This window comes from Paenibacillus sp. FSL H7-689 (assembly GCF_000517905.1).
In the GTDB taxonomy this organism is placed as follows: domain Bacteria; phylum Bacillota; class Bacilli; order Paenibacillales; family Paenibacillaceae; genus Paenibacillus; species Paenibacillus amylolyticus.
This window is the reverse complement of the sequence record NZ_ASPU01000014.1, coordinates 172426-258922: the sequence shown is the minus strand read 5'-3', so window position 1 is coordinate 258922 and position 86497 is coordinate 172426. Positions and strand designations below refer to the sequence as shown.

Genomic DNA, 86497 nt, shown 5'->3' with positions numbered 1-86497 from the left:
CTGCTGGACGCCTTGCGCAGCGCGTCCACTGCAGCACAGGCCGCCCCTGCATCGCAGGGCGGCCAGGCGGCTGCGGCTGCCGGAGGCGTGCCGCAGCCGTTGCCAGCCGGCGCTGATGCGCCGCCGGCTGGCGGTAGTGCCGCAGCACCTGCGGGAGCTGCGGCAGTGCACGCGCCTGTCACCCACGAGAGGGACCCGTGGGTGGGGCGCGTGCTGAAGCTGCTCGGTGCGGAGCACGAGCAGCAGGCCGTTCACGGCGCGGCAGTGCAGCCGCGCGTGGGGGATGCGGCGAGTCCGGCAAATGCGGACACGCTGAAGGGCTTGCTGCTGCAACTTGCCAGCAGCGAAGGTGCACCGGCGGCGCTTAAGGATGCCGCCGGACAGGCCGTGCAATATCTGACAGGTCAGCAGTTATTGCTAACAACAGATCGCAGTGCTACATTTGCACAGATGCACTGGTTTATTCCGATCACTGGACCGGATGGGGAAGAAACGGCGTCTGTTCAGATTCAATCACGTCGTGGACCTCGTGGAGAGCTGGATGCGTCCAATTGCCGTCTATGGTTCGATCTGGACATGAAGAGTCTTGGGCCTACTCTGGTAGATGTCCATGTGGTTAATAACATTGTCAGTCTGCGTGTATTAAATGATCGCGAAGGCATGGGACCGCTCCTGGAGAGTGGACGAGAGGTAATCCATCAGGCATTGGACAAGCTGGGCTATCAACTGCTGACCTTCAAGGCGGAACCGTGGCCTGTGGGGCAGGAACCGGGCGCGGAACGAAAAACGCGGGCCTCGGACTATAGTCCTGAACGATACAAAGGGGTGGACTTGAAGGTATGAAAGACGAGTCGTCACAACCGGACCTGCTTTCCAAAAAGGCGGTTGCCCTAAAGTATGTCCCTGGAGAGAGTGAAGCACCTGTTGTTGTAGCGAAGGGCCGTGGCAAAGTAGCAGAAGCCATTCTGGATAAAGCCAGAGAAAACGGCGTGGCTGTTCAGGAGGATGCAGCACTTGTGGAGGTGCTCTCCAAGTTGGATCTGGATGAACAGATTCCGGCAGAGCTGTATCAACTGGTCGCAGAGGTGCTAACGTACGTCTACCGTGCAGATCGCATGGCCTCAGGACGTGAGGAAAATGAGTCATGGTAGAACGTAGATTGGGTCAGGAGCCAGGATTAAAGCTCACACGACAGCAGAAAGGCCGATTAGGTGAAGAGGCTGCCTGTCAATGGTTGCGAGAGAACGATTATCGGATCATTAGACAGAACTGGCGTTGCCGTAGCGGTGAGATTGACATCATTGCTTCCTGCGAGGGCCTGATTATCTTTGTGGAAGTAAGAAGCAGAAGTGGAGCCGCTCAGTACGGTACACCTCAGGAATCGGTTGATATGCGTAAAATGCAGCAGGTGCGTTCAACCGCATCCGTGTATTTGCAAATGACGGGAGAGACGGAACTTCAGATCCGTTTTGATGTAATTGCCGTAATGCTTGATCAAGCAGGAGAGATTGTCTCTGTGAATCATATTGTTAATGCTTTTTAAGAATTACATTCGAAGTTACTGCTGTATTAATTGATACGAATTGTATCTTTTTAATGTGAGTCGGTCAGTAATTTTGAAGTACAAGTTTAATTATGTCTTATCTTTGCATTCGTTTTAGTTTTAAAATTAGTTAATATTCTAAAGCCGTAGTTCCTCTACATACAGGAGCTGCGGCTTTTTTGATTTACCTATGAAATCACTAAACAGAGGATAGAGCATTGATAATAAAATCATTGTATTTCAGAAAATTATAGATACAAAATGTATCATTTTTAATAAAATAAGAAAGTTGAAATTTAAAGAGAGGTTGGTGGGATGTATGAAAGAGCTTCAGAATATTTCGAACAACACAGTAAAACAAGTATGGGAGTGCCCTCGGATGGAAGTGCTGGATATCAGCGAGACCATGAACGGTGGACAGGGGATTTGGCAATATGTTTGGGACGGAGAATTCTGGAAGCTTGAACTTATGGTCAGTTAATTTAAGAGGTTAAAGAGCAATGTTTGATCAATAAAATAAATGAGGTGTAGTGAGAAGATGCAGACAAGTATCAAATGGATCATTCGACTAAGTACACTATCTTTATGTTTCATTTTGTTTGGAATCATGTATTCCGGAGTTTCTTATGCTACTGAATCTGACAATGCGGTTAGTGTGTCAGGTAAAGTGATTGATCGTCAGGGATTGCCTGTCAAGTATTGGCTTGATTATGGGAATAAGGAACACAGCGTGGAGACAGATGAGAGTGGGAATTATCGTATTATTGAATCCGTTGAGAACTATACTGTATTTACCTTTTCAGTTGAAGCAGAGGGGTATGTGCCGTATCGACATTACACTTCCTATAGTTTAAGGGGTGGAGAGCAAATACAACTTGATTTTCGTATTTATGAGCCATCCACGATTGTAGGAACAGTCAAAGATCAGGCAGGCAGACCGGTTCCAGATGCTCGTATAAAAGTAACAAGTGTCTTTGATCGTATAGTGAAAACTGATCAGCAAGGTCGATATGCGGTTACAGGAATTGATTACGCCTATAATCCGAACATTGCAATATGGGTAGATGCCGATGATTATATGTTATATGAACAGGATCGCTTGGGTGTCCGGGAGGGAGGAACCTTGAGAATGGATGTTGTTTTGGCAGAGGCGGCACACGTGCGGGGAAAAGTTGTAGATGAGTCGGGCAATCCAGTAAGTGGGGCTAAAGTTAATGCTGGAGGTTCGGCAACAACAGATGCTCAAGGCAACTATTTAATAAAGCGCGTACCAACAGGGGCTAGAACGATAACGGGAGAAGCAGCAGGATATCTAAAAACGAGCCTGAGCGTTACTCTTGTAAAAGGAGATCATAATACGTTTAATATCGTACTTAAGAAGGATGCAGATTTTACACCTCCAGTAACCAAGTACAGATTAGTTCCTATTACAGATACTGTGAACGGGAAAATATACATCAAAGGATTTACATTCAGACTTCAGGCAACAGACGAAGTCAAAGGTTCGGGTGTAAAAACAACGCAATATCGAATCAACGGGGGAGAATGGAAAAACTATGAGGGACCCGTCAAGTTTTATGCCCCTGATGTCAAGGTGGTAGAGTACTATAGTACAGATGTTGCAGGTAACCAGGAGAAGTACAACAAAATGGATTTTATTAATGGCACATTTGAAGGGAATGGCACGTTTGAAGGGAATGGCACGTTTGAAGGGGAGAGTTACGACGATTGATTACTCGTTGATATGATATGTGAATAAATAACATGAGAATAAAAGACGGTTCTGACTTTATGATCCCTCGTGGTGAATCAAGATTCAGAGTCGTCTTTTCTGTTGGAATGACCCTAACGGTACTGACCTTGCCTCCCCTTTGAATCTCGTGATCAGATGGGTGTATAATCAAGAAGGTAAACTGGTATTTTATTATGTCATAAAGAAATTATATTGAATGTACAAGGCCGCGAATCACTATTGCGGTTGCAAATGATTTTATAAACAGGAGGTACGGCCGATGAGTAAAGCTACGAAAACAACAAATGAAGTCAGAAATGCGATTCAAAACCGTCGTACGGTGAAAAAATTCAAAAAAGAAGCTGTTCCTACACAGCAGATTATAGAATTGCTGGATACGGCAGTCTGGGCTCCTAATCATAAACTGCGTGAACCTTGGAGATTTTTGTTGTTTACCGGAAATGGACGGAAGAAACTGGCTGAGGCTATTGATGCAGAAATGGGAGAAGACAACAAATTCTCACCCAATATTATGCAAGTTCCATCCGTTATGCTTGTTGTGCTGGAAGAAGATCCAAGACAGAATATCTGGGACGAAGACTTCGCTGCGGTTAGTGCATTGGTTCAGAATTTTATGCTTGCAGCCTGGAGTGAAGACATTGGAACGTTCTGGGTGACCAAGCCATTCTTGTACGCTCCCAAATTCCGCAAACCGCTTGGAATAGAGGCGGGAGAGAAGATTGTAGGCATGATTTATATGGGATATCCTGATGTTATTCCTTCTGCCAAAGAACGCACACCAGCTAAGGACAAACTCACTCTTTTTGAATAATAGATTATTGTAGACCTTAGCTATATAAGATCCCCTTACGTTTACAGGGAAATCTACGTACAAGTACCTTTCTTCACAGAAGAGAAGGGCTTGTACGTTTTTTGTCATGTTGGCGTATCCGCATTGTAGAATCTGCATAAGGAATCCTTCTCGATCTTCCTCTGCTGTTTACAGTTTCATGCCCATTTCACTGCCTTTGGGTAAATCGGCCTGTTCTTCCCTCCATATGCTTCTAAAATAGCTTCAAAATAAATTAAGATCCAATTGACGATACTGGATGGCTTCAGCCACATGAGCTGTCACAATTTCACCTTCATGGTCCAGATCGGCAATTGTCTGTGCCATCTTGATAATCCGATCATGTGCACGCATGCTCAGGTTTAACGTTTGCAGCGTTTGCTCTAACAGTTGCTCTGCCTCTTGGGGGAGATGGATCGTTCGTCGCAAAAGCGTGCCCGAAAGCTGGCTATTCCAACGGACTGAACTTTTGGCATAACGTGTAGCCTGAATTTGATGAGCGTGGATCACTTTTGCCTGCATTTCTTCAGAGGAAGGAGAAGCAGCAGACTTGCGCCACTCGCCTGGTGGAGGAACCTCAACCTGAAGATCAATGCGGTCCAGCAGTGGTCCTGAAATTTTGGCTCGGTACGCGGCAACACGGGCTGGACTACATATGCAGCGTTGCTCCTCCGAATGAGCGGACAAATATCCGCAGGGACAGGGATTCATGGAACATGCAAGCATAAACTGGGCCGGAAAGGTGAAAGCAGCCCGTGCCCGACTAATTGTCACTGTGCGATCCTCTAACGGTTGCCTTAATACCTCCAGCACTTGGCGCTGGAATTCAGGTAATTCATCCAGAAACAATATGCCCCGGTGGGCAAGGCTCACTTCACCCGGTTTTGGGATACCACCGCCTCCAATCAGACCAGAGGTGGATATCGTGTGGTGAGGAGAGCGAAAAGGTCTGTCTGCAATCAGGCCTTGAGGCGCTTCTTTCAACTTGCCTGCGGCACTTAATACTTTGGTGACTTCCAACGCTTCATCTTCTGACAAAGGAGGAAGGATGGAGGGTAGACGTTTGATTAACATCGTTTTGCCCGTGCCTGGCGGTCCAACGAGCAGTATATTATGCATGCCGGCTGCAGCAATCATAAGCGCGCGTTTTACATGATGCTGCCCTAGAACATCACTATAGTCGTCTGCAAATAATGGTGTTTGTCTCGTCTTCCTATCCGCCATCTTATGAGTCTTATCAGTTATAGGAGCAGCGAGGTGTGCATAATTTTTCAACACGACTGGTCCTGCATTCGAATTATTTGGTATTCCCACTGAATTAGAGGGTTGATCTGGGTTTTCCGGAGCAATATCCTGTAAATGACGAATACCAAAAACCTGGATACCTCGAATCAGTGACGCTTCCTCCACGTTATCCAAAGGTAGGAGCACGGACGTAAAGCCTTGCCGTTTGGCCAGATCCACCATGGATAAAATGCCCGGCACGGACCTGATCGAACCGTCCAACGCCAGTTCGCCAACCACTAGTGTCCGTTCCTGGGGAGGAAGTACAAGCTGGCCGCTTGTCATAAGTAAACCAATAGCAATGGCTAGATCAAAGGAAGATCCTTCCTTGCGTAGATCAGCGGGGGCCAGATTGATTGTGATCCGCTGTAAAGGATACTGATATCCGCAGTTTTTAATCGCTGCACGGACACGTTCAACGGCCTCACGAATAGCTGAATCCGGTAAACCGATGATGGATGTCTGTGGCAGACCATTAGATAAATCGGTTTCCACCTCGATCAGAACACCATCGATTCCGTACAAACACGCACTGTGTAATTTTCCGTACATAACAAAGAAACACCTCACTCGATTCTTGACTCCGCATAATACGGGCCAGTCTACGAATTAAGGTGCTTCCTCAGCTTCTATTAAGCATTTTATATAAAAGGAATCATGGAGTCAACCTGTCATTATCATTGCTGTAGTCATCTTTCCTGATCCCTGAATTTTATTTCTGGAAGGAAATCATTAAATAGCTTTGGTGAAATGGTTACGTATAAACTTTCATTATGATTATTAAATTTGACCTGAGAAATCGTGAATCTGTTCGCTGGACTTATCTATTATTGTTGTTAAATCATGGGGATGAAATGATAATTATCTAATTATATTTATATTTTACGCAATCTAATTTATCATAATTAAATTGAATAGTAAAATCATTTGTGCTCAATTATTCTGTTTTTTTTCTATTTTGTGATAGTATAGATCTATAGTTCCCGTATTATTAGGAATAGATTGCACAATAGGCAGGTGAGAAAGACATATGCAGACTGACAGTTTGAAGCTGGATAACCAATTATGCTTTGCCATATATGCTTGTTCACGTGAGATTACGAAGATGTACCAGCCTTATCTGGAGGTACTTGGCGTAACGTATTCCCAGTATTTGGTGTTGATGGTTTTATGGGAACGTGAAGAATGTACGGTTAAGGAGATCGGGGAGGCTCTCTATCTCGATTCGGGAACGTTGACACCACTTCTCAAACGTTTGCAGTCAGCAGGACTTATTAATCGCGAACGCTCGGCTCAGGACGAACGAAAAGTATTAATTACACTAACCGACTCGGGTCGTGAGTTGCGGAACAAGGCATTATCCATACCTGAATCCATTCAGGGAGATGCGTGTTTGAACAGTACAGAGTTTGAAACATTGCTGGGTCAGTTCAAAGGATTGCTGGAGAAAGTTCACGAAACCAACACCAACGCAGCCAAAAAATAAAATGTAGTTTTACATCAAGGAAACCTCAGTTTTTAGCTGAGGTTTTTTCCATAAATACCCAAGCATTCACAATATGGGATCATACTCATATCAAAATACTGTCTATTAACCATTAGTTTTTTAAGGAAAGCGTTTTAAAAACGTGTTACAATGAATTGGGCTTGAGTGAAAATAGTCAACATTTGTCTTTTGTTAGTCTACCAACCCGCCTTGTTGCAGTCATGTTGATAGGAGGATTCGAGAATGAATATCCATGAATATCAAGGAAAAGAAGTACTGAAACAGTATGGAGTTACCGTTCCAAACGGAAAGGTTGCTTATACAGTCGATGAAGCGGTCGCGGCCGCTGAGGCATTGGGCAGTCCAGTGACTGTTGTCAAAGCACAGATTCACGCAGGTGGCCGGGGTAAAGCCGGCGGCGTAAAAGTGGCAAAGAGTACGGATGAAGTTCGTGCCTATGCTTCTGAAATTCTGGGCAAAGTATTGGTAACACACCAGACTGGACCAGAAGGTAAAGAAGTGAAACGTCTTCTGATTGAAGAAGGATGCGATATCCGCAAAGAGTATTATGTGGGTGTTGTTGTGGACCGTGCCACAGGCCGTGTAGTTATGATGGCTTCCGAAGAAGGCGGTACTGAGATTGAAGAAGTAGCTGAAGCTACACCTGAGAAAATTTTCAAAGAAATCATTGACCCTGCCATTGGATTGCAAGTGTTCCAGGCCCGTAAACTGGCCTACAGCATTAAGATTCCAAATGAACTGGTGAACAAAGCTGTTAAGTTCATGCTCGCGCTGTACACTGCATTTGTCGAAAAAGATTGCTCTATTGCAGAGATCAATCCTCTCGTTGTTACCGGAGATGGAAACGTTATCGCGCTAGATGCGAAATTAAACTTTGACTCCAACGCCCTGTTCCGTCACAAAGACATTTTGGAACTGCGTGACCTGGATGAAGAGGATGAAAAAGAAATCGAAGCTTCCAAATACGACCTCAGCTACATAGCACTTGATGGCAACATCGGCTGTATGGTCAATGGTGCGGGACTTGCGATGGCAACGATGGATATTATTAAATACTACGGTGGAGACCCGGCCAACTTCCTTGACGTTGGGGGCGGTGCAACAACAGAGAAGGTGACTGAAGCATTTAAGATCATCTTATCCGATGCCAAAGTAGCTGGGATCTTTGTTAACATCTTCGGTGGCATCATGCGCTGTGATGTTATCGCCAATGGTGTTGTTGAAGCCGCGAAGCAGCTTGGCCTGACCAAACCGCTGGTTGTTCGTCTTGAAGGAACTAACGTGGAGCTTGGCAAACGTATACTGGGTGAATCTGGCCTGAATATCGTTCCTGCTGATTCCATGGCCGATGGTGCACAGAAAATTGTTGCCCTCGTAAAATAAGTTCATTCCTTAGTACCGGAGCTGTCCGGGAATTGAAAAATAACCGTAAGGATGTGAAGCAACGTGAGTATTTTGATCGATAAAAATACAAAAGTCATTACGCAAGGCATTACGGGTTCAACGGGAATGTTCCACACGAAGGGCGCATTGGACTACGGAACCCAGATGGTAGGCGGAGTTACACCGGGTAAAGGCGGAACTAATGTGGATATCACGTTGGAAGACGGTACAGTAGCTAGTCTGCCGGTGTTCAACACTGTGCAGGAAGCGAAGGAAGCTACAGGCGCAACAGCGAGCGTCATTTACGTTCCTCCTGCATTTGCAGCAGATTCCATTATGGAAGCTGTTGATGCTGAGCTGGACCTCGTGATCTGTATTACAGAAGGTATTCCGGTTCTTGACATGATCAAGGTTGACCGCTTCATGGAAGGTAAAAATACCGTCCTGATCGGACCAAACTGTCCAGGTGTCATTACACCAGGCGAATGTAAAATCGGTATCATGCCTGGTTATATCCATATGGCAGGGCACGTAGGCGTTGTTTCCCGTAGTGGAACACTTACCTATGAAGCCGTTCATCAACTGACGACACGTGGCATTGGACAATCTTCTGCTGTAGGAATCGGGGGAGACCCTGTAAAAGGCTCCGAGTTCATTGATATCCTCAAACGGTTCAATGAAGATCCACAGACTCATGCGGTCATCATGATTGGTGAGATTGGTGGTACAGCTGAAGAGGATGCTGCAGATTGGGTACGTGAAAACATGACCAAACCGGTTGTTGGCTTTATCGGTGGCGTAACAGCGCCTCCAGGCAAACGGATGGGCCATGCTGGCGCTATTATCTCTGGCGGTAAAGGTACAGCCAAAGAGAAGATTGCGAAGCTGGAATCATGTGGAATCAAAGTAGCACCAACTCCTGCTGAGATGGGTTCGACTTTGGTGAGTGTACTTGAGGAACGCGGTATTTTGAATTTGTGCACGACACATTAATTCTTTTTCGTTATAATAGAAGAAACGGCTCGGAAATGATTTATTTCTGGTAGACCGACTATTATGGTTACGGAAAAGGTAAGCAACCTTTTGTCCTTGAACAGGGCGAAGGGTTGCTTTTTTGCGTTTTTTTTTACGGAAAAAGGGGGAGGAATTGTCTCTCATCTGCGTAAACGCTTGCATTCCGTGGTCACTTAACACACAATATGAGGGAAGATCTCTTCCCGCTTTGGGAGGTTTATGGTATGAAAGAAAGATGGATCTTGTTTGGGTTACATGAGATGGAGGGCATTGGCAAGAAAACAATCTCGAAACTGATTCTGGGACAACATGAATTACCCGAACTATTGAATTATGGGGAAAGCGACTGGGTCGCAGCAGGCTTGCGCAAAGATCAAGCTGCACGTTTGGCTAGCCAATTTACTATCGACTGGATCGAGAGTAAAAGAGAACACGTTTACAATCAGGGGATAGAGGTTATTACTTATCTGGATCAGAATTATCCCATATTAATGAAGGAAACCGTTCAGCCTCCCTGGGTAATGTATGCTCGAGGGGATGTTAGTTTGCTTCACAATTCGTCTATTGCCATGGTGGGAACTCGTATGCCAACCGTGTATGGGCGCAAAGTTGGAGAAAAGCTTGCAGAGCAATTATGCAATGCAGGACTGACGATTGTAAGCGGGCTTGCCCGCGGTATTGATAGCGTATGTCATGAGGCAGTACTACGTGCCAAAGGAAAAACGATTGCAGTATTTGGAACAGGGATTGATAATATATACCCACCCGAAAATACAAGCCTCGCTGAACGAATCGCGGAGACAGGGCTGCTTTTGTCGGAATATCCACCAGGTACGAGAGCGCGCCAGGGATTATTTCCGGAACGGAATCGAATCATTGCCGGTCTGACACTGGGAACATTGGTTGTTGAGGCTGACATTCGCAGTGGTTCACTCATTACAGCAGATGCTGCGCTTGAAGCAGGCAGGGATGTATTTGCAGTCCCTGGACCTATTACATCGCCGAAAAGTCGGGGAGCACACAATCTTATCCGTCAAGGGGCCAAATTGGTCACTTGTGCAGCAGATGTATTGGAAGAGTATCGATTGGGCTTGCCAAATGCAGAACAACTTCCTTACAATAGAGGACGTTCGACCGAAACAAGCGAGCCTTCCAGGCGTGGGATATTCGCTGAGGTTAAGCTCTCTCCAGATGAACAACGTGTGATTTATCTGTTGGAACAGGGAGAACAATCATTGGATCAACTGGTTGAGCTGCTTGGTTGGGATTTTGGACATTTGCATTCAGTTCTGTTATCTTTAATCATAAAAAAGCAGATTAGCCAATTACCAGGCACTAAATACGCGAGGGTATGACGAAGCTACAACTTACGTAGTGCGTGGAAATATATAATTAGCAGAAGTTATTAACTATGCATAAGCTTACAGAAACAGTTTCATGACAGTTTCATGACTGAGAGGAGGATGAACCTATGGCGGATGCACTCGTAATCGTGGAGTCGCCCTCAAAGGCGAAGACGATAGGCAAATATTTAGGCAGCAAGTTCATCGTAAAAGCTTCGATGGGGCATATTCGCGATTTGCCAAAGAGTCAGATCGGCGTTGAGGTAGAGAATGATTTTAATCCGAAATATATTACGATCCGCGGCAAAGGTTCAATTTTGAAAGAACTGAAGGATGCACGGAAGAAAGTGAAAAAAGTGTATCTCGCAGCTGACCCGGATCGCGAAGGTGAGGCTATCGCATGGCATTTGGCCCATGCCCTTGAACTGGACGATACGGCAGATTGCCGGGTAGTATTTAATGAAATTACAAAACAGGCGGTCAAAGATGCGTTCAAAACGCCGCGGAAAATCAATATGGATTTGGTTAACGCGCAGCAGGCAAGACGTATTCTGGATCGGCTCGTTGGATATAAAATTAGTCCGTTATTATGGAAGAAAGTGAAAAAAGGTTTGTCTGCAGGCCGGGTTCAGTCCGTGGCTGTTAAAATCATTTTAGATCGTGAAAATGAAATTGATGATTTTGAGCCGGAAGAATACTGGAGCATTACCGCCAAGCTGACAGCAGACGGCAATCCGTTTGAAGCCAAGTTTCATAAACTGAACGGGGCCAAAACAGAGCTGGGCAGTGAAGAGGAAGTGCAAGCGATCCTGAAACAGATCGAAGGTGCAGACTTTACGATCAAGGAAGTTAAAGAGAAAGAACGGAGCCGTAATCCCTCCGCCCCGTTTACGACAAGTTCTCTGCAACAGGAAGCGGCGCGTAAATTGAATTTCAGAGCTTCCAAGACGATGTCGGTCGCCCAACAACTATATGAAGGTGTAGACCTTGGAAAAGAAGGCACAGTAGGTCTCATCACGTATATGCGTACGGACTCCACACGAATTGCGGCATCTGCACAAGAAGAAGCCAAAGAATATATCGTTGGTAAGTATGGTGAGCCATTTGCACCTGAGACTCCACGAAACTATTCCAAAAAAGCAGCTAATGCTCAGGATGCGCATGAAGCGATTCGTCCAACTTCAATTCTGCGTGACCCTGACTCAATCAAGTCATTCATGAGTCGCGATCAGTTCCGGTTGTACAAACTGGTATGGGAACGTTTTGTTGCGAGCCAGATGTCTTCGGCTATCCTGGATACACTCTCTGTAGATATTGCTGCGGGGGACACCATTTTCCGTGCAGCAGGTTCGAAGGTACGATTCCAAGGTTTCATGAAGGTATATGTTGAAGGAAACGACGATGGTACAACCGATGAAGATCGTCTGTTGCCCCCGTTGAAAAGTGGAGATGTGCTTGAGAAGCAGGAGATTGAGCCAAAACAGCATTTTACACAACCGCCACCCCGATATACGGAGGCAAGGTTGGTTAAGACGCTTGAGGAATTGGGTATAGGGCGTCCGAGTACATATGCGCCAACACTGGAGACCATTCAGAAGCGCGGATATGTTGCAATTGAGGAAAAGAAATTCATGCCGACCGAGCTGGGTGAACTGGTCATCGAACAGATGGAAGAGTTTTTCCCGGAAATCCTGAATGTAGAGTTCACCGCAAACATGGAAGGTGATCTTGACCATGTGGAGGAAGGTTCGGAGGATTGGGTCAAGGTACTCGCAGAATTCTATGAATCTTTTGAGAAACGCCTTGAGTTTGCGGAAGAAGAAATGAAAGAAATCGAGATTGAAGACGAAGTATCCGATGAGATCTGTGAGAAGTGCGGCAAACCGCTGGTTTATAAACTCGGACGTTTTGGCAAGTTTCTTGCGTGCTCGGGCTTCCCTGATTGCCGGAATACCAAACCGATTATCAAGGATATCGGCGTGACTTGTCCGAAGTGTAAGGAAGGTCATGTTGTTGAGCGTCGTAGCAAAAAAGGACGTATTTTCTACGGTTGTGACAAATATCCTGAATGTGATTTTGTCTCATGGGACAGACCTTCAGCCAAACCATGTCCAAGTTGCGGATCGCTAATGATTGAAAAGCGGAACAAAAAGGGAGCACGATTGCAGTGTACTTCATGTGATCATCAGGAGCCGGTGGATGAACCGGATGACGAATCAGCAGATTAGTATATATGTGAATCAATACAATTATAGTGAAATATGAAATTGCTTTATGGGGGTAAATGATTTTGACGAATGAACAACAAGTAACCGTTATTGGTGCCGGGCTGGCAGGAACAGAAGCGGCCTGGCAGATTGCAAGTCGCGGCGTACGCGTGAAATTATACGAGATGAGACCTGTTGTGAAAACGCCAGCCCATCATACGGATAAATTTGCAGAACTGGTATGTAGCAACTCGCTTCGTGCGAATGGATTGACCAATGCAGTGGGTGTGTTAAAAGAAGAAATGAGAATGCTCAATTCTCTCGTATTGTCAGCAGCAGACAAACATGCAGTTCCCGCAGGTGGGGCACTTGCTGTGGACCGGGATGGATTTTCAGGTGAGATTACATCCACGTTGCACCAGCATCCGCTCATCGAAGTGGTGAATGAGGAATTAACTTCTCTGCCGGAAGATGGCATCGTTGTTGTTGCAACGGGGCCGCTGACCTCACCTGCCTTGTCTGAGCAAATCAAGGCACTAATGGGGGAAGAGTATTTCTACTTCTATGATGCAGCTGCACCGATCATCGAAAAAGATTCAATTGATATGAATAAAGTGTATCTGGCTTCCCGTTATGATAAGGGTGAAGCGGCATATCTGAACTGTCCGATGACAGAAGAAGAGTTTGATGTCTTCTATGAAGCTCTCATTACTGCTGAAGTCGCTCAATTGAAAGAGTTCGAGAAAGAAATCTACTTTGAAGGCTGTATGCCAATCGAAGTGATGATGAAACGCGGAAAACAGACGGCTCTGTTTGGTCCGATGAAACCGGTAGGTCTGGTTAACCCTCATACAGGAGAGTTGCCACATGCGGTTGTTCAGCTTAGACAGGACAATGCAGCTGGAACCCTGTATAACTTGGTGGGCTTCCAGACGCATCTGAAATGGGGAGAACAGAAACGTGTCTTTTCCCTTATTCCTGGACTTGAAAATGCAGAGTTCGTTCGTTATGGCGTAATGCACCGTAATACATTTATTAACTCTCCTAAACTGCTTCTTCCGACGTATCAGTTTAAAGAGCGTCCAAACCTGTTCTTTGCAGGTCAGATGACGGGTGTAGAAGGATATGTGGAATCTGCTGCATCAGGGCTGATTGCCGGCATGAACGCAGCCAAAGCAGCACTTGGGCAGGAACTGGTGGTATTGCCCGTAGAAACAACACTTGGCAGTATGGCTCAGTATATTACAACTGCTGACTTCAAGCACTTCCAACCAATGAACGCAAACTTTGGTTTGCTGCCGAAGCTTGAAACGAAGATTCGTAACAAAAAGGAAAAAAATGAAGCTCTTGCACAGCGTGCCCTGGATGGCATCACCAGTTTTGCTGCGGCAGAAGGTCTAACTGTTCCGGAACGCGTATAAATTATTCGTGGGAGGATGCTGATATCATGGATATGTCATTTCATGCTACAACGATCTGTGCTGTTCGTCATAATGGTAAGGCTGCAATCGCAGGAGATGGTCAGGTGACCATGGGCCAAAGTGTTGTGATGAAGAATACAGCCAAGAAGGTAAGACGTTTGTACCGCGGACAGGTTGTTGCTGGCTTTGCTGGTTCTGTGGCGGATGCGATCACCCTGTTTGAGAAATTCGAAGGTAAGCTCGAGGAGCACCATGGTAACTTGCAACGTGCTGCTGTAGAGCTTGCCAAGGATTGGCGTCAGGATCGGATCTTGCGTAAGCTTGAGGCACTCTTGATTGTGATGGACAAATCAGGTATGCTGCTCATTTCAGGCGGCGGGGAGATAATTGAACCGGATGATGACGTTATTGCTATCGGATCAGGTGGAAACTTTGCCTTATCTGCTGCGCGTGCGTTGAAACGTCATGCAGTAAACCTGGAAGCGAAAGATATTGCGCGTGAATCACTTCAGATTGCCTCGGAGCTATGTGTATATACCAATAATAATATTATTGTAGAAGAGTTATAAGCCAAAGAAATCTCCCGTAGTGGAGCATGATTCTGTAATCTGCTCCAGGACGTCTAGGGGATTCTTTGTCCTTGTTAGGAAAAATAAATTCAACATACTGGTAGGAGGGAAGCAATATGAATACTCAAGCGTTAACACCGAGACAGATTGTTGCAGAGCTTGACAAGTATATTGTAGGTCAAAAGAAAGCTAAAAAATCGGTAGCTGTAGCCCTTCGTAATCGATATCGGCGTAGCCTTTTGCCTGAGCACACTCAGGACGACATTGTGCCTAAAAATATCTTGATGATTGGACCTACCGGTGTGGGTAAAACGGAAATCGCCCGTCGCCTTGCTAAACTGGTAGGTGCGCCATTTGTGAAAGTGGAAGCTACCAAGTTCACTGAAGTAGGTTACGTTGGCCGTGACGTTGAATCGATGGTGCGTGATCTGATTGAGACATCACTGCGGATGGTGAAGTTGGAGCGGACTGAAAAAGTGAAGGACAAAGCTGAAGAAGCTGCCAATGAGCGAATTGTACATATTTTGGCTCCTTCACAGTCTAAGTCCAAGAGTCAGCGTAATCCCTTTGAGATGATCTTTGGTAATAATGGCAACAACGTTCAGGAACAGGATGAGCCAGAACCGGATACTGGGGTTGCCGAACGCCGCCGTAAGATCAAGTTTGATCTGTTGTCCGGCAAGCTGGAGGATGACATCATTGAGATTGATGTCGAAGACACTGCGCCTAACATGATGGACATGTTTGCTGGACAAGGTAATGATCAGATGGGCATGAATATGCAGGAGATGTTTGGTAGCCTCTTACCTCGTCGTACGAAAAAGCGCAAGCTCGCCATCAAAGAAGCGCGCAAAGTGTTGACCCAGGAAGAAGCAGGCAAATTGATCGATATGGATGATGTTACCCAAGAGTCCATTCGTCGAGCAGAGCAGACAGGTATCATTTTCATAGATGAAATTGACAAGGTCGCCAGTCAAGGGCGCGGTAGTGGTCCTGATGTATCCCGTGAGGGTGTGCAACGTGACATACTGCCTATCGTAGAGGGCTCTACAGTAATGACGAAATATGGTCCTGTCAAAACGGATTATATTCTGTTTATGGCAGCTGGCGCATTCCATGTCGCCAAACCCTCTGATTTGATTCCTGAGCTTCAGGGACGCTTCCCAATTCGTGTGGAACTAAGCAGTCTAACACTGGAGGAGTTTGTATCCATTCTGACTGAACCCCAAAATGCACTGACCAAGCAGTATGTTGATCTGTTGCGCACAGAGAATATTGAGATTGAGTTCTCGGATGAGGCTATTCGCGAGATTGCCAAATTGGCTGAATCCGTCAATCAAAATACAGAAAATATAGGTGCACGTCGATTGCATACGATTCTTGAGAAGCTTTTGGAGGATTTATCCTTTGAGGCACCTGAGCTTACACTGGAACGTATGGTGATTACTCCGGAGTATGTCCGGGAGAAATTAAATGATATTGCGCTTGATCGTGATTTGAGTCAGTATATTCTGTAACATAGGGCTAGCCTTGTAGTTGTTAAAATGATGTTATAAATGAACGGTATGCAAGAGAGTAGAGAACATTTGTGTGATCGACAAAGGGAAGCGATCCTTTAACGAATCACAAAGGCCCTCTTACTTAACGCATATCGTTTATTTTTGTTTCTACCTAAAGGATTTTGATGTTACAACCGATAAAAGATGTGTGGTTGTTATACGGATCGACAAAACCTAGGACTTGTGCCGCATGTATCCGGAGTTAAAACCTATCGGAGTGGTAGTTATTCTTCCATTCCATACCCAATGATTCCCATTAAAAGAATTTTCCTTATTCCAAGTCTGGTCATCGGTTTAGTCGACAGATTGGTAAATGTTGCGTAAATGCGCAAAATGATGAATTGTTGAAAAGTTTGAAGCCACTAATTGTTTTCTTAAAATTAAAATATATAGACCCCACTGAATTGTTAAGAAAGTGTTGTGTGGGCAAGACGAGTTTTCTATATTCTTGAAAGATAATTTGTCAATTGATTAATATACAGCTTTGTATGTATACCTATCATATTGTCCTTAAACCCTTAGTATGACGGCAAAAAATTCTAACATTATCAACTATGAAATATTCGGAAATATACATAATTACGGGCGATATAAGCTCATGCTGAGACTCGAAATTTTTTTTTAATTTTAAGAATGTTAAAGAACAATAAGGGAGAGTATTAACATACTTTTGTTTTGGGCCCGAACATTTACGAAAAAATTCATAATTTGCAGAAAATACACAAAAAGCCCCGTCTTTCAGAAAAGATAGGGCTTTTTTCTTATTGTAATAAATCCCAAACTCGAAGAAACTTATGTTATACGACAACATCAGAGTTAATTCTACTTAAGTCCTAGAAAACCGTGTAAAGACGAATGTTTTTGTCGAAAAAAACATAAGAATTTTCAAGGGAAAAGATACAATCTTTTTCCATAACTTCTAAAGAGAGGAGGGAGATTGTGAATCTTTTAAACGATATCAGCTTTAAAAGATTGCAAGGTGCACTCGATGCGTCCAATATCAGACAACGAACAATTGCTGACAACATCGCGAACGCCGATACTCCGTATTTCAAGCGCTCGGACGTTTCTTTTGAAGAAATGTTGCAAGGGCAAATGAATGGAGATATGCCTGTTCTTAAGGGTAAATTAACTGATGCAAGGCATTTTGTCATAGGTCCTTCCTCTTCCGTACCCACGCCAGTAGTTAATATGGACCAGTCAACCTCCATGAATAACAACGAAAACAATGTCGATATAGACAGAGAAATGAGTCTTCTGGCGGAGAATCAGTTACGTTATAACGCTTATATTCAGCAAGTGAACGAACAAATTAAAATCATGCGTGTTGGCGTGGAAGGGAGATAACCTAAATTGAACATTAGTAATAGTTTTAGTATCAGTAGCTCAGCTCTGACAGCCCAACGGTTGCGGATGGACGTAATATCTTCCAACATTGCCAACGCAGAGACTACGCGCGCGAGCGTATCCAATGGTGAAGCGGTCCCTTACAAACGTAAAATGGTTGTGCTTGAGCCGAATAAAACGTCATTTGGTACGATGCTGCAAAATCAGATGAGAGGTAGCGGTTCAGGAGATGGCGTAAGAGTAACGGAGATTCGCGAGGATCAGTCACCTCTCAAGCCTGTGTATGACCCTTCTCATCCGGATGCAAACGCAGAAGGATATGTATTTATGCCTAATGTGGATATTGCGAAAGAAATGGTCGACATGATCTCTGCTTCGCGTTCATATGAAGCAAACGTAACAGCACTGAATTCAACCAAAGCGATGATCTCCAAAGCTTTGGAGATTGGAAGATAATCTGCTTAAAAATGAAAATAAGAAAAATACAAACCAGGGATGAAGGGGAGGGACATTAATGATTCAGAACAACATGTTTAGCACACAGGGGATACAACCGCTACAGATGAAGAGTGCAACCGAAAGTAAGCCTTCTACACCAGCCGAAACCATTCAGAGCTTCGGTACATACTTACAGAATGCATTAGGGTCCGTTGCAGCACAGGAGGCTCAATCGCATGAAATGTCGAATCAATTCTTGGTCGGCAAAGCGAATGTGGATCAGGTGATGATTGCTTCCGAACAGGCCTTGTTAAGCCTACAACTCACAACTCAAGTCCGAAACAAAGTGGTCGAAGCATACCAAGAAGTTATGCGAACGCAGTTATAAAATAACCTACTTGCGCTTCGATAATAGCGCTGATCATTACAACAAAGCAGCTGCGATGCTGCTCCTGATCGTCAACCTATGAAACGGCTAGGGTTGAGTAAGGACAGACTAAGCAAAGTTTCGGATGGGGTGACAGAGTGAATGAGAGAATCGCCCAGTACAGGGATAAGGCATCCCAGTATTGGAATAGTTTTAGCAAAAAGCAAAAAGTATTATTTATATCTACCTTCCTGTTTCTGATTTTGGCTGCAGTTGTACTCACGATGCAATTGTCCAAAACGGAATATGAAGTTGCTTTTACAGATTTGAATGCAAGTGATTCAGCGGGCGTGATCAGTTATCTCGATTCATCTAGCATTCCATACAAATTAAGTTCAGATGGCAAGACCATATCCGTACCGAGTACTAGTGTTGCAATTGCAAAGGTGAATGTTGGATCTCAAGGGATTATTCAGAATGGTTCATTAGGGTATAAGTCATTCGAGGAGTCATCATCCCCCATCGGGATGACGGATAAAGAGTTTGATGTAAAGTACAACAACGCTATAAACGGAGAAGTTGAACAGTTACTTCAGCGGATGCAAGGGATACAGGATGCTAAAGTACTGGTTAATATGCCGAAAGATAACATCTTTGCTGGTTTGGAAGAACAAGACAAAGCATCAGCATCGGTAGCTCTCCAATTCAAACCGGGTTATCACCCAAATCAGGCAGCGGTAGATGGCTACTTTAACTTGGTTAAGACTGCAATTCCTAATCTGCCTGTTGAGAACATCACAATTACAAACACAGATGAAGCAGAATTGATTCCAACTGCCCGAGGTGGCAGTGGCGGGTTGTCTTCCGAAGTTCAAGAGAACATGGCACTACAGAAAAAGTTTGAAAACGATGTCCGTAATAACGTAAAACAGTTCCTTTCCCAGATTGTAGGCGAAGACAAAGTTAATGTTTTGGTAGCCTCCAAACTTAATTTTGACAAAGAAACACGTAAGGAAAATCTGGTTACACCTGTTGATGTAGATAATATGAAAGGCATCGAGATCAGTGTGCAGGAGATTCAAAAGAGCTACACTGGCGCAAGCAATCCAACAGGTGGTGTTGCTGGCACAGGGCAAGAGGAAGTTCCGGGTTACCCATCATCTGATGCAACCGGTAACTCTACCTCCGAAGAATCATCAAGCACTATAAACTACGATGTTAATCGAATCGCCAAGGATATTATTTCCAGTCCGTATACTGTAAAAGACTTAACCATTAACGTTGCAGTTGAACCACCGAATGGAGAAACAGAATTACAGGGACCGGTTCAGGACGCAATTGAGAATATTTTGGTTAACATTGTTCGTGCTTCACTGGCAGACTCAGGCACTGTAATAAGTGACGCCGATCTGACAAAGAAAGTTTCAGTCATGTCACAAGGCTTCCAGACTGCCTCTGCAGACAATACAGGTTTCCAACTTTCCTCAACGATGATGTGGGGTGGAGGCGCACTCATAGCGGCATTGATCGCAGCGGTAGTTATTTTGTTAGTACGCCGTCGCCGCAAACAAAACGAAGTCGAAGAAGAAGAGATTCCTCTTCCAATAGCAACAGAGTTCCCGTCCATTACGCTGGACAGTGTAACGAACGAAAGTCAGGTGCGCAAACAATTGGAGAGTTTGGCCAAGAAAAAGCCAGACGAATTCGTCAATCTGCTGCGTACATGGCTGGCTGACGAATAGAGGTGAGCGCATTGGCAAAGGCAAGCAGTCAAGGTTTGACTGGCAAACAAAAAGCAGCAATATTGTTGATTACATTAGGTCCGGAAGTATCGGCTCAGATATTCAAACATCTGCGTGATGAGGAGATTGAGCAACTTACGTTGGAGATTGCCAACGTTCGCAAAGTTGATTCTTCTGAAAAGGATATGATCATGGCCGAGTTTCACCAGATCTGTCTGGCGCAGGAATATATCTCTCAGGGCGGTATCAATTACGCCAGAGAAATCCTGGAAAAAGCTCTGGGTTCATCAAAAGCACTTGAAGTCATTAATCGTTTGACAGCTACGCTGCAAGTCAGACCATTTGACTTTGCGCGCAAAGCAGATCCGAATCAAATTTTGAACTTTATTCAGAATGAAAGCCCGCAAACGATTGCCCTGGTTCTGTCTTACCTGCAATTCGAACAGGCAGCAGCGATTCTATCATCCTTGCCACAAGAGAAACAGGCAGATGTCGCTCGCCGGGTGGCTGTTATGGATAGTACTTCGCCAGAAGTTATCTCTCAAGTGGAGCGGGTTCTAGAACAGAAGTTATCCTCTACCGTAACGCAGGATTACACCAATGCAGGTGGTATCGAATCGATCGTTCAGATTCTGAACGGAGTCGATCGGGGTACAGAACGTACCATTTTGGACTCGCTTGAAATCCAGGATCCAGAGCTTGCAGAGGAAATCAAAAAACGCATGTTTGTATTCGAAGATATCGTCAATGTGGATGATCGATCGATTCAGCGCATTATTCGGGATATCGACAACGCAGATTTGCAGCTGGCACTCAAAGTGGCAAGCGAAGAAGTTCGGGATGCCGTGTTCCGGAATATGTCGAAACGGATGTCCGAGACATTCAAAGAAGAGATGGAATTCATGGGACCTGTGCGATTGCGTGATGTTGAGGAAGCTCAGACTCGTATCGTAGGAACGATACGCAGATTGGAAGAAGCTGGTGAGATCATTATCGCACGCGGTGGAGGAGATGATATCATTGTCTAATTTGATTAAATCTTTCCAGTATGTACCCGTTGATGACCGTAAAAAACTTGAAAATCATCATCATTATGGTGGTGCTGAGGAGTCTGAAACGGAATTATACGGTGATAGTGCTGAAGGTTCTGAGGCAGAAACGCTTCAAGCACGCGTGGACGAAGAAACACAACGTCTCACCGCAGAAATGCTGGAAGATGCCAAGGAGTTTGCAGAAAAGCAAGTACGTGAAGCTTCAGAAGAGGCAGAGCGCATGCTTCAAGAGGCCCGTGAACAGATCGACAGCTGGTGGCAGGAACAACGACAACAGGATGAACATCTGACTGAAGCGCTTCGTTCACAAGGTTTCCAACAGGGTTTTGAGGAAGGCAAAGTACAAGCTGAACTGGATCTCCAGGTGCAGATCGAAAAGATGATGATTGAAGCCCAGGAAGTGCTCAAGGAAGCTTATGTAGCTAAAGATCAGATCATTCAGGAAGCCGAACCGTTCCTCGTGGAGCTCGCTTGCGGGATCGCTGAGAAAGTCATTGATAAGCAACTTACCATTGAACCCGATCATACATTGGAACTGATTCGTCAGAGTTTGTCACGTAAACGGGAGCAGGGTTTGATCACACTCTGTGTGGCACCTGATCAGTTTACTTTTGTACAGGCAGCTCGTGAAGAATTGTCTCTATCTATTGACTCTCAGGCAGAATTGCAGATTTTGCCTGATTCAACGGTCAAAGATAAGGGATGTGTCATTCGTTCTTCGTTCGGAAGTGTAGATGCGAGAATTGATACACAGCTTGCTGAGATTAAAAAAGAACTGGTCCGCATAGCACTTGAGGATGAGGAGCGAAAAAATCAACATGAAGGTTCTTAGTTCACAGCGATATATGGAACATTTGCGCCAATTCGATCCTGTTCGTATTAACGGCAAAGTTACTCAGGTCATTGGTCTTATGGTGGAGTCAGAAGGGCCAGATGCAAGTATCGGTGACGTATGTTATATCTATCCTGGTAAATCGGCTAAGCCTCTTCAGGCCGAAGTTGTTGGGTTTCGAGATAACAAAGTGCTGCTTATGCCACTGGGTGAACTTCAATCCATCGGTCCTGGTTGCGATGTAGTAGGTACGGGTAAACCACTCGGCGTTCAGGTAGGCTCCGAATTGCTCGGTAAAGTATTGGACGGACTTGGACAACCGCTGGACGGTTCCCTCCTTCCATCCAGAATGCCGATGTACTCTACCTCCAATACACCGGTTAATCCAATGGATCGTCCGCGTGTACTTGAAACGATGGGTGTTGGTGTAAGAGCTATCGACGGATTGTTGACCGTAGGTAAGGGACAGCGTGTAGGTATTTTTGCCGGTTCTGGTGTTGGTAAGAGTACATTGATGGGCATGATTGCTCGTAATACAGCAGCAGATGTAAATGTCATCGCGCTTGTGGGTGAGCGTGGACGTGAGGTGCGCGACTTTATTGAACGGGATCTGGGTCCGGAAGGACTGGAACGCTCCGTAGTCATTGTTGCAACTTCAGATCAGCCTGCCCTGATTCGGATTAAGGGAGCAGTTATTGCGACCACTATTGCAGAGTATTTCCGAGATCGTGGAATGAACGTGATGCTCATGATGGATTCGGTAACTCGATATGCGATGGCACAAAGGGAAGTTGGTCTGGCCGTAGGTGAACCTCCGGCAATGAGAGGATATACGCCATCGGTTTTTGCAAGTTTGCCCAAACTGCTTGAACGGGCAGGCACAGGGCCTACGGGTTCGATTACAGCCTTTTACACCGTTCTGGTTGATGGAGATGACATGAACGAACCAATCGCGGATGCGGTAAGGGGTATTCTGGATGGACACATTGTGTTAAATCGATCCATTGCAAATAAAGGTCATTTTCCAGCGATTGATGTGTTAGCCAGCATAAGCCGTGTTATGAAGGATATTGCTCCAGAAGAGCAGTTGGAAGCCGTTAATAATATGAAACGTTTGATGGCTGTGTACAAAGAATCGGAAGATTTGATCAATATTGGAGCTTACCAGCGGGGATCAAATGCAGCCATAGATGAATCGATAGACCAGATTGATAGTATATGGAACTTTACCAAGCAGAAAGTCGACGAGAAAGTCACTTTAAGTGAAGTACAGGAACGTTTGATTCTTGAATTTGCAAGGAGATGAATGGGTAAACGATGAAATTTCGATATCATTTCCAGAAAGTTGTTGACCTGAAGAGTAATGAAAAAACACAGGCAGAGTGGATGTTATCCACAGCGATCGGTAAACTTCAGACGGAGGAAGATCATCTGATACAACTTCTTAATGATAGAAGTAATCTGATCGGCATTATCCAATCTGCTACGGAAAATACAGCGTCTGTAAACAGTCTGCAGGAGATGCAGCGTTATGTACATCACCTTGACGAGTGCATTTCACGCAAAAACAGTGATGTTAAACATGCTCAGGTCAACGTGCAACGGAATCAGACGTTTCTGAACGGTAAGATGGTTGATGAAAAAGTATGGCTTGGAGCGAGAGACAAGGCAAAAATCAAATTTCAGCAGGAGATGCTCCTCCGGGAACAGAACGATCTGGACGAGATGGCTACTGTACGCTTCGCTGCCAAAGCCGGACGCGCGAATTGATGTGAGCCGGACGCGAAGTTGTCTCGTGAAGGAGGAATGAACGATGGCTGTTAAAGATGATAGCGACATGGAAAAAGAGTCGGGAGGCGGTTGGGAAAAATTTCTCATGATTTCAATCCCGATTGTATTCACCGTAGTATTGCTAGGTGTACTACTTACGCTATTTAATGTAGATATTCGTAATAATTTGTTTGAATTCGCCAACAAGATACCAGTAGTCAAGGAATGGGTACCTGATCCTGTACTGGATCCGGAGAAGGAGAAGCTGGAGAAGAGTGAGCAGCAGGTTGAAAGTGCTGAAGCCACAATCGAAAAGCTGAAATCCCAAGTAACTGCCAAAGAAACAGAGCTCAAGGCAGCACAGGAAGCGACAACAACTGAAGCAAAGAAGGCCACGGACCTTCAGAAGAAGTTGGATGATGCGGAAAAAGCGGCTGAAACGGCTACAGCAGCAACGCCGGAAACGGAATCTGATTATCAGAAACAAATCAAAGATTTGGCTAAAATGTATGCTGACATGAGCCCAAGCAAAGCTGCACCGATTTTGCAAAATATGACGAATGAGGAAATGGTATTGTTGTTGAATGCCATGCAGTCATCTGCTCGGACCAAGGTGCTTGAAAAGATGGACCCGAAAACGGCAGCCGATGTCACCATGATGATGAAGGATGCTAAACCGTCCGGGGATCTGGCACTGGATGCGCTGCAATCCAGATTGAAGAAAGAAACCACAGCAACTTCAACTGCATCCACAACCACAAGCAAAAACCTGGATAAAAACCAGCTTAGTCAAACATTTGCTTCGATGTCTGCTTCAAGTGGTGCCAAGTTATTATTGGAAACATACAAGTTGAGTCCTGACAAAACATTGACCATCCTGAATTCAGTAGATGATGCAACACGCTCTCAATTGCTTGAGAACATGTCTTCAGAGGATTCGGTTGAAACTGCAAAAATTTTGAACAGATTAATGGGTAACAAGTAGACCTGATTGCACTGTTTAACCGAGAGGAGGTGAAAATAAATGTCGATTGTATATCAAATGGCATCCACAGCAACTGCAAAAGCAACAGGAGCAGGTCAGACAACCGGAGCACAATCTAAAAGTTCAGTTGCAGGTGCTAGCGGTGAATTTCTCCAAACTCTTGCACAATCGCTATCTGGAGGGAATACAGAAGGTGATAGTTCAAGCGCTACGGGAAGCTTAACTGCCAATCCGTTGGTGTTTTCCTTTGCTACAAGTGAAGAAGGAGAAACGGCATCAACAATCACGGATATACTGAATTCGTTGTTCACGGACTTGGATTCACTTGACGAAGCTTTGGAAAATGACCCAGCTCTACTAGCAGGTTTGCAATCTCTGATTCAACAGATGTATACACAATTAACTAATCCTTCAGGTACTAATGCAGAAGGTTCCGACGAGTCTTCGAACGGAGCGGAAAGCGTAAAAACAGTACCCGCAATTGAACTATCGCAGCATCCGGCAGCAGTACGTTTTGTTCTGCAAGATATGCTTACACAATTAGTAGCTGGAATGAATGATCCTGAGAGTAACGTTGCGAAGAACGCTCCTGAATTCAAACATTTGTTACAATCTCTGCAGAGTCAGCTTCAAGAGGCTGGAGTGGATACCACTAGTAACAAAGGATGGACTGAACTGAAATCCCTCCTGGATACATTGACTGCAGTTAAGGATCAGACTGCAAAAGTCGCTCCAAGTGCTTCGCTTCAAACATCCAAACAGGATTCGGTCGTACCACAAGTTCTTGTTGCGGCAGTGGCGAATTCTGGAACCCAGGTGAAAGCTGAGGCTGAGACAACATCTGCTTCAAATGCAGGTGGAGAAGTGGAACACTCAACCATCATTACTGCAGGAGAGCTGTCCTTGCGTTCATCAGGTACTACAGCAGGAAAACCGGCTGAACCTGTAATGCAAACATCACAGTTTGCCAAGGAAATGACACAGTTTGTTGTTAATAAGCTGGATATTGTCCAGCAAAAAGGATTTTCCGAGGCGACCATCTCACTTCGGCCTGAGCATCTAGGTAAATTGGATGTTCAAATTACCTTGCAGAACGGGCAGTTGGTTGCACGGTTTATGACTGAACATACGATGGCTAAAGACATGCTTGAACAACAAATGACGCAGCTACGTTCTTCACTTCAAGCCCAGGGAATTCAAGTGGAACGACTTGAGGTTACCCAGAACAGTTCAATCGGATCACAGATGTATCAGGACGGAGGCCGTCAGCCGGGAAGTAACTCTCAGCAACAACGCCGTTCGCGTGAGCGTGAGGAACAATCGGATGATGCTATAGCTACAGCAGGGATTCAAGAAGAATTGCGTAACTGGCGTAGCGAGCAAGTCGAAGGAAACGAATTACAGAGAGATACGTTTAGTGCTGAGGCTTAAATAGAAATGAGGTGAGTAAATGGCTAATGAAAATGTTTCAATGAATAATACCTGGCCGAACTATTCGGCAGCCAATAAAGCAACCACAAGTGCTGCAACAAAAGAATTGGGTAAAGATCAGTTTCTAAAAATCCTGATTACCCAGCTGCAAAATCAAGACCCGATGCAGCCAATGGAGGATAAGGAATTTATCGCTCAAATGGCACAGTTCAGCTCAGTGGAACAACTGGTCAATATTTCTACGCAGCTTAAAACATTGAACCAGTCCCTTGGTGCTGTATCCGGTATGATTGGCATGGAGGTAAGTTGGCTTTCTTCTAATAAAGATGATAACGGAACTCTTCGTCAGGGTATTGTAGATTCCATCATTGTAAGAGATAGCGTTCAATACGCAAAAGTGGGCAACGACGAGATTAAGCTGGATGAGATCATTCAGGTGAATTATCCAAAACAGGCAGAAGAGAGTCAAACTCCGGTACAGAACGTTCAGGATGTAACTCCTGAAACGAACGAGAGCCAGGAAGTTGAATCATCCGCTGAAACGGGTGATACAGAAGATAGCGGGAAAACGATATGAGTGATCGCATAACGGTTGGACAATTATACGCAGGCCCGATTACACCGAATATGCTTCAAAGACCCAAAACGGGAGAAGCTTCGGCTATACCCGAAAAACCTTTTGCAAAGGTGCTGGAAGATAATCTTCTGAAATTGAGCAATCATGCTGCCAAACGATTGGAACAGCGTGGTATTGAACTCAAGACCGAGCAAATGGAACAGATTGGTTCTGCTTTGGACAAAGCTGCTGCCAAAGGAGCCAAAGAGTCATTGATTTTAATGCAGGATATGGCTTTTATCGTCAATGTCAAAAATCGTACTGTGGTTACAGCTATGGATAGTGAGAGCATGAAGAATAATGTGTTCACTCAGATTGATAGTGCCGTAATCATTTCTTGACCGGCTGGCCCTTCTCGGGAGCCGGAATGCCGCTGACCGACTGATGCGGTAACCAAATGAAGACTGGGAGGATTTTTAAAAATGTTGAAATCAATGTACTCAGGCGTTTCCGGGATGCGGGGTTTCCAAACAAAACTCGACGTAATTGGTAACAATATTGCGAACGTAAACACGGTTGGCTTCAAAGGCAGTCGGGTTATGTTCAAAGATATTATGAGCCAAACAACGGCAGGGGTAACTGCCCCAACTGATGCTCCATCTGGTGGTGTGAATGCAAAGCAAATCGGTTTGGGTGTATCTGTGGGATCTATAGATACACTGCATCTCGCAGGAAGCCCAATGACTACAAACAATCCGACAGACTTACGTATTAACGGAGATGGCTTTTTTCTTGTCTCCCTGGGTGGAGATCAGGAAATTCCTTACTTGACACGTGCAGGGGATTTCCATGTTGATGCTGCTCGAAATCTTGTAACTTCAGATGGTTTGTTCGTCTTAAGTAGTGAGGGAGAGCCCATTACAATTGGGGATGATGTTGTTTCATTCACAATCGGACAGAACGGTATGATTAATCAGACAATGGCTGACGGAACAATCGAAGGCGATACTCAAATTGGAATAGGGAAGGTAGTTAACCCTGAAGGATTGGAAAAAATAGGGGGTAACCTATACCGGATGACAGCTAACGCAAATCCTGACGGTACTCTTGATCCTTTAACAGCGAACAGTGCTGAGGACGGAACAGGAGCAATCATTGCTGGACAGCTCGAGATGTCTAACGTGGATCTGACTGGAGAGTTTACTGAGATGATTGTAGCTCAACGTGGATTCCAGGCAAACTCCCGAATCATTACAACGTCGGATGAAATACTTCAGGAAGTTGTTAACCTGAAACGTTAATAACTGATTAATGAATTTTTAAAACGTGGGGGAGCTTGCTCCTCCCACTCTGATTAAGGGGGCTTAGCATGATTTCGGTTACGCGGTTAAATGGTTCTCCCATGTGGTTAAATGCGCTGATGGTTGAAATTGTGGAAGAGACGCCGGATACGTATATTACTCTGGTAACTGGAAAGAGACTGATTGTGCTTGAAAAAGCCGCTGACGTTATTTCCAAGATTAAAGATTACAACCGTGAAATCGGGGTTCAGGCAGCCACTATTAAAGTGCAGCAAACGGAGGAATCCTGATGAAAAAAATGATGCCCTGGCTTGCAACAATGTTGCTGGCGATAACACTCATTGTGGTGGTTGTGTTTGTATTTATGCAAGGACAGAACGGGAATAAGGACGACACACATACGGCGGCAGCCTCAGAAGCTAAGAAGATGACTGCGGATGAGATTGTAGAGGTTTCCTCTGAGCTTGGAGAAATTAAAACCAATTTGGCTGATACGGATCATGTTGTAGTTGTCAGCTTCTCATTCAAGTTGTCAGACAAAACAGCCAAAGAAGATTTCGAGAAAATCAAAGAAATTACAGTGAAGCCTATTATCATTCAGACGTTTGCGGATACAAAGTCTGAGGAGCTGGCTACAGCGAAGGGCCGCGTACAATTTAATGAGAGATTGACGGGACTAATTAATGAAGCTTTACCTGAAGGTAAGTTGAGCAGCACCAGTTTTTCAGCTTTTGTAATGGCGCCAATGTAAATGAACAGAACACGCTGTAGACCTGTAAGGGGGTGAGAACATGGTGGATGTATTATCACAAAATGAGATTGACGCCCTATTAGCAGCCCTTTCTTCTGGTGAAATGGACGCAGAAGAATTGAAGAAGGAAGAAACTCAGAAGAAAATCAGATCGTACGATTTTAAGCGGGCAGTGCGTTTTTCCAAAGACCATATCAGAAGCTTGACTCGTATTCACGAAAACTTTGCACGCTTTCTCACCACTTATTTTTCAGCCCAACTGCGGACGTTCGTTCAAATCAATGTCGTTCAGGTCGAACAGTTGCCTTATGATGAGTTTATCCGTTCTATTCCTAAGATGACGATATTGAACATTTTTGAAGCGGAGCCACTACAGGGACGAATGGTGATGGAAGTCCATCCAAACGTGGGATATGCGATGTTGGATCGCCTACTTGGTGGAACCGGAATTGCTCCAACCAAGATCGCATCCATGACGGAGATTGAGACGACCATCATGGAGCGGATATTCAGCCGAGCATTTGAAAGTTTGCAGGAAGCATGGAAGACTGTGTTGGATATTTCCCCAAGGATGGAAGCGCTCGAGACCAATCCGCAATTTATGCAGATTGTATCTCCCAATGAGACCATTGCTCTGATCTCGCTCAGTACCAAAATTGGTGACACGACAGGCATGATCAATCTATGTATACCGCATGTCGTTCTTGAACCTATTATGTCACGGTTGTCAACTCATCAGTGGTTTGTTTCGGAGAAGAAAACGAGAGCTCCGGAGGAGTATGATGCTCTAAAAGAGCGTGTAAACAAAGCCAAGTTACCAATCGTTGCGGAATTGGGAGAATCGAGAATTTCAATTGCAGAATTTCTGGGTCTGTCCGTTGGCGATGTCATTACGTTGAACAAACCAGTTGATGAGGGACTTTCCATTAAAGTGGGTGACAAACTGAAATACATGGGCAGTCCGGGGACAATCAAAGACCGTGTGGCTGTGCAAATAGACAAGATTGTCACCGAAGGAGTTGAAGAATTTGACGAGTAAGGATTATTTATCCCAAGAAGAAATCGATGCTTTGCTCAGGCAATCGGAATCGATAAACAGCTCGGAACCCGCTGAAAAGACGGTTGATGATTTTTTGACCGAGCTGGAGCAGGATGCCTTGGGGGAGATTGGTAACATTACATTTGGTAGCGCGGCAACAGCCTTATCCACGCTATTAGGCCTCAAAGTAGATATTACAACACCTAAAGTTTCTATCATTAGTCGAACGCAGTTTGAAGAAGCTTTTCCTAAGCCACATGTTGCCGTTCATGTGAATTACGTGGATGGATTCGAAGGTATTAACTCACTTGTTATCAAGAAGAGAGATGCCCAAGTCATCGCTGATTTGATGTTGGGTGGAGAAGGAAATCCGGTCGATGAAGAACTGAATGAAATCCATATTAGTGCAGTACAGGAAGCGATGAACCAGATGATGGGTTCCTCTGCAACCTCAATGTCCACGATTTTTAATCGTTTTGTGAATATTTCCCCTCCGGGAATCGATATTCTCAATCTGGAGAGTGGAGAGGGTGTAAGTAATCTTCCAGCAGATGAGACACTTATCCAAGTTTCATTTCGTTTGTTAATCGGGGATCTGATCGATTCCAATCTGATGCAGTTGCTTCCAGTACATTTTGCCAAAAGCATGGTAGATATGCTGATTGGAGGCGCTCAGGAGTCAACTGCCAGCGCACCAGTGGCATCAACACCTGAACCTGCGCCAGCAGCTGTACCAGCAACGCCACCACCGGTTGCGGAGCAGCCGCCCGTTCAGCACCAACAGGCTCCACAGGCTCCACAACAGCCTGCTCAGGACTATAACGGATATGGACAGGCCCCGATGGGTATGCCTCAAGGAATGCCGCCACAGCAGCCGTATGGCATGCCACCGCAGCAACCTTATGGTGCACCTCAACATTACGGTGGAATGCCAAATAGGAATGTTAACGTACAACCAGTTCAATTCGCCAATTTGCAAAATGGGGCGTATGGTCAGGTAGACGAAAACAATTTGAATTTATTGATGGACATTCCCCTTAAGGTCACCGTAGAATTAGGAAGGACCCAGAAGCAAATTAAAGATATTTTGGAACTGTCACAGGGTTCGATTGTCGAACTGGATAAGTTAGCCGGGGAACCTGTCGATATTTTGGTGAATAACAAACTGATCGCCAAGGGAGAAGTTGTCGTTATTGACGAAAACTTTGGTGTTCGTGTTATAGATATCGTTAGCCAATGGGACCGAATTCAGAAATTACAATAAGCACAATTTAGGGAGGACTTGAATCAAGATGGCAAACCGAATTTTAGTCGTAGACGACGCTGCATTTATGAGAATGATGATCCGGGACATTTTGTCCAAAAATGGATATGAGGTTGTTGGTGAGGCACAGGATGGCTCACAAGCAATTGAGAAATTTAAAGAGCTTCGTCCGGATCTAATCACAATGGATATTACGATGCCTGAGATGGACGGCATTGCAGCTTTGAAAGAAATCAAGAAGATTGATGCTAACGCTAAAGTAATTATGTGCTCCGCGATGGGTCAACAAGCGATGGTAATCGACGCTATTCAAGCAGGTGCTAAAGACTTTATCGTTAAACCGTTCCAATCTGACCGGGTTATCGAAGCGATCAGCAAGACACTGGGCGTTTAAGAGACATGATGATGGCTCAGGGTGATATTCCAGGAGGAGCTGGCGTGGGAAGTAATTATTATTTACAGCTTGTATGGGTGATTGTTGTCCTGGCCGTCATCCTGGCCCTTATTGTTTATCTGATCCGTTTTCTAAACAGAAGGAATCAGCAAATGTTCCGGCACGGCACAATTCGTACCCTGGGCGGAGTTGGACTGGGGCAAAACAAGTCGTTGCAAATTATGGAAATTGGTGGGTGTGTATATCTGCTTGGTGTAGGTGAAGACATCCAGTTGATAGATAAGGTTTCGGATTTGGAAGAGGCCCAAAGAATCATTGATTCCTTCGAACGAGATGCTGCTGCACAACAAGGAAATCTCTCACCTCTCATTGCCAAGCTCACAAAACGTTTCCGTAAAGAAGAACCGCCGCGGGAAATGGAACTAGAGGACACAACTTCTTTTCACGAAATGTTTGAATCCAAACTTCGGCAGATGCCTAACCGTAAAGAGAAGATGGAAAAGCTCCTGGATAAAGACAATACTACAGATCGGTCGAGGGATTCATGAAGAAAAAGATTTGGTTAGCGTGTTGTTTATTAGGACTTATCAGTCTGGCATCTGTAACGGTTGCCTTTGCCGAACCCATTCCGAATATTGATATTCAGATTGGAAACGGTGATGGAGGGACACCAAGCACGAGTTCACTGTCCATCATTCTGTTAATTACAGTGCTTAGTATTGCTCCAGCAATGCTTGTACTGATGACCAGTTTTACCCGGATTGTAATTGTGCTCGGTTTTATACGTACATCTTTGGGTACACAACAAATGCCACCCAATCAGGTGCTGGTCGGTTTGGCGCTATTTCTGACACTTTTCATTATGTCGCCGACGTTGTCTTCCATAAATCAGGTAGCGCTTCAGCCCTATCTCCAGGGAGAGCTTACGCAAACCGAGGCACTTGAAAAAGCAGCGGATCCCATGAAGAAATTTATGTTTAGTCACACCAGAGAAAAAGATCTTCTGCTGTTTATGAAGTACAATCAGACTGAACAACCAAAGACCTATCAGGATATCCCAATTACTGTTATGGTGCCGGCATATGTAATCAGTGAGTTGAAGACAGCATTCCAGATGGGGTTTATGATTTTTATTCCGTTTCTGGTTATAGACATTGTTGTCGCGAGTACACTCATGGCAATGGGGATGATGATGCTTCCGCCGGTCATGATCTCATTACCTTTCAAAATACTGCTCTTTGTCCTTGTGGACGGGTGGTATCTGGTTGTCAAGTCACTGTTACTGAGTTTTAACACTTGATCCGGAAAGTTAAAGGAGGACGGTCATGACTTCGGAATTTATTATCGGTCTGGCCGGGAAAGCGGTATACACGTCATTGCTGGCCAGCGCACCTATGCTTATACTAGCTCTGGTTGTAGGACTTGCAATCAGTATTTTTCAAGCGACAACTCAAATTCAGGAACAAACATTAGCTTTTGTGCCCAAGATTGTTGCCGTACTTCTGTCAGTACTTTTGTTTGGACCTTGGATCTTAAATATCCTGGTCGATTTCACGTTTAACATTCTCGATAATCTATACAGATACATAGGGTAGGCTTTAGCAGATGGAGACATTGTTGCAAAGTTTCCCTGTCGCTCTGCTTATGTTTTGTCGAATCACATCATTTTTTGTAACTGCGCCAGTTTTTTCGGCTCGAAATGTGCCGGCTTCAGTTAAAATAGGTATCTCTGCATTTGTCACATTATCTGTCTATCTGATTTACGGAATAGACCAGACCGTACCCACAGACCTGAGTTATGTCTTATTGATCATCAGAGAGATTCTAATTGGCCTGCTTTTAGGTTTTGTGGCTTATCTGTTGATGACGGCTGTTCAGACTGCGGGGACCTTTATCGATCTACAGATCGGTTTTGGTATGGCCAATGTATACGATCCAATGACAGGTGCTTCAGCTCCACTTACGGGTAACTTGAAGTATGCATTTGCTATGCTTCTGTTTCTAACGATGAATGGTCACCATTATTTGCTGGATGCGATAGTTTACAGTTACCGGTGGGTACCATTATCTAATGTGTTTTTCCTACGGTTGGCAGATGGAAGTATTGCTGAATTTTTGATTCAGACCTTAGGTCAATCATTTATGCTGGCTTTTCAGATGTCGGCTCCGATTGTAGTTGCGTTGTTTTTGACGGATGTTGGATTGGGTTTTTTGGCCAAAACTGCTCCTCAATTTAATGTATTTGCAGTTGGGTTGCCGCTTAAGTTACTCGTTGGTCTTGCTATTTTGCTTTTGCTGGTTCCCAGTTTCTCCTTTGTATTTAGTCAATTGTTCGAAGCGATATTCAGATCGATGGAAAAATTGCTTGGAACCATTGGACAAAGGCCCGGCTGAGTGAAACGGAGGAAAAGACACGGATGAAACTTCAACTCGACCTCCAGTTGTTTTCAGGGGAGAAGACGGAGAAAGCTACCCCGAAAAAGAGACAGGATACACGAAAAAAAGGACAGGTTGTAAAAAGCGCTGAACTATCTGGCGCATCCATTCTCCTAATCGTGTTTTTGATCATGATGGTATTCAGCAATTTCTATAAAGAACGTATAGTTCGTCTGTTTACAGATATCTTCATCAATCGATTGAGTATGGATATCACCGGAGAGAATGTGATGGCGCTTATGATGCGCTATGGCATTGAAGTTTTGTTATTGATCGCTCCCGTTTTGCTGGGTGCGTTCCTGGTTGCTTTGATCGTTAACTACATGCAAGTTGGTTTTCTTCTTGTAGGGGAAGGTTTGAAGCCAAAACTTGAGAAACTGGACCCGATTAAAGGTTTCAAAAATATATTCTCTCTCCGCTCATTAGTGGAATTTGCTAAATCCATTTTGAAAATGTCGCTTATCGGTTATCTCGTTTACAGTACAATTAAAGGCTACCAGTCAGATATTGCTTCACTTTCTCATTTTTCATTGGATGCTATTTTACATTTCGCTGCGTCGATTACTTTAAGTCTTGGTATCAAGATTGCAGTGGCATTAATGATACTTGCGATATTTGATTACATGTATCAAAAGTATGACCATGAGAAGAAGATTCGTATGTCCAAGCAAGACATCAAAGACGAGTACAAGAAAATGGAAGGTGATCCGCTGATCAAAGGTAAAATCCGGGAACGCCAGCGTCGTATGGCTATGCAGCGCATGATGCAGGAAGTGCCAAATGCGGATGTGATCATCACGAACCCGACCCACTTTGCGGTTGCGCTAAAGTATGAAGGTTCCGAGATGGAGGCACCACAGATTATTGCCAAAGGTCAGGATTATGTCGCCTTGCGTATTAAGGAAATAGCCAAAGAAAACGGTGTTATTACGATGGAAAACAAGCCGCTGGCACGGGCATTGTTCCAGAGAGCCGAGATTGGTGACGCTATACCGGCCGATTTGTTTCAAGCGGTAGCTGAAGTGCTGGCTTATGTATATAAACTAAAGGGCAGAACGAAATAAAAGGGGATCGGAGGCCGTACATTCATTGAAGATTAAAGATATAGCTGTCCTTGCGGGTATCATTGGCATTGTGTTGATGATGATTCTTCCGATCCCAACCTGGCTGTTGGACTTGTTGCTGGTCGTCAATATTTCAATTGCACTGATGATACTCCTTGTTGCAATGAACAGCAAAGAAGCGTTACAGTTTTCTATTTTTCCAGCTTTGCTGTTGATCACTACACTATTCCGACTGGCTCTGAACATTTCGACTACCAAGCTAATTCTTGGTGAAGGGGATGCTGGAGCTGTAGTTGCTACCTTTGGTAGCTGGATTGCTGGAGGGCAAATTGCAATTGGATTTATCGTGTTTTTGATCCTCGTTGTCGTTCAGTTTATCGTTATTACAAAGGGGTCTGAGCGCGTAGCTGAAGTTGCTGCCCGATTCACCCTTGATGCGATGCCTGGTAAACAAATGAGTATTGATGCGGATCTGAATGCGGGTCTGATCAACGAGCAACAAGCTCGTGAGCGTCGTTCCAAAATTGAACGTGAAGCCGATTTCTATGGAGCGATGGATGGAGCAAGTAAATTCGTAAAAGGTGACGCAATTGCAAGTATTATCATCCTCCTGATCAATCTCATTGGTGGATTTATTATCGGTATGACTGTGCATGGGATGGCTTTCGCAGATGCGATGGCAACGTACTCTGTACTGACTATCGGAGATGGATTGGTAAGCCAAATCCCGGCTCTGCTTATTTCCACAGCAGCAGGACTTATCGTCACCAGAGCGTCATCAGAAGGAAACCTGGCAGATGATATTACGGGGCAACTGTTTACATATCCAATACTAATTTATATCGTAGCTTTCGTTATTGCCATGCTCGGTTTCTTCACACCAATTCATGTTATTACTACGCTTCCGTTGGCAGGTGTGTTGGCATATGCCGCGTGGCGTATGCAGAATAATCTGAATTTGAAACAAGTAGCGGAAGAACAGTTGGAAGAAGAACAGCAGATTGAAGAGGTTAGAAGTCCTGAAAGTGTAATTAACCTGCTTCAGGTGGACCCTATTGAGTTTGAATTTGGTTATGGTTTAATCCCGCTTGCTGATAATCAGCAGGGTGGGGACTTATTGGATCGGATCATTATGATTCGGAGGCAGTGTGCTCTTGAACTGGGGTTGGTCGTTCCGGTTATACGGATTCGAGATAATATCCAGCTCAGACCCAATGAGTATGTTATCAAAATCAAGGGTAATGTGGTAGGTGGCGGAGAACTGTTGTTGAATCATTACCTTGCCATGAGTCCTGGCTATGATGAGGAGTCTGTGACAGGTATTGAAACGACGGAACCTGCTTTTGGACTTCCGGCACTATGGATTGATGAAGTAACCAAAGACAGAGCCGAACTTGCAGGATATACGGTCGTTGATCCGCCTTCCGTTGTGGCTACACATCTGACGGAACTGATTAAGAAACATGCGCATGAGTTACTTGGAAGACAAGAAACAAAAGCACTTGTGGATAATCTCAGAGAGAACTATTCTGCCCTTGTGGATGAACTGATCCCTTCTCTACTTTCCATTGGTGATGTACAGAAAGTGCTTGCTAAGTTATTGCGTGAGAAAATATCTATTCGAGATATGGTTACCATCTTCGAGACACTGGCTGACTATGGTACGTATACGAAAGATCCTGATGTGCTGACTGAATACGTCAGACAATCCCTCTCACGTCAGATTACTCAGCAGTTCTCACAGAAAGGTGAGACACTTCGAGTGATCACGGTTGGACCTGGTCTTGAGAAGAAAATTGCTGAAAGTGTGCAACAATCGGATCAAGGCAGTTATCTTGCGCTAGACCCTGTATCTACACAAAGTGTATATCAGAAGCTCAGTGAACAAGTGAACCGTTTGATTCAATCAGGTCAACAACCTGTTGTATTAACTTCTCCAACCATTCGGATGTATCTGCGTCAGGTTATTGAACGTACTATGCAGGACATTCCTGTGCTTTCCTACAGCGAGTTGGAGCCGAATGTTGAAATTCAAAGTATCGGGGTGGTGAACTTATGAGAGTAAAACAATACGTTGTTGAGACCATGCCCGAAGCTATGCTTCAAATTCGCAAAGACCTGGGAAGTGATGCCGTTATTCTGTCCACCAAAGAGATTAAGGTGGGCGGTGTGATGGGAATGTTTCGCAAAAAACGGATCGAAGTTGTAGCTGCAGTGGATAAGGAAGAAAACAAGCAAACAACAAAGCCAGTACAAAATCAATTCACACCTGTACCTCGTGCATTTGTACCTGAGGCTTATCGGCAAACAGCTCGTTCGTTTGTTGCGGCTTCTGATGAGTCGGTGGCAACGAATACAGCTGATCAAAGTGTACAGGACCAATCTGCGGCTGCACCGTCTGTGTTTGAATCGCGTAATATCGGTTCAAACATAGACAGCGGCTCAGGTTCTTCGAGCACGGATCATAAACCGCGACCGCAAGGGGCGGATTTTTCGGGTTCAACAACTGGTCCGAAGCCAACAGGTTCTGACCTGCAGCAGGATAAGTTGATGACTGAATTGCAGGATCTTAAACAGATGGTGACCAGGCTTTCAAAGCAAGGTACTTCTGCAGACCCTGTGCCAGAGGAACTGCATACGATCCGAGAACGTTTGACAGAACAAGATGTTTGGCCTGAAGTGTGGGAATCCTGGTTTGATTCAATTCAAGCAAAATGGTCTGAGGATGGATTAAAAGAACAGGGTGTAGAGCAAATAGTGAAGCTTGAGGTTATGCACTTTTTGGAGCAACGTATTGAAGAAGGCATTCTTCCTACCACGCGAATCGTCTATGTAGCTGGACCAACCGGTGTAGGGAAAACTACGACAATTGCAAAATTGGCTGCTGAACAAATGTTCAAAAAACAGCGTAAAGTGGGATTCATTACATCAGATACGTATCGAATCTCGGCGGTAGAACAGCTTAGAACGTATGCATCTATACTGAATGTTCCACTTGAGGTGGTGCAATCGCCTGGTGATACACAACGTGCCATTTCTCGATTAGAGAATTGTGATTTGATCTTTATGGATACAGCGGGTAGAAACTACAGAAATGAATTACTTGTTTCGGAACTGCAAAGTTTGCTTGCTCCTGTAGAGAATAGCGAAACCTTTCTGGTCATGAGTATGACTTCCAAAAGTGCTGATATGGTGCAGATCACGGAACATTTCAGTAAATATGGACTGGATAAGGTGATTTTCACCAAAATGGATGAGACTGGGAGCTGCGGTCCGCTATTTAACTTGTTACACCGTTTTCCACTCAAGCTCGCATATGTGGCAAATGGACAAAATGTTCCGGACGATTTGTTGAAACCAGATGCAGATTCGTTGTCCAAACAGTTGCTGGGAGAATGGTCACAATGAAGGATCAGGCAGCTGCACTTCGAAGTATGGTCTCCGCGCCATTGGAATTGGAAGGCATTGAACGAGATATTCGATCCTCGAAAATCATTACTGTGGCCAGTGGTAAGGGAGGTGTTGGCAAATCCAATTTCACACTGAACTTTGCCTTGGCATTGCAGGCTTTGGGGCAAAAGGTACTTGTATTTGATGCCGATATTGGAATGGCTAATATTGATGTTCTTATGGGTACGTCTTCTTCCTATAATCTTTACCACCTGTTGTACCGACAAAAATCCATAAGGGAAATCATACAACTGGGTGCCAGTGGCTTGCCTTACATTGCTGGAGGATCGGGCATGAAAGAGTTGTTCTCATTGTCTGATCGTGATCTGGAGTTTTTCGCCAGTCAAGTCGAGGATATTGCCCAGGAAATGGATTATGTCATCTTTGACACTGGGGCAGGACTCTCCAGAGAGAATATGAAGTTCATCGGTGCTGCTGATGAATGCCTGATTATAACTACACCTGAACCGACTTCAATAACCGATGCTTATGCTTTAGTCAAAGTTATGCACGGCCAGGAAAATGCTACGCCCTTTCGGATGATCGTTAACCGGGTGGAAGACGAACGAGAAGCGGAACGGGTGGCAGAAAAAATAGCTGGAGTGGCGAGGCGGTTTTTGCAGACGGATATTCCGCTTCTTGGGTATATTTCAGAAGACGCCCAGGTAGTCAAGGCGGTTAAAAGGCAAATGCCCTATAGTCTGGCTTATCCGAATGCCAAAGCCTCTAAAGATATAGAGAAACTTGCTCTTCGTTATCTGGCTGTACCTGCAACTCCGGGATCCGGAACCTTGACAGGAATCAGGGGATTTATGAATAAGTGGCTTAAACGGACAACATGATTTCTGAATAAAGGAAACAGGGGTGACACAACATGGCGGCGTATCAAGTATTGGTTGTCGATGATTCCGCTTTTATGCGTAAGATTGTTACGGATTTGATCCAAGCGGATCCGGAATTCAAGGTTACGGCAACGGCATCAAACGGTAGAGAAGCGATTCAAAAATCACTAGAATTGAAACCCGATATTATTACAATGGACGTTGAGATGCCCGAAATGAATGGGTTGGATGCATTAAAATCAATTATGAAGGAATCTTTCGTTCCTGTGATTATGCTCTCTGGTATCAATGAACAAGGCATGAAAGAAACCATTATGGCGCTTGAAGCTGGGGCATTTGACTTCATTCGCAAACCATCTATTTCACATGACCAGGATATTGCTCAAGTTGGTAAAGCCTTGGTTGAGCGCATGCGAGCTGCGATGAATGAGATCAAAAGAAAAGCTGATCGTGAGTTATCCATGAAAAATAGAGACATGTTGCGAGGAGCAGTTGTTCCCCCAACTCAGCCAGTGCAGAAAGAACTGCCGGCTAGGGATCGAGCGGAGCCTGTGAAAAAAACGATCGAACCTGTTGAGACGATTCAACGCTCTCTTCGAGAGCGGACTGAAGCCTTTCAGGCCAAAGCAAAGAAACCAATTGAACCATTGTCACCTTCAAAACCAGGTCGCGTAGAGAATAAACCGGAGCCTTTGCCAAAGGCTGAGCGTAATTTGGGGACGAAGGCAGAAAAAGCAGTGAGGTCAGCTAATCCAGTACAGACTCCAAAGGAAGTTCGACTACCTAATGCAGCTAGAGTGGCAGCTGATCAAATAGCGGCAACTTCTGCCTCTGCAAAAGCCAAGGATGTAATCAAGCCTAATCCTGTTCCCAAAGGTGGAGGGGGGCTGGAAGGACCATTCAACAAACTTGTGGCAATAGGTTGTTCTACGGGTGGACCGAGGGCTCTCAAGACATTGCTCGAGCAGTTGCCTGCTGATTTGCCTGCACCGGTCATTATTGTGCAGCATATGCCGCCCAATTTCACACGTTCTCTGGCTCAACGATTGAATACATTCAGTCCACTGCATGTGGTTGAAGCTGAAGAGGGCATGGTTCTGAAAAAAGGAACCGCCTATATAGCACCTGGCGGATTCCATGTGAAAGTTAACAAAACAGCAGACGGGAAGTTTATCGTGAAGCTGACTGAAGATCAACCAGTGAATGGACATAGACCTTCAGTGGATACGATGTTTGAGTCACTTCTGCCGTTTACATCTTTACAAAGGCATCTTGTTTTGCTAACGGGAATGGGAAGTGATGGAGCACGTATGATGAAGAGATTATACGAAGCCGGAGTTACATCAACCTTTGCCGAGAATGAAGAAACATGTGTTGTATATGGTATGCCGCGTTCTGCTGTAGAGCTGCAATGCGTTCGTCATCTTCTGCCATTGCAGGAGATTGCTTCTAAACTTGTTCAAGCAGTGAAATAACGGAGTGTAACTCACGGAGGAGGTGCCTCACAATGGACATGAACCAATATTTATCCATGTTTATTGATGAGTCTAATGATCATCTGCAATCGCTTAACGAAAACATGCTTCAACTTGAAGGCAATCCGGAAGACCTGGGCATAGTTCAGGTTATATTCCGCTCTGCTCATACCTTGAAGGGTATGGCAGCAACTATGGGCTTTGAAGATTTGGCATCACTGACACATAAAATGGAAAATGTGTTGGATCTGGTTCGTAATGAGAAGTTGAAAATGCAGGATTACATTTTTGATACCATGTTCAAGAGTCTGGACGCTTTGGAAACTATGGTTCAAGATATTACCGAAGGTGGACAAGGTAAAGCAGATGTGTCGTCGATCGTAGCTTCACTTCAAGCCATTGAAAATGGTGAAATGACAAACGGAAATGGACCTGCTACAGAAACAAACAAGCCGGCTAACGCTTCAATCTCTTCGGCCGTGGAGCTGGATGAATTCCAATATTCAGTGCTGGATCAGTCGATCGCCGAAGGTCATCGTGTGTTCTACGTGGATGTGCTTGTTAGCGAGCATAGCCAGTTAAAAGGTGTACGGGCTTATATGGTCTTTGATATGCTGGAACGTTCAGGTGAAGTCGTTAAGGCTTACCCATCCGTTCAGGATATTGAGCAGGAGAAGTTTGAGCGCAGTTTCTCGTTGTATTACATAACAACTAAAGAAGCGCACGAACTGGAAGAAGGCATCATGAGTATCTCTGAAATTGAAAGTGCAAAGCTCATTCAACTGGATCAGGAGACTCTTCAGCAGATGGCCAATCAGGTAGCAGCTACAGTTGAAGCGCCACCCGCACCAACAGCTGTAGCTGAGGTTGCTTCGCCGGATAAGAATTCTGTACCCAAAGAAGAAACCACAACGGCACCAGCTAAAACAGCTGCACCGAAGCAAGCTGCTGCACCTTCACGTACCATTCGTGTAGATATTGAACGTCTCGACGTATTGATGAACCTGTTCAGTGAATTGTTGATTGACCGTTCACGTCTGGAGCAACTGGCCAGTGAAACAGGCAACAATGATTTATCCGATACAGTAGCTCATTTAAGTCGAGTTAGCACAGATTTGCAAAATATTGTACTGAAATTGCGGATGGTTCCGGTAGATACCGTATTTAATCGATTCCCGCGCATGATCCGTGATCTGGCTAAGACACTTGATAAAAAAATCGATCTGGTGATTACAGGTGCTGAGACGGAATTGGATCGTACGGTAATTGATGAGATTGGTGATCCGCTTGTGCATTTACTGCGTAACGCGGTTGACCATGGTGTGGAATCCATTGCAGAGCGTGTAGCTGCAGGTAAACCAGAGATGGGTACAGTAAACCTGCGTGCCTTCCACAGTGGAAATCACGTATTTATCGAGATTGAAGATGATGGTAAAGGGATCTATCGCGACAAGCTTTTGAAAACTGCGATCAAACGTGGTGTTGTAACCGAAGAACAAGGTGCCAAGATGAGTGACGATGAAGTGAATCAACTGTTGTTCGCACCTGGTTTTAGTACTGCTGATATTATCTCGGATATCTCTGGCCGGGGCGTTGGCTTGGATGTAGTAAAATCGAAGATCACTTCGCTTGGTGGTAATGTAACGATTCATTCAACTCCAGGCAAAGGCACGAACTTCTCTGTTCAGCTTCCGTTGACACTATCCATTATTGCTGCAATGCTTGTACGACTTGGTTCTGAGAAATATGCTGTTCCGTTGTCCTCCATTGTAGAGACGGCCATTGTACAACGTGAGCAAGTTCGTAATATTCACGGCAATAAAATGATCACATTCCGTGAGTCACTGATTCCGTACTTGTCTTTGAGCGAAGTATTCTCTGTACCGGATTTCAATGATGCTGATGAGCAAGAAACAGAAATTGTCGTGATTCGCAAAGGCGACCGTCTTGCAGCCGTAGCTGTTGAAGAATTTATTGGACAAAGTGAGATTGTTCTCAAATCAATGGGAACCTATCTTCCTGCTATTGAAGGAATCTCTGGAGCAACCATTCTCGGAGATGGACAAGTAGCCCTGATTCTTGATCCTAATGCATTTATTAAATAAGCATAGAGCTAAGTCTTACATTTAATAGGGAGGTTTTTTACATGGAAGAAGAGTTGAAAGTCATCGTCTTTAAATTGGGTTCCGAAGAGTATGGTATTGAGGTAGACAAGGTTCAGACGATTGAGCGCATGATGCCAATTACCCGTGTTCCCAAGACACTTTCCTTTGTAAAAGGAGTTATTAATCTACGCGGTGTTGTAATTCCAGTCATTGATCTACGCGGTCGTTTCTCCCTTCCGGAAACGGAATACACGGATCAGACTCGTATTGTTATCGTAGGTGTAGACGACATGCAAGTTGGCTTTATCGTAGATTCTGCCAATGATGTTATTGATATCAAGAGCAGTGCGATCGATAGCCCACCAGAAGTGGTTGGCGGCGTCAAAGCGAGATACCTGCGAGGTGTTGCTAAATTGGAAGATTCACGCTTGTTGATTATGCTCAACCTAAACGAAGTATTAAATAAAAGCGAGATTGTACAGCTGGAAAGTGTTGAGGGCTAGTACCGTGGAGATGTTCAACCGATTTGAGGTATTCCAGATGGATGTGCTCAAAGAGGTCGGTAACATTGGAGCAGGCAACGCCGCAACGGCGTTGTCTCAACTCCTCAACAGACCGATTGACATGGGTGTACCTACAGTACAAATGCTCCCTTTTGAAGAAGTTGCCGAAAAAGTGGGCGGAGATGAACGCATCGTGGTTACCGTGTTTCTTCGTGTAGAAGGCGAAGCACCGGGAAATCTTTTCTTTATGATGACACCAGAGGCTGCTAAAATGTTGTTGAATAGACTTGCCGGATTTGATCTGAAAGAAGGACTCGATTTTACAGATATGGAACAATCAGCGCTTTCCGAGATTGGAAATATTTTGGCTGGATCCTATCTTTCTTCTCTGGCAGATTTCACGAAGTTGTCTATGTATCCAACTGTTCCTGGACTTGCCATCGACATGGCAGGTGCCATTCTAAGTTATGGCTTGCTGCAATTTGGCGAGATGGGTGACGCTGCATTGTTGATTGACACATCTTTCTTTGAAGGTGAAGATCAAGTTGAGGGTCAGTTTTTCCTCATTCCGGATCCACCATCCTTTGCAAAGATATTTGAATCGCTAGGGGTGCCACTGAGCTATGATTGAGGACAAAAGCGTCGTTAAAGTCGGTATGGCGGATTTAAACATCGCTCATCTTCCTGGTGTAATCCGTACGACTGGCTTGGGTTCGTGTGTGGGATTAACAATGTATGACCCACATTTGAAGCTGGCTGGAATGGCGCATGTCATGCTTCCTACTTCAGAGATCGCCCGTGAAGGGAAACTGAACACTGCGAAATATGCGGATACGGCGTTGCCTGAGCTTTTGGAAAAGATGATTAAACTAGGCGCTTCTCACTCACGTATTGTGTCTAAAATGGCCGGAGGCTCTCAGATGTTTGCCTTTGCTGGCGCTGGAGATACAATGCGTATTGGACCAAGGAATGCAGATTCTTGTCGAGAGTGGCTTCAAAAACTCAATATCCCTCTTCTAGCAGAAGATACGGGTGGGAATTATGGACGAACGATTGAGATGGATTGTGAAACTGGACTTTTGACTATTCGAAGCGTACAAATGGGTGTAAAGGAACTATAAGACTATGATAGGAAACTACCGCATTAATCTTGGAGCAGGCATCGTTGGGTTTATTCTTACTTTTTTTGTAGCATACAGCAGCAATGTGCTGATGACCAGTTTAATTCGCGGATTGATCGGATTCGTAGCCTGGTTTGTCCTTGCATATGGTTTACGCTGGGGATTGGGATTGCTGCTGAACCCTCAGATTGAGGGAAATGGGTATGGTTATGATTCACCAAGTGCTCAAGATCAAAGAGGTTCACAGGTGGACATTAAAATCGAAGACGATGGACAAGAGCTGAATGATTTGCTCAAGAGTGGACAGAACGCTTCATCTGGGGACGATCTTCCGCCATCTGAGACGAAAGCTCCAACGGGATTCGCCCCTTTGGATCCGCCTAAACTTGTCCGGACCAAGGATCCGGAGGAATTGGCGCAGGCCGTTCGTCACCTGACAGACAAATAAGGAGGGTGAAAGTAATTGAACGAGCGTAAAGCTTCACATTTGAACCATTCTGATCTGTGGGAAAAGTGGAAAGAACATGGAGATCTTGAAGCCAAGAAAACGTTGATTGAAAAGTATCTTCATATTGTAAATTATGTATCCGGTCGACTGGCTGTTGGTTTACCCAAAAATGTTCCCAAGGATGACTTGGAGAGCAATGGCGTTATGGGGTTAATTGATGCATTGGAGAAGTTCGACTATGAACGTGGTCTGCAATTTGAAACTTATGCATCATGGAGGGTCCGCGGAGCCATTCTTGACGGTCTGCGTCAAGGTGATTGGGTTCCGCGTTCTGTGCGTGAGAAGGCCAAGCGAATTGAAGACGCCTACCAACAGCTGGAACAAAGTTATCTCAGGTCTGTTAGTGATGAGGAAATGAGCGAGTACTTGGACGTATCCACTAAAGATTTTCAACATATGCTTCAGGAAGTGGCAGTCATGTCACTTTGCTCGCTGGAGGACCCAATTCGTGAGGAAGAGTCTGAGACTCGTCTGTCTTTGATGGTGGATGAGAAAGCCAAAAATCCGGATTATAAAGTGAATGAGTTTTATTTGAAGGAAACTTTGGTGCAAGGGCTTGACAAGTTGACGGTAAAAGAGAGAACGGTTGTTTCACTCTTGTATTACGAAGATCTTTCTCTTAGTGAAATTGCTGAGGTTATGTCTCTTTCTCCGTCTCGTATATCCCAGTTACATTCCAAGGCAATATTACGATTACGCGGCACGTTGGACAAACAGAAAGATTTGTTGATGCGTAAAGATTAATAGAGAGAAGTAATATCATTGGAGTTTGGGGAGTGGAAAGTCTAAAAGGGGGAAGAATTGCGGTGATACAGCGGACTGCTTTGGAACAATGTTTAAACATTGTTTTATCGGACGACAAATGCACAGCCTACCTTGAATTTTCCAAAGAGGAAGAAGGCTTTGCCTGCACGATCGATGAACTTGAACAATTTGTGGCAAACAAGGGCATCAAACAAGGTGTATCGCGAGAGGCATTATTACTTTTTGTGAACAACCCTGAAACCTATTTGAAAGATAAATACAAGATCGCAGAAGGTGTCGCTCCCATTCAAGGAACAGATGGCTTCATTAAGGTTCTGGTTGGAATGGACGATTCGAATGAACGACGACCACTGGAATCGGAAGATGGAACTGTCGATTACAAAGAAGTGACCCGGTTAAACAATGTCCGTAGTGGTCAGATCATTGCAGAGCGGATCGCTCCTAGCGATGGCATACCAGGCAGGGCAGTAACGGGTGAGGAAATTCCTTATCGTCCGGGAAAAGAAGCTCGGTTTAAAGTTGGGAAAAACGTTGTGATTAACCCGGATGGTTCTGCGATGTATGCTGCACTAGATGGGCTGGTTACCAAAACGGACGGTAACAAACTGAATGTGTTTCCGGTTTATGAAGTCAATGGTGACGTTGACTACAATAACGGTAATATCGACTTTGTAGGCACAGTTGTCATACGAGGCAATGTACTTACCGGATTTAAAGTAAAAGCAGCAGGTGACATTCGTGTCGTCGGAGGTGTCGAAGGAGCTGAACTGGAAGCAGGCGGCTCAATCGAAATTACCGGTGGTATTATTGGTTATAACAAAGGACTGGTACAAGCAGGCCATAATGTTAAATGTACTTTCATTCAAGAAGGCAACGTAGATGCCGGTGAAGATGTTCTGGTTTCCCAAAGTATTATGCATTCTAATATTCGTGCTGGCCACGGTGTCATCTGTGCGGGAACCAAGGGTCTTATTGTTGGTGGCTCGATCCAGGCTGGCCAGAACGTCTCAGCGCGTGTTGTGGGCAACAGCATGTCCACGGTCACTTCCATTGAAGTTGGTGTGCTACCAAAGCTGCGTAACGAACTCAATGATTTGCGCAAGGAAGTCAGAGAGCAGATGGATTCCTTGGACAAAACGAAGAAAGCTTTGACATTGCTGGATCAATTAGCTGCCGCTGGACAACTAACTCCAGATAAGATGTCGATGCGAATCAAGCTGAATGCTACGCAGAAATCTGCTCTTCGTATAAGTGAAGAAACGAAAATGCGTATCTTTGAAATTGAAAAGGCACTTGAAGATACAAGTAATGCTCGTGTTGATATTCTGAAGATGATTTATGGAGGCTCTAAAATAGTTATCGGCAGATACACGAAATTTATTAAAGATCCAGTGAGTCGAATTTCATTTTATTATCACGATGGTGATATTACGATGGTTCCATACGTTTAAGTACAGCATTCAGGCACAGGAAGAAATCCATTCGAAACCGTGAGGTGAGCGTATGAGTTTCAAAGCAGTGGAGTTGCAGATTGCGGTACCACGAACAAGTGAAGCGGGACGTTATCAAAGTGAAGCCCAGCAGCGACCGATTACGGATCAGAATCTTTTGGCAGAGCAAACGTCGAAAGAAGCAAATGAAGCAAGGCAACGAAGTGAAGCAATGGACGAAACTTCACAGACTTCGGTGCGTGATGGTCATAACCATGATGGGGATCAGCAGAGTGGTTCCGATGGACAGGAGACTGCTCAGGCTCAAGAAACTGTCAAACCTGCAGAGCACCCGTACAAGGGAAAACACATAGATCTGTCTTTATAATAAATGGTTGTTATGGACATGCAGTCTTGCGCACCGATGGTTGAATCAGAAGGAGAGAACCCAATTTGTCACCATGGATCATTATTGTCATATTAGGGGCCTGCGCCATCGCCTACGCTTGTATTATGCCTCGGAAAAACAAGGCGCAAGAGCCTGGGCATCAACTGGTGCAGGAGATGGAATCTACGCTTGAGCACTACATGACCGAGATCGAAAATGATAATGATGCTCTTATTCAACGTGTGGCTGAAATGAAGGGAGAAGCGACAGCAGCCGATCAACGTATGCAATTGCAACTTCAGGAATTACAGCAGCGGTTGGATCAGCTGGAACAGAGCAAAAAGAACGAAGCTGTCGCATCACCTGTTCCACACTCCGGTAATGTATCTGTACAATCTTCCGAAGGTTTGCAAGCACAAGCGCTCGTGAAAAGTGTACAAGCAGAGGCGGCCCAGCAGGCGTTAGAAGCAGACCAACAGACCAGTGAAGTCGAATCTTTGCCTGGGCGTGAATCGATTAAAGATCGATATGCAGAACTCTTTAATCTACATGCTGAAGGTAAGTCGATGGATGCCATATCCAAGCAGACAGGCATTCAGCGAGGTGAGGTACAGTTAATACTACAACTGGCAGAACGGGAGGAAAGCTAAGTCATGGACAAGCGATCCTTATGGATTGGTCTGGGGAGCGGCATGATTATTGGTGCGGTTTTGCTTCAACTGGCCACAGTTGGACAAAATGCATTGTCGGATAGTAATCTGGACCCCGAGCAGACTGCCAATATGACCAAAGAACAGCTTGAAACGGCCGCGAAAACCTTGGATATGAAGTTGGTCGGTTCTGAAGAGGAACTATACACAGAAGCAGAGTGGGTGGCAAAGAAAAAGCAGGAGAGCAGTGAGTTGCAGGGGAGTACAGCAACACCGCCAGAGACAGCAACCTCTACGGAAACACCTACCGAGCCTGAGAAGCCACAAGAGCCTGCTACAAGTGAAGTTGAAGGGCAGAAAGAGATAACTGAGCCGAAAACAACAGAACCTGTAACGCCGAGCAATCCGAAAGGCGCAACAGTATCATTCAAAGTACGTTCAGGCAATAGTCTGGCGATCGTTGCAGCAAACCTAAAAACCGCGGGAATCGTAGATGATGCTCAAGCATTCATAAAGGCTGGCAAGGCTGAGCGAATCAATACCAAAATCCAAGTGGGTACCTATGCGCTTGAAAAAGGCGAAAGTTTCAAATCCATTATCGCAAAAATTACGAAAGAACCGTCAAACTGAGCATGCTCGGACTGGACGGTTTTTGCGTATTAAACGGTACATTTTCAAAGCTTGATAATAATTAGCGCCTGAGTTACATATCAAGTTTAAAATGATTCGATACTAGCAAAAAACGAAAAGTAGATTTTAGCTTCAAAGACTGTTGCATCGGACAGTCAGTTATGCTATATTAGATAACGGTGTTAAAACACACGCATGTGCTAATTTTGTTGAGGGTGCTTTCCTTATGGAGAGTCTTGGCGAAAAATGATGCCGGCGGAGGACACAATAAAAACCATATTAGGAGGTGTGTGAAGATGGCAGTAATCTCCATGAAGCAGCTTCTCGAAGCTGGGGTACACTTCGGTCACCAAACTCGTCGTTGGAACCCAAAAATGGATCGTTATATCTTCACTGAAAGAAACGGAATTTACATCATCGATTTGCAAAAAACGGTGAAAAAAGTCGAAGAGGCTTACAATTTCGTTAAAGGAATCGCAGGAGAGAATGGCAAAATTCTTTTCGTGGGTACTAAGAAACAAGCTCAAGATTCTGTTAAAGAAGAAGCTGAACGTGCTGGTCAATTCTACATTAACCAACGCTGGCTCGGCGGTACCCTGACTAACTTCCAAACTATTCAAAAACGTATTGATCGTTTGAAACAGTTGGAAGCTTGGGAAGAAGACGGTACATTCGCTGTATTGCCTAAAAAAGAAGTTATCTTGCTTCGCAAAGAAAAAGATCGTCTGGAGAAATTCTTGGGCGGTATTAAAAATATGAAAGGCCTGCCAAGCGCCCTGTTCATCATCGATCCACGCAAAGAGCGTATCGCTGTTGCGGAAGCTCGCAAATTGGGTATCCCAATTGTTGGTATCGTTGATACTAACTGCGATCCGGATGAGATCGATTATGTTATCCCAGGTAATGACGACGCGATCCGCGCTGTTAAATTGCTGACAGGTAAAATGGCTGATGCTGTAATCGAAGCTAACCAAGGCGAAGAAACTTCCGCTTAATAGATTCGAACATATGTTATAAACTAAATGAAAAGGGTGGTTGGCAGGTGGATAACCTCTCACTGCCCTTTTTTTAGAGTGTACGTACAATACTTAATGTTGGAGGGAATTTATAATGGCAGTTAATGCGAGTGCAGTAAAAGAACTTCGCGAAAGAACGGGCGCTGGTATGCTCGATTGCAAAAAAGCACTGGAAGAAGCAAACGGTGATGTAACAAAAGCAGCTGAATTGTTGCGTGAGAAAGGTCTTTCTGCAGCAGCAAGCAAAGCAGGCCGTGCAGCAACTGAAGGCGTTGTTGAATCTTACATCCACGCTGGTGGACGTATTGGTGTCTTGGTTGAAGTTAACTGTGAAACAGACTTCGTTGGTAAAACGGATCAATTTAAGGATTTCGTTAAAGATGTAGCTATGCAAATCGCTGCAGCTAATCCTAAATTCGTTACACGTGAAGAAGTTCCTGCAGATGAGCTGGAAAAAGAAAAAGAAATCCTGAAAGCTCAAGCTCTTAACGAAGGCAAACCAGAAAAAATCATTGAAAAAATGGTTGAAGGCCGTATCGGTAAATACTACGAAGAGTACTGCCTGCTGGAACAAACTTTCGTTAAAGATCCAGACAAAACGATCTCTCAATTGCTGAACGAAAAAATCAGCCAAATTGGTGAAAACATCTCCATCCGTCGTTTCGTTCGTTACGAACTGGGTGAAGGTCTTGAGAAAAAAGTAGACAACTTCGTAGAAGAAGTTATGTCCCAAGTAAACAAATAAGACGGTTTCTATAAACCGGCGAGCAGAATTGATTTTCGAAGATATAAGAATGATGAAACTTCGAAGCGTAAACTCCCTTATATCTCAGGAAAACAGTGCCTTACGGGTTAAACGTTTTTCCTAAAAGAGCGGAACACAACTGTGTTCCTTTCTTTTTAAGCAGGAGGCCATGCGCGAGAAGTTTTGTTGGTTGAACACCAAGCGTGTTCGATTCAAAGTGGAGGGTGAATAATTGGAACAGCCAGTATTTAAACGTGTTGTCTTGAAGGTCAGCGGAGAGTCTCTTTCCGGTCAAAACGGCTACGGTATTGATGCAGATACGATCTCGTCGATTGCCCAACAGGTAAAAGAGGTTGTTGCACTTGGTGTACAGGTTGCTATTGTATGTGGCGGCGGAAACATCTGGCGTGGAATTGCCGGTAGTGAAAACGGCATCGATCGTGCAACTGCCGATTATATGGGTATGCTGGCGACAGTAATGAACTCGCTGGCACTGCAGGATGCTTTGGAACAGATTGAAGTGCCTACGCGTGTACAGACATCTATTGCAATGCAACAGATTGCAGAGCCTTATATTCGTCGTAGAGCTATTCGCCATCTGGAGAAAGGCCGGGTCGTTATTTTTGCAGCAGGTACAGGTAACCCGTTCTTTTCCACGGATACAACAGCAGCACTGCGCGCAGCGGAGATTGAAGCAGAAGTTATCTTGATGGCCAAAAATAAAGTTGATGGTGTATACTCAGCAGATCCGTTTAAGGACAGTACAGCTGTGAAATTTGATCAGTTGACTTACATGGATATTCTTAACAAAGACCTTGGTGTAATGGATTCAACGGCATCCTCGCTTTGTAAGGACAACAACATCCCGTTGATCGTATTTGCCATTACGGAACAAGGTAACATCAAACGTGTTGTTCTGGGCGAACGTATCGGAACAATCGTTAAAGGGAGTGTAGATTAATGCCACAAGCGGTTAAACAACATGCCGAAGAGCGTATGGAAAAAGCAATTCAAGCATTGCGTCGTGACCTGGCTAGTTTGCGTGCAGGCCGCGCAACTCCAGCTCTTCTGGACCGAATTCAGGTAGAGTATTATGGAGCAATGACGCCATTGAATCAACTCGCTAATATCAGTACTCCGGATTCTCGTACCCTGATGATTCAGCCTTGGGACAAATCCTCTATGGGTGACATCGAGCGTGCCATCATGAAATCGGATCTGGGTCTTACTCCAGCCAATGATGGTAGCATGATTCGTTTGTCTATTCCGGCATTGACGGAAGAACGTAGAGCGGAACTTGTTAAGCTGACGAAGAAGTTCGGTGAAGAAGGTAAAGTAGCGATTCGTAACATTCGCCGTGATGCGAATGATGACATCAAGAAACTGGAAAAGTCAGATATTTCTGAGGATGAATCCCGGAGACATCAAGATGATATCCAAAAATCGACCGACAAGTTTATTGCTGAAGTCGATAAGGTACTCGCTGCCAAAGAAAAAGAAATCATGGAAGTGTAAGACAAGCGCAGCCCCTCCAATACGGTGGGGTTTTGTCTCTTTTTCCAAGCTTCAGATAAAGAAACTTCAGGGATTTTGGAGGAACAGGAATGATCAAACGGGTTCGGTCGTGGTGGAATGGGGCTGACAAGCAGGAAACGCTGACTATATCCGAGGACAATATCCCGCAGCACGTCGCCATCATCATGGACGGCAATGGACGATGGGCCAAACGTTTGGGGCTGCCGCGTATAGCCGGGCACCAAAATGGCATGAAGGCGGTCAAACGTGCGACCATCGCGGCGGATGAACTGGGCATCAAATATCTGACGATGTACGCTTTTTCGACAGAAAACTGGACGCGTCCAAAAGAAGAAGTGGATTTTCTGATGCGACTTCCGCAAGAATTTCTAGCTATAGAGCTGGATGAACTTATAGAAAAAAATGTGCGCATTCGCATGATGGGTCAAGAGGAACATTTACCTTCTCATACCATTAATGCCTTGCGGGAAGCCATTCGTCTTACGGAACATAATACAGGTCTCGTTTTGAATTTTGCAATGAACTATGGAAGTCGTCGTGAAATGACGGACTGTGTTAAACAGATCGCTCTGCAGGTGAAATCGGGGGAACTATCGGCAGAGGATATAACACCCGAACTCATTGATAGACATATGCTGACGGTTGACATGCCTGATCCGGATCTGCTGATCCGGACGAGCGGAGAGTTGAGATTAAGCAACTTTATGCTTTGGCAGCTTGCATATAGTGAATTATGGTTTACGGATATATACTGGCCCGAATTTGGCAAAAAGCATTTGCTTGAAGCAGTAGCCGAATATCAGCGCAGAACAAGGCGTTACGGCGGTTTGAAATAGATGGAGGATGAAGCCGTTGAAACAGCGACTAACGACAGGAATCATAGCAGGTGTGTTGTTTTTAGGTTTTTGCATGCTGGGCGGACCCTGGTACCATGGTTTGGTATTGCTTATGGCTCTCATCGGTTATTATGAATTTGTTAAAATGACCGGGGTGATGCCTTTTTCAGGTGTGGCCCTGATTGGATATGCTGGTGTGTTTGCCATTGTGTTTCCTTGGGAAATGTTTTGGGAGGCAAGACCGCTATCCTTATTTCAGGTCATCTGGATAGTAATGCTTGTACTGATGACAGCTTCGGTTGTCACCAAAAATAAAGTTCCCGTGAATACAGTGGCCATGCTTTTCCTCGGCGTGTTGTATATAGGGATCGGTTTCTATTACATTGCAGAATCCAGACATCTGTATCATGGGTTGTTCTGGACGTTCCTGTTGCTGGGCTCCATATGGGCCAGTGATGCAGGAGCTTATTTTGTAGGGAAACTCATTGGTAAAAACAAACTGTGGCCTTCTATCAGTCCAAACAAAACTATAGAGGGTGCACTGGGTGGCATCGTAATTGCAATTGTTACTTCTGTTATTTTTGCATTAGTATCAGATGGTTTGCTTTCCTGGCAGAGAGCGATTGTGATCGGAATTGCCTGTGCAGTTGTAGGTCAGATGGGTGACTTGATCCAGTCTGCATACAAACGTGTATATAATATCAAGGATTCAGGCAGTCTTCTCCCAGGGCATGGAGGCATTCTTGATCGGTGCGACAGCTGGATTGTTGTTTTTCCATTCGTACATATACTAATGCTACTGCCCTACTAAAGAAGAACATGAGTCTGAGATAACAGCATTGTTCGCCGTAGGCATTGGATAATTAAAGATGAGGTGCAGCATGAAAAAAATTGCGATTCTTGGGTCAACCGGTTCCATTGGAACCCAGACACTGGATGTAGTTGACATGCATCCAGAACTCTTTCAAGTGGAAGGACTGGCTGCCGGAGGCAATACAGACCTGCTGATCGAACAAACCAAACGTTACCGGCCGAAGAAGGTATCAGTGGGGTCCAAAGAACTGGCGGAGAAGATAGCTCCACATTTGCCAGCAGGAACGCAACTATTTTATGGCAACGAAGGACTCGTAGAAGTTGCGGCAGGAACCGATGCGCATACGGTTGTTACAGCGGTGGTGGGCAGTGTTGGATTGGAGTCAACGCTTGCTGCCATAGATGCAGGCAAACAGATCGGACTGGCCAATAAGGAGACATTGGTTACAGCGGGGCATATCGTTACGACAAGAGCGGCTGCCAAAGGAGTCTCTTTACTGCCCGTTGATAGTGAGCACTCTGCTATATTCCAATGTTTAAATGGTGAAAACAGAGAACGCCTGACAGGCATCACGCTCACCGCTTCAGGTGGATCATTCCGTGATCTTACCCGTGAACAGTTGAAGAACGTGACTATAGAGGATGCGCTTAAACATCCAAATTGGTCAATGGGCTCCAAAATCACGATAGACTCGGCAACGATGGTAAACAAGGGTCTCGAGGTCATTGAAGCACATTGGTTATTTGGTCTTCGATATGATCAGATTAATGTATTGCTTCACCCAGAGAGTGTTATTCATTCCTATGTGGAATTTGATGACACAAGCATCATCGCACAACTGGGGAATCCAGATATGCGTGTGCCCATTCAATATGCACTGACTTACCCTGACCGCTTGCCATCACCGGCACAGCGTCTGTCTCTTGCTCAAGCTGGGAAATTACATTTCCGTGATATGGATATGGAACGGTTCCCGTGTTTAAGAATGGCGTATGAGTGTGGTAAAATGGGAGGAACCGCAACAACGGCGTTTAATGCAGCCAACGAGGTTGCTGTAGCCCGTTTCTTGCGTAAAGAGATTTCATTCCTTAAAATAGAAGATATTATTGCTTCTGTGCTGGAAGCACACCACAATGTGGACGAGCCTGATCTGCAGGAGATCGCACGTTGTGATCAGGAGAGCCGTAAGCTTGCGGCGAGTCTGTAATCTCTTTTTTCATTACAAATTGGAAGAAGTGATTCTCTTGTGCGGCATCAGAGAATAATGATAATCTAGAGGGACAGACTGCGGTATGTGCCGTGAAGGAGGATGGATAGGGATTGGAAACCATACAAGTGGTATTTCTAACGGTGCTCATGTTCTTTGTCATCGTGACGGTTCATGAATGGGGGCATTATTATTTTGCCAAACGCGCCGGTATTCTTGTACGGGAGTTTGCGATCGGTTTTGGTCCCAAATTGTTCTCATATAAAAGAAACGAGACCCAGTTTACATTGCGTTTGTTGCCTTTTGGTGGATATGCACGGATGGCAGGGGAAGATCCGGAACTGGTAGAGATCCAGGAAGGACAGACCATTGCGGTAAGATCAGCGGATGACCAAGTGAAGATGATCTATCTGGATCAGCTGGATAACCGTAAAAATGTAATACGTGGTGAAGTCATCTCCATTGATATGGAGAGAGCGCTGAAGCTTCAACTCGATGTAGATGGAGAGATTCAGGAGTATCGTATTCATCCTCAAGCAATGTTGGTAAGTCGTGGTAAACAAACGCAGATTGCACCGAAAGATCGTCAATTCGGCAGCAAAACTGTTGGACAGCGTGCATTGGCTATTTTTGCGGGCCCACTCATGAACTTTATCTTGGCCTTTGTGCTGTTTGCTGTATATGCCCAGATGGCAGGAGTTCCAGTGGAAAATCCAAAAAATCTTGTAATTGGTGAAGTGCTTGAAGGTGGGGCAGCCGATGAGGCGAACCTGCAAAAGGGCGATATTATCGAAACCATCAATGGTACTGCAATTGGTACGGATTCACAAAAAATGGTGTCGATGATTGCCGATTCCAAAGACAAGCCGATGGAATGGACGCTGCGCCGGGGTTCGGATACGTTTAATATAACGATTACTCCACGTGCTGTAGAAGGACAAGAGGGCGGTAAAGTGGGAATTGTACCTACGTTACCAACCCGATCTGTTGGATTTGTAGAGACATTTAAAGTCTCAGGCGTGGCCATGGTTGATACAACCAAAATAATATTTGAAGGTTTTAAACATCTGATCAATCAGTTCAACATGGATGATATCGGTGGTCCAGTTCGCACATTTGAAGTGACAGGACAAATTGCTAAACAAGGGATTGAGCAGTTAACGAGATGGGCAGCAATTTTGAGTCTATACCTTGGGATTTTCAACTTGCTACCAATACCTGCATTGGACGGCAGCCGTCTGGTATTTTTGGGAATTGAAGCGCTGCGCGGCAGACCTGTTGATCCCAATCGCGAAGGCATGGTGCATTTCGTCGGATTTGCGATGTTGTTTGTGTTGATGCTGGCAGTAACTTACAATGATATATTACGTTTAATTAACGGATAATTACGGTTGGACTACGCTCTGTACATTCAGAGATAGTCGTTATGGGAGGACGCTGGAGTCTTATGTCAAAGGAAAATGATAAACAGTTCGTGACTGAAATCACACCACAGGGTGAGGATTTCTCACGCTGGTACATTGATGTTATCAAAAAAGCTGATCTCATGGACTATGCACCCGTACGCGGTTGTATTGTGTTCAAACCAGACGGATTTGAAATCTGGGAACATATTAAGGATGAGTTGGATCGTCGTTTCCGGGAAACGGGTCATCGCAACGCATACTTCCCGATGTTCATTCCTGAGAGCTTCTTTCAAAAGGAAAAAGAGCACGTGGAAGGTTTTAACCCTGAATTACCATGGGTTACGGAAGCTGGCGGAGAGAAGCTGGAAGAACGTCTGGCAATTCGTCCTACATCCGAAACGATTATTGGTCACATGTATTCCAAGTGGATTCAGTCTTATCGTGATCTTCCGGTACTGATCAACCAGTGGGCTAACGTAGTTCGTTGGGAAAAAAGAACGTTGCCTTTCCTTCGCACAAGTGAGTTCCTGTGGCAGGAAGGTCATACAGCGCATGAGACGGAAGAAGAAGCACGTGAAGAAACGATGAAAATGCTGGAGGTTTATCGTGAAGTGGTTGAGGAATACTTGGCTATTCCTGTAATTGTGGGTCAGAAAACCAAGTCCGAGAAGTTTGCGGGTGCGGTGGATACGTACTCGATTGAAGCCATGATGAAGGATGGACGTGCTGTACAAGCAGGTACATCTCACTATATGGGGACGAACTTTGCAAAAGCATTTGAAATCCAGTATCTTAGCCGGAATAATGTGCTCGAGCTGGCTTACACCACTTCATGGGGAGTAAGCACACGTTTGATCGGTGCATTAATTATGGTTCACGGAGATGACCGTGGTCTCGTACTTCCTCCTAAAGTCGCACCAACGCAAGTGGTCATGATTCCAATTGGACCTCCGAAAACACGTGATGCTGTTGTTGGGCGTGCAGATGAGTTGTTCACTGAGTTGAAAAAAGCTGGAGTCCGTGTGAAAATGGATGATCGCAGCGATGTTCGCCCGGGTTGGAAATTCAATGAATACGAGATGCGCGGTGTTCCGATTCGTCTGGAGATTGGTCCACGTGATATGGAAAATGGCGTTTGTGTACTCGTATCACGGATCACAGGTGAGAAGAAAGTGGTAGAACAAGCAAACCTGGTAGAAGAGATCCAGGCTATGCTGACACAGATCCAGGTAGATATGTTAGAGCGTGCTCGCACATTTATGTCGGATAACTTCTACTCCGTGGATACACTCGATGAGATGAAAGAACTGATGGAAAATAAACGCGGGTTTACACTGGCCGGATGGTGCGGTTCGGAAACTTGCGAAGATAAAGTAAGAGAAGTCACAGGTGCAACAAGCCGGAACATTCCGTTCCAGCCTGCGGAAGAAAAGCATACGTGCTTGGCTTGTGGTGAACAGGCAGAACACACGGTTGTGTTTGCAAGAGCATACTAAGTCAGGATCACTTGACGAAAAGCACTTATTCACCGTTTAAGTAATGAATGGAGAGCTTCTGTCGGATAAAATGAGTCGGTGCGAGTTCGGATCGGTGACATTTTTGAATGCAGGGGCTTTTCATGCTTTAAGGGGGTACAAGGAGGAACACGATGAGCGGATTCGAGGAGAAAAGAAAACGGTTTGAGTTGTTGATGAAACAGGCAGAGCTTCCGGCTGGTCTGTTAGAGCCCTATTTTTTGGATGGATGGATTGAACAAGTAGAGACCAATCGAAGTAATCGGGATTGGAATATTCTGATTGCAAAGGATACGTTGGTACCCGCTCCAATCTATCGCACATTTTGCCTGCATATCCAAGAGAAAATGAATCATATCGCCAAAATTTCATTTGGCTTCAAATACACGGACCAAGTACAAAATGGTGATATCGTCAGTGAATATTGGAATCTCTTTCTGGAGTGGGTTACCCGTGAGATTCCATCTGTAAATGGTTGGATGAACCGGACAACCTTTGAATGTGAAGAGGATCTCCTACAACTGACAATGAGTGATGCAACGTCGATGGAATTGGCTCGTAAGAAACAGATTGATCAGGCTATTACGAAATTCTATGAAAAATACTTTCATCTACCTCTTCGCATCAAGATGCAAGTGGGTGAAGTGGGAAGTAATAAAGAGGCCATGGAACAGTTCCAGGCCCAAAAACGTGTAGAAGAACTTGAGGTCATCGAGAAGATGATGAGTGAAGTGGACACAGAAATCCCGGTGGATGAGGAGCAGGGTGATCTGCGTTTGCAAATGGGTTATGACATCAAGGAACCTGCAGTACCTATGCAGGAAATCCAGGATGAAGAGAAAAAGGTCACGCTTCAAGGTTCGGTGTTTGGACTGGATCGTAAAGAACTGCGAAACGGAAATACGTTGTTTACCTTCTACCTGACCGACTTCACGGACTCCATGCAAATGAAGATGTTTGCCAAAACAAAAGAGGATGTTAAAATTCTCAGTTTGTTGGCTAACGGTAAATGGGTAAAAGTGCGTGGTCGTGTAGAATATGACCGGTTTATGCAAATTCCTGAACTGGCCATGATTCCATCGGACCTGATTGAAGTTAAAGCACCGCCGTCTCGCAAAGATAATGCACCAGAGAAACGGGTGGAGTTCCATTTGCACTCTACGATGAGTACGATGGATGCTGTAACTTCAATCGACAAATACGTGAAAATGGCAGCAGAGTGGGGACATAAGGCGATTGCAGTCACTGATCATGGTGGGGTGCAGGTATATCCCGAGGCTTCCAAGGCTGCTAAGAAAAACGGGATTAAAATGATCTACGGCCTCGAGGCCAATGTCGTGAATGACTCTGTTGCCGTTGTAATGGCTCCTCAGCCATTGGATCTCCAAACAGCAACATACATCGTATTTGATATCGAGACCACAGGTTTGTCGGTAACACAGAACAAAATCATTGAGATTGCAGCCGTGAAGATGCAAGATGGTAAAGAAATCGACCGGTTTGCAACGTTTGTGAATCCGCATGAACGCATTCCCTACAACATTCAGCAGTTGACCAATATTAATGATGACATGGTAAAAGACGCACCTGAGCTGGAGCCTGTCATTCGTGAGTTTGTGCAGTTTGCTGGTGATGGTGTGCTTGTTGCGCATAATGCACGTTTTGATATGGGCTTTATCCAGGCTTCGCTGAAGCAAATTGGAATGCCAGAGCTTCCTAACCCTGTCCTTGACACGTTGGAACTGGCGCGATTGTTATTTCCAAAAAATAAGAACCACCGTCTGAATACGATGGCAGATAAATATAAGGTTGGACTTGAAAGTCATCACCGTGCCATTGATGATACGATTGCACTCGCGGGTATACTGATCGGATTATTAAATGATGCTGCTCAGATGAAAGGGTTAACGAGGCTTGATCGCTTGAACGATTATGTAGGTGTCGACTTGTCGAATACAAGACCTTTCCATTGTGGAATCTATGCATTGAATGATGTCGGTAAGAAAAATCTATACAAGCTGGTATCTCTCTCTCATACGGAACATTTCAAGCGGGTACCGTGCATTCCCAAATCAAAACTGATTAATTTGCGTGAAGGCCTTGTTATTATATCGGGCTGTGAAAAAGGGGAGTTTTTCGAAGCGGTGCTTAACAAATCGCTCGAAGAAGCGGAAGAGATCGCTGAGTTCTATGACATACTGGAGATCCAACCACTTACCATGTATATGCATTTGGTGGATAAAGGGTTGGTGGCTACACCCGAAGAAATCAAAACAGCGATCCGTAAAGTCATCGATATAGGTGCAAAATTTAATAAACCAGTCATAGCCACAGGTAACGTGCACTATTTGGAACCGCGTGACAAGTTATATCGGGATATTACCATTCACGGAATTACAGGTTTTAGTCCACTCAAAGATCAACGTAAACCGGATGCACATTTCAGAACGACAGAGGAAATGCTGGAAGAGTTCCAGTTCCTGGGCCAAGATAAAGCTTACGAAGTCGTTGTTACAAATACGGTAGAGTTATCTGACCGCTTTGAGGAAATTAAGTTATTCCCGGACAAACTGTTTACTCCAATTCTGGAAGGTGCGGACGAAGAAATCCGTAACACCTGCTATGACACTGCCAAGTCTATCTATGGCGAGGAATTACCAGAAGTAATCGTTGCACGACTAGAGAAAGAGCTCATTCCAATTATTAAATACGGTTTTTCTGCCAACTATCTGATCTCGGAACGCTTGGTTAAAAAATCGAATCAGGATGGTTACCTCGTAGGTTCGCGGGGATCGGTTGGCTCCTCTGTTGTTGCTACATTCCTGGGTATATCCGAGGTTAATCCACTACCTGCTCATTATATTTGTGTGAATTCAGAATGCAAACACAGCGAGTGGTTCCTGGACGGCAGTGTTCGGAGTGGATTTGACCTTCCAGAGAAAGAGTGTCCGGATTGTGGTGGCACACTTAAAGGAGAAGGCCAGGATATTCCGTTTGAGACCTTCCTTGGATTTAAAGGAGATAAAGTTCCCGATATTGACTTGAACTTCTCTGGTGATTATCAGCCTCATGCTCATAACTATACGAAAGTACTATTTAGTGAGAAGAGTGTTTTCCGTGCGGGGACCATCGGTACGGTGGCTGAGAAAACAGCATTTGGTTTTGCCAAGAAGTACGAGGAACATCATCAGAAGAAATGGCGTGGAGCTGAATTGAATCGTTTGGCCTCTGGCTGTACTGGGGTGAAACGGAGTACTGGCCAGCATCCCGGTGGTATTGTTGTAGTACCTGATTATATCGAGGTCGAAGATGTTACACCTGTTCAGTTTCCGGCTGACGACGTTAATGCGGAGTGGAAAACGACACACTTTGATTATCATGCTTTTGAAGAAAACTTGCTGAAACTTGATATTCTGGGGCACGATGATCCAACTATGATGCGGATGTTGCAGGATTTGACAGGGGTCGATCCAACGACCATTCCGATGAATGATCCGAAAGTTATGAGCATGTTTAACTCAACCGAAGCTTTGGGTGTTACACCGGAACAGATTAGGTCGCCAGTCGCAACGTTTGGCGTGCCGGAGATGGGAACGAAGTTTGTACGTCAGATGCTTGTTGAATCCCAGCCGACGTCTTTTGCCGATTTGCTGCAGATTTCCGGATTGTCCCATGGTACAGGGGTATGGCTTGGAAACGCTCAGGATCTGATTAAGAACGGAACGTGTAACATTAAGACGGTGATTGGTTGTCGGGATGATATCATGTTATTTCTGATCTATAAAACGGGAATGGACGCAAGTCTGGCATTTAAGATTACCGAGAGTGTTCGTAAAGGACGGGGTCTGCCACAGGAATGGATTGACGAGATGAAGAATTGTAAAGTGCCTCAATGGTACATTGATTCGTGTCTCAAAATCCAGTACATGTTCCCGAAGGCTCACGCGGCCGCTTATGTTATTTCGGCAGTACGTACGGCGTTTTTCAAGCTGTATCATCCGATTGAATATTACGCAACTTACTTTACTGTTCGAGCTGATGAGATTGATATCGAACTGATGTGTCAGGGATATGACGCGATCTATCGCAAAATTACGGAAATTGAGCAATTAGGTTTCCAGGCACCTCCAAAAGAGAAAAACATGTTACCTGTCCTGGAAATGGGTCTGGAAATGGCAGCACGCGGATTCTCGCTGAAATCCATTGACTTATACCGTTCAGAAGCGACAAAGTTCATCGTTGACGGAAAAACACTAATCCCTCCATTTTCAGCTTTGGCAGGAATCGGGGATAATGCAGCTCGCAATATTGCTGCGGCAAGAGATCATGGTGAATTCCTGTCAGTGGAAGACTTCCAGCAGAAGTCGAAAGCAAGTAAGACCATTGTTGAACTCCTGTCGAATATGGGATGTTTCCGTGGCTTGCCAGAGAGCAATCAGCTTTCCCTTTTCTAGGATTGAATTTGGATCTAACCATAGCGATTGTTGGGGGAACGTAATTTTTCCTTCATTAGTAAGTAAACTGCCTGAAGCATCGCTTACTTGTCACTATTACCAGACTATGTTATAATTTTTGAAGTGAACGAGATAGTACGAATTTCTAAAGAGTGGGGAAACCCACTCTTTAGTCTTTGGTATACAAGAATCTTGGGTATTGAATAATCTGCCAGTGCTTTTTTGCTGGTGTAACCTAAGTTGGAGGTTATTGGTTTTGAGCACAACGAACATTAAATCTACCGTGGAAGAAATGATCCAACCCTACTTGAACGAACAAGGCTTCGAGCTGGTTGACATCGAATACGTCAAAGAAGGCAGCAACTGGTTTTTACGGGTGTATGTCGACAAAGAGGGTGGCATCGACATCGACGATTGTGTCTTGATCAGCGAAAAGCTGAGCGCCAAGCTGGATGAGAACGATCCGATTCCAACCATCTATTTCCTTGAAGTGTCTTCTCCCGGTGCGGAGCGTCCACTGAAAAAACCTGAGGACGTTACCAAAGCTGTAGGCAAAAATGTTTTTGTTACAACCTACGAGCCGGTGAACGGATTGAAGGAATTTGAAGGCAAGCTGCTTTCCTTTGATGACGATGAACTCGTGATCGAAGCAGGCAAAAAACAGCATGCCATTTCTTATGATAAGGTTGCCAGTGCGCGCCTAGCTATTTTGTTTTAAGTGCCTTGTTCACTTTATTAATGAAAAAGACACATCTCACGATAACGGCAAGGTGCTCATGAGTTCAGAGCCTTTCGCCGTTTTACGTATGAGATGCCATGTTTGAAAGGGGGATCAACATTCATGAGTACGGATTTTATTGAAGCAATGAATGAATTGGAACGGGAAAAAGGGATCAGCAAGGATGTGCTGTTTGAAGCGATCGAAGCTGCACTAATTTCCAGCTACAAGCGGAATTTCAACACGGCCCAGAATGTGCGTGTTGACATGAACCGTAATACGGGAGTTATTCGGGTGTATGCCCGTAAATTGATCGTGGAAGAAGTCCTGGATTCACGTACCGAAATTTCATTGCCTGCTGCACGAGAAATCAACCCACACTTCCAGTTGGAAGATATTGCGGAGATTGAAGTTACGCCGCGTGATTTCGGACGTATCGCGGCACAAACTGCCAAACAGGTAGTGACCCAGCGGATTCGTGAAGCCGAACGCGGCCTGATCTACAACGCTTTCGTAGATAAGGAAGAAGATATCGTTACGGGAGTGGTGCAGCGTCAGGATTTGCGCAATATCTACATCGATCTGGGCAAAATCGAAGCGGCTTTACCGCTGACCGAATTGATGCCGAACGAGAAGTTTGTTCATGGTGACCGTATTAAGGCGTATATCACCAAGGTCGAGAATACGACAAAAGGGCCGCAAATCATTTTGTCCCGTACCCATCCGGGCCTCTTGAAACGTCTCTTTGAACTGGAAGTGCCTGAGATCTTTGACGGTGTAGTTGAAATTCGCTCCGTCGCTCGCGAAGCAGGGTTCCGCTCCAAGATTGCCGTTCATTCCCGCAACGAGGAAGTTGATCCAGTTGGATCTTGTGTAGGTCCTAGGGGAATGCGCGTGCAGACCATTGTGGGTGAGCTGCGCGGTGAAAAAATCGACATCGTTCGTTTCTCCGATCAGGTAGACGAATATGTTGCTAATGCACTGAGTCCTTCCAAAGTATTGGAAGTTCATGTATTTGAGGAAGAAAAGATGGCTCGGGTTATCGTTCCGGACTATCAACTGTCCCTCGCAATTGGTATCAAAGGCCAAAATGCCAGATTGGCAGCCAAATTAACCGGCTGGAAAATCGACATTAAGAGCGAGAGCCAGGCGGAACAGGAATTCGGCAGAGAAAAAGATTCTTCTTCTGAAATGCATCAGGATTCCGTCTCCGTCGACTAAAGTAAAGTACGGGGGGCGCTGACGTATGAAACCAAAAAAAGTGCCGCTGCGCAAATGTGTGGCATGCCAAGAAATGATGCCCAAAAAGCAGCTGATTCGCATTGTTAAAACGCCAGAGGATGAAGTGCTGATCGATTTGACTGGCAAAAAATCCGGACGTGGTGCCTATTTATGCGGCAAAGAGTCCTGTTTTAAGCTCGCACTCAAAAACCGGGCTTTGGATCGGGCGTTAAAAGGCAAAGTCTCACCTGAAATTTACGAGCAATTAGCAGCTGACTTCATCGCGGTTGAGGATGAATTCATAGCAGCACAGGAGCGTGAACATGACTAATATTAAAACGCTGTCTTATTTGGGACTCTCTATGCGTGCAGGTAAACTTGTAACAGGTGAAGAAATTGTACTTAAAGCGATCCGTTCTTCCGAAGCTAAAATGGTTATTGTTGCGGGTGACGCCTCAGCCAATACACAAAAGAAATTTCGCGATAAATGCGGAACTTATAAGGTTCCTCTGTTGATCGGATTTGACCGGGATAGTCTGGGTTCAAGTATCGGTAAAGACACGCGTGTTGTTCTTGCAGTAACGGATCGAGGGTTTGCAAAAATGATCTCCAAGCAAGTCGGTATAATGTCGGAGGTGGAGTATATTGAGTAAACAGGAAAACAAGGATAAATTGCGGGTTTATGAATATGCGAAGTCCCTTAATATGAGTAGTAAAGAAATTATAACCATTCTTAAAAAGCTGGAAATTCCCGTAAACAATCATATGAGTGTCATGGAGAATGGTTCAGTCGGTAAGGTGGAACAATTTTTTAAAGATATAAAATCCACTGCTGCTTCGAAACAAGGCAACGATGCAAAACCAGTTGCAACTTCGGCAGTACGTAGTGACAAACCAGTGGACAGCAACAAGCCGGCCGGCGGAGTGAACACGCCGATTAGCAGCAACCCATCCGGTAGTCCCGTACAAACAAAAATACAACAGGAAAAGCAGGTAGGTATGAACAATAGACCAAATTCCAACAATAACAATGGCACTCAAAGACCCAGCGGCCAAGACAGTCGCAACAGAACGAACTCTTCCCAAGGCTCAAGCCAAGGAGGACAATCAACTAACCGTCCAAGACCAGCTCAAGGTGGACAAAGCAGTACTGCATCCCGTCCGCAAGGAACGGGTGGTCAACGTCCGAATAACAGCGGTGGCGGTCAAGTAAGAACTTCAGGCCCTAACAGCGGTGGTAATACAGGTACTGCTGGCAACCGTAGCGGTGGCCAAGGTCAGAGCCAAGGACAAGGCCAACGTAGAAGCGGCCCAGGTGGTACTACTGGCAGCAACAACAATAGTGGTAACCGTTCGAACAGCGGTGGCGGTGGACGTCGTTATGATGACAACCGTGGCGGTAACTTCCGTGGTAACCGTGGTGGCAAGAACAACCGCAACAGAAATCAACAACAGTACCAACAACGTGAGAAAATTGATAACACACCTAAGAAAATCATCGTTCGTGGTGATATGACCGTTGGTGAAACAGCGAAGTTGCTCCATAAGGATGCTTCCGAAGTTATCAAAAAGCTCATCGCTATGGGCGTTATGGCAACAATCAACCAAGAGCTTGATATCGAAACGATCCTTCTGCTTTCAGGTGAATTCGGTGTTGAGGTTGAAGTGAAGATTGTGCTTGAAGATGACCGTTTCGAAACACTGGAAGAGAATGATGATGCTGCTGACTTGCAGGCTCGTCCACCAGTAGTTACGATCATGGGTCACGTTGACCATGGTAAAACTACTTTGCTGGATGCGATTCGTTCCACGAATGTATCCGATGGCGAAGCAGGCGGAATCACGCAACATATCGGTGCTTATCAAGTTGAAATTAACAACAAAAAAATCACGTTCCTGGATACTCCGGGTCACGAAGCGTTTACAGCGATGCGTGCACGTGGCGCACAAGTTACGGATATGACGATTATTGTCGTAGCTGCGGATGACGGTGTTATGCCACAGACCATTGAGGCGATTAACCATGCCAAAGCTGCTGGGCTACCAATCATCGTTGCTGTCAACAAAATTGACAAGCCGGGCGCTGATCCAGATAAAGTGAAACAAGAATTAACCAGCTATGAACTCGTTCCGGAAGAGTGGGGCGGAGATACCATCTTTGTTAACGTGTCAGCGAAACAAAGAATGGGTCTGGAAGGTCTGCTTGAAATGATTCTGCTCGTTGCAGAAGTGAACGAATACAAAGCGAACCCGGACAAACGTGCCCGTGGTACAGTGATTGAAGCCGAGCTGGATAAAGGACGTGGCCCAGTTGCACGTATCCTCGTACAGCACGGTACTTTGAAAGTCGGCGATGCTTTCGTTGCAGGTAACTGCTTCGGTCGTGTTCGTGCGATGGTCAATGACAAAGGTCGCAAATTGAAAGAAGCTGGACCTTCAACACCTGTAGAAATCACAGGTCTGACTGAAGTTCCAGGTGCGGGAGATCCATTCATGGTGTTTGAAGATGAGCGCAAAGCGCGTTCCATCGCTGACAAACGTTCGATCACGCAACGTGAATCCGATCTGGGTACGCATACTCGTGTGACGTTGGATGATCTGTTCCAGCACATCAAAGATGGCGAGATCAAAGATCTGAACGTAATCATCAAAGGTGATGTACAAGGTTCGGTTGAAGCATTGAAAGGTTCCCTTGCGAAGATCGAAGTTGAAGGTGTACGCGTGAAAATTATTCATAGCGGCGCTGGTGCAATCACAGAATCCGACATCATTTTAGCTGCAGCATCCAATGCTATCGTGATCGGTTTCAACGTTCGTCCTGATAACCAGGCGAAATCAACTGCAGATCAAGAGCAAGTAGACATTCGTCTGCATCGCGTGATCTACAGTGTTATCGAAGAAATTGAACAAGCGATGAAAGGTATGCTCGATCCGATCTACAAAGAGAAAGTTATCGGTCATGCTGAAGTTCGGAGCACGTTCTCCATCAGTAAAGTGGGTACCATCGCTGGTTGTATGGTTACCTCGGGTAAAATTACGCGTTCTGCGGAAGCACGCCTGATTCGTGATGGCATTGTCCTTTACGAAGGTAAGCTGGATTCCCTGAAACGTTATAAAGATGATGCCAAAGAAGTAGCACAAGGTTACGAGTGCGGTATCACACTTGATAAATATAATGATCTCAAAGAAGGCGACGTTATCGAAGCTTTCATTATGGAGACCGTACAACGATAAGCAAGGAAGCATGAGGTGAACAACAATGGCTAAGATTCGTACAGGTAGAGTGGGCGAGCAGATCAAGAAAGAAATAAGTCTGCTCATCCAGTCTGAACTGAAAGATCCACGTATCGGCTTTATTACGGTAACGGGAGTCGAAGTGACAGGAGACTTGTCGCAAGCCAAAGTTTATCTGAGTGTCTTCGGTGAACAGGAACAAAAAGATAACACGCTGAAAGCTCTGGCAAAAGCAAATGGATTTTTGCGTTCGGAGCTGGGCAAACGTATCCGGTTCCGGCATGTTCCCGAGTTGATATTTAAGATTGACGAATCCATCGCTTATGGCAGCCGAATTGAGAAGCTGCTTGGCGATATTGGTTCCGACAAGAACGAATCCCAGTAACAGAATAGAGGAGACGGCAATGCACACTTATGAACAGGCGCTCCAGGCCGGAAAGCAATTTCTGCTGGAGCATGATGATTACCTGGTCGTGTCGCATGTACAGCCGGACGGTGACGCAGTCAGCTCGACGGTAACGGTGGGCTGGCTGCTGTCATGTCTGGGTAAGACATTCACGATGATTAATGAAGGTGAAATCCCCGGGCGCATGCAATTTTTGTGGGAAGCAGGCAACATTGTGAACATGACCGAACAACCACCGCAGCGAAAATATAAAGCTGTTATCTGTGTGGATTGTGCAGACTTTGCCAGAGTAGGTTTGACACGTCATTATTTCGAAGATGATGCTGTTATCTTGAATATTGATCATCACCCTACAAATGACGGTTATGGTACAGTCAACATCATTAAGTCAGATGCTGCTGCTACGGCTGAAATCTTGTTCGATTTTCTTAACCTGTTCCAAGTAACATGGGATCAAGATGTTGCGACGGCAGTTTATACAGGATTGCTTACCGATACAGGTGGATTCCGCTATGCCAACACCAGCCCAAATGTAATGAAAACGGCCTCCAGACTGCTTGAACATGGCGTGAATGGACCCTATCTCGCCCAGACCTTGTTGGAGCAGGTGACTCTTCCGCAAGTTCGGATTTTGAATCAGGCACTATCAAGCCTGCAGATGACAGATGATGGAAAGATAGCCTGGGTTGTTATTACACCAGATGATATGGTGGCTTGTGGAGCAGCTAATGAAGATCTTGAAGGGGTAGTGAACTATCCGCGCAACATTCAGGGCGTGGAAGTTGGTATCTTTTTCAAAGTCATCAACGAGAATGCAGTCAAGGTTTCTTTGCGTTCAGCTGGTAAAATTGATGTTGCTGCACTAGCACAGACCTTTGGCGGAGGCGGGCATGTGCTCGCAGCCGGATGTCGTCTGGAAGGCAGACTTGATGATATTATCGCAAAAGTACTGAAGCAGGTGAATTCACAATGGTAAAGCCATTTGAAGGTGTACTTCCGGTATATAAACCGGCGGGATTTACTTCTCATGATGTTGTAGCCAAAATGCGTCGCATTCTCAAAATGAAGCGCATTGGGCATACGGGCACACTTGACCCACAAGTTACAGGCGTTCTGCCGCTCTGTCTTGGACGGGCGACACGTGTGGTGGAGTACATGCAGGAGCTTCCGAAGGAATATCTGGCTACGCTCAGATTGGGACTGTCTACTGACACAGAGGATATGACAGGGGAAGTCATCGAGCGGGCTGAAACGATTGTGGAAGTAACACAGGAACAGGTTCAACAGGTGCTTGAGCAGTTTCTGGGCACGATCTCACAGGTACCACCCATGTATTCTGCGGTAAAGGTAGACGGCAAACGTCTTTATGAGCTTGCTCGTGAAGGTAAGACGGTAGAGCGTAAGAGCCGTGAGGTCACAATCTATGAGCTCGAACTTACTGGGATTGAGACTCAGGGTGAGACCACCGATATATCCTTCCGGGCCTTATGTTCAAAAGGTACTTATATTCGGACATTGTGTGTAGACATTGGCCGGCAACTCGGATATCCATCGACCATGGTTCAACTGGAACGTACGATATCGGCAGGTATCTCTGCAGATCGTTGTCTTCGTATTGAAGAAGTGGAACAACTTATGGCTGACGGGACTTTGGCGGAGGCGCTGATTCCTGTTGACGAGGCTATTGCTTCAATTCCGGCCCACAAGGTTGGAGAAGAACTGACCAAAGGAGCACTGCAAGGTCAGAAACTGTCTGCGCGTCTTCTGGAACCGCCTGTGGAGCAACCTGGTTTGCTGCGGTTGTATGCTCAGGATGGTACGTTTCTGGGGATATTTGAGCGGGATGAACTAAAACCAACGGTGAGGGCAGTTAAAGTCTTTTTGCCGGAATAAAGAGGTTTCGGGCTTGGAGTTGTGGTGATGCTCTAGCTTGGCCTATCTAGTGAAATGCAGGTGAATGATTGTGAAAACCGTAATGCTAACCTATCCGCAGACGTTACATTCGACTGAGCTGAGCACACTGCCCCAAGTGCTTGCGATTGGTCAATTCGACGGACTGCATCTCGGACATGCAAGTGTCATTTTATCAGCTGTCCGCATTGCGCGGGAAACGGGCATGCAGGCAGCGGTCATGACCTTTCATCCACATCCGAAGGAAGTTATGCGCAAAGGGGATTACGAGGGTTATTTAACTCCCTTGAGAGATAAAGAAGAGATCTTGGCAGGAATGGGCGTTGATGTACTCTATGTGGTGGAGTTCAATGAGGATTTCTCACGGTTGACGCCGCAACAATTCGTACACGACTTGTTGATTCCTCTTCAGACACGAACAGCGGTGGTGGGTTTTGACTTCCGTTTTGGTCACAAGGGTGCAGGGGATGAACAACTTCTTCGTACTTTGGGAGAAGGAGAGATGATGGTGGAAACCGTTCCTCCTTTCTTGTTAAATGGTGAAAAAGTGAGCAGTTCTCTCATTCGTGGCCTGTTGAAGCGTGGGGAGATGGATGAGGCCAGTCAGTGGCTTGGCCGACCTTACAGCATCAGAGGAACTGTCATTCACGGGGAGAAGCGTGGACGAACGATTGGATTTCCTACAGCCAACCTTGAACTCACAGATCATTACGTTACCCCGTCGAAGGGTGTTTACGCTGTTCGTGTGCAGTATGGCGGACAGGAACTGCCTGGCGTAATGAATCTCGGTGTGAAACCTACGTTTCACGAAAGCGGGATGAAACCTACGTTTGAAGTGCACCTGCTTGATTTTGATGGACACTTATATGACCAGGAACTAAAGGTTGAGCTCGTTCACTATATTCGTGCAGAACGAAAGTTTGACTCCATTGAGGCATTAATTAGCCAGATTCGTGAAGATGCATTAACTGCCGGCCGCCTGTTATCTTAAAGGTTCAGTATTAAATGCATGTTTACATTTACTTTAACTAGGCAATTATGATATACTGTACTACGTTGTCGATTGAGGCAACATTAACCTTGGCTTGGTTGCTTGCTCTCACCGGCGGTGACGAGGCTAATGGCGATTATATTGAAGGAGGTGAACAGGATGGCATTGACTCAAGAACGTAAACAACAACTGATCGACGAGCACAAAACTCACGAGTCCGATACAGGATCTCCAGAGGTGCAAGTTGCTATCCTTACGGAAAACATCACAAGTTTGACAAACCACTTGCGTACGCATAAGAAAGACCACCACTCACGTCGTGGACTTTTGAAAATGGTAGGTCAACGTCGTAAGCTTTTGGCTTATGTGAAAAACAAAGATGTTAAACGTTACAGCGCACTGATCGAAAAACTCGGATTGCGTCGTTAATTATCGTACATGTTTTCAAAATCAACCTGGCTGTTATCCGTCATTCTTTTGTCTAAAAGGACAAGCGGAACTTACAGCCGGGTTGTTTTGTAGATGAACATGTTGCCATATATTTGTAGATGGGGCTCCGTGAGGAGCTTTTGTTGTGCAGGTTAGCATGTTGAAAGATCCATACATAGCTAATGAATGCAGGACAAGCAGGAAATACTGTGAATATGCAGAATCCATTGAATTAGGAACGAATAAAAGGAGGGGTTTCATGGAACAGCGTGTTGAAATGCAGCTTGGTGGAAGAAAACTTACGCTTGAGACCGGGCGTTTGGCCAAGCAGGCTAATGCTGCCGTTAAGGTAACATACGGGGATACCGTGGTATTGTGTACCGTGACAGCATCAAGTGAGCCGAAAGATCTGGACTTTTTCCCATTAACGGTGAACTATGAAGAAAGATTGTACGCCGTAGGTAAAATCCCGGGAGGATTTATTAAACGTGAAGGCAGACCGAGTGAGAAAGCGATTCTTTCAAGCCGTCTGACAGACCGTCCAATTCGTCCTTTGTTCCCGGAAGGCTTCCGGAATGATGTACAAGTTCTGAATATCGTTATGAGTGTGGATCAGGACTGCGAACCGCAAATCGCTGCAATGATTGGTACATCAGCAGCATTGAGCATTTCGGATGTTCCATTCAGCGGACCGATTGGTGGCGTGAAAGTTGGACGTATTGATGGCGAGTTCATCATTAACCCAACGATTGCACAGCTTGAAGTTAGTGATATTGAACTGGTTGTTGCAGGAACCAAGGATGCCATCATGATGGTTGAGGCCGAAGCAAACGAAGTGGCGGAAGAAGTGATGCTCGAAGCAATCATGTTTGGACATGATGAGATCCAAAACATTATTGCTGTAATCGAACAACTTGTGCAAGTTGCTGGAAAAGAAAAAATGGCTGTTAAGTTGCGTACAGTTAATGCTGAAGTTAACAACAGTGTGCGTGAATTCGCCAGCGCTCGTCTGGTCGAAGCGGTTAAAATCGCCGAGAAGCATGCTCGTCAAGATGCAATCGATGTAGTGAACGACGAAACCGTTGCTCACTTTGAAGAGAAATATATTGAAAGTCCGGAATTGTTCAAAGACGTGAAGGAAGTTCTGCACGATATCGTCAAAGAAGAAGTGCGTCGTCTGATCACGCATGATAAAGTTCGTCCAGATGGACGTGGACTTGCTGAAATTCGCCCAATTGAATGTGATACATCTCTGCTGCCACGTGCACATGGTACAGGACTGTTTACGCGTGGGCAAACGCAAGCACTTAGCGTTTGTACACTTGGTGCACTGGGTGATGTTCAGATTTTGGACGGAATCAGTCTTGAAGAAACGAAACGATTCATGCATCACTATAACTTCCCACCATTCAGCGTAGGCGAAGCGCGTCCATTGCGTGCTCCAGGCCGTCGCGAAATCGGACATGGTGCTCTGGGTGAGCGCGCGCTTTCCAAAGTGATTCCTTCCGAAACGGATTTCCCATACACGATTCGTTTGGTATCTGAAGTTCTTGAATCCAACGGCTCATCATCTCAGGCAAGTATCTGTGCCAGCACTTTAGCTATGATGGATGCAGGTGTACCAATCAAAGCTCCAGTTGCGGGTGTAGCTATGGGTCTGATCAAAGATGGAGATCATGTATCCATTCTGAGTGATATTCAAGGTATGGAAGATCACCTCGGTGACATGGACTTTAAAGTAGCTGGAACACCTGAAGGTGTAACTGCAATCCAAATGGACATCAAAATTGCTGGTATTAATCGTCAAATTTTGTCTGATGCATTGGCGCAAGCCAAAGAAGGCCGTATGCACATTTTGGGCAAAATGAACGAAATTTTGAAAACTCCACGTGAGCAGTTATCACAATATGCGCCAAAAATTACAACGATGCATATCAATCCGGACAAAATCCGTGATGTGATCGGTGCAGGTGGTAAAATTATCAATAAAATCATCGAAGAAACCGGTGTTAAAATTGATATTGAACAGGATGGACGTGTCTTTATCGCTTCTTCCAACCAGGAGATGAATGATAAAGCCAAAGCGATCATCGAAGGTATTGTGCGCGAAGTATTGGTCGGCGAGATTTATGTCGGTAAAGTAAAACGCGTAGAAAAATTCGGTGCATTTGTTGAAGTACTTCCGAACAAAGAAGGTCTGGTACACATCTCGCAACTGTCAACTGAACGTGTTGCCAAAGTGGAAGATGTTGTAGCTATCGGTGATTCCATTACGGTAAAAGTAACGGAAATTGACCCACAAGGTCGAATCAACTTGTCCCGTAAAGCAGTTTTGACTGCTGAAGCTCCGGCTCAATCCTAGGATACCGAAGCGACAGGTTATAAATGGATAGATTGAATGAAGAGACAGAATGTGAATTTCTGGCTCTTTTTTTAACGTTTAAATACGTAAAGCAAGGATGAAACCATGGCTTAGCATTCATATTTTTGCCCTTGTCCTCATATGATGGGGACAAAGACGGCGGGAGGATGGAGCTGTGGGAAACCAATCCAAAAAGCTGGCGGCTGTTCTGGCGGGTGTGACTGCGGTCATATTGATCGGACAAGTTGGCAGTGTACGTACATACATTACGGAGATCCGTGATGGGCCAGGTACGCAAAATGCTTTTGACATGTTTAAGGAGGCAACTGGAGAAGATGCGCTGTTGTCTGCGATTCGGGATAAAGCGGCTGAAACGAAAATTGCTCCGGTAAATGCCAGAGTGGATCGGGTATGGAAAGCGATTCCTGGTTATAATGGCATGGAGATTGATGTGGAAGCGACATACCGTAAGGCGCTGAGTGGAACGTTGAATACCAAAATAGCGTATGTCTACCGTCAGATTGAACCGGAGATCCAGCTTAAGGATTTGGGTGCACATCCGATCTATCGGGGGAATGCAAACAAACCGATGGTTTCTTTTATGATTAATGTGGCCTGGGGGAACGAATACATTAAACCGATGCTGGATACGCTCGATGCCGAGAAAGTGAAGGCTACTTTTTTTCTGGATGGAAGTTGGTTAAGCAAAAATGTTGAACTGGCCAAAGAAATTCAGAAACGTGGGCATGAGATGTCCAACCATGCATATTCTCACCCTAATATGAGTCGATTGAGCGCAGAACGGGCCAAGCTGGAAATTAGCAAAACCCAGGATCTGCTCCATAAAACACTGGGCGTAGAGAATCGTTGGTTTGCTCCGCCATCCGGTGACTTTAATCAGAAGACCGTTGACATTGCTTCATCCATGGGACTGAAAACCGTGTTATGGACAGTAGATACTGTGGATTGGCGTAAGCCAAGCCCGGATGCCGTTGTTGCCAAAATTGCTAAAAATACTGAGGCTGGAACGTTAATTCTAATGCACCCTACAGCTGCTTCTTCGGGAGCTTTAAAGGGCATGATTCAATCCATACGGGCCAAAGGTCTGGTGCTCGGAACAGTAAGTGAGACGCTGTCTTCGGAACGTGTAAATACCTCTAAGGTTGAGTGAACGTTGTTTTTTTGTTAATATCAAACAGTTGGAACCAAATGTCGATTTCAATTTCAAGGTTGAGATCAAGGCAATTATAGAGATGTAGGAGGGCCAACCATGAAAAAAATTCAGCTGGGCAATGGCCTCAGAGTTGTCATGGAACAGATACCGACCTGCCGTTCTGTGTCTTTCGGAATATGGGTCAAGACAGGTTCGCGTAATGAGCAACCTGCAAGTAACGGAGTATCACATTTTATTGAACACATGTTATTCAAGGGAACAGATCGTTATGATGCCAAGGCGATTGCGGAGCAGTTCGATGCGATTGGCGGTAACGTGAATGCATTCACTTCCAAAGAATATACGTGTTATTATGCTAAAGTATTGGATGAGCATTTGCCGATTGCGGTTGATGTATTGTCTGATATGTTTTTCCGCTCCAAAATGGATGATGGTGAATTGATCAAGGAGAAAAACGTCATTCTGGAAGAAATCTCGATGTATGAAGATACGCCTGATGATATGGTTCATGATCTGATGGCCTTGGCCGCCTATGGTGAGCATCCACTCGCATACCCAATCCTGGGTACGGAAGAACGTCTCAAAGCGATGGATTCCAGCCATCTGCGTGCATATATGAAGGAGCACTACACGATTGAGAACACGGTCATTAGTGTCGCGGGTAACATTGATGACAGTGTAATCGATCTGATGGAGAAGCATTTTGGTGCTTTTGATGTAAATGGAGTATCGGAAGCAGTCACGATGCCAGCCTTCCAAAGCGGACAGCTCTTTCACAAAAAGAAAACGGAACAGAATCATATCTGTATTTCGTTCCCGGGCTGTAAAATCGGAGATCCGCTGCAATTCGCTATGGTTGTTCTGAATAACGCCATTGGTGGAGGCATGAGCTCCAGGCTGTTCCAGGAAATTCGTGAGAAACGGGGTCTTGCGTACTCCGTGTATTCCTATCATAGCTCTCATGCGGACAGCGGACTTTTCACGATATACGCGGGTACAGCACCGAAACAGACCAAAGAAGTGCTCGATCTGACCAAAGAGGTTCTGCGAGACCTGGCTGTTAACGGCTTGTCCGAAGATGAACTTCGTAAAGGAAAAGAACAGCTGAAAGGCAGCTTGATTCTAAGCTTGGAAAGCACAGGCAGTCGCATGAATCGTCTGGGTAAGAACGAGCTCATGCTGGGTAGACACCATACGTTGGATGAGATGATCACCAAAATTGAGCAAGTTACCATGGACGATATTAACGCGGTACTTGATCTGATGTTTGCTGAACCTTTTGCACTTGCTATGGTTGGCGCTTCAGATAAGACGATCGCTGGATTGAGAAGGGATGATTTTGTTGCATTACGTTCAAATACAGAAACTGCCGGGCAATGAAGATATTAAACTGCCTCAAAAAATGTCGGAGCTGGCATCCGGCTTTGATGTAGTAGCTGCACTTCAGGAAGATGTTGTATTGCAGCCGGGTCAGCGTACGCTGATTCCTACCGGACTTGCGATGGCAATGCCAGCTGGATTGGAAGCACAGATCCGTCCTCGGAGCGGACTGGCTTTCAAACATGGTATTACTTGCCTCAACACACCGGGGACCATTGATGCGGATTATCGCGGAGAAGTTAAAGTTCTGTTGATTAATTTGGGTCAGGAACCGTTCACATTTGTACGGGGAGAGCGCATCGCACAGATCGTCTTCCAGACCGTGCCTGCGGTTGAATTGACGGAAGTGAATGAACTTTCGGAAACGGTACGTGGCGAAGGTGGATTCGGTCATACCGGGAAATAAGCAGCGTAAATATACCTATTCTTTAGAGTCGTCCCTGACAGGGGCGGCTCTTTTTTACATTTGAGAAACGGACGGTGGAATGCAATTATTGTTTTCACCCCCCTGTGGGCCCCTGCATACGATAAGGCATACATGTGGTGAAAGGAGTGACGTCCCGATGCTGACCGGAGTCCGGATTGTAGTCCTGGGCGGAGATGCGCGGCAGCTTGAAGTCATTCAAAAGTGCGCTGAGCTGGATGCAACGGTAAGTGTGGTGGGTTTCGATAAAATAGAGCGTTCCATTCCAGGGATCGAGCACCAGGAACTGGAGGATGAAGTGTTTGCTTCCGCAGATGTACTCGTACTGCCTGTTGTCGGTTGCGATGAGCAGGGAAAAGTAAGTACTTCATTCAGTGACACACCGATCTATTTGAAAAAGGAACATATTGCAGCATTACCAGAGCATTGTATTGTGTTCACAGGTATGGCAAAGCCGTTCTTGCGCGAACTTAGTCTTGAAAATGGGCTGCGACTTGTTGAAGTACTTGATCGTGATGATATTGCACTTTATAACTCTATTCCAACAGCTGAGGGAGCCATCGCCATAGCAATTCGGGAGACGGACTTCACAATCCATGGTTCGGAATGCATTGTGCTTGGCATTGGTCGAACAGGATTCACAATGGCTAAAACACTGCAGGGACTTGGAGCAAATGTACGGGTGGGAATCAGGCGGGAAGAGGATGCTGCCCGCGCTACAATAATGGGCTGGAAGCCTTTCATGACAACGGATTTGGCCGCTCAGACCGGGGAAGTTGACTTGCTTTTTAATACGATACCGACTATGATAATCACAGCACAAATCCTGTCCAGAATGCCGCAAAAGGCTGTCATTATCGACCTCGCATCCGCTCCTGGCGGCTGTGATTTCAGGTATGCCGAGAAACGCGGTATCAAAGCGCTACTTGCGCCAGGCCTCCCCGGCATTGTTGCTCCCAAAACGGCTGGCGGCATTATTGCCGACGCGTTGATCCGTTTGCTTTTGGAAGAACAGAACGCACGGGAGGTTAAATCATGAACTGGCAGGGAAAAACGGTAGGTTATGCAATTACGGGTTCTCATTGTACGTTTGAAGAGGTTATGCCGGTAATTAGCCGCTTCGTAGCTGAAGGTGCCAACGTCGTTCCGATTATTTCGAATTCGGTTCTGACGACGGATACACGCTTTGGTACGGCGCAAAATTGGCAAAAACAGTTGAAAGATATAACAGGTAATGATATCATTTCTACAATTGTTGAAGCGGAGCCATTAGGGCCTTCCAAGCTGCTTGATGTGCTGGTTATTGCTCCATGCACAGGGAATACAACAAGCAAGCTGGCTAATGCGATGACCGACAGTCCAGTGCTAATGGCAGCCAAAGCGCAGATGCGCAATCAGCGTCCACTTGTGCTCGCGATTTCCACGAATGACGGTCTGGGCTTGAATGCTGCGAATATCGCCAAATTGCTTGTGGCTAAATACTTGTATTTTGTGCCATTTGGGCAAGACGATCCAGTGAAAAAACCAAACTCGTTAGTCGCCAAAATGGAATTGATTCCAGAGGCTTGCTGGAGTGCTCTTGAGGGCAAACAGTTGCAGCCGATGATTGTGGAGCGTTCTTCACAGGCTTGATGGAACAATGATTTAGTGACAACGTTTATGCGCTTGGAGAAATGAAGAAGGGTTCGAGAGACAAAGAAAATCATGGGGGACAATATGCTGGATTGAACAGCTACTATGTCCACGTTCCTGTCTATAAGGCATTCCTGCTTGCGGGCAGTACAGGTTAAGCAAGCGGGAGAGGTCTATTGTGAATGTATGCATCATGACCTCGATAACAACCGCGACCTTTGATTTGCGATTGTCCCAGACAATTACAGAAAATAAGGAGCGGCATGGAATGCCGTATAAAATGCTGAAATTATCGCATCAGAACGCTCCCTAGAGTGATCCATTTGTTGATTTGACCCGTGTCCAGTCTTCTTGCGTACACAAATGGAGGAATAAAGATGCGTATCATGGTACAGAAATTCGGAGGCACGTCTCTCTCCACTGTTCAGGCGAGAGAGCATGTGCTCCGTCATGTTAAACGTGAACTTGAAGCAGGATTGAGTCTGGTCATCGTTGTGTCTGCGATGGGGCGCCGCGGCGAGCCATATGCGACCGATACGTTGCTGGACTGGGCTGCACAGAACGGAAACGCACTATCCGCACGCGAAAAGGATTTACTGCTGTGCTGTGGTGAAATCATATCGGCGACAACGTTGAGCAGTTTACTCGAACATGAAGGCATTCCAACTACAGTGCTGACCGGTGCACAAGCAGGTTTTGTGACGGACGACAATTTCGGGAATGCCCGGATATTGGATGTCCGTCCTGTTCGTGTGTTGGAGCAGCTTCAGCTTGGCCGTGTCGTTGTTGTAACCGGATTCCAGGGGCAGACAGAGAACGGAGACTTCACGACATTGGGTCGTGGGGGAAGCGATACGTCTGCTACAGCTCTCGGTGCAGCATTACGTGCTGAAATGGTGGATATCTACACAGATGTGAACGGGATACTCACCGCTGATCCGCGAATTGTTGAGGATGCACGTCCACTGACTGTTGTGAGTTATGCAGAGATCTGTAACATGGCCCACCACGGGGCCAAAGTAATCCATCCACGTGCGGTTGAGATTGCGATGCAATCCCAGATTCCAGTGCGGGTAAGATCTACTTTTGCAGACACGGAAGGAACGCTGGTTACGCATCCGGAAGGATTCCAGGATGTGCAGACAGGCATTGTTGACCGTTATGTAACAGGCATCGCCTACGTGAGCAATGTAACGCAAATTACGGTGGATGTGCCTGGTGGTGCAGATCGATTGCAACTAAAAGTGTTCAAAACCATGGCTGAGAATTCAATCAGTGTTGATTTTATTAATGTTACCCCCTCGGGAGTTGTCTATACGGTATTTGACAGTGATTCCGAGAAAGCCATACAGGTATTGCAGGAGATAGGTCTCAAGCCACAAAGCCTGTCCGGTTGTGCCAAAGTGTCCGTCATTGGCGGAGGCATTAATGGTGTACCTGGAATCATGGCTCGCATCGTGGAGTCCTTGACACTGGCAGACATTCAGATCCTGCAATCGGCAGATTCGAATACAACGATCTGGGTACTCGTAAAAAAAGAAGATATGGTTCAGGCCCTGAGGGCACTTCACGCCTCATTCGAACTTCATTTGTAAATAACTGAAGTCAGAGGAGCCAAACCTGTTTTGAAGGAGGAATCGAATTGGACTTTGGAAGATTGATTACAGCAATGGTCACTCCGTTCAATGAACAAGGAGAGATTCATTGGGAGGAAACGGCACGTCTAATCGACTATCTAATTGTAGATCAAAAGTCGGAGACGCTTGTGGTTTCTGGAACAACAGGGGAGTCTCCAACACTTAGTGATACTGAGAAAGTTCAATTATTCGAATTTGCAGTGAAACATGCGGCCGGTCGGTGCAAAATTATAGCCGGAACGGGAAGCAATAACACGGCACATTCCATCCATTTGACACAGGAAGCTGAACGTGCCGGAGTGGATGGCATTTTGTTGGTTGTTCCGTATTACAACAAACCTAGCCAAGAAGGTTTGTTTAAACATTTTGAAGCGATTGCAGGCTCCACCAAGCTGCCAATTATGCTCTACAACGTGCCTGGACGTACAGTAACCAGCCTGTCAGCAGAGACAACGCTTCGTCTTGCACAGATTCCTAACATCGTCGCTACGAAGGAATGTGCGTCTATGGAGCAGGTTACGCTGATTGCAGCAAGTGCTCCAGAAAATTTTAGAGTTTATTCCGGTGATGATGCTTCAGGCTTACCAGCGATTGCGGTTGGAGCACATGGAATTGTCAGCGTGGCCAGTCATGTCGTAGGGGCAGAAATGAAGAAAATGATTGACGCCTTCTATGGCGGAGCACCTCTTCAGGCTGCTCAGATTCATCAGCAGTTGTTCCCGGTATTCAAAGGCCTGTTTGAGTGTCCACAGCCTCTACCAAACCCCGTAGCGGTGAAATATGCGCTGACATTGCGTGGTCTAGACGTTGGTTCCGTACGGTTGCCCCTTATTCCGCCAACGGAAGAGGAGCAGGCTTATATCAAAGGTTTGCTTAATTTGTAATCATTTTGGTTGTATATGGACTATTTTATTAATCATGGAATATCCTTCAGATCAGCAAAAGAACCGCTCCTCTTCGTAGAGGCTGCGGTTCTTTTTTTTACGAGTAATGTGAGGTTTCTTTTCCACTGCTAAGGGGAAACCTACAGGTTAACGAGAGAGTGACTTGTTTTTTTTGTTTTTAATCATGTATAATGATGTCAAGTGACTGGGTGCGGTATTTTTTTGAAATTGAAAGCGACATCGTTTGGTGGTGTAGCTTTGCGGTGAAAAAGGAAGGAACGGCTAAGAGGGAATTTCAACTCCAACTTGTTGGTCAAAGGGAATAACTTCGAAGAACTTCTTCCAAATATCGTGAATAAAGGTGTTCTTTTGCATTCATCCCGATAGGTGGGTATGTGATGTATGGACTACTTTTCTTAACTTACAATAAATAATAAGGTACGACGTCCAACTACCATAGGAGGTTTAGATTCATTTGTCTAAGAAAAATAATAACGATAAACTGATGATTTTTGCTTTGGGCGGCGTAGGCGAGATTGGTAAAAATATGTACGTCATCCAATACGCCAACGACATTGTAGTCGTAGATGCTGGTCTTAAATTCCCGGAAGAAGATATGCTTGGTATTGATATTGTCATCCCTGACATTTCTTACCTGACTGAGAACCGTGACAAAGTAAGAGGAATCATCCTTACTCACGGACATGAGGATCACATTGGTGGTCTGCCATATGTTCTCAAACATCTGAATGTTCCTGTATACGGAACAAGACTTACGCTTGGACTTGTAGAAAACAAGTTGAAAGAAGCGAATTTGCTGGGTGATACAAAACGTATTCTGATTGATGCTGATTCCGAGATCCAACTTGGATCTGTTCTGAAAGCATCGTTCTTCGCTACTAACCATAGTATTCCGGATTCTGTTGGTGTATGTGTCGAAACACCGGAAGGTGCAGTTGTTCACACAGGTGACTTCAAATTCGACCATACTCCAGTCAATGGTCAATATGCAGATCTTCAGCGTATGGCACAGATCGGAACAAATGGCGTGTTAGCGCTGTTGTCCGACAGTACGAACGCTGAGAAACCTGGATTCACACCATCGGAGAAAAATGTGGGTATCGTGCTGGAAGATATCTTCCGTAAAGCAAGTCAACGTGTTGTTGTAGCGACATTTGCTTCCAACGTACACCGTATCCAACAGGTGATCAATGCAGCAGAAGTGACTGGACGTAAAGTTGCAGTTATCGGACGCAGCATGGTGAACGTGGTTGGTATTGCTTCAGAACTGGGTTATCTTGAGATTCCGGATGGCATGATCATTGAACCTGAAGAAGTAGGCAAGATGGCAGCTGATCGTGTCGTGATTCTCTGCACAGGAAGTCAAGGAGAGCCAATGTCAGCACTGACACGTATGGCTCGTTCCACACACCGTAAAGTGGACATCCTGCCAGGTGACACCGTCATTATCGCAGCAACTCCGGTTCCAGGTAATGAGAAATATGTAGGCCGTACGATTGATGAACTGTTCCGTCTGGGTGCTAACGTGCATTACAGCGGTGCTAACAGTGGCGTCCACGTATCTGGTCACGGTAGCCAGGAAGAGCTGAAACTGATGCTCAACCTGATGAAACCGAAATTCTTCTTGCCAATTCACGGTGAATTCCGTATGCAGCGTCGCCACGCGGTTCTTGCTGAATCTGTAGGGGTAGAACCTGAGAACATTTTCATCACGGATATCGGTGAAGTGATTGAAATTCAAGGTGGAGCAGCACGTAGAGCAGGTAAAGTTACTGCAGGTAATGTGTTGATCGACGGCTTGGGTGTAGGCGATGTGGGTAACATTGTACTTCGTGACCGCAAATTGTTGTCACAAGATGGTATCCTTGTTGTTGTGGTAACACTGAGCAAACAGGATGGAAAAATTGTTTCCGGTCCTGACATCATCTCTCGCGGATTTGTGTATGTACGTGAATCGGAAGGACTACTGGATGAGGCCAACCGGATCGTTAGCAGCACATTGCAGAAGTTGATGAGTGAGAACGTTAACGAGTGGGCTTCACTCAAAACAAATGTTAAAGATGCACTGGGACGCTTCCTGTATGAGCAAACTCGTCGTAGACCGATGATTTTGCCAATCATTATGGAAGTTTAAAATAGGCTAAACAAAAACATATATTCAGGCACACAGTCGCCCCTTCTCTACGAGTAATATTGGACGGTTCCTCGTAGAGAAGGGGCTTTTTTTGCGTTTTCAGGAAGATCTGCGATAGCGTCAATATGTGAAGCAATTTGATGCAGCGGGTATAAGGCGGTTGGAAAAATCCCCATACTAAGGAAATACATTAAATGTTTCTGGAGAAGGGGATTATTGAAATGAATGAACGTATGAATGACAAGCAGGCGTCAAGATCCAATCAACCGGAAGTTGAAGCGCCGGAAATTCCGATTCAGGAGGAAAAGGCCATCTCTCCCGTGACAGAGACTATTCAGCAATTTGGGCAGACACAGTCGCCTGCAGGTGAGTCGAATATTTTCTGTATGACCATTATTGGACAGGTCGAAGGGCATTTGATTTTGCCGCCACAAAATAAAACAACAAAGTATGAGCATATTATTCCACAGCTGGTGGCCGCAGAACAAAATCAGCGTATTGAAGGTATTCTGATCATTTTGAACACGGTAGGTGGAGATGTAGAGGCGGGTCTAGCCATTGCAGAGATGATTGCTTCTCTAAGCAAACCTACGGTTACTGTGGTCATTGGAGGCGGGCATAGCATTGGAGTACCGATTGCTGTAGCTTCAACATATTCCCTGATTGCCGGAAGTGCAACGATGACGATCCATCCGATTCGGATGAACGGCCTTGTCATTGGTGTACCTCAAACGTTTGAGTATATGGAGAAAATGCAGGAACGAGTTGTTCGGTTCGTGACTTCTCATTCGAATATCTCTGAAGAGATGTTCAAAGAACTGATGTTTAAGACTGGTGAGTTGAATCGGGATATTGGTACAGCTGTAGGAAGCGCAGATGCAGTGAAACATGGATTAATGGATGCAGTGGGCGGGATTGGACAGGCTATTGCTCAGTTAAATCAGCTCATAGGAGACAAGAGACAGACCCTGCAGGCGGGAGGTTATACCCAATGACACTATATACCGTGATGCCTCCTGAACAACTCTGGTCGGGAATGTGGAAAGAGGGCGAAGATACGAGGGAGATCAAAATGAATGGTTTGTTAATGCAGGTGAGACCTGTTAATGACAATGAAGCCGTTATTGTTCGTTTGCTGGATTGTCCACTTGAAGCCTATCTCAATCCTGCCAATATGCCCGGTTCGACCATTCCGCTTTCGGGTAACTTGGGATCAGCATAACGCGACGAATTCAGACAAATTGAGCAGAAAAAGAACATATGTACGGAATATATTTGTATGGTATAATATTCTTCTGGGGGTGACCTGATTTTGGCCAGAAGAAAAAAGAGGAAAAAAAAGGGCGCTGGTTTTAGCGGCGTTTTAAAATATGAAATTTACGGGATTGTGCTTATTACCCTTGCTGTCATAGCATTATCGGGTGAAGCCACCGTTGGACGTTCGCTTTCCAAGATGTTCGGACTGATGCTTGGTAAGTTTTATTTTGCGATTCCACTTGTTGGTATTTATTATGGTCTCATGGTGATGATTCACCGGAAATGGCCGAGTGGCTGGACTACACGCAAAACAGGACTGGTATTGCTGGTATTTGCTTTAACCCTGATGAGCACCGTCTCTGCAATGCACCAGAAGCTCATTCCGGTAGGTGCGCTTGAGCCTGGAGCTGTGATTACACAGGTACATAATGATATGCAAACTGAGTTGCTAACCCCTGCTACGCCAGGCGAGAGGGACTCCATGCTTAACAAGGACATCAGCGGTGGTTATCTCGGAGCTGGGCAATTTGCTCTTTTCCTGTGGCTGTTCGGCAGTCTTGGGGCGAGACTCATCATGATTGTCATGTTTATCATCAGTTTTATGCTGATTACGAGTCTATCTTATGTGGATTTGATACGAATATTCCGAACAAAGATCTGGGATGCCGGGAGTTCGATGTACAAAAAGCTGGAGTCGAGACCGTCTGCACGTTCTGCTTCAACTTCTGATGCCAGGAAGAAAGGTAACGCCCGTAAAGTGGTACCTGTTCCTGTTGAAGATGACGAAGACGAGTATGAGGATGAATTAGAGGAACAGCATCTGCCAAAACGAAACTCGCCCATATTCTTCCAACTTTTTGGAAAATGGGGAGCTAAACGGGAACAGGCGACATCAGGACGTGAAATGGATGAGGTCGATTCGGCAGAAACAGAACAGATTGTGTACCGCGCCGAACAAGATCACAATCTAGAGGCGTGGCAGGATGCAACCGAAGACGTAACTAACAAATCAGCTTCAGCACGTGTTCCTGTTCAGGCTAAACCTAATTCAGCGCCGATCATTCGAGACTTTTTCGAGCACGTCAGAACAGAAGAGGCAAGCATTGAAGATGATCTGGACGATGCTTATCCTTTCCCGGATAATCTGGCCGATCCAAACGTAGTACAACAGGGCGAGCATACCATTAAAATAACGGATGAACTGGTAGAGACAGAGTGGTCTGCATCCGATGCGGGTACAAACGGGATGAATGCTGTGGATGAGATTCAGAGTGGAGAAGAAGTACCTAATGATGCAATGCAGGGAACAGATACTCCAACTCCTGAAGGGCAGGACACACAACCGGTGAAACCACCACCGCCACCTCCTAAGCCGTACAAGCTGCCATCATTCCGTCTACTTGCCAAGCCAAACAATGGGGGTAAGGCGGGTGACCAGAAGGATTATATGCAAACAGCACGTAAGCTGGAAGCCACACTGGAAAGCTTCGGTGTTCGTGCCAAAGTACTTGAAGTGGTTCGGGGTCCTGCCGTTACAAGATATGAAATTCAACCTGACATTGGTGTCAAGGTCAGCAGAATTGTCAGCCTAACTGATGATATCGCGTTGGCTCTGGCGGCAAAAGATATTCGGATGGAAGCACCGATTCCAGGAAAGTCTGCTATTGGTATCGAAGTACCTAATGGTGAAGTATCGGTTGTAACGATGCGTGAAGTAATGGAGACAGCAACGTTCCAGGAGGCAGAATCCAAAGTGACCATTGCATTTGGCCGAGATATCTCGGGACAGACAATTATTGGTAACTTGGCTCGTATGCCCCATTTGCTGGTTGCGGGTGCTACAGGTTCCGGTAAGTCGGTGTGTATTAACGGAATTATTACCAGCATATTGTACAAAGCCAAGCCAGATGAAGTGAAGTTCCTGATGGTCGATCCCAAGATGGTTGAGTTGAACGTATATAACGGGATTCCCCATTTGCTGGCACCGGTAGTAACTGATCCTAAGAGAGCGTCACTTGCTCTCAAAAAGATTGTGGTTGAGATGGAGAAACGATATGAACTGTTCTCCAAATCAGGCACTCGTAACGTTGAAGGTTACAATAATCT

General features: G+C 45.3%; 84 protein-coding genes (1 of these 84 cut by a window edge). 83 read left to right on the top strand and 1 reads right to left on the bottom strand.

From position 1 onward, the window contains the following. Nucleotides 1-12: 12 nt before the first annotated feature. From C170_RS11005 to C170_RS10985, 6 genes are all read left to right on the top strand, one after another. Nucleotides 13-843: a hypothetical protein gene (locus C170_RS11005; protein ID WP_200868497.1), complete on the top strand. Its 831-nt coding sequence runs from the start codon at nucleotides 13-15 to the stop codon at nucleotides 841-843. Continuing rightward, on the top strand, nucleotides 840-1151 hold the full coding sequence (locus C170_RS11000) for an EscU/YscU/HrcU family type III secretion system export apparatus switch protein (protein ID WP_036609395.1): 312 nt from the start codon (nucleotides 840-842) through the stop codon (nucleotides 1149-1151). The genes C170_RS11005 and C170_RS11000 overlap by 4 nt, the downstream gene beginning before the upstream one ends. Next, on the top strand, nucleotides 1145-1543 hold the full coding sequence (locus C170_RS10995; RefSeq protein ID WP_051447123.1) for a YraN family protein: 399 nt from the start codon (nucleotides 1145-1147) through the stop codon (nucleotides 1541-1543). The genes C170_RS11000 and C170_RS10995 overlap by 7 nt, the downstream gene beginning before the upstream one ends. A 319-nt stretch (nucleotides 1544-1862) precedes the next feature. After that, complete coding sequence (locus C170_RS31485; RefSeq protein WP_143781352.1) at nucleotides 1863-2024, top strand: paeninodin family lasso peptide; 162 nt, start codon at nucleotides 1863-1865, stop codon at nucleotides 2022-2024. A 57-nt stretch (nucleotides 2025-2081) separates the two neighbouring features. Next, nucleotides 2082-3275 carry a carboxypeptidase-like regulatory domain-containing protein gene (locus tag C170_RS10990; RefSeq protein ID WP_036609393.1) on the top strand — a complete coding sequence of 398 codons (1194 nt, stop codon included), beginning with the start codon at nucleotides 2082-2084 and terminating at the stop codon, nucleotides 3273-3275. A 280-nt stretch (nucleotides 3276-3555) separates the two neighbouring features. Further along, entirely contained in the window at nucleotides 3556-4107 is a 552-nt protein-coding gene (locus tag C170_RS10985) for a nitroreductase family protein (RefSeq protein ID WP_036609391.1), read from the top strand. Nucleotides 4108-4350: 243 nt separating this feature from the next. Here C170_RS10985 and C170_RS10980 read toward each other — a convergent pair whose 3' ends face one another. Beyond that, a complete protein-coding gene (locus C170_RS10980) occupies nucleotides 4351-5961 on the bottom strand; it encodes a YifB family Mg chelatase-like AAA ATPase (RefSeq protein ID WP_036609389.1) in 1611 nt (536 codons plus the stop codon). A 478-nt stretch (nucleotides 5962-6439) separates the two neighbouring features. Here C170_RS10980 and C170_RS10975 point away from each other — a divergent pair, with 478 nt between their 5' ends. From C170_RS10975 to C170_RS10595, 77 genes are all read left to right on the top strand, one after another. Then, nucleotides 6440-6895, top strand: coding sequence for a MarR family winged helix-turn-helix transcriptional regulator (locus tag C170_RS10975; RefSeq protein ID WP_036609387.1), 456 nt, complete (start codon nucleotides 6440-6442; stop codon nucleotides 6893-6895). A 243-nt stretch (nucleotides 6896-7138) separates the two neighbouring features. Then, nucleotides 7139-8299: an ADP-forming succinate--CoA ligase subunit beta gene (sucC, locus tag C170_RS10970; RefSeq protein ID WP_036609384.1), complete on the top strand. Its 1161-nt coding sequence runs from the start codon at nucleotides 7139-7141 to the stop codon at nucleotides 8297-8299. 63 nt (nucleotides 8300-8362) lie between these two features. Beyond that, nucleotides 8363-9292, top strand: a complete 930-nt coding sequence (gene sucD / locus C170_RS10965) for a succinate--CoA ligase subunit alpha (protein WP_036609382.1) — start codon at nucleotides 8363-8365, stop codon at nucleotides 9290-9292. A gap of 245 nt (nucleotides 9293-9537) precedes the next feature. After that, on the top strand, nucleotides 9538-10668 hold the full coding sequence (gene dprA / locus C170_RS10960) for a DNA-processing protein DprA (RefSeq protein ID WP_036609380.1): 1131 nt from the start codon (nucleotides 9538-9540) through the stop codon (nucleotides 10666-10668). A 116-nt stretch (nucleotides 10669-10784) separates the two neighbouring features. Beyond that, entirely contained in the window at nucleotides 10785-12884 is a 2100-nt protein-coding gene (gene topA / locus C170_RS10955) for a type I DNA topoisomerase (RefSeq protein WP_036609379.1), read from the top strand. Nucleotides 12885-12940: 56 nt separating this feature from the next. Next, nucleotides 12941-14284 carry an FADH(2)-oxidizing methylenetetrahydrofolate--tRNA-(uracil(54)-C(5))-methyltransferase TrmFO gene (gene trmFO / locus C170_RS10950; RefSeq protein ID WP_370511405.1) on the top strand — a complete coding sequence of 448 codons (1344 nt, stop codon included), beginning with the start codon at nucleotides 12941-12943 and terminating at the stop codon, nucleotides 14282-14284. A 26-nt stretch (nucleotides 14285-14310) separates the two neighbouring features. Further along, nucleotides 14311-14853 carry an ATP-dependent protease subunit HslV gene (gene hslV, locus C170_RS10945; RefSeq protein WP_017689194.1) on the top strand — a complete coding sequence of 181 codons (543 nt, stop codon included), beginning with the start codon at nucleotides 14311-14313 and terminating at the stop codon, nucleotides 14851-14853. A 116-nt stretch (nucleotides 14854-14969) separates the two neighbouring features. Continuing rightward, the gene (gene hslU / locus C170_RS10940; RefSeq protein ID WP_036609375.1) at nucleotides 14970-16370 is read left to right on the top strand and encodes an ATP-dependent protease ATPase subunit HslU; all 1401 of its coding nucleotides are present in this window, start codon (nucleotides 14970-14972) and stop codon (nucleotides 16368-16370) included. A 981-nt stretch (nucleotides 16371-17351) separates the two neighbouring features. Then, nucleotides 17352-17759 (top strand): flagellar basal body rod protein FlgB, encoded by a 408-nt coding sequence (gene flgB, locus C170_RS10935; protein WP_036609373.1) that lies wholly within the window; start codon nucleotides 17352-17354, stop codon nucleotides 17757-17759. 6 nt (nucleotides 17760-17765) lie between these two features. Then, entirely contained in the window at nucleotides 17766-18215 is a 450-nt protein-coding gene (gene flgC / locus C170_RS10930; RefSeq protein ID WP_017689191.1) for a flagellar basal body rod protein FlgC, read from the top strand. Nucleotides 18216-18273: 58 nt separating this feature from the next. Beyond that, nucleotides 18274-18585 carry a flagellar hook-basal body complex protein FliE gene (fliE, locus tag C170_RS10925; RefSeq protein WP_017689190.1) on the top strand — a complete coding sequence of 104 codons (312 nt, stop codon included), beginning with the start codon at nucleotides 18274-18276 and terminating at the stop codon, nucleotides 18583-18585. A 137-nt stretch (nucleotides 18586-18722) separates the two neighbouring features. Then, entirely contained in the window at nucleotides 18723-20306 is a 1584-nt protein-coding gene (fliF, locus tag C170_RS10920) for a flagellar basal-body MS-ring/collar protein FliF (RefSeq protein WP_036609370.1), read from the top strand. Nucleotides 20307-20317: 11 nt separating this feature from the next. Continuing rightward, nucleotides 20318-21334, top strand: coding sequence for a flagellar motor switch protein FliG (fliG, locus tag C170_RS10915; RefSeq protein ID WP_036609368.1), 1017 nt, complete (start codon nucleotides 20318-20320; stop codon nucleotides 21332-21334). Continuing rightward, nucleotides 21327-22190 carry a FliH/SctL family protein gene (locus C170_RS10910; RefSeq protein ID WP_036609366.1) on the top strand — a complete coding sequence of 288 codons (864 nt, stop codon included), beginning with the start codon at nucleotides 21327-21329 and terminating at the stop codon, nucleotides 22188-22190. Before fliG ends, C170_RS10910 begins: the two co-directional genes overlap by 8 nt. Beyond that, on the top strand, nucleotides 22177-23496 hold the full coding sequence (gene fliI, locus C170_RS10905) for a flagellar protein export ATPase FliI (protein ID WP_036609365.1): 1320 nt from the start codon (nucleotides 22177-22179) through the stop codon (nucleotides 23494-23496). Before C170_RS10910 ends, fliI begins: the two co-directional genes overlap by 14 nt. Before the next feature lie 11 nt (nucleotides 23497-23507). After that, nucleotides 23508-23960 carry a flagellar export protein FliJ gene (gene fliJ, locus C170_RS10900; protein WP_036609364.1) on the top strand — a complete coding sequence of 151 codons (453 nt, stop codon included), beginning with the start codon at nucleotides 23508-23510 and terminating at the stop codon, nucleotides 23958-23960. A 43-nt stretch (nucleotides 23961-24003) separates the two neighbouring features. Beyond that, nucleotides 24004-24945 (top strand): MotE family protein, encoded by a 942-nt coding sequence (locus C170_RS10895; protein ID WP_036609363.1) that lies wholly within the window; start codon nucleotides 24004-24006, stop codon nucleotides 24943-24945. A gap of 39 nt (nucleotides 24946-24984) precedes the next feature. Then, the gene (locus tag C170_RS10890; protein WP_051447122.1) at nucleotides 24985-26376 is read left to right on the top strand and encodes a flagellar hook-length control protein FliK; all 1392 of its coding nucleotides are present in this window, start codon (nucleotides 24985-24987) and stop codon (nucleotides 26374-26376) included. A gap of 19 nt (nucleotides 26377-26395) precedes the next feature. Further along, complete coding sequence (locus C170_RS10885) at nucleotides 26396-26953, top strand: flagellar hook capping FlgD N-terminal domain-containing protein (RefSeq protein WP_017689182.1); 558 nt, start codon at nucleotides 26396-26398, stop codon at nucleotides 26951-26953. After that, a complete protein-coding gene (locus C170_RS10880; protein WP_036609362.1) occupies nucleotides 26950-27333 on the top strand; it encodes a TIGR02530 family flagellar biosynthesis protein in 384 nt (127 codons plus the stop codon). The genes C170_RS10885 and C170_RS10880 overlap by 4 nt, the downstream gene beginning before the upstream one ends. Nucleotides 27334-27414: 81 nt before the next feature. After that, nucleotides 27415-28233 carry a flagellar basal body rod protein FlgG gene (flgG, locus tag C170_RS10875; RefSeq protein WP_036609361.1) on the top strand — a complete coding sequence of 273 codons (819 nt, stop codon included), beginning with the start codon at nucleotides 27415-27417 and terminating at the stop codon, nucleotides 28231-28233. A 68-nt stretch (nucleotides 28234-28301) separates the two neighbouring features. Beyond that, nucleotides 28302-28523 carry a flagellar FlbD family protein gene (locus C170_RS10870; protein WP_017689179.1) on the top strand — a complete coding sequence of 74 codons (222 nt, stop codon included), beginning with the start codon at nucleotides 28302-28304 and terminating at the stop codon, nucleotides 28521-28523. Next, complete coding sequence (locus C170_RS10865; RefSeq protein WP_036609360.1) at nucleotides 28523-28984, top strand: flagellar basal body-associated FliL family protein; 462 nt, start codon at nucleotides 28523-28525, stop codon at nucleotides 28982-28984. Before C170_RS10870 ends, C170_RS10865 begins: the two co-directional genes overlap by 1 nt. A gap of 40 nt (nucleotides 28985-29024) precedes the next feature. Continuing rightward, a complete protein-coding gene (gene fliM / locus C170_RS10860) occupies nucleotides 29025-30023 on the top strand; it encodes a flagellar motor switch protein FliM (RefSeq protein WP_036609359.1) in 999 nt (332 codons plus the stop codon). Further along, nucleotides 30013-31287: a flagellar motor switch phosphatase FliY gene (gene fliY / locus C170_RS10855; RefSeq protein WP_036609358.1), complete on the top strand. Its 1275-nt coding sequence runs from the start codon at nucleotides 30013-30015 to the stop codon at nucleotides 31285-31287. The genes fliM and fliY overlap by 11 nt, the downstream gene beginning before the upstream one ends. Before the next feature lie 28 nt (nucleotides 31288-31315). Beyond that, nucleotides 31316-31681, top strand: a complete 366-nt coding sequence (locus C170_RS10850; RefSeq protein ID WP_017689175.1) for a response regulator — start codon at nucleotides 31316-31318, stop codon at nucleotides 31679-31681. An 11-nt stretch (nucleotides 31682-31692) separates the two neighbouring features. Continuing rightward, the gene (locus tag C170_RS10845) at nucleotides 31693-32229 is read left to right on the top strand and encodes a flagellar biosynthetic protein FliO (protein ID WP_155985051.1); all 537 of its coding nucleotides are present in this window, start codon (nucleotides 31693-31695) and stop codon (nucleotides 32227-32229) included. After that, nucleotides 32226-32981 carry a flagellar type III secretion system pore protein FliP gene (gene fliP / locus C170_RS10840; RefSeq protein ID WP_036609355.1) on the top strand — a complete coding sequence of 252 codons (756 nt, stop codon included), beginning with the start codon at nucleotides 32226-32228 and terminating at the stop codon, nucleotides 32979-32981. The genes C170_RS10845 and fliP overlap by 4 nt, the downstream gene beginning before the upstream one ends. Nucleotides 32982-33006: 25 nt before the next feature. Next, nucleotides 33007-33276: a flagellar biosynthesis protein FliQ gene (gene fliQ, locus C170_RS10835; RefSeq protein ID WP_017689172.1), complete on the top strand. Its 270-nt coding sequence runs from the start codon at nucleotides 33007-33009 to the stop codon at nucleotides 33274-33276. Between the two features lie 10 nt (nucleotides 33277-33286). Continuing rightward, the gene (gene fliR, locus C170_RS10830; RefSeq protein WP_036609353.1) at nucleotides 33287-34075 is read left to right on the top strand and encodes a flagellar biosynthetic protein FliR; all 789 of its coding nucleotides are present in this window, start codon (nucleotides 33287-33289) and stop codon (nucleotides 34073-34075) included. 23 nt (nucleotides 34076-34098) lie between these two features. After that, complete coding sequence (gene flhB / locus C170_RS10825) at nucleotides 34099-35181, top strand: flagellar biosynthesis protein FlhB (protein WP_179086416.1); 1083 nt, start codon at nucleotides 34099-34101, stop codon at nucleotides 35179-35181. A 25-nt stretch (nucleotides 35182-35206) separates the two neighbouring features. Next, nucleotides 35207-37240 carry a flagellar biosynthesis protein FlhA gene (gene flhA, locus C170_RS10820; protein WP_036609349.1) on the top strand — a complete coding sequence of 678 codons (2034 nt, stop codon included), beginning with the start codon at nucleotides 35207-35209 and terminating at the stop codon, nucleotides 37238-37240. Beyond that, nucleotides 37237-38589, top strand: coding sequence for a flagellar biosynthesis protein FlhF (flhF, locus tag C170_RS10815; protein ID WP_036609346.1), 1353 nt, complete (start codon nucleotides 37237-37239; stop codon nucleotides 38587-38589). Before flhA ends, flhF begins: the two co-directional genes overlap by 4 nt. Beyond that, a complete protein-coding gene (locus C170_RS10810; protein ID WP_017689167.1) occupies nucleotides 38586-39473 on the top strand; it encodes a MinD/ParA family protein in 888 nt (295 codons plus the stop codon). The genes flhF and C170_RS10810 overlap by 4 nt, the downstream gene beginning before the upstream one ends. 32 nt (nucleotides 39474-39505) lie before the next feature. Next, entirely contained in the window at nucleotides 39506-40948 is a 1443-nt protein-coding gene (gene cheB / locus C170_RS10805; RefSeq protein ID WP_036609344.1) for a chemotaxis-specific protein-glutamate methyltransferase CheB, read from the top strand. Nucleotides 40949-40980: 32 nt separating this feature from the next. Continuing rightward, nucleotides 40981-43053, top strand: coding sequence for a chemotaxis protein CheA (locus C170_RS10800; RefSeq protein ID WP_036609342.1), 2073 nt, complete (start codon nucleotides 40981-40983; stop codon nucleotides 43051-43053). 41 nt (nucleotides 43054-43094) lie between these two features. Further along, nucleotides 43095-43556, top strand: coding sequence for a chemotaxis protein CheW (locus C170_RS10795; protein ID WP_036609340.1), 462 nt, complete (start codon nucleotides 43095-43097; stop codon nucleotides 43554-43556). Between the two features lie 10 nt (nucleotides 43557-43566). Continuing rightward, nucleotides 43567-44187, top strand: coding sequence for a chemotaxis protein CheC (locus C170_RS10790; RefSeq protein WP_100529443.1), 621 nt, complete (start codon nucleotides 43567-43569; stop codon nucleotides 44185-44187). Then, on the top strand, nucleotides 44180-44677 hold the full coding sequence (locus tag C170_RS10785; protein WP_017689162.1) for a chemotaxis protein CheD: 498 nt from the start codon (nucleotides 44180-44182) through the stop codon (nucleotides 44675-44677). The genes C170_RS10790 and C170_RS10785 overlap by 8 nt, the downstream gene beginning before the upstream one ends. Nucleotides 44678-44681: 4 nt before the next feature. Next, nucleotides 44682-45125, top strand: coding sequence for a hypothetical protein (locus C170_RS10780; protein WP_017689161.1), 444 nt, complete (start codon nucleotides 44682-44684; stop codon nucleotides 45123-45125). Between the two features lie 15 nt (nucleotides 45126-45140). Next, complete coding sequence (locus tag C170_RS10775; protein ID WP_036609336.1) at nucleotides 45141-45929, top strand: FliA/WhiG family RNA polymerase sigma factor; 789 nt, start codon at nucleotides 45141-45143, stop codon at nucleotides 45927-45929. A 62-nt stretch (nucleotides 45930-45991) separates the two neighbouring features. Further along, entirely contained in the window at nucleotides 45992-47401 is a 1410-nt protein-coding gene (locus C170_RS10770; RefSeq protein WP_036609334.1) for a DUF342 domain-containing protein, read from the top strand. A gap of 52 nt (nucleotides 47402-47453) precedes the next feature. Continuing rightward, nucleotides 47454-47768 (top strand): hypothetical protein, encoded by a 315-nt coding sequence (locus C170_RS10765; RefSeq protein ID WP_036609332.1) that lies wholly within the window; start codon nucleotides 47454-47456, stop codon nucleotides 47766-47768. Nucleotides 47769-47833: 65 nt separating this feature from the next. Next, entirely contained in the window at nucleotides 47834-48418 is a 585-nt protein-coding gene (locus C170_RS10760; RefSeq protein ID WP_036609330.1) for a hypothetical protein, read from the top strand. A 3-nt stretch (nucleotides 48419-48421) separates the two neighbouring features. Then, a complete protein-coding gene (locus tag C170_RS10755) occupies nucleotides 48422-49048 on the top strand; it encodes an endolytic transglycosylase MltG (RefSeq protein WP_036609328.1) in 627 nt (208 codons plus the stop codon). Between the two features lie 296 nt (nucleotides 49049-49344). Beyond that, a complete protein-coding gene (gene rpsB, locus C170_RS10750) occupies nucleotides 49345-50043 on the top strand; it encodes a 30S ribosomal protein S2 (RefSeq protein WP_017689155.1) in 699 nt (232 codons plus the stop codon). A gap of 115 nt (nucleotides 50044-50158) precedes the next feature. Beyond that, the gene (tsf, locus tag C170_RS10745) at nucleotides 50159-50809 is read left to right on the top strand and encodes a translation elongation factor Ts (RefSeq protein ID WP_036609326.1); all 651 of its coding nucleotides are present in this window, start codon (nucleotides 50159-50161) and stop codon (nucleotides 50807-50809) included. Between the two features lie 232 nt (nucleotides 50810-51041). Further along, complete coding sequence (gene pyrH, locus C170_RS10740) at nucleotides 51042-51770, top strand: UMP kinase (protein WP_017689153.1); 729 nt, start codon at nucleotides 51042-51044, stop codon at nucleotides 51768-51770. Then, a complete protein-coding gene (gene frr, locus C170_RS10735) occupies nucleotides 51770-52324 on the top strand; it encodes a ribosome recycling factor (protein WP_036609324.1) in 555 nt (184 codons plus the stop codon). Before pyrH ends, frr begins: the two co-directional genes overlap by 1 nt. A gap of 89 nt (nucleotides 52325-52413) precedes the next feature. Continuing rightward, nucleotides 52414-53181, top strand: coding sequence for an isoprenyl transferase (locus C170_RS10730; protein ID WP_017689151.1), 768 nt, complete (start codon nucleotides 52414-52416; stop codon nucleotides 53179-53181). 16 nt (nucleotides 53182-53197) lie between these two features. Next, on the top strand, nucleotides 53198-53992 hold the full coding sequence (locus C170_RS10725) for a phosphatidate cytidylyltransferase (RefSeq protein ID WP_036609322.1): 795 nt from the start codon (nucleotides 53198-53200) through the stop codon (nucleotides 53990-53992). Between the two features lie 70 nt (nucleotides 53993-54062). Beyond that, nucleotides 54063-55202, top strand: coding sequence for a 1-deoxy-D-xylulose-5-phosphate reductoisomerase (locus C170_RS10720; protein WP_036609320.1), 1140 nt, complete (start codon nucleotides 54063-54065; stop codon nucleotides 55200-55202). A gap of 113 nt (nucleotides 55203-55315) precedes the next feature. Further along, the gene (gene rseP, locus C170_RS10715; RefSeq protein WP_036609317.1) at nucleotides 55316-56587 is read left to right on the top strand and encodes an RIP metalloprotease RseP; all 1272 of its coding nucleotides are present in this window, start codon (nucleotides 55316-55318) and stop codon (nucleotides 56585-56587) included. A 62-nt stretch (nucleotides 56588-56649) separates the two neighbouring features. Then, a complete protein-coding gene (proS, locus tag C170_RS10710) occupies nucleotides 56650-58104 on the top strand; it encodes a proline--tRNA ligase (protein WP_036609315.1) in 1455 nt (484 codons plus the stop codon). A 152-nt stretch (nucleotides 58105-58256) separates the two neighbouring features. Then, on the top strand, nucleotides 58257-62576 hold the full coding sequence (locus C170_RS10705) for a PolC-type DNA polymerase III (RefSeq protein ID WP_036609313.1): 4320 nt from the start codon (nucleotides 58257-58259) through the stop codon (nucleotides 62574-62576). A gap of 256 nt (nucleotides 62577-62832) precedes the next feature. Further along, entirely contained in the window at nucleotides 62833-63294 is a 462-nt protein-coding gene (rimP, locus tag C170_RS10700) for a ribosome maturation factor RimP (protein WP_036609311.1), read from the top strand. A 123-nt stretch (nucleotides 63295-63417) separates the two neighbouring features. Beyond that, the gene (gene nusA / locus C170_RS10695; protein ID WP_036609309.1) at nucleotides 63418-64515 is read left to right on the top strand and encodes a transcription termination factor NusA; all 1098 of its coding nucleotides are present in this window, start codon (nucleotides 63418-63420) and stop codon (nucleotides 64513-64515) included. A 25-nt stretch (nucleotides 64516-64540) separates the two neighbouring features. Continuing rightward, entirely contained in the window at nucleotides 64541-64846 is a 306-nt protein-coding gene (rnpM, locus tag C170_RS10690) for an RNase P modulator RnpM (protein WP_036609307.1), read from the top strand. Then, complete coding sequence (locus C170_RS10685) at nucleotides 64839-65168, top strand: L7Ae/L30e/S12e/Gadd45 family ribosomal protein (protein WP_017689142.1); 330 nt, start codon at nucleotides 64839-64841, stop codon at nucleotides 65166-65168. The genes rnpM and C170_RS10685 overlap by 8 nt, the downstream gene beginning before the upstream one ends. Continuing rightward, nucleotides 65161-67749: a translation initiation factor IF-2 gene (gene infB / locus C170_RS10680; protein WP_036609305.1), complete on the top strand. Its 2589-nt coding sequence runs from the start codon at nucleotides 65161-65163 to the stop codon at nucleotides 67747-67749. Before C170_RS10685 ends, infB begins: the two co-directional genes overlap by 8 nt. Before the next feature lie 25 nt (nucleotides 67750-67774). After that, on the top strand, nucleotides 67775-68134 hold the full coding sequence (gene rbfA / locus C170_RS10675; protein WP_017689140.1) for a 30S ribosome-binding factor RbfA: 360 nt from the start codon (nucleotides 67775-67777) through the stop codon (nucleotides 68132-68134). A 19-nt stretch (nucleotides 68135-68153) separates the two neighbouring features. After that, the gene (locus tag C170_RS10670; protein WP_036609303.1) at nucleotides 68154-69131 is read left to right on the top strand and encodes a DHH family phosphoesterase; all 978 of its coding nucleotides are present in this window, start codon (nucleotides 68154-68156) and stop codon (nucleotides 69129-69131) included. Then, nucleotides 69125-70048, top strand: a complete 924-nt coding sequence (gene truB, locus C170_RS10665; protein ID WP_036609301.1) for a tRNA pseudouridine(55) synthase TruB — start codon at nucleotides 69125-69127, stop codon at nucleotides 70046-70048. The genes C170_RS10670 and truB overlap by 7 nt, the downstream gene beginning before the upstream one ends. Before the next feature lie 70 nt (nucleotides 70049-70118). Continuing rightward, nucleotides 70119-71057 (top strand): bifunctional riboflavin kinase/FAD synthetase, encoded by a 939-nt coding sequence (locus C170_RS10660; RefSeq protein WP_036609299.1) that lies wholly within the window; start codon nucleotides 70119-70121, stop codon nucleotides 71055-71057. 159 nt (nucleotides 71058-71216) lie between these two features. After that, complete coding sequence (rpsO, locus tag C170_RS10655; RefSeq protein ID WP_036609297.1) at nucleotides 71217-71486, top strand: 30S ribosomal protein S15; 270 nt, start codon at nucleotides 71217-71219, stop codon at nucleotides 71484-71486. Nucleotides 71487-71745: 259 nt separating this feature from the next. Then, nucleotides 71746-73848, top strand: coding sequence for a polyribonucleotide nucleotidyltransferase (pnp, locus tag C170_RS10650; protein WP_036609294.1), 2103 nt, complete (start codon nucleotides 71746-71748; stop codon nucleotides 73846-73848). Between the two features lie 175 nt (nucleotides 73849-74023). Beyond that, complete coding sequence (locus C170_RS10645) at nucleotides 74024-75019, top strand: polysaccharide deacetylase family protein (protein WP_036609292.1); 996 nt, start codon at nucleotides 74024-74026, stop codon at nucleotides 75017-75019. Between the two features lie 99 nt (nucleotides 75020-75118). Continuing rightward, nucleotides 75119-76402, top strand: a complete 1284-nt coding sequence (locus tag C170_RS10640; RefSeq protein ID WP_036609290.1) for a M16 family metallopeptidase — start codon at nucleotides 75119-75121, stop codon at nucleotides 76400-76402. Then, a complete protein-coding gene (gene dut / locus C170_RS10635; protein WP_200868496.1) occupies nucleotides 76362-76808 on the top strand; it encodes a dUTP diphosphatase in 447 nt (148 codons plus the stop codon). The genes C170_RS10640 and dut overlap by 41 nt, the downstream gene beginning before the upstream one ends. Before the next feature lie 157 nt (nucleotides 76809-76965). Continuing rightward, the gene (gene dpsA, locus C170_RS10630; protein WP_036609288.1) at nucleotides 76966-77865 is read left to right on the top strand and encodes a dipicolinate synthase subunit DpsA; all 900 of its coding nucleotides are present in this window, start codon (nucleotides 76966-76968) and stop codon (nucleotides 77863-77865) included. Further along, nucleotides 77862-78458, top strand: coding sequence for a dipicolinate synthase subunit B (locus tag C170_RS10625; protein WP_017689130.1), 597 nt, complete (start codon nucleotides 77862-77864; stop codon nucleotides 78456-78458). Before dpsA ends, C170_RS10625 begins: the two co-directional genes overlap by 4 nt. A 377-nt stretch (nucleotides 78459-78835) precedes the next feature. Next, nucleotides 78836-80053 (top strand): aspartate kinase, encoded by a 1218-nt coding sequence (gene dapG / locus C170_RS10620; RefSeq protein ID WP_017689129.1) that lies wholly within the window; start codon nucleotides 78836-78838, stop codon nucleotides 80051-80053. Between the two features lie 47 nt (nucleotides 80054-80100). After that, entirely contained in the window at nucleotides 80101-80979 is an 879-nt protein-coding gene (gene dapA / locus C170_RS10615) for a 4-hydroxy-tetrahydrodipicolinate synthase (RefSeq protein ID WP_036609286.1), read from the top strand. 475 nt (nucleotides 80980-81454) lie between these two features. Next, the gene (locus C170_RS10610; RefSeq protein WP_036609284.1) at nucleotides 81455-83134 is read left to right on the top strand and encodes a ribonuclease J; all 1680 of its coding nucleotides are present in this window, start codon (nucleotides 81455-81457) and stop codon (nucleotides 83132-83134) included. Between the two features lie 233 nt (nucleotides 83135-83367). Next, complete coding sequence (locus tag C170_RS10605; protein WP_036609439.1) at nucleotides 83368-84129, top strand: ClpP family protease; 762 nt, start codon at nucleotides 83368-83370, stop codon at nucleotides 84127-84129. Continuing rightward, nucleotides 84126-84356: a YlzJ-like family protein gene (locus C170_RS10600; RefSeq protein WP_036609282.1), complete on the top strand. Its 231-nt coding sequence runs from the start codon at nucleotides 84126-84128 to the stop codon at nucleotides 84354-84356. The genes C170_RS10605 and C170_RS10600 overlap by 4 nt, the downstream gene beginning before the upstream one ends. A gap of 90 nt (nucleotides 84357-84446) precedes the next feature. Further along, nucleotides 84447-86497 carry the 5' portion of an FtsK/SpoIIIE family DNA translocase gene (locus C170_RS10595; RefSeq protein WP_036609280.1) on the top strand. 688 nt of this gene lie beyond the right edge of the window, so the window shows 2051 of its 2739 coding nt (coding positions 1-2051); it begins with the start codon at nucleotides 84447-84449; its stop codon lies off the right edge, out of view.

What these genes read in the sequence shown, in the direction of transcription:
- C170_RS11000 (WP_036609395.1), top strand. Translation starts at nt 840, where the DNA reads ATGAAAGACGAGTCGTCACAACCGGACCTGCTTTCCAAAAAGGCGGTT.
- C170_RS10995 (WP_051447123.1), top strand. Translation starts at nt 1,145, where the DNA reads ATGGTAGAACGTAGATTGGGTCAGGAGCCAGGATTAAAGCTCACACGA.
- C170_RS31485 (WP_143781352.1), top strand. Translation starts at nt 1,863, where the DNA reads ATGAAAGAGCTTCAGAATATTTCGAACAACACAGTAAAACAAGTATGG.
- C170_RS10990 (WP_036609393.1), top strand. Translation starts at nt 2,082, where the DNA reads ATGCAGACAAGTATCAAATGGATCATTCGACTAAGTACACTATCTTTA.
- C170_RS10985 (WP_036609391.1), top strand. Translation starts at nt 3,556, where the DNA reads ATGAGTAAAGCTACGAAAACAACAAATGAAGTCAGAAATGCGATTCAA.
- C170_RS10980 (WP_036609389.1), bottom strand. Translation starts at nt 5,961, where the DNA reads ATGTACGGAAAATTACACAGTGCGTGTTTGTACGGAATCGATGGTGTT.
- C170_RS10975 (WP_036609387.1), top strand. Translation starts at nt 6,440, where the DNA reads ATGCAGACTGACAGTTTGAAGCTGGATAACCAATTATGCTTTGCCATA.
- sucC (WP_036609384.1), top strand. Translation starts at nt 7,139, where the DNA reads ATGAATATCCATGAATATCAAGGAAAAGAAGTACTGAAACAGTATGGA.
- dprA (WP_036609380.1), top strand. Translation starts at nt 9,538, where the DNA reads ATGAAAGAAAGATGGATCTTGTTTGGGTTACATGAGATGGAGGGCATT.
- topA (WP_036609379.1), top strand. Translation starts at nt 10,785, where the DNA reads ATGGCGGATGCACTCGTAATCGTGGAGTCGCCCTCAAAGGCGAAGACG.
- trmFO (WP_370511405.1), top strand. Translation starts at nt 12,941, where the DNA reads ATGATTTTGACGAATGAACAACAAGTAACCGTTATTGGTGCCGGGCTG.
- hslV (WP_017689194.1), top strand. Translation starts at nt 14,311, where the DNA reads ATGGATATGTCATTTCATGCTACAACGATCTGTGCTGTTCGTCATAAT.
- hslU (WP_036609375.1), top strand. Translation starts at nt 14,970, where the DNA reads ATGAATACTCAAGCGTTAACACCGAGACAGATTGTTGCAGAGCTTGAC.
- fliE (WP_017689190.1), top strand. Translation starts at nt 18,274, where the DNA reads ATGATTCAGAACAACATGTTTAGCACACAGGGGATACAACCGCTACAG.
- fliI (WP_036609365.1), top strand. Translation starts at nt 22,177, where the DNA reads ATGAAGGTTCTTAGTTCACAGCGATATATGGAACATTTGCGCCAATTC.
- fliJ (WP_036609364.1), top strand. Translation starts at nt 23,508, where the DNA reads ATGAAATTTCGATATCATTTCCAGAAAGTTGTTGACCTGAAGAGTAAT.
- C170_RS10895 (WP_036609363.1), top strand. Translation starts at nt 24,004, where the DNA reads ATGGCTGTTAAAGATGATAGCGACATGGAAAAAGAGTCGGGAGGCGGT.
- C170_RS10890 (WP_051447122.1), top strand. Translation starts at nt 24,985, where the DNA reads ATGTCGATTGTATATCAAATGGCATCCACAGCAACTGCAAAAGCAACA.
- C170_RS10885 (WP_017689182.1), top strand. Translation starts at nt 26,396, where the DNA reads ATGGCTAATGAAAATGTTTCAATGAATAATACCTGGCCGAACTATTCG.
- C170_RS10880 (WP_036609362.1), top strand. Translation starts at nt 26,950, where the DNA reads ATGAGTGATCGCATAACGGTTGGACAATTATACGCAGGCCCGATTACA.
- flgG (WP_036609361.1), top strand. Translation starts at nt 27,415, where the DNA reads ATGTTGAAATCAATGTACTCAGGCGTTTCCGGGATGCGGGGTTTCCAA.
- C170_RS10870 (WP_017689179.1), top strand. Translation starts at nt 28,302, where the DNA reads ATGATTTCGGTTACGCGGTTAAATGGTTCTCCCATGTGGTTAAATGCG.
- C170_RS10865 (WP_036609360.1), top strand. Translation starts at nt 28,523, where the DNA reads ATGAAAAAAATGATGCCCTGGCTTGCAACAATGTTGCTGGCGATAACA.
- fliM (WP_036609359.1), top strand. Translation starts at nt 29,025, where the DNA reads ATGGTGGATGTATTATCACAAAATGAGATTGACGCCCTATTAGCAGCC.
- C170_RS10850 (WP_017689175.1), top strand. Translation starts at nt 31,316, where the DNA reads ATGGCAAACCGAATTTTAGTCGTAGACGACGCTGCATTTATGAGAATG.
- C170_RS10845 (WP_155985051.1), top strand. Translation starts at nt 31,693, where the DNA reads ATGGCTCAGGGTGATATTCCAGGAGGAGCTGGCGTGGGAAGTAATTAT.
- fliP (WP_036609355.1), top strand. Translation starts at nt 32,226, where the DNA reads ATGAAGAAAAAGATTTGGTTAGCGTGTTGTTTATTAGGACTTATCAGT.
- fliQ (WP_017689172.1), top strand. Translation starts at nt 33,007, where the DNA reads ATGACTTCGGAATTTATTATCGGTCTGGCCGGGAAAGCGGTATACACG.
- fliR (WP_036609353.1), top strand. Translation starts at nt 33,287, where the DNA reads ATGGAGACATTGTTGCAAAGTTTCCCTGTCGCTCTGCTTATGTTTTGT.
- flhB (WP_179086416.1), top strand. Translation starts at nt 34,099, where the DNA reads ATGAAACTTCAACTCGACCTCCAGTTGTTTTCAGGGGAGAAGACGGAG.
- flhF (WP_036609346.1), top strand. Translation starts at nt 37,237, where the DNA reads ATGAGAGTAAAACAATACGTTGTTGAGACCATGCCCGAAGCTATGCTT.
- C170_RS10810 (WP_017689167.1), top strand. Translation starts at nt 38,586, where the DNA reads ATGAAGGATCAGGCAGCTGCACTTCGAAGTATGGTCTCCGCGCCATTG.
- cheB (WP_036609344.1), top strand. Translation starts at nt 39,506, where the DNA reads ATGGCGGCGTATCAAGTATTGGTTGTCGATGATTCCGCTTTTATGCGT.
- C170_RS10800 (WP_036609342.1), top strand. Translation starts at nt 40,981, where the DNA reads ATGGACATGAACCAATATTTATCCATGTTTATTGATGAGTCTAATGAT.
- C170_RS10795 (WP_036609340.1), top strand. Translation starts at nt 43,095, where the DNA reads ATGGAAGAAGAGTTGAAAGTCATCGTCTTTAAATTGGGTTCCGAAGAG.
- C170_RS10790 (WP_100529443.1), top strand. Translation starts at nt 43,567, where the DNA reads ATGTTCAACCGATTTGAGGTATTCCAGATGGATGTGCTCAAAGAGGTC.
- C170_RS10785 (WP_017689162.1), top strand. Translation starts at nt 44,180, where the DNA reads ATGATTGAGGACAAAAGCGTCGTTAAAGTCGGTATGGCGGATTTAAAC.
- C170_RS10780 (WP_017689161.1), top strand. Translation starts at nt 44,682, where the DNA reads ATGATAGGAAACTACCGCATTAATCTTGGAGCAGGCATCGTTGGGTTT.
- C170_RS10765 (WP_036609332.1), top strand. Translation starts at nt 47,454, where the DNA reads ATGAGTTTCAAAGCAGTGGAGTTGCAGATTGCGGTACCACGAACAAGT.
- C170_RS10755 (WP_036609328.1), top strand. Translation starts at nt 48,422, where the DNA reads ATGGACAAGCGATCCTTATGGATTGGTCTGGGGAGCGGCATGATTATT.
- rpsB (WP_017689155.1), top strand. Translation starts at nt 49,345, where the DNA reads ATGGCAGTAATCTCCATGAAGCAGCTTCTCGAAGCTGGGGTACACTTC.
- tsf (WP_036609326.1), top strand. Translation starts at nt 50,159, where the DNA reads ATGGCAGTTAATGCGAGTGCAGTAAAAGAACTTCGCGAAAGAACGGGC.
- frr (WP_036609324.1), top strand. Translation starts at nt 51,770, where the DNA reads ATGCCACAAGCGGTTAAACAACATGCCGAAGAGCGTATGGAAAAAGCA.
- C170_RS10730 (WP_017689151.1), top strand. Translation starts at nt 52,414, where the DNA reads ATGATCAAACGGGTTCGGTCGTGGTGGAATGGGGCTGACAAGCAGGAA.
- C170_RS10720 (WP_036609320.1), top strand. Translation starts at nt 54,063, where the DNA reads ATGAAAAAAATTGCGATTCTTGGGTCAACCGGTTCCATTGGAACCCAG.
- proS (WP_036609315.1), top strand. Translation starts at nt 56,650, where the DNA reads ATGTCAAAGGAAAATGATAAACAGTTCGTGACTGAAATCACACCACAG.
- C170_RS10705 (WP_036609313.1), top strand. Translation starts at nt 58,257, where the DNA reads ATGAGCGGATTCGAGGAGAAAAGAAAACGGTTTGAGTTGTTGATGAAA.
- nusA (WP_036609309.1), top strand. Translation starts at nt 63,418, where the DNA reads ATGAGTACGGATTTTATTGAAGCAATGAATGAATTGGAACGGGAAAAA.
- rnpM (WP_036609307.1), top strand. Translation starts at nt 64,541, where the DNA reads ATGAAACCAAAAAAAGTGCCGCTGCGCAAATGTGTGGCATGCCAAGAA.
- C170_RS10685 (WP_017689142.1), top strand. Translation starts at nt 64,839, where the DNA reads ATGACTAATATTAAAACGCTGTCTTATTTGGGACTCTCTATGCGTGCA.
- rbfA (WP_017689140.1), top strand. Translation starts at nt 67,775, where the DNA reads ATGGCTAAGATTCGTACAGGTAGAGTGGGCGAGCAGATCAAGAAAGAA.
- C170_RS10670 (WP_036609303.1), top strand. Translation starts at nt 68,154, where the DNA reads ATGCACACTTATGAACAGGCGCTCCAGGCCGGAAAGCAATTTCTGCTG.
- truB (WP_036609301.1), top strand. Translation starts at nt 69,125, where the DNA reads ATGGTAAAGCCATTTGAAGGTGTACTTCCGGTATATAAACCGGCGGGA.
- rpsO (WP_036609297.1), top strand. Translation starts at nt 71,217, where the DNA reads ATGGCATTGACTCAAGAACGTAAACAACAACTGATCGACGAGCACAAA.
- pnp (WP_036609294.1), top strand. Translation starts at nt 71,746, where the DNA reads ATGGAACAGCGTGTTGAAATGCAGCTTGGTGGAAGAAAACTTACGCTT.
- C170_RS10640 (WP_036609290.1), top strand. Translation starts at nt 75,119, where the DNA reads ATGAAAAAAATTCAGCTGGGCAATGGCCTCAGAGTTGTCATGGAACAG.
- dpsA (WP_036609288.1), top strand. Translation starts at nt 76,966, where the DNA reads ATGCTGACCGGAGTCCGGATTGTAGTCCTGGGCGGAGATGCGCGGCAG.
- C170_RS10625 (WP_017689130.1), top strand. Translation starts at nt 77,862, where the DNA reads ATGAACTGGCAGGGAAAAACGGTAGGTTATGCAATTACGGGTTCTCAT.
- dapG (WP_017689129.1), top strand. Translation starts at nt 78,836, where the DNA reads ATGCGTATCATGGTACAGAAATTCGGAGGCACGTCTCTCTCCACTGTT.
- C170_RS10605 (WP_036609439.1), top strand. Translation starts at nt 83,368, where the DNA reads ATGAATGACAAGCAGGCGTCAAGATCCAATCAACCGGAAGTTGAAGCG.
- C170_RS10600 (WP_036609282.1), top strand. Translation starts at nt 84,126, where the DNA reads ATGACACTATATACCGTGATGCCTCCTGAACAACTCTGGTCGGGAATG.